At 63.1% G+C, this 115,343-nt stretch carries 99 protein-coding genes, 1 tRNA gene and 1 other RNA gene (2 of these 101 cut by a window edge); 45 read left to right on the forward strand and 56 right to left on the reverse strand.

Translation table 11 applies throughout. The features are described from left to right. Both yedA and BUA26_RS05605 read left to right on the forward strand, forming a co-directional pair. Window positions 1-744: the 3' portion of a drug/metabolite exporter YedA gene (yedA, locus tag BUA26_RS05600; protein ID WP_072758592.1), read on the forward strand. It extends 177 nt beyond the left edge of the window; 744 of the gene's 921 nt are visible here — the last part of the coding sequence; its start codon lies beyond the left edge, outside the window; it ends in the stop codon at window positions 742-744. A 156-nt stretch (window positions 745-900) separates the two neighbouring features. Then, window positions 901-2,289 carry a short-chain fatty acid transporter gene (locus tag BUA26_RS05605; protein WP_072760090.1) on the forward strand — a complete coding sequence of 463 codons (1,389 nt, stop codon included), beginning with the start codon at window positions 901-903 and terminating at the stop codon, window positions 2,287-2,289. A gap of 95 nt (window positions 2,290-2,384) precedes the next feature. Here the strand turns inward: BUA26_RS05605 and BUA26_RS05610 are convergent, their stop codons facing one another. The 4 genes from BUA26_RS05610 to BUA26_RS05625 form a co-directional block, all read right to left on the reverse strand. Continuing rightward, window positions 2,385-3,704 (reverse strand): ABC transporter permease, encoded by a 1,320-nt coding sequence (locus BUA26_RS05610; protein WP_072758594.1) that lies wholly within the window; start codon window positions 3,702-3,704, stop codon window positions 2,385-2,387. Between the two features lie 11 nt (window positions 3,705-3,715). Continuing rightward, window positions 3,716-4,876: an ABC transporter permease gene (locus BUA26_RS05615; protein WP_072758596.1), complete on the reverse strand. Its 1,161-nt coding sequence runs from the start codon at window positions 4,874-4,876 to the stop codon at window positions 3,716-3,718. A gap of 181 nt (window positions 4,877-5,057) precedes the next feature. After that, window positions 5,058-5,744: an ABC transporter ATP-binding protein gene (locus BUA26_RS05620; RefSeq protein ID WP_072758597.1), complete on the reverse strand. Its 687-nt coding sequence runs from the start codon at window positions 5,742-5,744 to the stop codon at window positions 5,058-5,060. Between the two features lie 41 nt (window positions 5,745-5,785). Next, window positions 5,786-7,021, reverse strand: a complete 1,236-nt coding sequence (locus tag BUA26_RS05625) for an efflux RND transporter periplasmic adaptor subunit (protein ID WP_072758599.1) — start codon at window positions 7,019-7,021, stop codon at window positions 5,786-5,788. A 366-nt stretch (window positions 7,022-7,387) separates the two neighbouring features. Here BUA26_RS05625 and BUA26_RS05630 point away from each other — a divergent pair, with 366 nt between their 5' ends. The 3 genes from BUA26_RS05630 to BUA26_RS05640 all read left to right on the forward strand — a co-directional run bounded on the left by BUA26_RS05630 (window position 7,388) and on the right by BUA26_RS05640 (window position 10,147). Further along, window positions 7,388-8,074 carry a fumarylacetoacetate hydrolase family protein gene (locus BUA26_RS05630; RefSeq protein ID WP_072758601.1) on the forward strand — a complete coding sequence of 229 codons (687 nt, stop codon included), beginning with the start codon at window positions 7,388-7,390 and terminating at the stop codon, window positions 8,072-8,074. Window positions 8,075-8,158: 84 nt separating this feature from the next. Further along, window positions 8,159-8,569 carry a large-conductance mechanosensitive channel protein MscL gene (gene mscL, locus BUA26_RS05635; protein WP_072758603.1) on the forward strand — a complete coding sequence of 137 codons (411 nt, stop codon included), beginning with the start codon at window positions 8,159-8,161 and terminating at the stop codon, window positions 8,567-8,569. A 135-nt stretch (window positions 8,570-8,704) separates the two neighbouring features. Continuing rightward, a complete protein-coding gene (locus BUA26_RS05640) occupies window positions 8,705-10,147 on the forward strand; it encodes a M20/M25/M40 family metallo-hydrolase (RefSeq protein WP_072758605.1) in 1,443 nt (480 codons plus the stop codon). Between the two features lie 91 nt (window positions 10,148-10,238). Here BUA26_RS05640 and BUA26_RS05645 read toward each other — a convergent pair whose 3' ends face one another. From BUA26_RS05645 to BUA26_RS05655, 3 genes are all read right to left on the reverse strand, one after another. Then, window positions 10,239-13,349, reverse strand: a complete 3,111-nt coding sequence (locus tag BUA26_RS05645) for an efflux RND transporter permease subunit (RefSeq protein ID WP_072758607.1) — start codon at window positions 13,347-13,349, stop codon at window positions 10,239-10,241. Window positions 13,350-13,358: 9 nt separating this feature from the next. After that, window positions 13,359-14,489, reverse strand: coding sequence for an efflux RND transporter periplasmic adaptor subunit (locus BUA26_RS05650; RefSeq protein ID WP_072760092.1), 1,131 nt, complete (start codon window positions 14,487-14,489; stop codon window positions 13,359-13,361). 198 nt (window positions 14,490-14,687) lie between these two features. After that, on the reverse strand, window positions 14,688-15,143 hold the full coding sequence (locus BUA26_RS05655) for a MarR family winged helix-turn-helix transcriptional regulator (protein WP_072758608.1): 456 nt from the start codon (window positions 15,141-15,143) through the stop codon (window positions 14,688-14,690). 67 nt (window positions 15,144-15,210) lie between these two features. Here BUA26_RS05655 and BUA26_RS05660 point away from each other — a divergent pair, with 67 nt between their 5' ends. After that, window positions 15,211-15,732, forward strand: coding sequence for an O-acetyl-ADP-ribose deacetylase (locus BUA26_RS05660; protein WP_072758610.1), 522 nt, complete (start codon window positions 15,211-15,213; stop codon window positions 15,730-15,732). Here BUA26_RS05660 and BUA26_RS05665 read toward each other — a convergent pair. The 11 genes from BUA26_RS05665 to BUA26_RS05715 form a co-directional block, all read right to left on the reverse strand. Then, the gene (locus BUA26_RS05665) at window positions 15,719-17,395 is read right to left on the reverse strand and encodes a BatD family protein (protein ID WP_072758613.1); all 1,677 of its coding nucleotides are present in this window, start codon (window positions 17,393-17,395) and stop codon (window positions 15,719-15,721) included. The two genes, BUA26_RS05660 and BUA26_RS05665, sit on opposite strands and share 14 nt — an antisense overlap. Next, window positions 17,395-19,284, reverse strand: coding sequence for a tetratricopeptide repeat protein (locus tag BUA26_RS05670; protein ID WP_072758615.1), 1,890 nt, complete (start codon window positions 19,282-19,284; stop codon window positions 17,395-17,397). Before BUA26_RS05670 ends, BUA26_RS05665 begins: the two co-directional genes overlap by 1 nt. Next, window positions 19,281-20,267: a VWA domain-containing protein gene (locus BUA26_RS05675; protein WP_072758617.1), complete on the reverse strand. Its 987-nt coding sequence runs from the start codon at window positions 20,265-20,267 to the stop codon at window positions 19,281-19,283. The genes BUA26_RS05670 and BUA26_RS05675 overlap by 4 nt, the downstream gene beginning before the upstream one ends. Continuing rightward, window positions 20,260-20,793: a DUF4381 domain-containing protein gene (locus tag BUA26_RS05680; protein WP_072758619.1), complete on the reverse strand. Its 534-nt coding sequence runs from the start codon at window positions 20,791-20,793 to the stop codon at window positions 20,260-20,262. Before BUA26_RS05680 ends, BUA26_RS05675 begins: the two co-directional genes overlap by 8 nt. Then, window positions 20,790-21,725: a DUF58 domain-containing protein gene (locus tag BUA26_RS05685; protein WP_072758621.1), complete on the reverse strand. Its 936-nt coding sequence runs from the start codon at window positions 21,723-21,725 to the stop codon at window positions 20,790-20,792. Before BUA26_RS05685 ends, BUA26_RS05680 begins: the two co-directional genes overlap by 4 nt. Continuing rightward, entirely contained in the window at window positions 21,722-22,717 is a 996-nt protein-coding gene (locus tag BUA26_RS05690; protein ID WP_072758623.1) for an AAA family ATPase, read from the reverse strand. Before BUA26_RS05690 ends, BUA26_RS05685 begins: the two co-directional genes overlap by 4 nt. Before the next feature lie 181 nt (window positions 22,718-22,898). Continuing rightward, window positions 22,899-25,073, reverse strand: a complete 2,175-nt coding sequence (locus tag BUA26_RS05695; protein ID WP_072758625.1) for a type IV pilus secretin PilQ — start codon at window positions 25,071-25,073, stop codon at window positions 22,899-22,901. A 56-nt stretch (window positions 25,074-25,129) separates the two neighbouring features. Then, window positions 25,130-25,672, reverse strand: a complete 543-nt coding sequence (locus BUA26_RS05700; protein ID WP_072758627.1) for a pilus assembly protein PilP — start codon at window positions 25,670-25,672, stop codon at window positions 25,130-25,132. Beyond that, a complete protein-coding gene (pilO, locus tag BUA26_RS05705; RefSeq protein WP_072758629.1) occupies window positions 25,672-26,331 on the reverse strand; it encodes a type IV pilus inner membrane component PilO in 660 nt (219 codons plus the stop codon). The genes BUA26_RS05700 and pilO overlap by 1 nt, the downstream gene beginning before the upstream one ends. Continuing rightward, window positions 26,328-27,080, reverse strand: coding sequence for a PilN domain-containing protein (locus tag BUA26_RS05710; protein ID WP_072758631.1), 753 nt, complete (start codon window positions 27,078-27,080; stop codon window positions 26,328-26,330). The genes pilO and BUA26_RS05710 overlap by 4 nt, the downstream gene beginning before the upstream one ends. Beyond that, window positions 27,080-28,138 (reverse strand): pilus assembly protein PilM, encoded by a 1,059-nt coding sequence (locus BUA26_RS05715; RefSeq protein WP_072758633.1) that lies wholly within the window; start codon window positions 28,136-28,138, stop codon window positions 27,080-27,082. The genes BUA26_RS05710 and BUA26_RS05715 overlap by 1 nt, the downstream gene beginning before the upstream one ends. A gap of 252 nt (window positions 28,139-28,390) precedes the next feature. Here BUA26_RS05715 and BUA26_RS05720 point away from each other — a divergent pair, with 252 nt between their 5' ends. Continuing rightward, window positions 28,391-30,913: a penicillin-binding protein 1A gene (locus BUA26_RS05720; RefSeq protein WP_072758635.1), complete on the forward strand. Its 2,523-nt coding sequence runs from the start codon at window positions 28,391-28,393 to the stop codon at window positions 30,911-30,913. 65 nt (window positions 30,914-30,978) lie between these two features. Then, complete coding sequence (locus tag BUA26_RS05725) at window positions 30,979-31,650, forward strand: hypothetical protein (RefSeq protein ID WP_072758637.1); 672 nt, start codon at window positions 30,979-30,981, stop codon at window positions 31,648-31,650. Window positions 31,651-31,738: 88 nt separating this feature from the next. Here BUA26_RS05725 and BUA26_RS05730 read toward each other — a convergent pair whose 3' ends face one another. The 7 genes from BUA26_RS05730 to rpoZ all read right to left on the reverse strand — a co-directional run bounded on the left by BUA26_RS05730 (window position 31,739) and on the right by rpoZ (window position 40,007). After that, on the reverse strand, window positions 31,739-33,034 hold the full coding sequence (locus BUA26_RS05730; protein WP_072758639.1) for a citrate synthase: 1,296 nt from the start codon (window positions 33,032-33,034) through the stop codon (window positions 31,739-31,741). Between the two features lie 288 nt (window positions 33,035-33,322). Continuing rightward, window positions 33,323-33,577 carry a type B 50S ribosomal protein L31 gene (locus BUA26_RS05735; RefSeq protein WP_072758641.1) on the reverse strand — a complete coding sequence of 85 codons (255 nt, stop codon included), beginning with the start codon at window positions 33,575-33,577 and terminating at the stop codon, window positions 33,323-33,325. Between the two features lie 117 nt (window positions 33,578-33,694). Next, a complete protein-coding gene (locus BUA26_RS05740; RefSeq protein ID WP_072758652.1) occupies window positions 33,695-34,630 on the reverse strand; it encodes a nucleoside hydrolase in 936 nt (311 codons plus the stop codon). Between the two features lie 96 nt (window positions 34,631-34,726). Beyond that, a complete protein-coding gene (recG, locus tag BUA26_RS05745) occupies window positions 34,727-36,844 on the reverse strand; it encodes an ATP-dependent DNA helicase RecG (RefSeq protein WP_072758654.1) in 2,118 nt (705 codons plus the stop codon). A 95-nt stretch (window positions 36,845-36,939) separates the two neighbouring features. Beyond that, window positions 36,940-37,323 carry a Rid family detoxifying hydrolase gene (locus BUA26_RS05750; protein WP_072758656.1) on the reverse strand — a complete coding sequence of 128 codons (384 nt, stop codon included), beginning with the start codon at window positions 37,321-37,323 and terminating at the stop codon, window positions 36,940-36,942. A 92-nt stretch (window positions 37,324-37,415) separates the two neighbouring features. Further along, on the reverse strand, window positions 37,416-39,584 hold the full coding sequence (locus BUA26_RS05755) for a RelA/SpoT family protein (protein WP_072758659.1): 2,169 nt from the start codon (window positions 39,582-39,584) through the stop codon (window positions 37,416-37,418). A gap of 132 nt (window positions 39,585-39,716) precedes the next feature. Next, window positions 39,717-40,007, reverse strand: coding sequence for a DNA-directed RNA polymerase subunit omega (gene rpoZ / locus BUA26_RS05760; protein ID WP_007509529.1), 291 nt, complete (start codon window positions 40,005-40,007; stop codon window positions 39,717-39,719). A gap of 201 nt (window positions 40,008-40,208) precedes the next feature. Between rpoZ and BUA26_RS05765 the strand changes: the two genes are divergently transcribed. After that, a complete protein-coding gene (locus BUA26_RS05765) occupies window positions 40,209-41,048 on the forward strand; it encodes an MlaA family lipoprotein (RefSeq protein ID WP_072758662.1) in 840 nt (279 codons plus the stop codon). 77 nt (window positions 41,049-41,125) lie between these two features. On the opposite strand, the gene BUA26_RS05770 is transcribed toward BUA26_RS05765, so the two are convergent. From BUA26_RS05770 to BUA26_RS05800, 7 genes are all read right to left on the reverse strand, one after another. Continuing rightward, complete coding sequence (locus BUA26_RS05770) at window positions 41,126-41,374, reverse strand: STAS domain-containing protein (protein WP_255368173.1); 249 nt, start codon at window positions 41,372-41,374, stop codon at window positions 41,126-41,128. Between the two features lie 56 nt (window positions 41,375-41,430). Further along, window positions 41,431-42,108 (reverse strand): MlaC/ttg2D family ABC transporter substrate-binding protein, encoded by a 678-nt coding sequence (locus tag BUA26_RS05775; RefSeq protein ID WP_072760094.1) that lies wholly within the window; start codon window positions 42,106-42,108, stop codon window positions 41,431-41,433. A 29-nt stretch (window positions 42,109-42,137) separates the two neighbouring features. After that, complete coding sequence (gene mlaD / locus BUA26_RS05780; RefSeq protein WP_072760096.1) at window positions 42,138-43,013, reverse strand: outer membrane lipid asymmetry maintenance protein MlaD; 876 nt, start codon at window positions 43,011-43,013, stop codon at window positions 42,138-42,140. Between the two features lie 63 nt (window positions 43,014-43,076). Further along, entirely contained in the window at window positions 43,077-43,853 is a 777-nt protein-coding gene (mlaE, locus tag BUA26_RS05785; protein ID WP_072758666.1) for a lipid asymmetry maintenance ABC transporter permease subunit MlaE, read from the reverse strand. Next, the gene (locus tag BUA26_RS05790; RefSeq protein WP_072758669.1) at window positions 43,850-44,686 is read right to left on the reverse strand and encodes an ABC transporter ATP-binding protein; all 837 of its coding nucleotides are present in this window, start codon (window positions 44,684-44,686) and stop codon (window positions 43,850-43,852) included. Before BUA26_RS05790 ends, mlaE begins: the two co-directional genes overlap by 4 nt. 63 nt (window positions 44,687-44,749) lie before the next feature. Next, window positions 44,750-45,370: a guanylate kinase gene (gmk, locus tag BUA26_RS05795; RefSeq protein WP_072758671.1), complete on the reverse strand. Its 621-nt coding sequence runs from the start codon at window positions 45,368-45,370 to the stop codon at window positions 44,750-44,752. A gap of 96 nt (window positions 45,371-45,466) precedes the next feature. Then, window positions 45,467-46,330, reverse strand: coding sequence for a YicC/YloC family endoribonuclease (locus BUA26_RS05800; protein ID WP_072758673.1), 864 nt, complete (start codon window positions 46,328-46,330; stop codon window positions 45,467-45,469). A gap of 93 nt (window positions 46,331-46,423) precedes the next feature. Here BUA26_RS05800 and rph point away from each other — a divergent pair, with 93 nt between their 5' ends. From rph to BUA26_RS05840, 8 genes are all read left to right on the forward strand, one after another. Beyond that, a complete protein-coding gene (rph, locus tag BUA26_RS05805; RefSeq protein ID WP_072758675.1) occupies window positions 46,424-47,152 on the forward strand; it encodes a ribonuclease PH in 729 nt (242 codons plus the stop codon). A gap of 32 nt (window positions 47,153-47,184) precedes the next feature. After that, entirely contained in the window at window positions 47,185-47,784 is a 600-nt protein-coding gene (rdgB, locus tag BUA26_RS05810; protein WP_072760098.1) for an RdgB/HAM1 family non-canonical purine NTP pyrophosphatase, read from the forward strand. Continuing rightward, window positions 47,781-48,962, forward strand: coding sequence for a radical SAM family heme chaperone HemW (hemW, locus tag BUA26_RS05815; RefSeq protein ID WP_072758677.1), 1,182 nt, complete (start codon window positions 47,781-47,783; stop codon window positions 48,960-48,962). Before rdgB ends, hemW begins: the two co-directional genes overlap by 4 nt. 92 nt (window positions 48,963-49,054) lie before the next feature. Beyond that, window positions 49,055-51,349 carry a DUF1631 family protein gene (locus BUA26_RS05820; RefSeq protein WP_072758679.1) on the forward strand — a complete coding sequence of 765 codons (2,295 nt, stop codon included), beginning with the start codon at window positions 49,055-49,057 and terminating at the stop codon, window positions 51,347-51,349. Then, window positions 51,346-51,693, forward strand: coding sequence for a pilus assembly protein PilZ (locus BUA26_RS05825; protein ID WP_072758681.1), 348 nt, complete (start codon window positions 51,346-51,348; stop codon window positions 51,691-51,693). The genes BUA26_RS05820 and BUA26_RS05825 overlap by 4 nt, the downstream gene beginning before the upstream one ends. A 175-nt stretch (window positions 51,694-51,868) precedes the next feature. Further along, on the forward strand, window positions 51,869-53,188 hold the full coding sequence (gene pepQ, locus BUA26_RS05830) for a Xaa-Pro dipeptidase (RefSeq protein WP_072758683.1): 1,320 nt from the start codon (window positions 51,869-51,871) through the stop codon (window positions 53,186-53,188). Window positions 53,189-53,318: 130 nt separating this feature from the next. Further along, window positions 53,319-54,017, forward strand: a complete 699-nt coding sequence (locus tag BUA26_RS05835; protein WP_072760100.1) for a response regulator — start codon at window positions 53,319-53,321, stop codon at window positions 54,015-54,017. 92 nt (window positions 54,018-54,109) lie between these two features. After that, window positions 54,110-55,861: a sensor histidine kinase gene (locus BUA26_RS05840; protein WP_143154185.1), complete on the forward strand. Its 1,752-nt coding sequence runs from the start codon at window positions 54,110-54,112 to the stop codon at window positions 55,859-55,861. Between the two features lie 26 nt (window positions 55,862-55,887). On the opposite strand, the gene BUA26_RS05845 is transcribed toward BUA26_RS05840, so the two are convergent. After that, window positions 55,888-60,138, reverse strand: coding sequence for an Ig-like domain-containing protein (locus BUA26_RS05845; protein ID WP_072758685.1), 4,251 nt, complete (start codon window positions 60,136-60,138; stop codon window positions 55,888-55,890). 319 nt (window positions 60,139-60,457) lie between these two features. On the opposite strand from BUA26_RS05845, the gene cydP reads away from it, so the two are divergent. From cydP to cydX, 4 genes are read left to right on the forward strand one after another with little or no spacing between them, the layout of a single operon-like run. Continuing rightward, complete coding sequence (cydP, locus tag BUA26_RS05850; RefSeq protein ID WP_072758687.1) at window positions 60,458-60,679, forward strand: cytochrome oxidase putative small subunit CydP; 222 nt, start codon at window positions 60,458-60,460, stop codon at window positions 60,677-60,679. Continuing rightward, on the forward strand, window positions 60,676-62,241 hold the full coding sequence (locus tag BUA26_RS05855) for a cytochrome ubiquinol oxidase subunit I (protein ID WP_072758689.1): 1,566 nt from the start codon (window positions 60,676-60,678) through the stop codon (window positions 62,239-62,241). Before cydP ends, BUA26_RS05855 begins: the two co-directional genes overlap by 4 nt. 10 nt (window positions 62,242-62,251) lie before the next feature. Further along, the gene (cydB, locus tag BUA26_RS05860) at window positions 62,252-63,382 is read left to right on the forward strand and encodes a cytochrome d ubiquinol oxidase subunit II (protein WP_072758690.1); all 1,131 of its coding nucleotides are present in this window, start codon (window positions 62,252-62,254) and stop codon (window positions 63,380-63,382) included. 15 nt (window positions 63,383-63,397) lie between these two features. Beyond that, the gene (gene cydX, locus BUA26_RS05865) at window positions 63,398-63,538 is read left to right on the forward strand and encodes a cytochrome bd-I oxidase subunit CydX (RefSeq protein ID WP_072758693.1); all 141 of its coding nucleotides are present in this window, start codon (window positions 63,398-63,400) and stop codon (window positions 63,536-63,538) included. Here cydX and BUA26_RS05870 read toward each other — a convergent pair. Then, window positions 63,535-64,926: an aminopeptidase P N-terminal domain-containing protein gene (locus tag BUA26_RS05870; RefSeq protein ID WP_178368542.1), complete on the reverse strand. Its 1,392-nt coding sequence runs from the start codon at window positions 64,924-64,926 to the stop codon at window positions 63,535-63,537. The two genes, cydX and BUA26_RS05870, sit on opposite strands and share 4 nt — an antisense overlap. Further along, the gene (locus tag BUA26_RS05875) at window positions 64,884-65,447 is read right to left on the reverse strand and encodes a UPF0149 family protein (protein WP_072758695.1); all 564 of its coding nucleotides are present in this window, start codon (window positions 65,445-65,447) and stop codon (window positions 64,884-64,886) included. Before BUA26_RS05875 ends, BUA26_RS05870 begins: the two co-directional genes overlap by 43 nt. 111 nt (window positions 65,448-65,558) lie before the next feature. Between BUA26_RS05875 and BUA26_RS05880 the strand changes: the two genes are divergently transcribed. The 6 genes from BUA26_RS05880 (at window position 65,559) to rpiA (ending at window position 68,325) form a co-directional block, all read left to right on the forward strand. Continuing rightward, window positions 65,559-65,798: a TIGR02449 family protein gene (locus BUA26_RS05880; RefSeq protein ID WP_072758696.1), complete on the forward strand. Its 240-nt coding sequence runs from the start codon at window positions 65,559-65,561 to the stop codon at window positions 65,796-65,798. 8 nt (window positions 65,799-65,806) lie between these two features. Next, the gene (locus BUA26_RS05885) at window positions 65,807-66,115 is read left to right on the forward strand and encodes a cell division protein ZapA (protein WP_072758698.1); all 309 of its coding nucleotides are present in this window, start codon (window positions 65,807-65,809) and stop codon (window positions 66,113-66,115) included. 97 nt (window positions 66,116-66,212) lie between these two features. After that, a non-coding RNA gene (gene ssrS / locus BUA26_RS05890) (6S RNA) lies at window positions 66,213-66,399 on the forward strand. A gap of 118 nt (window positions 66,400-66,517) precedes the next feature. Then, complete coding sequence (locus tag BUA26_RS05895; protein WP_072758700.1) at window positions 66,518-67,153, forward strand: 5-formyltetrahydrofolate cyclo-ligase; 636 nt, start codon at window positions 66,518-66,520, stop codon at window positions 67,151-67,153. Next, a complete protein-coding gene (locus BUA26_RS05900; RefSeq protein WP_072758702.1) occupies window positions 67,150-67,602 on the forward strand; it encodes an EVE domain-containing protein in 453 nt (150 codons plus the stop codon). The genes BUA26_RS05895 and BUA26_RS05900 overlap by 4 nt, the downstream gene beginning before the upstream one ends. 63 nt (window positions 67,603-67,665) lie before the next feature. Next, complete coding sequence (gene rpiA / locus BUA26_RS05905) at window positions 67,666-68,325, forward strand: ribose-5-phosphate isomerase RpiA (RefSeq protein ID WP_072758704.1); 660 nt, start codon at window positions 67,666-67,668, stop codon at window positions 68,323-68,325. A 101-nt stretch (window positions 68,326-68,426) separates the two neighbouring features. Here the strand turns inward: rpiA and BUA26_RS05910 are convergent, their stop codons facing one another. The 3 genes from BUA26_RS05910 to BUA26_RS05920 form a co-directional block, all read right to left on the reverse strand. Then, a complete protein-coding gene (locus BUA26_RS05910; RefSeq protein ID WP_072758706.1) occupies window positions 68,427-68,702 on the reverse strand; it encodes a hypothetical protein in 276 nt (91 codons plus the stop codon). A 139-nt stretch (window positions 68,703-68,841) separates the two neighbouring features. Beyond that, window positions 68,842-70,746, reverse strand: a complete 1,905-nt coding sequence (locus BUA26_RS05915; RefSeq protein WP_072758708.1) for a chloride channel protein — start codon at window positions 70,744-70,746, stop codon at window positions 68,842-68,844. Between the two features lie 83 nt (window positions 70,747-70,829). Continuing rightward, window positions 70,830-71,849: a YncE family protein gene (locus BUA26_RS05920; protein ID WP_072758709.1), complete on the reverse strand. Its 1,020-nt coding sequence runs from the start codon at window positions 71,847-71,849 to the stop codon at window positions 70,830-70,832. A gap of 204 nt (window positions 71,850-72,053) precedes the next feature. On the opposite strand from BUA26_RS05920, the gene BUA26_RS05925 reads away from it, so the two are divergent. Genes BUA26_RS05925 through chrA form a run of 5 tightly spaced genes read left to right on the forward strand, consistent with a single transcriptional unit; the run spans window position 72,054 to window position 78,158 of the window. Continuing rightward, window positions 72,054-72,956 carry a chromate resistance protein ChrB domain-containing protein gene (locus BUA26_RS05925; RefSeq protein ID WP_255368175.1) on the forward strand — a complete coding sequence of 301 codons (903 nt, stop codon included), beginning with the start codon at window positions 72,054-72,056 and terminating at the stop codon, window positions 72,954-72,956. Then, on the forward strand, window positions 72,953-73,876 hold the full coding sequence (locus tag BUA26_RS05930; protein ID WP_143154186.1) for an LppY/LpqO family protein: 924 nt from the start codon (window positions 72,953-72,955) through the stop codon (window positions 73,874-73,876). The genes BUA26_RS05925 and BUA26_RS05930 overlap by 4 nt, the downstream gene beginning before the upstream one ends. A gap of 43 nt (window positions 73,877-73,919) precedes the next feature. Next, window positions 73,920-76,100 carry a carbohydrate binding family 9 domain-containing protein gene (locus BUA26_RS05935; RefSeq protein WP_072758715.1) on the forward strand — a complete coding sequence of 727 codons (2,181 nt, stop codon included), beginning with the start codon at window positions 73,920-73,922 and terminating at the stop codon, window positions 76,098-76,100. 19 nt (window positions 76,101-76,119) lie between these two features. Then, window positions 76,120-76,764: a superoxide dismutase gene (locus BUA26_RS05940; protein WP_072758717.1), complete on the forward strand. Its 645-nt coding sequence runs from the start codon at window positions 76,120-76,122 to the stop codon at window positions 76,762-76,764. Continuing rightward, complete coding sequence (gene chrA, locus BUA26_RS05945) at window positions 76,761-78,158, forward strand: chromate efflux transporter (RefSeq protein ID WP_072758720.1); 1,398 nt, start codon at window positions 76,761-76,763, stop codon at window positions 78,156-78,158. The genes BUA26_RS05940 and chrA overlap by 4 nt, the downstream gene beginning before the upstream one ends. Before the next feature lie 323 nt (window positions 78,159-78,481). On the opposite strand, the gene BUA26_RS05950 is transcribed toward chrA, so the two are convergent. From BUA26_RS05950 to rplM, 3 genes are all read right to left on the reverse strand, one after another. Next, a tRNA-Gln gene (locus BUA26_RS05950) sits at window positions 78,482-78,555 on the reverse strand. A 69-nt stretch (window positions 78,556-78,624) separates the two neighbouring features. Beyond that, a complete protein-coding gene (rpsI, locus tag BUA26_RS05955; protein WP_072758722.1) occupies window positions 78,625-79,017 on the reverse strand; it encodes a 30S ribosomal protein S9 in 393 nt (130 codons plus the stop codon). A 9-nt stretch (window positions 79,018-79,026) separates the two neighbouring features. Next, a complete protein-coding gene (rplM, locus tag BUA26_RS05960) occupies window positions 79,027-79,455 on the reverse strand; it encodes a 50S ribosomal protein L13 (RefSeq protein WP_072758724.1) in 429 nt (142 codons plus the stop codon). Window positions 79,456-79,605: 150 nt separating this feature from the next. Between rplM and BUA26_RS05965 the strand changes: the two genes are divergently transcribed. Beyond that, window positions 79,606-80,820, forward strand: coding sequence for a (Fe-S)-binding protein (locus tag BUA26_RS05965; RefSeq protein WP_255368176.1), 1,215 nt, complete (start codon window positions 79,606-79,608; stop codon window positions 80,818-80,820). A 13-nt stretch (window positions 80,821-80,833) separates the two neighbouring features. Then, the gene (gene coq7 / locus BUA26_RS05970) at window positions 80,834-81,475 is read left to right on the forward strand and encodes a 2-polyprenyl-3-methyl-6-methoxy-1,4-benzoquinone monooxygenase (RefSeq protein ID WP_072758727.1); all 642 of its coding nucleotides are present in this window, start codon (window positions 80,834-80,836) and stop codon (window positions 81,473-81,475) included. Window positions 81,476-81,524: 49 nt separating this feature from the next. Here coq7 and speD read toward each other — a convergent pair whose 3' ends face one another. Continuing rightward, complete coding sequence (gene speD, locus BUA26_RS05975) at window positions 81,525-82,310, reverse strand: adenosylmethionine decarboxylase (RefSeq protein ID WP_072758729.1); 786 nt, start codon at window positions 82,308-82,310, stop codon at window positions 81,525-81,527. Between the two features lie 286 nt (window positions 82,311-82,596). On the opposite strand from speD, the gene crp reads away from it, so the two are divergent. Continuing rightward, on the forward strand, window positions 82,597-83,298 hold the full coding sequence (gene crp, locus BUA26_RS05980; protein ID WP_178368575.1) for a cAMP-activated global transcriptional regulator CRP: 702 nt from the start codon (window positions 82,597-82,599) through the stop codon (window positions 83,296-83,298). Here the strand turns inward: crp and BUA26_RS05985 are convergent. The 7 genes from BUA26_RS05985 to BUA26_RS06015 form a co-directional block, all read right to left on the reverse strand. Beyond that, the gene (locus BUA26_RS05985) at window positions 83,295-83,789 is read right to left on the reverse strand and encodes a GNAT family N-acetyltransferase (RefSeq protein WP_255368177.1); all 495 of its coding nucleotides are present in this window, start codon (window positions 83,787-83,789) and stop codon (window positions 83,295-83,297) included. The genes crp and BUA26_RS05985 overlap by 4 nt on opposite strands. Before the next feature lie 45 nt (window positions 83,790-83,834). Then, window positions 83,835-84,539, reverse strand: a complete 705-nt coding sequence (locus tag BUA26_RS05990; RefSeq protein WP_072760109.1) for an HAD family hydrolase — start codon at window positions 84,537-84,539, stop codon at window positions 83,835-83,837. Window positions 84,540-84,544: 5 nt separating this feature from the next. Then, complete coding sequence (gene trpC / locus BUA26_RS05995) at window positions 84,545-85,339, reverse strand: indole-3-glycerol phosphate synthase TrpC (RefSeq protein ID WP_072758733.1); 795 nt, start codon at window positions 85,337-85,339, stop codon at window positions 84,545-84,547. A gap of 92 nt (window positions 85,340-85,431) precedes the next feature. Next, the gene (gene trpD, locus BUA26_RS06000; RefSeq protein WP_072758735.1) at window positions 85,432-86,508 is read right to left on the reverse strand and encodes an anthranilate phosphoribosyltransferase; all 1,077 of its coding nucleotides are present in this window, start codon (window positions 86,506-86,508) and stop codon (window positions 85,432-85,434) included. Next, window positions 86,505-87,101 (reverse strand): anthranilate synthase component II, encoded by a 597-nt coding sequence (locus BUA26_RS06005; protein ID WP_072758737.1) that lies wholly within the window; start codon window positions 87,099-87,101, stop codon window positions 86,505-86,507. The genes trpD and BUA26_RS06005 overlap by 4 nt, the downstream gene beginning before the upstream one ends. A 326-nt stretch (window positions 87,102-87,427) precedes the next feature. Continuing rightward, window positions 87,428-90,877 carry an AAA family ATPase gene (locus tag BUA26_RS06010; RefSeq protein ID WP_072758739.1) on the reverse strand — a complete coding sequence of 1,150 codons (3,450 nt, stop codon included), beginning with the start codon at window positions 90,875-90,877 and terminating at the stop codon, window positions 87,428-87,430. Continuing rightward, on the reverse strand, window positions 90,877-92,127 hold the full coding sequence (locus BUA26_RS06015) for a metallophosphoesterase family protein (protein WP_072758741.1): 1,251 nt from the start codon (window positions 92,125-92,127) through the stop codon (window positions 90,877-90,879). The genes BUA26_RS06010 and BUA26_RS06015 overlap by 1 nt, the downstream gene beginning before the upstream one ends. Window positions 92,128-92,445: 318 nt before the next feature. On the opposite strand from BUA26_RS06015, the gene BUA26_RS06020 reads away from it, so the two are divergent. The 9 genes from BUA26_RS06020 to BUA26_RS06060 all read left to right on the forward strand — a co-directional run bounded on the left by BUA26_RS06020 (window position 92,446) and on the right by BUA26_RS06060 (window position 108,725). Then, window positions 92,446-92,655, forward strand: coding sequence for a helix-turn-helix domain-containing protein (locus BUA26_RS06020; RefSeq protein WP_072760111.1), 210 nt, complete (start codon window positions 92,446-92,448; stop codon window positions 92,653-92,655). Next, window positions 92,655-95,942, forward strand: a complete 3,288-nt coding sequence (locus BUA26_RS06025; RefSeq protein ID WP_072758743.1) for a helicase-related protein — start codon at window positions 92,655-92,657, stop codon at window positions 95,940-95,942. Before BUA26_RS06020 ends, BUA26_RS06025 begins: the two co-directional genes overlap by 1 nt. Further along, window positions 95,939-96,622, forward strand: coding sequence for a DUF4391 domain-containing protein (locus tag BUA26_RS06030; RefSeq protein WP_072758745.1), 684 nt, complete (start codon window positions 95,939-95,941; stop codon window positions 96,620-96,622). The genes BUA26_RS06025 and BUA26_RS06030 overlap by 4 nt, the downstream gene beginning before the upstream one ends. Next, window positions 96,619-99,483 carry a hypothetical protein gene (locus BUA26_RS06035; protein WP_072758747.1) on the forward strand — a complete coding sequence of 955 codons (2,865 nt, stop codon included), beginning with the start codon at window positions 96,619-96,621 and terminating at the stop codon, window positions 99,481-99,483. The genes BUA26_RS06030 and BUA26_RS06035 overlap by 4 nt, the downstream gene beginning before the upstream one ends. A gap of 44 nt (window positions 99,484-99,527) precedes the next feature. Beyond that, on the forward strand, window positions 99,528-101,489 hold the full coding sequence (locus BUA26_RS06040; RefSeq protein ID WP_072758749.1) for a site-specific DNA-methyltransferase: 1,962 nt from the start codon (window positions 99,528-99,530) through the stop codon (window positions 101,487-101,489). Between the two features lie 9 nt (window positions 101,490-101,498). Beyond that, window positions 101,499-103,157 carry an RNA-binding domain-containing protein gene (locus BUA26_RS06045; protein ID WP_072758751.1) on the forward strand — a complete coding sequence of 553 codons (1,659 nt, stop codon included), beginning with the start codon at window positions 101,499-101,501 and terminating at the stop codon, window positions 103,155-103,157. 105 nt (window positions 103,158-103,262) lie between these two features. Further along, a complete protein-coding gene (locus tag BUA26_RS06050) occupies window positions 103,263-106,334 on the forward strand; it encodes a type III restriction-modification system endonuclease (protein ID WP_072758753.1) in 3,072 nt (1,023 codons plus the stop codon). A 20-nt stretch (window positions 106,335-106,354) separates the two neighbouring features. After that, a complete protein-coding gene (locus BUA26_RS06055; protein ID WP_072758755.1) occupies window positions 106,355-107,764 on the forward strand; it encodes a hypothetical protein in 1,410 nt (469 codons plus the stop codon). A 244-nt stretch (window positions 107,765-108,008) separates the two neighbouring features. Further along, complete coding sequence (locus BUA26_RS06060) at window positions 108,009-108,725, forward strand: MobA/MobL family protein (RefSeq protein ID WP_072758756.1); 717 nt, start codon at window positions 108,009-108,011, stop codon at window positions 108,723-108,725. Between the two features lie 150 nt (window positions 108,726-108,875). On the opposite strand, the gene BUA26_RS06065 is transcribed toward BUA26_RS06060, so the two are convergent. From BUA26_RS06065 to BUA26_RS06095, 7 genes are all read right to left on the reverse strand, one after another. Then, window positions 108,876-110,321: a YfjI family protein gene (locus tag BUA26_RS06065; RefSeq protein ID WP_072758758.1), complete on the reverse strand. Its 1,446-nt coding sequence runs from the start codon at window positions 110,319-110,321 to the stop codon at window positions 108,876-108,878. After that, the gene (locus BUA26_RS06070) at window positions 110,318-110,659 is read right to left on the reverse strand and encodes a hypothetical protein (protein ID WP_072758760.1); all 342 of its coding nucleotides are present in this window, start codon (window positions 110,657-110,659) and stop codon (window positions 110,318-110,320) included. Before BUA26_RS06070 ends, BUA26_RS06065 begins: the two co-directional genes overlap by 4 nt. After that, a complete protein-coding gene (locus BUA26_RS20040; protein WP_143154188.1) occupies window positions 110,652-110,993 on the reverse strand; it encodes a hypothetical protein in 342 nt (113 codons plus the stop codon). Before BUA26_RS20040 ends, BUA26_RS06070 begins: the two co-directional genes overlap by 8 nt. Before the next feature lie 340 nt (window positions 110,994-111,333). Next, complete coding sequence (locus tag BUA26_RS06080) at window positions 111,334-112,233, reverse strand: recombination directionality factor (RefSeq protein WP_072760112.1); 900 nt, start codon at window positions 112,231-112,233, stop codon at window positions 111,334-111,336. A gap of 15 nt (window positions 112,234-112,248) precedes the next feature. Next, window positions 112,249-113,223, reverse strand: a complete 975-nt coding sequence (locus tag BUA26_RS06085) for a YqaJ viral recombinase family nuclease (RefSeq protein WP_072758764.1) — start codon at window positions 113,221-113,223, stop codon at window positions 112,249-112,251. Between the two features lie 67 nt (window positions 113,224-113,290). Beyond that, entirely contained in the window at window positions 113,291-113,743 is a 453-nt protein-coding gene (locus BUA26_RS06090) for a hypothetical protein (protein ID WP_255368179.1), read from the reverse strand. Window positions 113,744-113,755: 12 nt separating this feature from the next. Further along, window positions 113,756-114,712, reverse strand: coding sequence for a DUF932 domain-containing protein (locus tag BUA26_RS06095; protein ID WP_072758766.1), 957 nt, complete (start codon window positions 114,710-114,712; stop codon window positions 113,756-113,758). A 526-nt stretch (window positions 114,713-115,238) separates the two neighbouring features. Here BUA26_RS06095 and BUA26_RS06100 point away from each other — a divergent pair. Continuing rightward, window positions 115,239-115,343, forward strand: the 5' end (the start) of a protein-coding gene (locus tag BUA26_RS06100; protein ID WP_072758768.1) for an ATP-dependent nuclease. It continues 1,647 nt past the right edge of the window; only the first 105 of its 1,752 coding nucleotides appear in the window; the start codon lies at window positions 115,239-115,241; its stop codon lies off the right edge, out of view.

The following is a 115,343-nucleotide window of genomic DNA, read 5'->3' on the forward strand; positions in this document are numbered from 1 at the left end:
TGCGCCGGCGTGGGGCTGTACGGATTTCTGCGCCTGCGCGGGATGGCCCCGCCGACGCCGTTGCAGTGGCGCAACGCGGCGTTCACGGGCCTGCTGTTGCTGGGGATGGGGAATGGCCTGGTGTGTTTCGCCGAAGAACGGGTGAGCTCGGGCATCGCCGCCGTCGCGGTGGCCAGCATGCCGCTGTTCGCCGCGCTGTTTTCCGGCATGTATGGCGAGTGGCCGAACCGGCGCGAGAGCATCGGCCTGGCGATCGGCTTTGCGGGCGTGATCGTGCTGAATCTGGGCAGCAGCCTGTCCGGCTCGCGACTCGGTGCGCTGGCGCTGCTGGTCGCCGCGATGTGCTGGGCCTTCGGCTCGGCCTGGAGCCGGCGCAGGGAGATGCCGCCGGGGCCGATGAATACCGCCGCGCAGATGCTCTGCGCCAGCGTCGCGTTGCTGCTGGTCGGCTTCGCCGGCGGTGAACGGCTGCCGGCGCATCCGACCGCGCGGGCCACATTGGCGCTGGTCTACCTGGCCATATTCGGTTCGATCATCGCGTTCAGCGCGTTTCTGTATGTGCTCAGGCACGCGCGGCCGGCGCTGGCCACCAGCTACGCCTACGTGAATCCACCGGTAGCGGTGCTGTTCGGCGTACTGCTGGTCGGCGAACACGTGGGGCCATACGACCTCGCCGGCATGGCGATCATCCTGTTCGGCGTGGCGGTGATCACGCTGGCGAAGCAGAGGCGGAAAGCGCCGTAGCGCAGCTCCTGTCCGCGAGGACTTCCTTGGGTCATGGGAGAGACCGCCCATCCGGGTCGGTTCGACCTTGGTCGGCTTGCCTGTGCGGCCGGTTGAGCGCGACGATGTCGCGATCATCGATGGGAGAGCCGCATGAACGCATCGCAAGACGGATGGATGGCGCGCGCGGCGTTGCGCAGCGCTGCCTGGGCGGAACGCTGGTTCCCTGACGCATGGGTATTCGCCGCGCTCGGTGTGGTGGTGGTGGCCTTGGCGGCATTCGCTTTCGGCGCCACGCCGACGGCGGCGGTGAAAGCATTCGGCGACGGCTTCTGGAGCCTGATCCCGTTCACCATGCAGATGGCGTTCGTGGTGATCGGCGGTTATGTGCTGGCCACCGCGCCGGTAGTGGCGCGCTTCATCGACGTGCTGGCGCGCGCGCCGCGCACGGGTCGCGGAGCGATCGTCTATGTGGCGCTGGTCAGCATGCTGGCGTCGCTGCTGAGCTGGGGTTTCTCGCTGGTGTTCGGCGGATTGCTGGTACGCGCGCTGGCACGGCGCAGCGATCTGCGCATGGACTACCGCGCGGCTGGAGCAGCGGCTTATCTCGGCCTAGGCGCCATCTGGGCGATGGGGTTGTCCTCGTCGGCGGCGCAGTTGCAGGCAAATCCGGCCAGCATGCCGCCGGGCCTGCTGGCGATCACCGGCGTGCTGCCTTTCAGCGAGACGATTTTCCTGTGGCAGTCGTTCGTGCTGACCGGCGTGCTGATCGTGGTGTCGCTATTGATCTGCTGGACCACCGCACCGTCGGACGCGCATGCGCGCACCGCGCAGGATTTCGACGTCGGCGAAACCTCGACGCCTGCGCTGCCACCGCGCACGCGTCCCGGCGAGTGGCTGGAATACAGCCCGCTGCTGTCGCTGGCGATCGGCCTGCTCGGACTTGGCTGGCTCGGCCATGAGTTCGCCAGCAAGCCGGCGATCAGTGCGATCGCCAACCTCAATACCTACAACCTTCTGTTTCTCACGCTCGGCATCCTGCTGCACTGGCGCCCGCGCAGTTTCCTCGATGCGGTGAGTCGTGCGGTGCCGAGCACGTCCGGCGTGTTGATCCAGTTTCCTCTGTACGGCGGCATCGCCGCCTTGCTTACCCAGGTGCCAGGCACCGGTGGCATGACGCTGGCGCACCGGCTGTCGAACCTGTTCGTGCATGTCGCGACCACCGACAGCTTTCCCGCCGTGATGGGCGCCTACTCCGCCGTGCTCGGTTTCTTCGTGCCATCCGGCGGCGGCAAGTGGCTGGTCGAGGCACCGTACGTCATGCAGGCGGCGAACGACTTGCACGTGCATCTGGGCTGGGCGGTGCAGGTGTACAACGCCGCCGAGGCGCTGCCGAACCTGATCAACCCGTTCTGGATGTTGCCGCTGCTGGGCGTTTTGGGACTGAAGGCGCGCGACGTGGTCGGCTACACCTTCATGCAGCTCGTGGTGCACGTGCCGTTGGTGCTGGGCCTGCTATGGCTGCTCGGGTTGACGCTCGCTTATGTGCCACCGGTGATGCCGTAGAGCGAGGAGTGAGGGGAGAGGAGTGAGAAAAGAGAGAGACCACGCACGCCATGTCTTCTCTCTTTTCTCACTCCTCTCCGATCTATTTCTCGCTTCTAGAGCTCCCGCAGCGCCGTGGTCACCGGCAGCCGCGCCGCGCGCACCGCGGGGAACAAGCCGCCCACGAAGCCGATCGCCAGCGCCCATTTCAATCCGGTCCAGAGCACGGCAGGAGCGACCTTGAACTCGAAGGTGAGTTGTCCGGTGGTGCCGGCCGCCAGTGTGGACGCGGTATAGCCGTTGAATATCAACCAGGCGATGACGCCGCCGAGCGCGCCGCCGACTAGTGCGAGCAACATGGTTTCGAGCATGATCGCCATCACCACCGGCAAGCCGCGGAAACCGATCGCCCGCAGCGTCGCGATCTCGCGTGCACGCGTGGCCACCGCCGCGAACATCGTGTTGAGTGCGCCGAATACCGCACCGATCGCCATGATCGCGCCGACCACGATGCCGATGATGGTGATGGCTTTCGAGGTGCCTTCGGACTGCTTGCTGAAATAGTCGAGCGTTGTCGACACATCGGTCTGCAGCCGCGGATCGGAAGCCAGCGCCGCCTTGAACTTGTCGAAGGCGGCAGCCCCGGTGAGTTTCGCGAATACCGTCGTCATGCTGGAGCCGCGCCGATAGGCGGGGCCGACAATGCCCGAATCCGCCCACAACTCCGAATCCATCGCATCGTTCGAGTTGAAGATGCCGGTCACCGTCCAGATCTGACTGCCCAGCTTGATCTGCTTGCCCGGTTCCAGGCCGGCAAACTGGTGCTGCGCGCCCTTGCCGGCAACCAGTTCGTACTTGCCTGGCTCGAATTTGCGGCCGGCGATGATTTTCGCGTTGGTACGCAGCTTCCAGGCCTCGTCGCCGACGCCGCGCAGTTGCACGCTGCCGACATCCCGCTCCGGATCACCGCCCTTCATCGGCAGATTGGCGGCAACAACGAGTTCCGGCGAGACAATCGGTTTGCCCTGGTCATCCCTGGCGACGCCGGGCGCCTGCGCGATCACCAGCGTGCTTTCGTGATCCAGCACCGAGGAAACTTCCGCCGCCGACCCACCGCGCAGCACGATGGCAGTGTCGTCGGACCCCGTGCGGCGAAGGGTTTCGCGATAGCCGTCGGCCATGGCCAGCATGGCGACCAGCACAGCGACCACGCCGGCGATGCCGATCACGATCACGGCGGAGGAGCCCAGCCGTTGCGGCAGCGTACTGATGCCGACGGCGGTCACCGACCACGTCTGCTGGCCGCGCCGGGTCAGTACCATCCACAGGGCCAGCAGAACCAGCAGCGCCAGCATGCCCGGCCAGGGCAGGCTCAAAAACACCATCACGCCGATGATGACGACAACGAAGGTCAGCAGACCGATCAAGAAATTCATTGCGCTTCTCCTCAGCGTCCGGCCAGTGCATCGACAATGTTCAGGCGCATCGCGCGCCAGGCGGGCAAGACTCCAACGACCAGGCCGATCACGATGGCCAGGGCGATACCCAGCGCCCAGCTACCTGCACCGACGCTGGTGTGACTGATCATGCCGCCGCTCTGCGAAGACATGACCGGGGCAAGCACGCTGACCAGGCCAAGCCCGATCAATCCGCCCAGCAGCAACAGCAATACCGACTCGGCCAGCACCATCATCAACACGCTGGTGCTGGAGAAGCCGATCGTCTTGAGCACAGCCAGCTCGGAAGTACGCTCGCGCACCGCCTGCATCATCGTGTTGCCGGTCAGTAGCACCAGGGTGAAGAACACGGCGCCCATGATCGAGGTCACGATCAGGCCGATGTCGGCCATCTGCTTGATCCAGTTCGCGGTGGCTGCCTGCTCGGTCTGGGTCTTCGTCTCGTGGTCGGAATTGGCCGACAAGGCATCGATCGCCTTGGCGATGCGGTCGGACTGATTGATGTCGTTGACCCGGCTGATGTACCAGCCAACCATGCCGCTGTTGTAAGGCGTGGTTTCGTCGAACATCTTCCAGTGCATGAGGATCATCTGGCTCTGGAAGGCTTTGGCGTCCTTGGAATGCATGACGCCGACCAGATTGAAACTCCAGTTCTTGCTGCCGCTCTTGTTTGGAAAGATCTGCGATTGCAGCGGAATCTTGTCACCGACCTTCCAGCCATATCTCTTGACGATGATCTCGCCCGCGAGAATGCCGTCCTGGGTCGAATCGAACGCCTTGCGCTGTTCGGGAGCCACCTCGACTTCCGGATAGATGTCCAGATAGTTGGGGCTCACCGCGAAGGTGAAAATCTGATTGTGCGGATCCTGGTAAGCGCCGCCGAACCAGTTCGCGTAGGCAACGTCCTTGACCCCGTTGACTCTCGCGATCTGCGCACCGAGTCCTTGCGGCAGCGGCTGGATGAAGGATAGCCGCGCGCCGGTCTGCAGGCGCTCGGCGCCATTCGCCGACTGGCCCGCTTCGGCGAACGAAACGCGCACCGCATCGAGCATGCCGAACAGAAGGAACGCAGCGATGATCGATACCAGCGTGAGTATCGTGCGGGTCTTGCGCCGGAACAGCGCCGCCCAGATCAGATGAAGGTATTTCATGGTGATCGCTCCATAGCGTTATCCCTTCCCCCCTTTGGGGAGAAGATGCCAGCAGGACAGATGAGGGGCGGGTGCTCGCGGGAATGCAAATCGAAGCACGCTTCGATGCCACATCGACGCAAGAGTGTCCCCTCACCCCAACCCTCTCCCCGAAGGGTAGAGGGGGTAAGTGCGCGCGCCTTCACGCCAGCGCCTGCTCGACTAAGGTGCCCTTGTCCAGATGCAGCGTATGGCTGGCGTATTCGGCCGCCTTCGGATCGTGGGTGACCATCACGATGGTCTTGCCGTGCTCGCGGTTGAGCTGCTGCAGGAGGCCGAGTACGTCTTCGGCGGACTGGCGATCGAGATCGCCGGTCGGCTCGTCGCACACCAGCAACGTGGGATCGGAAACAATCGCGCGAGCAATCGCCACGCGCTGCTGCTGGCCGCCGGACAGCTCGCTGGGCTTGTGCGTGGCGCGATCGGCCAGCCCCACCAGTTGCAGCGCGATCGAGGCGTTCTTCCTGCGCTGTGCGCCGGACAGTTTGGTCAGCAGCAGCGGCAGTTCGACATTGCGCTGTGCCGACAGCATCGGCATCAGGTTGTAGAACTGGAAGACGAAGCCGACATTCGACGCGCGCCATTTCGCCAGTGCGCCGCCGCCGAGCTGGTCGATGCGCTGGCCGCCCACGCTGATGCTGCCGGCGCTGGGTGTATCCAGGCCGCCGATCAAGTTGAGCAAGGTCGTTTTTCCGGAACCGGATGGCCCCATCAATGCCAGGAAATCGCCTTCTGCGATGGCCAGGTCGACGTGATGCAACACCTCGACCTTCTGCTTGCCGCGCTCATAGGTCTTGGCCAGATTCTGGATATCGATCAGTGTGCCCATGGTGGATCTCCGATGAACATGAATTTTCGGTACGAAACGAACTACGGTTTTTTTATCTGAACGGCCGAACCGTCGTGCAGGTCGGCCGGTGGCGAAATCACCACGCTGTCACCCGGATTCACTGCGGCCGGCAGCAGGCGCAGCTCACCATAGGCCTGCGCCGCCGGCTCGACCGTGCGCTGGCGCGCCTGATCGCCGTCGACCACGAACACCACGCTGCGGCCCGTGCGCTGCACGATCGCCGTCGCCGGTACCAGCACGCCCTGCGGGGGCGGCGCCGTGGCGCTCTGCCTCTCTTCCAGGAACGACACCCGCGCGCCCATGTCGGGCACGACGCGTGCGTCCTTCTTTTCCAGTGCCACACGCACCTTGATCGTGGCCTTGCCGCGATCGGCGGTGGGCACGATGGCGACCACGTGGGCGGGAATCTTCCAGTCGGGGTAGGCGTCCAGCACGGCCTCGGCCGGCATGCCCGGCTGGACCCGGCCGATATAGGCCTCGTTGACGTCGACGTCGACTTCCAGCGAATCCATGTCGACGATGGTGCCTACGCCCGTGCGAGTGAACCCGCCACCGGCAGACAGCGGCGAAATGATCTCGCCGACCTGGGCATCCTTGGTGGTGACCACGCCACTGAACGGAGCGCGCACCACGGTGTAATCGAAATTCACCCGCGCCACCGCCGCCTGCGCATCGGCCGACTTAGCCTGCTTCTGCTGCGCGCCAAGCTGTGCGCGCAAGGTGTTGACCTGGGTCCGTGCCTGCTCGGCGCTTTGGGCGGAAACCAGCCCCTTGGCCGCCAGCGCCTGCTGGCGCGCGGCATCGTGTTCGCCCTGTGCCAGCTGGGTCTGGTACTGCGCCACCAATGCGTGGATCGATTCGGCCTGGGCCAGCGCCGCCTCGAGATTGGCCTTGTAGCCGCTGTCGTCCAGCCGCGCCAGCACCTGGCCCTGCTTGACGTGATCGCCTTCCTCGATCAGCACCGCAGTCAGCGTGCCCGTGATCTGCGCCGACACCGTGGCCTGCCGCCGCGCAGTCACGTAACCGGTCGCCTGCAGCACCGAACCGGCGGCACTACCGGAGCTGGGCGCAATCGCGGTGGCAGTCTGCACGGCCACCGCGCGATGACCGAACAGCATCCAGCCGGCGCCACCGAGCAACACCAGCAGCACGACCAACGCGCCGACGATCCACGGCCAACGGCCGGGGCCTTGGTCGTGATCTTCGCGCTGATCGCGCCCGATGCGCAGTTCCTTCAACAGTTCGCCGTTGTCCACTCGTATTCCCCGCCCGGCATGCCGGTTGCTCGATAGATGCAAGATTGGCCGATCGGCCGCGGCGCGATCAGGGTGCAGCATCAGCCATCGTCGATGACAGGTGTCATCCGGGCGGGCTGCCATGGGATATGGAGCTTCAAGCTCATCGAGGATCGCCTTGGTGGAGAAAGGGGCGCTTTCCATCACGACGAACGAGATTGAAGAAAATCGACATCCGCTTGGCAACCTCCTGGAACCCTGCGGTCATGGCTGCGCGATGGCCCGGAACTGCGCGGAGAGTAACCTTCTTCGCGTTGCAGCCGCCATCCCGCGCAGATCCGGAGTATAGGCACGACGGCATGCATATGCTTTGCTACGCTTGCTGGCATGACCTACGCCATCGCCACTCCCGTCCCGCCGAGCCTGCCGATCACCGGCAGCGACCTGCGTTTTCCGATCCGCCGGGTGTTCTGCATCGGCCGCAACTACGCCGAGCATGCGCGCGAGATGGGCGCCACGGTGGACACAGCGGCACCGATGTTTTTCAGCAAGCCAGCCGATGCGGTCGTCAGCGACGGTGCCGATGTGCCGTATCCGCAAGCTACCAGCGACCTCCATCATGAAGTGGAGATGGTGGTGGCGCTGGGCGCTGGTGGCAGCGACCTCACCCCGGAACAAGGCGCCGCACTGGTCTGGGGTTATGGCGTGGGGCTGGACCTGACCCGCCGCGACCTGCAGGCGCAGGTCAAGGCCAAGGGACATCCGTGGGACATCGCCAAGGGGTTCGATCATTCCGCGCCGGTCTCGGCGTTGCGTCCGGCAGCCGAAGTGACATTGACTGCGGACAGCATGCTGCGATTGAGCGTGAACGGCGAGCTGCGCCAGCAGACCCGACTCGGCGACATGGTGCATGGCGTGCCGCAAATCATTGCAGCGCTGTCCACGCTGTTCGAACTGAAGGCAGGCGACCTGATCTTTACGGGCACGCCAGCCGGCGTTGCTGCGTTGCACCGCGGCGACCGCTTTCATGCCGAGCTGATCGGGGTCGCCGAACTGGATGGACGGATCGTCTGAATTCCTGCCCCGGACCACTGTGCCGGTCCGTTGGCTCTGCGCTAAAGTTCACTGGCCATCCGGCCCAATCCATGGAGAAAGAGCATGAGCATGCTGCAGGAATTCAAGGCCTTCGCCATGCGCGGCAGCGTCGTTGATCTGGCGGTCGGCGTCGTCATCGGCGGTGCGTTCGGCAAGATCGTCAGTTCGCTGGTCGACAAGATCATCATGCCGCCGATCGGCATGCTGACCGGCGGCATCGACTTCAGTCAGCTCAAATGGGTGCTCAAGCCCGGCGACGACAGCGATCCCAAGCACAAGATCGCCGAAGTGGCGATCGGCTATGGCGACTTCATCAACACCATCATCACCTTCCTCATCATCGCAGCTGCGATCTTCTTGGTGGTCAAGGCCATCAACCGCATGCAGAAGAAACAGGAAGAAGCTCCGGCCGCGCCACCGGCCGATGTGGTCCTGCTCACCGAGATCCGCGACCTGCTGAAGAACAAGTCGTAAGGCGATGATGCATTCCGGGGTCCGGGCCATTTCCTGTGGCCCGGCCCTTGTCGTTTTTGCGACAGGCATGACTTATGGCCTAAGCGCTAGTTGACGGTCGCGCCATAATCGGGATTCCCCCAGCGGAGTCCCCCGATGCGCCCTCTTCCCCTCACCTTGCTCGCCGCCAGCCTGCTGCTGGCCACGGGTATTGCCAGCGCCGCCGATCCGGCCACCACGATTCCCGCCACCGCCATAAAGACGGCCGAACAACTGCGCGACAAGGCGATGCATGACGACACCGGCTACCGGATCGTCGAGTCGCTGACCACCGAGATCGGCCCGCGCCTGGCCGGCAGCGATGCCGACCAGCGCGCCCGCGACTGGGCCGTGGCGAAGTTCAAGGCACTCGGCTACGACAAGGTCTACACCGAGCAGGTGAAATTTCCGCTGTGGGTGCGCCGCAGCGAACACGGTGCGATCGTCGCACCCTTCTCGCAGCCGCTGGTATTGACCGCGCTGGGTTATTCGCCGGGCACGCCGAAAGGCGGGCTCACCGCCGAGGTGGTGAAGTTCGACAGCCTGGATGCGCTGAAAGCAGCCGACCCGGCCAGTGTGAAAGGCAAGATCGTCTACATCGGCTTTCGCATGCAGCGCGCCAAGGATGGTCACGATTACGGCATGGGCTCGGCCGTGCGCACCGCCGGCCCGCCGATCGCCGCCGCCAAGGGCGCTGCCGGCTATCTGCTGCGCTCGGTCGGCACCGACGCGGATCAGCGCATTGCGCACACCGGCGTGACCGGTTTCCGCGATCCGACCAAGGCGATTCCCGCCGCGGCGCTGTCCAACCCCGACGCCGACCAGCTCGAGCGCGTGCTGGCCTATGGCAAACCGGTGACGCTCAAGCTGGACCTGGACTGCGGTGTGGTCGGCGAATACACCGGCGCCAACGTGATCGGCGAGATCACCGGCCGCAAGCATCCCGATCAGGTAGTGGCGATCGGCGGGCATCTCGATTCGTGGGATCCGGGCACCGGCGCGATCGACGACGGCGCGGGCGTGGCGATCGCGATGGCGGCCGGCAAGCTGATTCACGACCTGCCGCAACGGCCCGACCGCACGATCCGGGTGATCGCGTTCGCGAACGAGGAGATGGGCCTGTGGGGCGGCCGCGCTTATGCCGACAAGCACGCCGGCGAAGTGGCGAAGTTCCAGCTCGGCACGGAATCGGACTTCGGCGCCGGCCCGGTCTGGCGCATGAGCGCCAGCGTGAAGCCGGAAGCGCGCGGCGCGATCACCCAGATCGCGAATGTGCTGGAGCCGATCGGCGTCGCCTATGACGCCAAGAAGCCCGGCGGCGGCGGTTCGGATCTGTCCCAGATGCATGGCAAGGGCATGGCCGCGCTGACGCTGACCCAGGACGGCACGAACTACTTCGACTGGCACCACACGCCGAACGACACGCTGGACAAGATCGACCCGAAGCAGCTGGCGCAGAACGTGGCGGTATATGCCTCGTTCTCGTACATGGCCGCACAGGCGGACGGCGACTTCGGCTCCGCTCCCGGCGCGTTCGCCGGCGACGGCGCCGCCGACTGACCCGGCTCTGCTCCCTCCCCTGCGAACGCAGGGGAGGCTCAGGGCGGCGGCACAAGGCCACCCCGCCACCGACTGAATACCGCGATAAAACTTACTGTGCCGGCTGCGTTCCGGCCTTGCCGGCCCGATGGAAGCGCTGCTGCAGCTGATCCATATAAATGTAGATCACCGGCGTCAGATACAGCGTGAGCACCTGCGAGACGACCAGCCCACCGACCACAGCCAGGCCGAGCGAACGCCGCGTCTCCGCGCCGGCACCGACACCCAGCGCGATCGGCAGCGTGCCGGCAAACGCGGACATCGTGGTCATCATGATCGGACGGAAGCGTACCTTGCAGGCTTCGAAGATGGCCTCGTGCGGTGGCATGTTCTCGACGTTCTGCCGCTCCAGCGCGAAGTCGATCAGCATGATCGCGTTCTTCTTGACGATACCGACCAACATCACGATGCCAACGAAGGCGAACAGATCCAGCGAGGCGTGGAACAGCACCAGGGTGAGCAACGCACCCACGCCAGCGGCCGGCAGGCCGGAAAGAATGGTCAGCGGATGGATGAAGCTCTCGTACAAGATACCGAGCACCAGATAGATCACGAACACCGCCAGCAACAGCAGCAGGCCCATGCCCTGCATCGAGTCCTGGAACGCCTGGGCCGTGCCCTGCACGCTGCCGGAAATCGTCGCCGGCAGGCCGATTCTGCCCATCGCGCCATCGATGCTGGCCACGGCATCGCTCAGCGATACACCCGCGGCGAGATTGAACGATATGGTTACCGCCGGCAGCTGGCCTTGATGGTTCACCGTGAGCACCTGCGGCTCGCGGCTGAAGCTGGCGACCGTCCCCAACGGCACCAGCGTGCCGCTGCTGGAAGTGAGGTACAACCGTGACAGCACCGCCGGATCGTTCTGCATCGAACGATCGACCTGCAGGATCACCCAGTACTGGGTAGCCGCGCCGTAGATCGTGGAAACTTGATTGGCGCCGAACGCCGTTCCCAGCGCGGACTGCACCTGTGCCATGGTCAGCCCGAGCGGCGCCAATTTCTCGCGGTTCACCTTGACCTCGATCGACGGACTGTTGAGATCCAGGTCGTTGGTGACATCGAGGAAACCAGGCAGCTGCTGGAATGTCTGGGTCACCTTGTTGCTCCAGCTGTTCAGCGCATCCAGATCGGTCGACTGCAAGGTGTACTGGTATTGCGAATTGGACTGACGTCCGCCGACCTGGATCGCCGGCGGATTCTGGATGAAAGCCTTGACGCCTGGCACCTGGGCAAATTTCTTGCGCAGCTCGGCGATGATCTGGTCCGGCGTCTGCCGCTCGTTGGCCGGCTTGAGCACCAGCAGCAGCGAGCCGTTGTTGACGGTGGCGCGCGAGCCGCCGGCACCCACCGACGACATGTACGAAGCGACATTCGGATCCTTGCTGGCGATGTCGGCCAGTTGCTGCTGGCGCGCCACCATCTCGTCGAACGAGGCGCCATCCGGGCCCTGGGTATTCACGCGCAACTGACCGCTGTCGCCGGCGGGGATGAAGTCTTTCGGCGTCACATAGAACAGCAGGACGGTCACCGCGAGGCTCAGTCCGAATACGGCGAGCACCCAGCGCGGCCGTTGCATGCTCCAGTCCAGACTGCGCGTGTAGCCGCTCTGCACGGCGGTGAAGCCGCGATCGAAACCGGCGATCAGCCAATTCCGGCGCTTGTCAGACCCGTGTTCGTGATCGTGCGCCTTGACGAAACGGCTGCACAGCATCGGCGTCAACGTCACCGCCACCACGCCGGAAACCAGGATCGCCACGCTGATGGTCACCGCGAACTCGTGGAACAGGCGGCCCACGATGCCGCCCATGAACATCACCGGGATGAACACGGCAATCAGCGACAAGGTCATCGAGATGATCGTGAAGCCGATTTCGTTGGCGCCTTTCACCGACGCGTCGTACGGCGTCATGCCGGTTTCCATATGGCGGACGATGTTCTCCAGCATCACGATCGCATCGTCCACCACGAATCCGACCGCCAGCGTCAGCGCCAGCAGCGAAAGATTGTCCAGGCTGTAACCGAGCGCGAACATCACGCCGAAGGTGCCGATCACCGAGATCGGCAGCGCCACCGCGGGAATCAGTGTGGCGGAGAGATTGCCGAGGAACAGATAGATCACCAGCACCACCAGCACGCCGGCCAGCAGCAAGGTGTACTGCACGTCGTCGACCGAGGCGCGGATCGACTGCGAGCGGTCGTACAGCACATCGAGCTTCACCGACGGCGGCAGCGAGGCCGAGAAGCCGGGCAACAATGCCTTGATGCGATTCACCGTGTCGACGGTGTTGGCGCCGGGCTGGCGCTGCACGGCCAGCAGGATCGAACGCTCGCCGTTGTACCAGCTCGCCTTCTGATCGTCCTGCACGCTGTCGTCGGCGTGGCCGATATTGCCCAGGCGTACCGGCGCACCATTGCGGTAGGCGACCACTACATTGTTGTATGCCGACGCGCGCATCAACTGGCCGTCGCTGCTGACCGGCAGCTGCTGCCGCGCGCCGTACAGCGAACCGGTGGATTGGTTGACGTTGGCTGCGGCGATCGCGCTCTTCACCTCATCGATGCCGATGCCCGCCGCGGCAAGCCGATCCGGATTGACGTTGATGCGCACGGCGTACTTCTGCGAACCGTACACGCTCACCTGGGCCACGCCGTCGACCATCGAGAGCCGCTGGGCCAGTTCGGTCTCGCCGTAATCGTCGACGGCCGACAGCGGCAGCGTGGACGAGGTCACCGCGATATACAGGATCGGTGCGTCGGCCGGATTCACCTTGCGGAACGTCGGCGGCGTCGGCATCTGCGTCGGCAGCTGGCGCTGCGCCGCCGAGATGGCCGCCTGCACATCCTGGGCCGCACCGTCGATGCTGCGATCCAGTTCGAAGGTCAGCGTGATCGAGGTAGAGCCCAGCGCGCTGGTCGAACTCATCTGGCTAATGCCGGCGATGGTCGACAACTGCGCTTCCAGCGGCGTGGCCACGGCCGAGGCCATGGTCTGCGGCGAGGCGCCGGGGAGGCTGGCCGAAATACTGATGGTCGGAAAGTCGACGTTGGGCAGCTCGTTTACCGGCAATTGCGGGTAGCCGACGATGCCGAACACCAGCAGCGCGGTCATCAGCAGCGTGGTCATCACCGGTCGGCGAATGCAGATCTCCGGCAGATTCATAGGCGCACCTCAGTGGGCGCTGATGCGCGCGTGACTGCCGTTGACCAACAACATCTGACCGTCGACCACCACCTGCTCGCCGGCCGCCAGCCCCTTGTCGATCACCGTCCGATCGGCCGTGCTGGTACCGGCCGTCACGGGGCGTTGCTCGATCGTGCCATCGGGTTTGAACACGAACACGAAGCTGCCGTTGCTTGAATTCTGCAATGCCACTACCGGCACCGAGACGGCGTTGGCGATGCGGGTCGTCGGCAACGTCACGTTGACGAACTGCCCGGGGGTCAGCCGATCGTCGGCATTGTCGAAGCGGGCCTTGAGTGTGATCGTGCTGGTGGTGGCATCGACCGCATTGTTGATGAACCCGAGTGTGCCGCTGATGGGGTGGCCGCTGTCGCCATCCAGCCGCGCCTGCACCGTCACCGTGCCCCGCGTCTGCGCCAGCCGCACGGCGGGCAGGCTGTCCTGCGGCAACGCGAATGTCACCCACACCGGTTCGATCTGGTTGAGCACCACGATGCCCGTGGTGTTGGCCGCAACCACTGCGCCGGGATATACCAGCGGCGCACCGAGCACGCCATCGAACGGCGCAAAAATCCGGGTGAAGTCGAGCTGGGTCTGCGCCAGCTCTCGCGCAGCCTGATCGGATTTCAGCACCGCCGCAGCGACGCCGAGATTGGCCTTGTAGGTATCGAAGTCGGCCTTGGACACATAGCCCTTGGCCAGCATGGCGGTGTAGCGGGCCAGGTCGGCCCTGGCCTTGATCAGATTGGCCTCGTCGCGTGCCACGTTGCCGCGGACTTGATCGAGCTGAGCCTGCAGCGGCCGCGGATCGATTTGCGCGATCAGGTCGCCCTTGTGTACGTGCGCGCCCGGCACGAATGCCAGCGACCGCAGCTGACCGGCCACCTGCGAACTCACGGTAACGGTCGACCAGGCCTCGACACTGCCTACTTGAGTGAGCGAGAGATCGACATCCCCGCGCGTGGCCATGGCGACCTTGACTGGCACCGCAGCGGGCGTGGCGGCAGGTTTGCGACCGGACCCGCGGTGATGTCCGTACCAGGCGACCGACAAGGCGGCCAGACCCAGCACGACAACGATCAGTGCAGACTTTATCAGTGCAGACTTTTTCCAGGACATGCGCGGGGGATTCTCGATCTTCGCGCCGCGGATCACAGCGGTCGGCGGCTGTCGCGTGGCTGGGGATGCCGGAACAGCGATAGTCCGACTACAACGTCTCCGGCGGATTCCGGTTGACTCCCGCACACGACAGACCGCCATTACGCGGCGAACCCGACTCCATCGGGCCGCGACCTGCAACCACTTACCGCAGCGCCATCACGGCGTGTCCTCGCCCGCCTGCTCCAGCGCCACCAGGTTGTCCTTGATACGGCTGATCACTGCCAGCGCCTGTTGCAGTTCGTCGTAGCCGATACCGCGGGTGGCATCCTTGCGCAGGTCACGCGCAATCAGCTCCATGTCGGCGACGATCACCCGCGCCTGCTCGGTGGTATGCAGCCGCCAGGCGCGACGGTCTTTCGGATCGGGGCGGCGCTCGACGAAACCGGCAGCCTGCAAGCGGTCGATCACCCGGCCCACCGCAATGGGTTCCATCTCCAGAAACTCGGCCAGCTCGGTTTGCCGCAGCCCTTCGCGGTGGTACAACATCTTGGTTGCGCGCCATTGCGCGCGGGTCAATCCGAATTTCACCGCACGCCGGTCGAAGTGCTTGCGGAACAGCAAGGTCACATCGCTGAGCAGATAGCCAAAAGAAATGTCTTCCGTTTTCGCCATGACCCGTTGCAACCTCATCGCACTCGAATACCTGCCCGAAGCATAAGACGCCACCCGCCGCGAAGCCATGCCTCTGAAAGTCATCAGCGCCGACATCACCAGCTTGCCGATGGACGCGATCGTCAACGCAGCCAACCCCGGTCTGCTCGGCGGTGGCGGTGTAGACGGTGCGATCCACCGGGCCGCCGGACCGGCCCTGCTGCAAGCTTGCCGCACGCTCCCGGAATCGGCCCCGGGCGTGCGCTGCCCGGTTGGCGAGGCACGCATCACACCCGGCTTCCTGTTGCCCGCACGCTACGTGATCCACACGGTGGGACCGATCTGGTACGGCGGGCACCACGATGAAGCATTGTTGCTGGGACGCTGCTATCGCAATGCATTGCAACTGCTGCGCGGACAACGGCTCCGCACGATCGCGTTTCCTGCGATCAGCTGCGGTATCTACGGCTATCCCGCCGCGCAGGCAGCCGATGTGGCGATCACCACACTGCGTGACGAGCTGGCCGGCGATGACGCGATCGATGTCACCTTGTGTTGTTTCAGCGAAGGCATGAGCGCGATTTTTCAGCACGCGCTCAATGCAGCTTGAACGGATACAGCGGCGGCAGCTCCGAGCCGTCATCGCCCGCATCGGCCACTCGCCAGACGAACCCGCGCTTGAACGCCTCCACCAGCTTCGACCCGTCGGCGGACATCGGCGTGCCGGCGTAGTGGCGCTGCTGCAAGGTGGCTATCGCCGCACGCTGCGATGCGTCGTCCAGCGCCGCCGCCAGCTCGCCCAGATGCTGGATCGCCGGCCGCTCCGCGCGCGCCCATGCCAGCAGGCTGCGTGCCTGCGCCGCCGGGTCGTTGCCGCGCGCGGCGGCCAGGAAGACCAGCTGGCATTGGCGCGATGATGTTCGCGCCATTGTCGGCGTACCGATCTTCGATGTGCGGCGACGGCGCCACAGCCACCAGGCCAGTACGCTGCCCAGCCACAGACCGAGGCTGCCCAGTGCGACCCAGCGCCATGGCGTGGGTGTTGCCGTAGTCGCGGCGACGTTCGTGCCGCTGCTGGACGCTTCGGCCGGAACGGACGGCTGGACGGCCGTAGCGCCGACCGCCGGCAACACCGTCACGCTGTGCTCGGGAATCTGCGCAACCTCCATGCGATCGGTCAGTACATTCCACCACTGCAAGGTGGTTGCCGGTACGGTCAGCGTGCCGGCACGTTCGGGCACGATCGCAAACGATTGCTGGCGCCGACCGACCAGCCACTGGCCATCCTGACGAGTGCCGGTGACCGGCTTGTCCGGATACACCTTGGCACCATCCAACGCGGGCAGGCTCAGCACGGGCAGCGTCTCGAACGGCAACCCGGTCGCCTGCAGGTTCATGGTGAGGTTCAGCGGCTGCCCTACCCGAACTTGCTCCTGCGCACCCGGCCAGCCATCCAGACTCAGGCTGAGCTGACGGGCTGGCAACCAGGCGCTCTTCCAGTTGGGTGGCGCTGCCTGCACGTCGATCGACACGGCTGGTGCGCTGGCCGAGATCGGCGTACTGGAGCCAAAAAAGCTGTTCGGATCGTTCGGATCGATCGCTTCGCCCTGGAAGCTCGCAGCGGGAATCTCCAGATGCCCGGCATGTTGCGGGATCAGTGCATAGCGCCGCTCCAGCACGTGATAGCTGCGGCCGCCACGCTCGGCGTCGTAATTCAGATCGTCGCCGAGCTGGCTCACTTCCATCCCGTCGAGCTGCGGCGCACTCAGTGCACCGTTGCTGATATTGGTGGCGTAGAACAGGCGCACCACGTAGCTCAACTGCTGGCCGACATAGCCATGCGTGGGTTCGACCTGCGCCTCCATGAAGACGTTCTGATTGGCTGCCGCCGCCACGTTCGGGTTCGGCGCGCTCACCTGCAGTTGCAGCGGCTGAGTCTGGCTGCCTCCCACGCTCAGCGCGGGAATCTGCAGCGTGCCGACATGCTTCGGGCGCAACGCCACGCCGAACGTCAGGGTCGAGGTGGCCGCTCCATTGACGATACTGAGGCTGCTGTTCTGCGAGGTGCCGAGGATGCTGAAGTCCTGGCTCAACGCGCGCAGATCGGGCATGCCGATGCCGCCACCCGCATTCGCCACGCGCAGGTTCAAGGTCACGGTTTCGCCCAGTTGCACGCTGTTGCGATCCAGCGTCGCCCGCACGTCGGTCGCCTGCACCAGTGCCGGAACCAGCAGCAGCGTCAGCAACCATCCCACGATGAATCGTCGAAACATCACGGCTGTCGATCCTCGCCCGGTGCGCCGCCGTGGCGCTGTTGATATTCCAGTTCGAACTTGCGCCGCAACAGCGCGCCCGGCTCGTCCGGCACACGTTGCAGGGCATGCTGCAGATCCGCCGGCAATTTCGATTGCGGGTCGTCCTGCGTCAACGTGCCGAGCTGGTGTGTCTGCGTCTTGTCTCCCGGATGGACCAGCGCCTGATCCATCTGCTGCTTCAGCGCCTGCTGCGCCTGTTCCGCTTTTGCCTGTTGCTCCGCTTGTTGCTGCGCGGTCTGCGGCTTCGGTTGATCGCCGCCTTGATCCTTGCCGGAACGATCCTCCGATGATTTCTGATCGGACTGATCCTGCGCCTGCGCCTTGCCATCCTGACCCGGCTGCCCGGATGACTTGGTGCCCTCCTGGCCAGATTTCTGATCCTGCGAATCCGGCTTGCTACCCTTGCCCTGCTCACCGGCCTGGGATGGTTCCTTGCTGCCGTTGTGGCCCTCGTGCTGATCTTGATCGGATGGCTGCTGCTGTTGCTGGCGGTGCAACCAGTCCTCGACCGCCTTGCGATTGGCCTTGGCATCGGCATTGCCGGGATCCAGTTTCAACGCATGGTCGTAAGCCTCGATCGCCTGCTGATACCGACCTTGTCGAGCCAGCGTGTTGCCCAGGTTGTATGCCGCATCACCACCAGAAGCCTGCTGCAATGCCTGGGCCGCCGCGGCGTAGTCGCCCGCACGATATGCCGCTGCACCGCGCCAGGCCGGATCGTGCGCCAGCTGTTGAGCCTGCTTCGCTTGACCTTGCCGCAATGCCTGCGCCGCCTGCTGATCCGGACGCTGCCACAGGTCGTGCCACGTCGTCGCTTCGGCCGTGGCCGGCAGCAGCGGCAACACGACCAGCGGCAACAACAGCAGCCAGCCACGACGGAAGCCCAGCGCCGCGACCAGCAACAACGGCAGTAGCAGCCACGGGCCACGATCCTGCCATTCATCGCCTGCCTGGCCGGACGCCTCCGTCACGGGTGCATCGCGCAGTTGCGCATGCAATACGTCGATATCGCGGTGATCCGCTGTCATCGCCACATAGCTGCCACCACCCGCCGCTGCCAGCGCGCCGAGTGCCACATCGTCACGACGAGCCAGGGTCATGCCGCCTTGTTCGTCGTGCAGGAAGCCGCCATCGGACAGCGGCACCGGCCCACCTTGCAGCGTGCCCACGCCAAGCACCGATACGTGCACGCCGGCAGCAACGGCCTTGCGTGCGGCCGCATCGGCGTTCGCATCGGCCTGATCGGTAATCAGCACCAGCGAACCGCCGCCGGCCTTTGCATCACGGATAAGCGCTACGCCACGTTCGATCGCCAGTGCCGCGTTGTCGCCGTCTACCGGCATCGTGTCGGGCGCCAGCGCATCGAGCAGATCGTTGAGACTGTTCGCATCGGACGTCAGTGGCGCGACCACGAATGCCTCACCGGCATAGCCGATCAGCGCGTTCAACCCGTCGTGATTGCCGGCCAGCAGATCGCGCACCTTGTAGCGTGTACGGTCCAGCCGGCTCGGCGCCACGTCGCGTGCCAGCATGTGCTGCGACAGCGAGATCGCCACCACCTGCGCGGGACGGCTCGCGTACAGCGGCTGGTTGATGCGGCTCCAAGCCGGCCCGGCCAGCGCCAACGAGCACAATGCCCAGCCCAGCGCAAACAGCCATAGCGGCAATTGGCGGTTGCCGGCCCGACCACGCAGCAGATGAGGCAGCAGCTCGGCATCGACCAATCGCGACAATTCTCCTTGTGCCGCATTGCGCTGCATACCTAGCCAGATCAGCAGCGGCAACAAAGCCAGTGCGGCCAGCCACCACGGCCGCAGGAAATGAAACTGCTGCAGCATCTCGCTCATGCGGTTCGCTCCGGCGCATGGCCAAACCGGCGCGGCACGATCACCATCAAAAGCAACGCGATCGCCGCCAGTAACGGCCAGCGGAACAGTTCATGTCGCGGGCGCAAGGTCGGACCATGCTGCGGCATCGGTTCCAGCGCATCGATGGCGCGGTAGGCATCAGCCAGCTCGCCGCTGTCGGTGGCACGGAAGAAGCGCCCGCCGGTCTGCGTGGCGATGCTGGTGAGCATGTCCGCATCCAGATCGGCGGATGGATTGACCAACTGGCTGCCGAAAAATCCCGGTATGCGCATCTGCGTGGCGCCGATGCCGATGGTGTAGATGCGCACGCCGGCTGCCTTGGCCGCACGCGCCGCCTCACGGGGCGCGATGCTGCCGGCGTTGTTGACACCGTCGGTGAGCAGCACCAGCACGCGCGCCTGTTCGGGCAGTGCCGACAACCGCTTCACCGCCACCGCGATCGCGTCACCGATCGCCGTCTCGGTACCGGCCAGCCCCACCGCTGCGCCTTGCAATTGCGCGCGCACGGCCGACAGGTCATAGGTCAATGGCGTCACCAGGAATGCCTGGCTGCCGAACAGGATCAATCCCATTTCGTCGCCGCCGCGGCGGTTGATGAAATCGCCGGCAATCGCTTCGACCGCACCGAAGCGACTGACGGACTGTCCGGCCAGCTGCATGTCGTCGGTGCGCATGCTGCCGGACAGATCCACCGCCAGCATCAGCGCGCGACCGCTGCGCTGTTGCGCTTGCGGCGGTCCCACCGATTGCGGTCGCGCCGCCGCCGCCAGCAGGCACAGCCACGCGAGCACCAGCAACCACGACACGATGCCACGCGCACGGGTACCCGCCACCGTGGTCAGTTGCACACCCGGCTGCGGCAGATGCAAAGCCTGTCCCGGTGCGGCCGGTCGCAGCCACCGGCGCAGCAACCACGGCAACGGCAACAGCACGACAACCCACGGCCACGCGAACTCAGGCATGCGCTTGCTCCTGCGTGGTCCGCCTCCAGGTTGCCGGCTTCAGAGCCAGTCGCAGCCATTGCCGCACGGCGGTAACGGCCGCAGCATGGTCGAACGACGAAGGCGGTCGATAGATCTGCTGATCCAACGCCAGCAACCGACCCAGCGTGACCGCATCGACTGGCATACGTGCCAGCGTTTGTCGCCACGCCTCGCCGCGCTGCTGCGCGGCCAGCGCATCATGCTTCCGTGCCACACGGCGCAGTAGTTGATGCAATCCGCTCGCCAGCGCAGCCTGATCGCCGTCGCGTTGATGTTGCATCACGAGCCGATCGAGTTCGTGCAGCACCTGCCGGCGCTGCTGCTGTGCGCGCCGATGCTTCCGCCACAACCATATCGCGCCCAGCAACGCCAGCATCAGCAACCCCGCCAGCAACCACCAGCCCGGTGCAGGCGGCCACCACGACGGTTCGGGCGGCAGATGGATGTCGCGCAGGCTGGGGCCCGACACCGGCGCGGCCACAGGCTGAGCGGGCGGCATCATCATCGTGCCGATCTCACGTTGCCGAACAAGCCGGTGGCCGCATCGAACGGGTCAGCCGTGGTGTCGATGCTGCTGCAACGCAGACCCAGCGACTTGGCTAGTTCACTGAGCCGTGCGGGGCCGGCGCCCAGCGCGCGCTGAAAATCGCGGCGCTGGCGTTCGGACTGCAACAGCACTTCACTGCGTTCCCCTGCATGTTCCAGCGGGTAGCGCCCCGCTGGCGCCAGGGCCAGTTCCAGTGCATCGGCCACCACCAGCACGCTGACGCCCGCATGCCGGGTCAGATCGAGCAGGCGCTGGCGGGCCGAGGTGTCGCAGCTGAAGCCATCGCTGATCAGCAATACGCGGCTGGCGCCATGCAACACGCGCGATGCGCGGGTCAACGCTTCGGACAACGGCTCGAGCCTGTCCGACGATGGCAATGCGTCCCAATCGGCCAGCGCACCGCACAGCGCCAGTGCGCCGCGTGAACCCGCCTGCGGACGCAACAAGTGCTCGGCTTGGCCGAATGCCATCATTCCGACCCGCTCGCCGGCGCGCACCGCATACCACGCGGCGGCGGCAGCCGCGCGCGCCGACTGCACCGACTTGAATCGCACCCGCGTGCCGAAACGCATGCTGGCGTGGGTATCCAGCAGGATCAACAGGCAGCCTTCGCGATCCTCCTGGAACAGCTTGGTGTGCAGCTTGCCGCTGCGTGCCGTGAGTCGCCAGTCCAGCCGGCGCACGTCGTCGCCGGCTTGGTAAACCCGAGATTCCGCGTAATCCATGCCACGGCCGTATAGACGGCTGGACTGCTGTCCACTGCGTGCAGCACGACTGAGCAGCGGCGCCATGCGCACACGACCGACCCGCGCGCGCAGCGCGATCAGTTCCGCCAGCGAGACCTGACTGCGACCGTCGCCATCCACACGATGTTGCGCGACGACGTTCACGGCAGCGGCACGAGATCCAGCAGGCGATCGATCACCTGGTCCGGTCGCACGCCTTCGGCTTCCGCCTCGTAACTGAGCAGCACCCGATGGCGCAGCACTTCATGAGCAATGCTGTGCACGTCTTCGGGCAGCACGTAATCGCGTCCAGCCAGCCATGCCTGCGCACGCGAGCAGCGATCCAGCGCGATGGTCGCACGCGGACTGCCGCCCCAGGCGATCCAGCGCTTCAGCTCGGCGCCGTAGCGGCCGGCATCGCGCGTAGCCAGCACCAACTGGGTCAGATATTCCTCCAGCGCCGGTGCCATGTGCACCGCCATCGCCGCATCGCGCGCGGCGAATACGTCGACTTGACTGAGCAAGGCCGGCGGCGGCGCCACCGGATGCGCGCGTCGACTGGCCTGCTCGCGCGCCAGCTTGAGGATGGCCAGTTCGGCGATCGCATCCGGATAGCCGATCGTCACGTGCATCAGGAAACGGTCGAGCTGAGCTTCCGGCAGCGTGAACGTGCCTTCCTGCTCGATCGGATTTTGTGTCGCCATCACCATGAACAGCTCGGGCAGCTGCCAGGTGCTGCGGCCTACCGTGATCTGCTGCTCGGCCATCGCCTCCAGCAACGCCGACTGCACCTTGGCCGGCGCCCGATTGATCTCGTCCGCCAGCACGATGTTGTGGAACAGCGGACCGCGTTCGAATTCGAAACTGCCTGACTGCGGGCGAAACACATCGGTACCGGTAAGGTCGGCAGGCAACAAATCCGGGGTGAACTGCACTCGGTGAAAATCCGCCTCGATCCGTGCCGCCAACGCCTTCACCGCGGTGGTTTTGGCCAGCCCGGGCGCTCCCTCGACCAGCAGGTGACCGTCCGCCAACAAGGCCACCAGCAGGCAGTCGATCAAGCGAGGTTGACCGATGATGCAGCGCTGCAAGTCGTCGCGCAGTCGCGCGAAGGACTGCTGCAGTGGGCTCAGCGACGGTGTTTCGGGCATATCCATGATCGTTTCCGTTCTTGGGGTGCATCAGACCTGGTCCGCCGCCTTGCGATGCGCGGGTAGATCGGGCGGCGTGCTACAGACCATAACCGGCGGAGGAAGTTTAATCAGCCATCCATGCCGTACGAGTTGCACAAAAAAAAGGCGGCCGAAGCCGCCTCTTTCAAACGCTGTGCACCGGAGCCTATTGCAACGTATCGCTGAGAATGCGTGGCGTCACGAAGATCAGCAGTTCGGCCTTGCTATTGGCCCGCGAAGTCTTGCGGAACAGTACGCCGACACCGGGGATGTCGCCCAGGCCCGGCACCTTGGTCGTGGTATTGGACTTGTTGATTTCGTAGATACCGCCGAGCACCACGGTCTGACCGTTATCCACCAGCACCGACGTGTTGATCTCGCGGGTGTCGATGGTCGGGATCTTGCCGCTGCCAGGTGCATCCACGTAACCGGCCAGCGCATCCTTCTTGACGTTGATCATCAGGTAGACGCGATTGTCGGCAGTGATCGTCGGGGTCACCTTCAGCTCCAGCACCGCGTCCTTGAACTGTACCGTGGCGGTGCCGCTGCCCGCGCCGCCACCGGTGCTGTTCTGGAAGGTGACATAGCCAATTTCCTGGCCTTGGCGGATCACCGCTTCCTGCTGATTGGCGGTGATCACTCGAGGACTGGAGATGACTTCACCGCGGCCCTCGGTCTGTGCGGCGGAAAGCTCCAGGTCGAGCGCGTAGTTGGCGCCGAGGATAGCCAAGCCGAAGCTACCGGCCGCACCACTGGCCGGCAGGTTCACGTTAAGGCCACCACCCGTGGTGCCGTTGCCAGTGTCGTGACCACCAATCGAAACCACATTACCGCCACCGATGCCACTCGCCAAATTCGGCTGGGCCGCGGCAGCATTCTGGAACTGCGTATTGTTCTGCCGTCCGCTGATACCGAATTTCGCGCCCAAGTCACGGGTGAAATCATCTGTGGCGACCACGATGCGCGACTCGATCAGCACCTGCTGCACCGGCTTGTCCAGCACCGCGATCACGTCCCGTATCTGCTTTATTTTCTCCGGCGTATCGTTGAGCAGCAGCGTATTGGTGCGCACGTCGAAGGACACGCTGCCACGGGGCGACAGGAAGCCGCGCTGAGTGTTGGCTCCGCCACCACCACCACCGCCTTGCTTGCTGCCGCTCGTCAAAAGCGTGGCTATATCGGAGGCCTTGCCGTAGCTGATCGGCACGTAGTCGGTGACCAGCTCGGCGGTGTCCTGCGCCTTGAGCTTGGCGTCGGCCACGTCTTGTTCGTACTTGGCCAGTTCGGCCTGGGGCGCAACCCAGACCACGTTGCCGTTACGACGCTTGTCGAGGCTCTTGGCGCGCAGGATCACATCCAGCGCCTGATCCCACGGCACATTGACCAGCCTCAAGGTGACGCTGCCGCCGACGCTGTCCGAAGCCACCAGGTTGAGCCCGGAAATATCGGCGATCAGCTGCAGTGCCGAACGCACCGGAATGTCCTGGAAATTGAAAGTGACGCGCTTGCCGTTATAATCCGGCTCCTGGCCCAGCTTGGCCAGCTTTTCATCTTTGGCGGCGGCTTTCTTAGGTGCCACTTCGACCACGTACTGATCGGCAGTCTGATAGGCCGAGGTCTCGACATCGCCCTTGACCGCGATTTCCAGACGGGCACCGCCGCCCGTGCCGGCACGCGTGATGATGGATTGCACCGGCGTGGCGAAATCCAGCGTATCCAGGCGCTGAGCAAGATTGGATGGCAGGTTCGCATGATCGATGTTGACCAGCACCTTGTCGCCCTTGCGGGTCATTTCAGCGTTCGCGCCGCCAGCGCTGAAGCTGACCAGCACACGACCCTCGCCATTCGGACCGCGGCGAAAATCGATGTTGGAGATCGCTGGACCATTCGACGAAGACGGCAGCGCCTTGCTCGGATCGATGGTGGAAGCCGTGGTCACGGACTGATCCGCGCCGCCGTTGTTGACGGTAAGTATCAGGCTGTTGCCTTCGACCCGCGAGCGGTAGCTCGATTCGCGCATCAACTCGATCACCACCCGGGTACGTCCACCAGCGGCTACCGCGGATACGCCCGAGGTCGAGCCCTTGCCGATATCGAGATGCCGCGCGGCCGCGTTGTCGGTGTCGGCGAAGTCGACCGCGATGCGCGGTGGATTGCCGGTGGTGAATATCTTAGGCTGCGGCACCGGCCCGCCGAAGTCCATATGCAACTCGACGCTGCCGCCAGGCAGTGCGTCATAGCTGATGTTCTTCAGCGTGGTGGTGGCTGCCATCGCGGCGCTGGCCCAGGTGGCGCCGGCGATCAGCAGGCCCATCAACGTGTAACGGATCGCATGGCGCATGACACGGCCCCGGACGGATTGGATTTGGTTGGTCATTGCATCAGCCCCTGTATTTCCTATTTCGCGTCGAGCGCGATGCTGGCGGGACGTTCCATCCAGCCACCATTACCGTTGGATACCAACTCGACCAGGTCAATGTGATCTTCACTGATCGCGGTGACATGCCCGTAGTTCTGCCCCATGTATTCGTTGGCATGGACGCGATGGATCACGCCACCCGGATCCTTGATCAACACTTCCATGCCCGCGCCGACACCGACCGTACCGACCATCCTGAGACTGTCCAGTGCGAACATCTCCAATGGTTGCTTGGCGCGATTGGCGTCCGGTCGCGGACCGGTTGTCGCGGCATTGGTCTGCAACTCGGCCGTACTCGGACTGAAGGGATCACGTCGATCCTGATCGTCGTACTTGAATGTCTCGAAGGTCTTGATCACCGGCAGCGGCGGGATCGGTGCGCCCTTCTTGGCCTTTTCCTGCGCCACCCAGTCGCGCAGATCCGACATGCCCCGGGTACAGCCGCTGAGCACCAATGCGATACCCAGCATCAGCAGGAGCCGCGCCGTGGATGCCGGCTTGGCGGGAGCAAACTTATTCATCATTTCGCTCCCCTCGCCTTGCCTTTGCCGCCGGCAGTCGCCGCCGCGCTTTCTTCGTCGTCCAGGTAGCGGTAAGTCTTCACGGTGCCCTGCAGCACGAGTTGGCCTCCTGCATTGCCGCCCTTGCCCGGATCTTTCGGAGTCAGCGAGACGTCATGCAAGGTCAGGATCACCACTCGCGGCAGCGAAGCCACGCCGCTGATGAAGGTGCCAAACTGGTGATAGGTACCCGTCATGCGCAGCGTGATCGGTTTCTCCGCGTAGAAGTCCTTCGGAGTTTCCGGACCCGGCTGGAACAAATCGCTTTCCAACCCTGCCGACTGCGCGGTTTGCGAAATGTCGACCAGCAATTCGGGCATCTCGGTCTTGCTGGGCAGCTGGCGCAGCAACTGGCGCAACATATCCTGCATCTCGTCGAGCTGCTGTTGCAGCGCCTCGAGATTGACCGACTTGGCCTGCTTGGCCGAGAACTCCTGCTTGAGCTGGTCTTCCTTGCCGGCCAGCGTCTTCAAGGTGTCCTGCTGGTCGCTGACGAAGAAATACCAGCCGAACAGCAAGACGACGGCGCACAGCAGCGCGATGAAAAACACCTTGACCGATTGCGGCCAGCCACCGACGTTGTTGCGGTCGAGGTTGCGAATATCGTCGAGGAACTTCATGACTTGGTTCCTCCCGTGGCAGCAGGCGCACTCGCTGGTTTGGCTTCCGGCGCCCGTTTCGCGGCTGTATCGGCGGGCTTCGCGGGCGCGGCAGTCGTTGCCTTGGCGGCAGTACCGGACGTTGCCGGGACCGCTGTTGCGGGAGCTGCGCTGGAACCGGCCTCGGCTGGCTGCACCGGTTCCTTGCCGGCGTCGGCCTCATCCGCCTTGGGCCGGCTCAACGTGACATCCAAGCCGAAGGCATACGGCATGCGGGTGGCGTCATGGGTGTTTTCGGTCTTGCGCAGATCGGTATGACCCATCCACGGCGAGCTTTCGACATTGCGCATGTATTCGGCGACGCTGGCGTTGGATTGCGCCACGCCATCAAGCGACATGGACTGGCCATTCTGCTTCAGCCCGTTCAAGCGCGCGCTGGAAGGAATCGTCTTCACCAGTTCGTCGAACAAGTGCACCATCTGCGAACGGTCCGCCTGCAATTGCTCAATGATCTGCTTGCGTGCCAGCAGGTGCTCGCGCACCTTTTCCAGATCCTTGATCTTGGCGATGCGCACGTCGAGTTGCTTGATCTCGGTCTGCAGATACGTGTTGCGCTCGTTCTGGTTGTCGATGCGCTGATCCATCCAGAAGATCCACAGCAGCAGCACGCCCAGCGCCACCACGAAGGCGGCGACCAGTTGCATGTAGAACTCGCGCTCGCGGAGCTTGCGTCGCTCGGCGCGCCACGGAAGTAGGTTGACGTGTGCCATCAGTCGAAGCTCCTCAAGGCGAGGCCGACCGCGATCATCAGCGCGGGAGCGTCCTGCGCCAGCGACTGCGCCTGCACCCGTGGCGACAGCGACATGCGGGCCAGCGGATTGGCGACGACACACGGCACCCCGAGCTGCTCTTCCAGCATCGGGCCCAGTCCTTCGATCGAGGCGCAACCACCGGCCAGCACCACCTGATCGACCTTGCTGTATTCGCTACCGGCAAAGAAGAACTGCAACAGCCGGCTGATCTGCTGGATCAGCGATTCCTTGAACGGCTCCAGCGCCTCGGTCTCATAGGACTCGGGCAGGCCGCCCTTGCGCTTGGCGCGGCCCGCTTCCTCGTAGGAGAGCCCGAAGCGGCGCATGATTTCGTCGGTCAATTGCTTGCCGCCGAAAACCTGTTCGCGCGAATAGATGGTGCGCTGGTTGCGCAGCACCGACAGCGTGGTCATCGTGGCGCCGATATCGACCACCGCAACCAGCGCATCGCGGCCGACGTTGAGCTGGTCGGCCACCATCGCAAACGCGTTCTCCATCGCAAACGCCTCGACGTCGATCACGCTGGCGGTGATTCCGCCCAGATCCAGCGCCGCCACGCGCATGTCGACGTTCTCGGTACGCGAGGCCGCCAGCAGCACGTTATTCATGTCGGGGTTGTCGCGCACCGGCCCGATCACCTCGTAATCGAGGCTGACTTCGTCGATCGGGTAGGGGATGTACTGGTTCGCCTCGACCTGGATCTGGCCTTCCAGATCGTCATCGGAAAGCTCGCCGGTCATCGGAATGATGCGGGTGATTACGGCGGAACCGGCCACCGCGGCCGCGCCGTGCCTGAGCTTGGAACCCGAACGCGCCAGCGCGCGACGAATCGCCTCGCCTACCGCCTCGACTTCCACGATGTTCTTTTCGACCACGGCATTGGGCGGCAGTGGCTCGACCGCGTAGTGCTCGACGCGATAGCGACCGCCCACTTGACTTAGCTGCAGCAGCTTGACGGCAGTCGAACTGATGTCGACACCAATCAGCGCCGGCTTCTTGGGTGTAAAGAGCCCCACGGTGTTTCCCCCTTGCCGCTGACGCCCGTAGCCAGAATCCTGGCGGGGTGCGCAGTGGCATTAAATCGAAAAATTAACGTAATGGCAACGGTCTACAGAAACTTTCTCAAGTAATTGACGTGATGTCCAACACAATTGTGGAATCCCCTCAAGTGGCGCGACCCTTGCTTTAGCCAACCCTGCCGCATGTGCCGAATACTGCTACATCTATACTCTGCCATGTTTTGACTCAGGTCTCGCTATCCCCACACCATGCGAATTTTCAAGCGTTTGTTGCGCTGGGCATTGATCCTGGCCTTTTCCGGTTTGCTCCTGGCAGTTGTCGCAGTTGGTGTGGCGTACTGGCTGATAGCCCCCAGGCTCCCCTCGGTGGCGGACCTCAAGGACTACCACATGCAGGTGCCGCTGCGCGTCTTGAGCGCCGATGGCAAGCTGATCGCCAGTTTCGGCGAGACGCGACGCATTCCGGTGGCCATCGAAAATGTGCCCGATCGGCTCAAACATGCGGTGCTGTCGGCCGAAGACGCGGATTTCTACCACCATCCAGGCGTGGACTGGCACGGCATCGTCCGCGCCGGCTGGCACGTCATCGCGACGGGCGGCGACAAGGGGCCTGGCGGCTCGACGATTACCCAGCAGGTGGCGCGCAACATCTTCCTAAGCCCCGAAAAGCTCTACTCACGCAAACTCACCGAGATCTTCATCGCGCTTCGCATCGAGCATGAACTCAGCAAAGACCAGATCATCGAGCTGTATCTCAACAAGATGTTCTTGGGCCACCGCTCGTATGGCGTGGCCGCCGCGGCGGAGTACTACTACGGCAAGACGCTGGACCAGCTGACCGTCGCCGAATGCGCCATGCTCGCCTCGACCTTCCAGCTGCCTTCGATGGTCAACCCGATCAACAACCCCAAGCGCGGGATCGCCCGCCGCAACTGGGTACTGGGCGAGATGCTGCGGCACAACTACATCACCAAGGCGATGTACGAGCAGGCCATTGCCGAGCCGAACCGTGCCTATCCGCACGAACAGCCGATCGAAGTGGATGCGCCCTATCTGGCTGAGATGGTGCGGCGGCAGGTACTCGACCGGTTCGGCAACGACGCGCTCACCGAAGGCTATGTAGTCAAGACCACTCTGCAGAGCAAGAACCAGCAGATGGCTGTGGAAGCCTTGCGCGACGGGCTGATCATCTACGATCACCGGCACGGCTGGCGCGGACCGGAGGCCCATCAGGATCTGCCCGCGGATGCCGGCGCGGCGGAATACGACAGCCTGCTGTCCAGCTACACCAACGTTTCCGGTTTGCTGCCGGGACTTGTCACGACCAGCGATGCCAGACAGGCGACGATTTACCTGCCCAGCCACGAAAACGTGATCCTCGATCTGGCCGCGATGAGCTGGGCGCGCCCACATGTCGACGATGACCGCGTCGGCGCCGCGCCAACCAGTGTCAGCAGCCTGCTCAAGCGCGGCGATATCATCCGGCTTGCGCGCGACGAGAAAGGCGAGTGGCAGCTTGCGCAGATTCCGGCCGCACAGGCGGCGTTGACTTCCATCAATCCGGAAGACGGTGCGATCCAGGCGCTGGTCGGCGGCTTCAACTTCGTGCGCAGCAAGTTCAACCGCGCCGTGATGGCGGCGCGCCAGCCCGGCTCGAGTTTCAAGCCGTACCTGTATTCGGCTGCTTTCGAGCGCGGTTTCACGCCTTCCTCGATCGTCAACGATGCGCCATTGGCATTGCCCGATCCGTCGAAGCCGAATGGCCTGTGGACCCCGTCCAACGACGACGACAAGTTCGCCGGGCCGATGCGACTGCGCGAGGCACTCGTGCAGTCGAAGAACTTGGTTTCGGTACGCCTGCTCGACGCGATCGGTGTGCGTTACGCGCGCGAGTACGCCACCCGCTTCGGCTTCTCGCTGGATGCGATCCCGGCCAACTTGTCGATGGCGCTGGGTACCGCGTCGGCGTCGCCGATGAGCATGGCCCGCGGCTACGCGGTGTTTGCCAATGGCGGCTACCTGGTCACGCCGTATTTCATCCACGAGATCGACGACCGTAGCGGCAAACCGGTCTACGTGGCAAATCCCGCGCGCGCTTGCCGCAGCTGCCAGGAGCGTCTGCTTGACTCGCGCCCGCCCGGCCCGCCACCGGCCAACATGCTGTCGACCCCGGCCAACAACCTGGCCAGCGCCACCGCGCCCGCGGAATCCAGCAGCGTCGACGGCGTCGGCGAAGCCGTCTTGCCGGCCGACGTGCATGGCGAGAATGCGCATCCGCCGGTGCTCGCGCCGCTGGTGATCGATGCACGCAACGACTATCTGGTTACCTCGCTGATGAAGGACGTGATCCTGCGTGGCACCGGCTTCGCCGCCAAGGCGCTGGGCCGCGACGATCTCGCGGGCAAGACCGGCTCTACCAACGATCATCGCGACGCCTGGTTCGTCGGCTTCAACGGCGACTTGTCGACGGCAGTCTGGGTCGGCTTCGACGACTACACCTCGCTGGGCCACGGCGAGTTCGGCGCCAAGGCGGCGCTTCCTATCTGGATGGACTACACGGCCGCCGCCCTCAAGGATCTGCCGCCGAGCACGTTGCCGATGCCGCCGGGAATCAGTACGGTATTGATCAATCGCCAGAATGGACTGCCTACCGCCGCCGGCGATCCGGACAGCATGAACGAAATATTCAAGGTGGAAGATGTCGATCGGCTGCGCAGTCAGGCCGCCCAGCAGAAGGAGCAGGATCAGCAGCACGCCTACGACATCTTCTGACCAACGAGGCGGTCCGGGCACTGCGGACTTCACCCTCGCTGCCATCCACTGATGAGGAGCGCGCCATGTCTCGAGGCGAACACCACCGCATCCACGCGCATGATCGCTTGCAACGCAATCGCGTACGCATCGCCCAGGAAGCCGCCCGCCTGATGAGCGAACACGGCATCCGCGATTTTCACCATGCCAAGTTGAAGGCAGCCGAACGACTGGGAATTCTCGAAACGCAGGCGTTGCCGCGCAATATGGAGATCGAGCAGGCGCTGCGCGAACACCAGCGCCTGTTTCTCGCCGACAGCCAACCGCAGTTGTTGCGGCAACGGCGCGAGGCCGCCGTCGAGGCGATGCGCTTTCTCGCTGCGTTCGAGCCACGCCTGGTCGGCGCCGTGCTGGAAGGCACCGCCGATGCGCACTCCGCGGTATGCCTGCATGTGTTCAGTGACGATCCCGACGCGGTCGCGCTGTACCTGCACGATCACGGCGTACCGTTCGAAACGCAGAACCGCCGGCTGCGCAGCAGCCGGGATGATCAGCCCGAGTACCCGGTCCTGTTGTTTGCCGCCGACGAGCTGCCATTCGATCTCACCGTGCTGCCACGCGACGCGCTGCGCCAGGCGCCGCTCAATCGGACCGACGATCGGCCAATGCGCCGCGCCACGCTGGCTCAGGTGGAAATCCTGCTGGGCGAGAGCTCAGACGAAGACTTCGAGCAGCGACTGAGCGCCGCGCTGCGCTGAACCGGATCACCTCATCCCCACACATATGCAAACGCCCCGGTCGAAGCCGGGGAGTTTCGCTGTAGGACGCGTGTTGCCGGATCGCGGATCAGCGCTTGGCTGTCGGTACGTAATCGCGCACATCGGCGCCGGTATAGATCTGGCGCGGGCGACCGATCCGCGATCCGGGCGTTTCATGCTGTTCGATCCAGTGTGCGATCCAGCCTGAGGTCCGTGCGATCGCGAACATCACGGTGAACATCTCGGTCGGAATGCCAAGCGCCTTGTAGATGATGCCGGAATAGAAGTCGACGTTCGGGTACAGCTTGCGCTCGACGAAATAATCATCCTTCAGCGCCGCCTCTTCCAGCTTCATCGCCACGTCGAGCAACGGATCGTTGACACCCAGCTCGGCCAGCACCTTGTGGCACATCTCGCGGATGATCTTCGCGCGCGGATCGAAGTTCTTGTATACGCGATGGCCGAAGCCCATCAGGCGGAAGCTGTCGTTCTTGTCCTTGGCCCGCTTGACCGCGGTCTCGACTTTGTCCGGCGTACCGATTTCCTTGAGCTGCTTGAGCACAGCCTCGTTGGCGCCGCCATGCGCCGGCCCCCACAACGCGGTGATGCCTGCGGCGATCGACGCGTACGGATTGGCACCGGTCGAACCGACCAGACGCACGGTCGAGGTGGACGCGTTCTGCTCATGGTCGGCGTGCAGGATGAACAGCAGGTCCAGCGCCTTGGCGGCGACGGGGTTCATCTGCAGCGGCTCGCTCGGCACCTCGAACATCATGTGCAGAAAACGGTCGACGTACTCCAGGTTGTTGCGCGGATAGCGCATCGGCCAGCCGATCGAATAACGGTAGCAGGCGGCGGCGATCGTCGGCATCTTGGCGATCAGGCGGATCGCGGCCAGCTTGCGGTCGGCCGGATCATCGACATTGAGGTCGTCGTGATAGAACGCCGACAACGAAGCCACCGCCGCGGCAAGCATCGCCATCGGATGCGCGTCGTGGTGGAAGCCATGGAAGAAGTTCTTCTGCGCCTCGTGCATCATCGTGTGGTGCGTGATGTCGTGCTCGAAGCCCTCGAACTGCGCCTTGTTCGGCAGCTCGCCATTGAGCAACAGGTAGGACACCTCGAGGAAACTGGACTGCTGCGCCAGCTGCTCGATCGGGTAGCCGCGATACAGCAGCACGCCCTCGTCGCCATCGATATAGGTGATCGCGCTCTTGGTGCTGGCGGTGCTGCCGTAACCGGGGTCGTAGGTGAAGTGACCGGTGTCCTTGTACAGCGTGCCGATGTCGATGCACGCCGGGCCGAGCGTGCCGCTGATCAGCGGCAGCTCGCTGCTGCGGTTGCTCGACTCATCCACCAGCTTGACAATCTTGGATTCGGACACGGAAACCTCCTTACATGTGGGTCGTCGCCGGCGGCAACCGCAATGACGGCGCCACCCAGCGAGGGAATGTCTGGCACCGCACTCGGGGAAAGATGCGATGCAACGGACGCCGTGGCGTCAGCTCACCGACCATTATCGCATAAGGCCCCATCCACATTCGACGGCGAATGGTCGAACCCCAGGCACGAAAAAACACGGGGCAAGTCTGCACTTGCCCCGCGCTTTGATTCGGTATCTTCGAGTCGGAATCCTGGTCGACCAGCGCGAAGCGCCGGCCGATGGCATCGCTTACTCTTTGACGATGCCCGCATAGCGGCGACGGAACTTGTCGACGCGGCCGCCGACATCCAGCGACTTCTGCTTGCCGGTGTAGAACGGGTGCGAATGGCTGGAGATATCCACCTTGATCAGCGGGTACTCATTGCCGTCTTCCCACTTGATGGTTTCCTTGCTGGACATGGTCGACTTGGTCAGGAACGAGAAGTCGGACGACAGGTCCTGGAACACCACCGGGTTGTAGTTCGGATGGATAGCAGGCTTCATGACGGGCTCTAAAGCGGTGGTGAAAAGAGCGGTATTGTAACGAGAAATTGACCGCCGCCGCAAGCCTGCGCCCATTCAAACGCCGAACCGACGTACCGGCGCGAGCCCGCGCATCCCTCAGCCCTGCGCGCCCAGGGCCCGCCGCACCATGGCGGAAAAGCGGGCGTGATCCACTTCCAGCACGATATTCGCCTGCGCCGGGCGACCCAGCCGCGCGGCCCAGTCGACCACCGTGGCGCCGCGAGTCAGTCGACCATCCAGCTCCACCGCCACCGCACGCGTCTCCTGGCGGGTGACGATAGCCGGGTCGATCGCCACCGCCATCGCCAACGCATCGGCGGCGATCAGGCCGCGGCGGGCATGCGTCGCGTTGTACTGGCGCGCCGTGGCGACGATCCGTCCGAAGAAGTCCGCACGCCGGTCGCCGGCCGCCAGCCAGCCGTTGAATTCGGCATCGTCGAAGGCATGCCGCAAGGTGGCCTCCCAATCGACCAGGTCGAATGACGGGAACGCTTCGAACACCACGTGCGCCGCCTCCGGATCGAAGCCAACGTTGAACTCGGCCGGTACCTTGCCGGTGTTGCCATGACCGGTCACCGCACCACCCATCACGACCAGCCGCGCGACGCGCTCGGGCAAGCTGGGATCCAGCCGCAGCGCCAGCGCCAGATTGGTCAACGGCGCCAGCGCCACCAGGGTCAGTTCGCCAGGACGCTCACGGGTCAGCCGCAGCAGTGCCAGCGCAGCCGACTCGGCCGACAGCGGAGCTCTCGGTTCGGGAAAACCGACATCGCCGAAACCATCCGTGCCATGCACGAACGCCGCGTCCTCGTCCGCCGCACGCACCAGCGGCGTGGCACACCCGGCGAACACCGGCGCGGTGCTGCCCAGCACATCGAGCAAGACGCGCGCGTTGCGCACAGTGTGGTCGAGTCCCACGTTGCCGGCGGCGATGCTCAAGCCGGCGATGTCGGCATGCGCATGCGCCATCAAGATCGCCAGTGCATCGTCCACGCCGGGGTCGGTATCAATCAGGAGTTGCGGTTTGCTCATTGAATAGAAGTCGGCGAATAGAAGTGGGCGTGGGATAGGGGTCGGCTTGATGCCATGGACTAGCTTAGCGGAACGGACACGACAGATAGCCGCGCTTCACGCATGGACGAACCGCGCGGCACCGCCGATCCAGCGCTCGATCAGCTGCCCGGTCTGCCGCGGATGTTCCTTCAACATGTGCTCGCCGACCTGTTGCACCGCCGGCAGCAGATGCGCGTCGCGGGTCAGGTCGGCGATGCGGAAACTGAGCTGGCCGGTCTGGCGGGTACCGAGCACTTCGCCGGGACCGCGCAACTCCAGATCCTTTTCGGCGATACGGAAACCGTCATTGGTGTCGCGCATCACCTGCAGCCGCTCACGCGCCAGCTGGCCCAGCGGCGGCTGATACAGCAGCACGCAATTGGAAGCGAGCGCACCGCGGCCGACGCGACCGCGCAGCTGATGCAGCTGGGCCAGGCCGAGTCGCTCGCTGTTCTCGATCACCATCAAGCTGGCCCTGGGCACATCCACGCCGACCTCGATCACCGTGGTCGCCACCAGCACGGCCAGCTCGCCGGCCTTGAACGCGTCCATCACCGCCTGCTTTTCCTTGGGCTTCATGCGGCCGTGAATCAGGCCGATCCGGAATCCGCTCAACGCGGCGGACAGTTCGGCGTGCGCCACTTCGGCTGCCTGCGCTCTCAGTTGCTCCGATTCCTCGATCAGCGTGCACACCCAATACGCCTGGCGTCCCTCGGCGCAGGCGGCGTGGATGCGCTCGATCACTTCCAGCCGCCGCGCATTCGAGATCGCGATGGTCTGCACCGGCGTGCGGCCCGGCGGCAGCTCGTCGATCGAGGAGACATCCAGATCGGCGTACGCGCTCATCGCCAGCGTGCGGGGGATCGGTGTGGCGGTCAACACCAACTGATGCGGCACCAACTCGCCATCTTTACCCTTGTCGCGCAAGGCGAGTCGCTGCTGCACACCGAAGCGATGCTGTTCGTCGACGATCACCAGCCCGAGCCGCGCAAACGCCACTCCTTCCTGCATCAAGGCATGCGTGCCGATCACTACCGAGGCCTCGGCGGCGACCCGCTCCAGCGCCAGCTTGCGTGCCTTGCCGGTCACCTTGCCGGCCAACCATGCCACCTCGATGCCGAGCGGCCGCAGCCAATGCCGGAAATTGTGCAGGTGCTGCTCGGCGAGTAACTCCGTCGGCGCCATCAAGGCCACCTGATGACCCGCTTCCACCGCGGCCAGCGCAGCTAGCGCGGCAACGACCGTCTTGCCGCTGCCGACATCGCCCTGGACCAGCCGCAGCATCGGCTTGGCCTGTGCCAGGTCCTGCGCCACTTCGGCGCTGACGCGCTGTTGCGCCGCAGTCAGCTGGAACGGCAGGCCACCCAGCAACTGCGCGCGCAGGACGCCATCTCCGCCGCCCAGCTTCGGTGCATGCCGACGACGCACCGCCGCACGCATGCGTTTCAGACTCAAGTGCTGGGTCAGCAGCTCCTCGAACGCCAGCCGCTGTTGCGCCGGATGCTGCCCCAGCATGAGCTGGCCCAGATGCGCATCCGGTGGTGGCCGATGCACGTACAACAACGCGTCACGCAATGAGGTGAGGCCGTGCTCAGCGCACAGCTCGGGTGGAATCAGCTCCAGCCGTTCGGCCGGCGGCAGCAGTGCCATCGCCTTCGCGATCACGCCGGCCAGCCGCTTCTGGCCCAGCCCTTCGGTCGTCGGATACACCGGGCTGAGCAGTTCGTCGACGTTGACTGTTTCGTCGCCGCCCAGACGCTGATAGGTGGGATGCACCATCTCCAGCCCCTGCGCTCCGTGTCGCACCTCGCCGTAGCAAAGCAGACGTGTGCCTGGCAGCAACTGTTCGGCCTGCGCCCGGTTGAAATGGAAAAAGCGCAGCAACAAGGTCTGTCGGCTGTTGTCTCCGATCGCCACCTTCAACTGCGGGCGATAGCGAAAGCCGCGTTCGACCGCCTCCACCACACCCTCGACCTGCGCCCGCTCGCCGACGCGCAAATCGGCGATGGCGGTGACCCGGGTCTTGTCCTCGTAACGCAGCGGCAGGTGAAACCACAGGTCCTGCACCCGCTCCAGTCCTAGCCGCGCGAGTGCCGCGACCAAAGCGGGGCCGACACCCGGCAGCGCACTGACCGGTACCATGCCCGGGTCGGTGTCAGCAGGGGGAGCAGGACGAACAGTGCGGGCGGCCATGACGTGCAAGCCTAACCGAGCAGCGTCTCGCATCGTAAGCCGGATAACGACATGGACTGTCGGTGCGGGGCGCGCGAAAAATCAGTCGGCCCGTCTCACGGCAACACCATCACCGCGTCCACTTCTACCTGCGCCGCCTTCGGCAACCCGGACACTTCGATGGTGGAGCGCGCCGGATACGGCGGCTGGAAATACTCCGCCATCACCGCATTGACTGCCGCGAAATTGGCCAGATCGGTGACATAGATGCCGATGCGCACGATCTGCGCCAGCGAACCGCCGGCGGCTTGCGCCACGGCGGTGAGGTTGTCGAACACACGCCGCGTCTGCACCGTGATGTCGCCGTCGACCATCGACGCGGTAGCCGGATCGAGCGGAATCTGCCCGGAGAAATACACGGTATTGCCGGCGCGCACAGCCTGCGAATACGGGCCGATCGCGGCCGGCGCCAGTTCGGTGGCGATGATGTTGCGGGACATGGGAAACCTCAGGTGGAGAGTGGAGAGGAGTGAGAAACGAGAGGATGCTAACAGCCCTCGTACTCGTTTCTCACTTCTCCCCACTCTCTTCTCTACAAGGGATATCGATGCGCCCCGCTGACCACTCCGGTACGGCGCACGCGACGGATCACGTCGGCCAGATGCTTACGATTCTTCACTTCCATCGCGAACAGCAGGGTTGCGGCGGCGGCGTCGCGCTCGACGTATTCCACGTTGTCGATATTCGAATCCGCTGCAGCGATCGCCGCGGCCACGGTAGCCAGCACGCCGGGGCGGTTGATTACCTCGATGCGCAGCTCCGCACGATAGTCGCCCTGCACATCGCGGTCCCACTCGATCGCCACACAGCGTTCCGGCGATTTGCGCAGTTCGACGACGTTGGGGCATTCCTCGCGATGGACCACGATGCCCTTGCCCGACGAAAGGTAGCCGATGATGTCGTCGCCCGGCAGCGGATGGCAGCAGTTGGCGAAACTGAGTACGCCGCGCTCGGCGCCGGTGATGCGGATCTTCTCGTGCACGTGCGGCGTCGTCTGCCGCTTGCCGCCGGCCTTCTTGCCACGCGATGCCAGCAGTTGGCTGGCAACCACGTCGGGCATGCGATTGCCCAGCGCGATGTCGGACAGGAGTTCCTCCAACCGCTTGAGCTTGGACGTTTCCAGGAATCGATCCAGCACCGCCGCCGGAATACCGTCCAGGCTGCTGCCCTGCGCATCCAGCGCCCGGTCCAGCATACGGTGGCCGAAGTCGACCGCATCCTCGTGTTGTAGATGTTTCAGGTATTGCCGAATAGCTGTGCGCGCCTTGCCGGTGACCACCACTTCAAGCCATGCCGGATTCGGCACTGCCGAAGGTGCAGTGATGATTTCCACCAGTTGGCCCGACTCCAGCCGCGTGCGCAACGGCAGCAGTTTCTTGTCCACCCGCGCCGCCACTGCATGGTCGCCGACATCGGTATGCACGGCGTAGGCGAAGTCCAGCGCGGTGGCATTGCGCGGCAGCGACAGGATGTGGCCACGCGGGGTGAACAGGTAAACCTCGTCCGGGAACAGATCGATCTTGACGTTCTCGATGAACTCCGACGACGAGACGGTGTGCGCCGAACTGTCCGCCAACGACGACAGCCATTCGCGTGCGCGCGCCTGCGCACTGTTGGCCGGGCCGCTTTCGGTCTTGTACGCCCAATGCGCGGCGACACCGCTTTCGGCCACCGACTCCATTTCGGCGGTGCGGATCTGTACCTCGATCGGCGCGCCGAAAGGCCCCAGCAATACGGTATGCAGCGACTGGTAGCCGTTGGCCTTCGGAATCGCGATGAAATCCTTGAAGCGCTTGTCCACCGGCTTGTACAGCGCGTGCACTACACCCAACGCCATGTAGCAGCTCATCGCGCTGTCGACGACCACGCGAAAACCGTAGACATCCATCAACTGGGCGAAACTCTTGTGCTCGCTGTGCATCTTCGAATAGATGCTCCACGGCGATTTGATACGGCCGACCACGCGGTTTTGCAGATGATCGGCGCTGAGCCGTGCCGACAGCGCCGCCTCGATCTTGCCCATCGCCTCGCGACGGTTGCCGAGCGCTGCCCGGATGCGCTCGCTGATCACCCGATAGCGATCGGGATAGAGCGCGCGAAAGCCCAGGTCCTGCAGCTCCGCCTTGAATTTGTTCATGCCCAGCCGCTGCGCGATCGGCGCGAAGATCTCCAGCGTCTCGCGTGCGATACGTCGGCGCGAGGGTGCGTCCTTGGCGCCGAGCGTGCGCATGTTGTGCAGGCGATCGGCCAGCTTGATCAGGATCACGCGCAGGTCGCGCGCCATCGCCAGCAGCATCTTGCGGAAGCTCTCCGCATCGGCTTCCTGGCGACTGCCGAAACGCATCTTGTCCAGCTTGGTGACGCCGTCGACCAGTTCGGCCACCACCTCGCCGAACTCGGCAGCAAGCACCTCGCGGCTGAGCTCGGTATCTTCCAAGGTGTCGTGCAGGATCGCCGCGATAATCGTTTCGGCATCCAGCCCCAGTTCCGCCAGGATCCCCGCCACCGCCACCGGATGGGTGATATACGGTTCGCCGCTCTTGCGCTCCTGTCCCGCATGCGCCTGCGCGCCGATCTGGAAGGCGCGCAGCACACGCTCGACCTGCGCGTCGGGCAGGTAGGCAATGCGCTCTTTCAATGCCAGCACATACGGTGGCAACGCGGATAGATCGACCGACGCGGAATGGGTCGCCGCTGTCATCGGTATTGGCGCCAGCTCAGGCGCCCACCTCGTCGCAGGTGCGGCTGCAGCCAACGACTGCCGGACGCACACAGACCATCGCACCGGACCAGCCGGTGCAGCAGCCGCGCGTTCTACAGCAGCCGTCGTCCATCAATCGTCGCCGCCCTTGGACAGATCGTCATCAACCTCGGCCGCGGCCCACTCCAGCGCCTCGCGCTCGGCGCGCTCGCGCTCGGCCTTGTCGATCTGATCGATCGTGGCCTGATCGATGCGGCGGGCTGCGATCTCGCGCAGTGCCAGCACGGTCGGCTTGTCATGATCGGGGTTGACCGCCGGTTCGGCGCCCTTTTCCAGCTGGCGCGCGCGCTTGGTTGCCATCAGCACCAGCTCGAAACGGTTATCGACCACCTCGAGGCAGTCTTCCACGGTAATACGTGCCATGCGAAATCCTTAGAGAATAAAATGACTTATATGGTCTGACAGTGTAGCCAGCGGGTGCTTTGCTGGCAATGCGGGCAACGCGTATCATGGCGGGCTGCGCGCGGATCGGCACTGAATCTGCGAAAGCACACCGAAAGCCGTGCAAGATATAAAACCAGACAGTACACTTATACTGCCCCTCGACGCGAATCCCCCGCACCCATGCCCCCAAAGCTTCGACTTCCCTCACTGAGCCGCTGGTTGCCCGTGCTCGCGGTCGCCTTGCTGGCGGGTTGCACGATTGCCAAGCCACGCACCGACGACCCGTTGGAGAAGTACAACCGGGACGCCTACAAATTCAACGACGCGGTGGACAAGGCGGTGATCCGCCCGGTCGCGGTCGGCTACCGCAAGGTGACCACTCCCCCGCTGCGTCGCTCGTTCAGCGATTTCTTTACCAACATCCGGATGCCGATCACGGTCGCCAACGATCTGCTTCAGGCACGCCCGAAACAGGCGCTGCAGAGCACCAGCCGGTTTCTGGTCAACCTGACCCTGGGCATCGGCGGCTTGTTCGATCCGGCCAGCCAGCTAGGCCTGCCGCTGGAAGACAACGATTTCGGCATCACCCTGGCACGCTGGGGTGCGCCGGAAGGCGACTTCCTGATGTTGCCGTTCTTCGGCCCCAGTACCGCGCGCGATATCTGGCGCCTGCCGGTCGACAGTTACTTCTTCGATCCATTGAGCCTGTACGCCAGCAACCACGACTACAACGGCCTGGAATATCTGCCGCAGGCGATGTATCTGGTGACCTTGCGTTCGCGCGGAATCGACGCCGAGAGCTTCCTGAAGTCCGCCTACGACCCTTACGTATTCATCCGCGATGCATACCGGCAACAGCGCTTGTATGCGATCTACGACGGCAACCCGCCAACGGAGCTCATCCAGCAGATGCAGGGGCTGGATGACAAGAACTTCGATCCCGACGAGCTGCTGGATCAGCAGCACCAGTGGGAAAACAAGCATCCGGACAACGCGACCAAGCAGCCGCAATCACACTGACGTCGATTGCCGATGTCGATGACAACAAGAAGGGGCCATCTGGCCCCTTCTTGTTGTTGCGGCACGCCAATGACGGATCAGGCGATCAGAGGTTCGACCTCGCAGACCTGCGCCAGCACCCGCATGCCGGCCGGAATCTGGACGACTTGCAAGGTACGTCCGCGCCGGTCGGCCTCGGCCGTGACAGCCAGCACGCAAGCAAGGCCGGCACTGTCGCTTTGGTGGACGCCCGTCAGGTCAAGTCGCGCCACGCTGCCCGCAGCCAACGCGGACTGGATCGCCCGCAGTGCCGCCGCCGCCGTCTCGAAGCTCAGCACACCGCTCACGCCAAGCGTTCCAGGCGTGCCGTTATCCAGCTGGAACCGGGGCTCGGCGGCGCTGCTCACTTCGCGTCCTTGTTGTCCTTGGCCATCGTCTCCAGCGCCTTTTCGCCCTGGGTTTCGAGGTTCTTGATCAACTGCTCAATGCCGACCTTGCGGACCTCGGCGTCCACCTGGTTGCGGTAATTGGTGACGTAGGAAATACCTTCGATGACCACGTCGTAGGCCTTCCAGTCACCGCTGCGACCCTTGCGGAAAGCGTAGTCGATCGACACCAGCTTGCCGTCGTCCAACACCACCTGGGTACGCACCATGGTGCGTTTGTCGTTGAGGTCGCCGTTGAACGGCAACACCTTGACCCGACCGCGCGAATAATTGAGCAAGCCCTCGGCATAGCGGTGCGTGATCGAGTTGTAGAACGCCTTGGCGAAGCGCTGGCGCTGCTCCGGGGTGGCTTCGTGGGCATGCTGGCCGAGCACCAGGATCGAGGCATAGTCGATATCGAAGTGCGGCAGGAACACCTCGTCGATGATGTTGATCAGTTTTTCCTGATTGTGCTTCAGCTCGTCACGATGCCCCTCGATCGCCGAAGCCAGCTGATCGGCAATACTTTGCACGATCTGCAAGGGTGCCTGTGCCTGTCCGGCGGCGGCAGGCGCAGCAGCCTCCTGGGCAAATACCGGGGCGGCCACGACAGTGCCGAATGCAAGGGCGGTGGCAAGAGCCAGTCTGCGCAACATGAATAACTCCTTCAGCAAGCAGAACCGGCTCAATGTTTGCCGGCGGGGGTATCGGATGATTTGCCGTTGCCGGCGTCTTTCTTGTCGTTGGGCGAACCGTTGACCAGGAACTTGCCGATAAGATCCTCCAGCTGCATCGCGGACTGGGTCAGGATCATCTCGTCGCCGTCCTTGAGCGCGTCAGGCGAGCCGCCGGGCTGGATCGCAACATACTGGGTGCCGATCAAACCGCTGGTGAACACCGCGGCGGAAGAATCGTCCGGAATCGCGTTGTAGCGCTTGTCGATCGCCAGCACGACTTGAGCATTCAATTTGACCGGATCGGCGTGCACCGACTGCACGCTGCCGATCACCACGCCAGCCATCTTCACCGGTGCGCCAACCGAGAGCGCGCCCACATTGCTGAAGTCCGCCTTCACCATATAGCTGCCGCCGACATTGTCGACCACGCTGCCGGCGCCGAAGAACTTGCCGAGCATTTCCTCCAGCGGCTCGGTCGACTTGGTCCGCGACAACGTGCCGCCTGCCGCCACGACCTGCTTCGCGCTGCCGTACTGGATGCCCACGTACTGGTCGCCGAGCAGGCCGCTGGTGAAGATCGTCGCCACCGAGTCCTGCGGAATCTTGTCGTAAGTCTTGTCGATCGACAGCTTCACGTCGGCCACCTCGTGGCCCGGCGTCAAGGTGATCGACTTCACCTGGCCGACCCGGACGCCGGCGATCTTCACCGGTGCGCGCTCTTTCAACTGGCCGATGTTGGTGAACTGGGTGTCGAGGGTGTAGCTGTCGCCCTGGTGCACGTTCGCCACCGAGCTGGTCTGGGTGGCCAGATAAGCCAGCGCAGCGAAGCCCAGCACGATGAACAGGCCGGTGCCGACGGCGTAGGAACTTCTTGGTTGGCTCACGGCACGATCCTCGATGGGGTACGGATATTCGAAATGGAGTTCATGGCAGTCACGTCGGCACACTCACATGAGAAACGCGGTAAGCACAAAGTCCAGCGCCAGGATCGCGATCGACGAAGCGACCACGGTGCGGGTGGTGGCATAAGCCACGCCTTCGCTGGTCGGCGGTGTGGTAAAGCCCTGGAATACCGCGATCAGTGACACCACCGCGCCGAACGCCAGGCTCTTGAGCAACACGCCGTTGACGATGTCGGTATGCACGTCCACTTCCGCGGTCATGTTCGACCAGAACGTGCCGTTGTCGATGCCGAGCCAGGTCACGCCGACCAGATGGCCGCCCAGCACGGCCATCGCGCAGAACACGCAACACAGCAGCGGCATGGCGATCAGCCCGGCCAGGAAGCGCGGCGTGGCGACGTAGGCGATCGGATCGACCGCCATCATCTCCATCGCGTCGATCTGGTCGGTCGCGCGCATCAGGCCGATCTCGGCGGTGATCGAGGTGCCGGCGCGGCCGGCAAACAGCAGCGCGGTGACCACCGGCCCCAGTTCGCGGTACACCGACAACGCCACCACCATGCCGCTGGCCGAGGTGCCGCCGAAGATCGACAGCACGTGATACAGCTGCAGCATCAGAACCATGCCGACGAACAGGCCGCAGACCATGATGATGGTCAGGCTCATCGCACCGACGAACCACAGCTGGCGGATCGTCTCGCGGACGTAGCGGAAGCTGCGCGGAATCGCCGCCAGCAAAGTCACCAGGAACAGGCCGCAGGCGCCGATCTGCGCCAGCGACTGAGTCACCACGTTATTGCGTTGCGGCTCGCGCACGTTCATTTCGCCGCTCCGGAAAAGCCCAGCGCTTCGGCGTAATCGCCGGCCGGATACTGGAACGGCACCGGGCCGTCCGCCTCGCCACCGAAGAACTGCCGCGTCCACGGCGAACCATCGTTTGCAATGGTCTTCGGATCGCCCTGCGCCACCACCTTGCCGTTCGCGATCAGGAACACATGCTCGGCGATCTGCTTGACCGCTTCGAGTTCGTGCGCGACGAGCACGCTGGTGATGCCCAATGTCTGGTTGAGGGTACGGATCAGTTTCAACACCTGGTTCAGCGCCACCGGATCGAGCCCCACGAACGGCTCGTCGTACAGGATCAGCATCGGATCGAACACGATCGCCCGCGCCAGTGCCACGCGCCGCGCCATGCCTCCGGACAGTTCGTTCGGCATCAGCCCCGCCGCGCCACGCAGCCCTACCGCCTGCAGCTTCAGCAGCACCAGGTTGCGGATCAACACTTCTGGCAACTGCGTATGCTGGCGCAACGGGAACGCCACGTTCTCGAACACGTCGAAATCGGTCAGCAAGGCCGAGTTCTGGAACAGGTAGCCGATGCCTTCGCGCATCTTGTACAGCTGTTCGCGCGACATGTCGGCCACGTTCTCGCCATTGACACGGATCTCGCCCGCATCCGGGCGCATCTGGCCGGTGATGTGCTTGAGCAAGGTGGTCTTGCCGGTACCGCTGGGACCCATGATCGCCGTGATCTTGCCGCGCGGAATGTCCAGATCCAGCGCGTCGAAGATGGTCTTGCCGTTAAGTACCGTGGTCAGGCCACGGATCCGCACCAGGGTGCTGTCATCGGGCGGCTGGCGGTCAGGTTGAGTCATGGAGACTTCGGCCACAAAGGAGGACAAGGTAATGGAACACGCGCCGCAACGCCATGCGGCTTTCTACAACGCCAGCAATTCGGTGATCAGCGATTCATGCCGCTGCCATTGCAAGGCGCTGCGCAGGCGCACCGCCCGCACGATCGCCTGCAAGTCGGCCAGCGCATCCTCGAACACATCGTTGACCAGGATGTAGTCGAATTCGTGCGCATGGGCGATCTCGCCGCGCGAATTGTGCAGCCGGCGCTCGATCACCTCGACGCTGTCCGAGCCGCGGCCGCGCAGGCGTCGCTCGAGCTCCGCCCGCGACGGCGGCAGGATGAACACACTGACGCAATCGGGCTTGCTGCGGCGGATCTGCTCGGCGCCCTGCCAGTCGATCTCCAGCAGCACGTCGCGCCCTTGCGACAGCAACTCCTGCACGGACGTGCGCGAGGTGCCGTACAAGTTGCCGTGCACTTCGGCGTGTTCGAGAAAGATGCCCTCGCTGATCTCACGCTCGAACTCGGCGCGTTCGACGAAGTAGTAATGCCGTCCGTACAACTCGCCGATACGAGGCGGCCGCGTGGTGTGCGACACCGACAGCGAGATCGCCGGCTCGCGATCGAGCAGCGCGTTGACCAGGGTGGACTTGCCGGCGCCCGAGGGCGCCGCGACCACGAACAGCGTGCCTTCAATCGACATAAAGATGCGAAGCTCGCTTGCCCCCTCTTCCCATCGGGGAGAGGGTCGGGGTGAGGGGCCACGTCTTGCGCGGAGTCAACGTCGACGAACTCGTCTTCATTCGATGTTCTGCACTTGTTCGCGCATCTGCTCGATCAGCACCTTCAGCTCGACCGCTGCATTGGTGCTGCGTGCGTCGACTGACTTGGAGCCCAGGGTGTTCGCCTCGCGATTGAACTCCTGCATCAGGAAATCCAGTCGGCGCCCGACCGGCTCCTGCAACCCGAGCACCCGCCGCGTTTCGCCGATGTGCGTGCTGAGCCGGTCAAGCTCCTCGTCCACATCGGTGCGAGTGATCTGCAATACCAGCTCCTGTTCGAGCCGGCCCGGCTCGACCGGCTGCTTGAGATCGGCCAGTCGCGTTTCCAGCCGGGTACGCAGCGCGGTTCGGATTTCCGGCATCCAGCCGCGCACGTCGGCGACCACGCGCTCGATGCTGTCCAGCTTGTCGCGCAGGATCTCGCCCAGTTTCTCGCCCTCGCGTTCGCGGGTCGCGGTGAGCGCGTCCAGCGCGCGATCGAGCACGTCGAACAGCGCCGCCTGCTGCGCTTCCGGATCCGCCTCGGTCTGCTGCATCACGCCAGGGAAGCGCAACAATTCGGTGAACTGCACCTGCATGGCGGGAAACAGCGCGGTCATGTCCAGGTTCAGCTCTGACAGGCGCGACAGCAGCATGCTGTTGACCTGCAACGAATCACTGCGCGCATCGCCACCGCGCAAACGCACGGTCAGATCGAGTTTGCCGCGCGACAGCTTCGCCGCCACCCGCTCGCGCAACTGCGATTCGAAATTGCGCAATTCGTCCGGCAATCGCGGACTGAGTTCCAGATATCGGTGATTGACCGTGCGCAGCTCGCAGCTGAGCGTTCCGGCGGGACCGGTGGTTTCGGCACTGGCGTAAGCCGTCATGCTGCGGATCATCTGGCGCCGTCCGGACGTGGGGATAAGGGTGCAATGGTAAACTCTCCCGTCCCGCCTTGCCCAATCCGGCCAAGCGACGCCAGGAACTACCCCATGAATTCCGTCACCCGCCCCAGCGGTCGCGCCAGCGACCAGCTGCGCACTGTCAGCATCGAACGCCACTACACCCGCCACGCCGAGGGTTCGGTGCTGGTGAGCTTCGGCGACACCCGCGTGCTGTGCACCGCCAGCATCGAGGATCGCGCACCGGCATGGCTGCGTGGCAAGGGCGAGGGTTGGGTCACCGCCGAATACGGCATGCTGCCGCGTGCTACCAACACCCGTATGCAGCGCGAGGCCGCGCGCGGCGGCCAGGGCGGCCGCACCATGGAAATCCAGCGTCTGATCGGCCGCTCGCTGCGCGCCTGCGTTAATCGCCAGGCACTGGGCGAACGCGTCATCACGCTGGACTGCGACGTCTTGCAAGCCGACGGCGGCACCCGCACCGCCGCGATCACCGGCGCGTATGTGGCGCTGGTCGATGCGGTGAATCTGCTGATGAAGCGCGAGAACCTCAAGCGCAATCCGATCGTCGGCGCGGTCGCCGCGGTGTCGGTCGGCATCTACCAGGGCCTGCCGGTGCTCGACCTGGATTACATCGAGGACTCCGGTTGCGACACCGACATGAACGTGGTGATGAATGACGGCGGCGGCTTCATCGAGGTGCAAGGCACCGCCGAAGGCCATGCCTTCCGCCGCGACGAGATGGACGGCCTGCTGATGCTGGCCGAGAAAGGCATCGGCGAACTGGTCGCGGCACAGCGCGCGGCGCTGGCGCTGTAAGCCGGGAATCGGGAATCGGGAATCGATCGATGATGCAACGGGTGATACTGGCCAGCAGCAATCGCGGCAAGCTCGCAGAGTTCAACGCGCTGCTTGCCGACAGCGGCTTCGAGGTGATTGCGCAGTCGAGCCTGGGCGTCGCGGACGCCGAGGAAACCGGCCTCAGCTTCGTCGAGAACGCGCTGCTCAAGGCGCGCCACGCGGCCCGGGCCAGCGGCCTGCCCGCGCTGGCCGACGACTCCGGCCTGTGCGTGGAGCACCTGCACGGCGCCCCCGGCCTGTATTCGGCACGCTATGCCGGCGGCCACGGCGACAGCGCGGCGAACAACGCGAAGTTGTTGCGCGCGCTGGACGGCGTGCCCGCGGCGCAGCGCGGCGCGTTCTTCATCTGCGCCCTGGTGTTGCTGCGGGATGCCGACGACCCGGCCCCACTGATCGCCGAAGGCCGCTGGCACGGCCGCGTGCTCGATGCGCCGCGCGGTGAACAGGGTTTCGGCTACGACCCGCTGTTCCTGCCGCATGGCCATGCGCTCAGCGCCGCCGAACTCGAACCGGCGCTGAAGAACCAGCTCAGCCATCGCGGCCAGGCGCTGGCGCAGCTGCATGCGAGGCTGGCCGAACGCCACGCATGAGCCTGCTCGCGCCACCGCTGTCGCTGTATATCCACATGCCGTGGTGCGTGAAGAAATGTCCGTATTGCGATTTCAACTCGCACGGCCTGCGCAGCGAGCCGCCGCCGTACGCCGACTACATCGACCATCTGCTGGCCGATCTGGATGCCGATCGTGTCGATTTCGGTGCGGCGCTGGAAAGCCGGCCCGGCGTCAGCCGGCCTGTCATCAGCGTGTTCTTCGGCGGCGGCACGCCCAGCCTGTTCGCACCAGAGCTGATCGAGCGCCTGCTCGATGGCGTACGCGAGCGCCTGCCGCTGGCTGCCGATGCCGAGATCACGCTGGAAACCAATCCCGGCACCGTCGAGCACGGCCGTTTCGACGGCTATCTGGCGGCCGGCGTCAACCGCATTTCCTTCGGCGTGCAGAGCTTCGACGACGACAAGCTGAAGCGGCTCGGCCGCATCCATTCGGCGAACGAGGCGGAGGCCGCGGTGAAGTCCGCACAGGACGCCGGCTACACCAACATCAACCTCGACCTGATGTACGCGCTGCCGCAACAGACGCTGGACGGCGCGCTGGCCGACGTGGAGCGTGCGGTCGCGCTCGAGCCCACCCACATCTCGCATTACCAGCTGACCCTGGAGCCGAACACCGCGTTCGCCGCCAACCCGCCGCCGCTGCCGGACGACGATCATGCGTGGGCGATGCAGGAAGCCTGCGAAGCCCGCCTCGCCGGTGCCGGCTATGGCCAGTACGAAATCTCCGCTTACGCCCAGCCAGGCCGGCGCTGTGTCCATAACCTCAACTACTGGCAGTTCGGCGATTACCTCGGCATCGGTGCGGGCGCGCACGGCAAGCTCAGCGACACCGCGAGCGGCCAGGTGCGGCGGCGCTGGAAAATCCGTCACCCGCGTGCCTATCTGGAAGCCTCCGGCAACCCCTCGCGTATCGGCGGCGACAACGTGGTCAGCGCCGCCGAACTGCCGTTCGAGTACATGCTGAACGCGCTGCGCCTGATCGACGGCGTACCGTTGACTGCCTTCTCCGAACGCACCGGCGTGCCGCTCGAGCGCATCGCCGCCGGACTGGCCGCCGCCCGCCAGCGCGGCTGGCTGCACGACGACCCGCGGCGGCTGCATACGACTGCGCTGGGCCAGCGCTTTCTCAACGATGTCATCGCCAGTTTTCTCGACTGAAATTTCCCGGCCGGAACGGGCCTGGCCGGCGATGGCATAGACGCAACAACCGGCATAGACTGACGGCTTCGGGGGAAACCACAGGTTCTTGCATGGATGTCGGACAGGATCGGCGCCGCCAGCCGGCGTCGCACCAGGGCAGCCGCCTCGGCAGCGGGCGCTGGCCCGCGCGCGCGCAGCGACAGCTCGAAGCCAGCTACACCTTGTCCGTCGAAGGACTGTACGAACCGCTGCGACGCTGCCTGAGTGAGTTCGAAAAGCAGCTTTTTGCAATGGCGGAAAAGGCACTCCGGGCCGATGAGCAGCAGGACTGCTTCACGAGCCGGCAACGCGTGCTGCAGGATCGGACCACATTCGAACAGCGCTTCATGGAACTGCTTGGCGGCGCGATCGATGAGCTCGACCGCGCCGCCAGCAAACCCGGCGACGCGGCGGTCGATGCAAAAAAGTGGCAATCGCTGGAGCTGCTCGACACGATCGAACAGGATCTGTCGATGGCGCTGGAGCAACTGGGCGCCCGAGGCGAGGTGCGCCATGCCAGCGTGCTGTACGAGCTGAGCTATCGGATGGGCGTGCTGATCGGCGCGCCGCCCCTGGAAGGCCAGGCGCTGCCGCTGGGGCCGCACACGCTGGCACGGGTATGCCAGCAGGCCAGTGCTGAAATCAAATTGCCGCGGCAGCACCAGTTGCTGCTGTTGCAGCACTTCGATCAATGGGTGCTTCAATCGCTGGCGCCGCTGTACGACGCCATCAATGCGCAACTGAAGGCCGATGGCATCCTGCCGCAGCTGCGCAGCATTCCGATCCCGCGCCATATCGGCAAACGGTCGCGCACCGCCGTCGTCGAAGCCGCCGCATCCACCGAACCGGCCGGTGCCTCTTCCACCGGCCCGGGCACGGTGCAAGGCGTGCCTGGCGGCGGTTCCCATGGCGGCTCCATCGAAGTGCTGGAATCGCTGCGCGATCTGCTGGCGCGGCAGCGCGCCAATCTGGGCGGCGCCCAAGGCCAGCCGACCGGCCGCGCCGCCAGCGAGGACGAATTGCAGACCGCACTCGGGGCGCTGCAGCAGCATCTGGCCCAGGTCACCGATCAGGCCAGCCGCGAACTGCGCAGCGCCGCGCGGCTGCGCGAGGAATTGCTGGCCCAGCTCAATTTCGGCAAGCCCATCGACGCCCCGCACACCCAGCTCAGCGGTGAACAGGGCGACAAGGTGGAATTGGTGGCGCGGCTGTTCGAACAGCTCGGCCAGCAACTGCAGCAAGGCGGCAATGCCAAGACGCTGCTCAGCGACCTGCAGTTGCCGGTGCTGCGCATGGCGGTCGCCGACCAGGCGTTTTTCGAGAAGCACGAGCACCCGGCACGCCGATTGCTGGACACGGTCACCGCCGCGGCCAACGACTGGCTCGACGGCAGCGACGACGAGAGCAACCGACCGCTGGCGACCAAGCTCGAACAACTGGTCAGCCGCGCCAACCAGGAACCGCCCAGCGCCGGCCTCTACACCACCTTGCTGGCCGACATCGAACATCATCTGGCCCTTCTCACGCGCAAGGCACAGGCCGCCGAACGCCGCCATGTGGAAGCAGCGCAAGGCCGTGAGCGGCTCGACAAGGCGCGCCAGCGCGCCGGCGAGTTGATGGCCGAACGCTTTGCGCAATCGCCGCCGCGCGGCCTGCTGCGCGCACTGCTGGATCGTGCCTGGTCGGACGTACTGGCGCTGACCTTGCTGCGTCACGGCGAAGACAGCGACGCGTTCGGCGCGCAGCTGGCCATCACCGATCAGTTGCTCGGTCGCCTGCCCGCAGGCGACCGAACGAAACTGCAGGAAAACGTGGAGAACGGCCTGCAGCAGATCGGCATGCACGCCGAGGAAGCGGTTCAGGTGGCGCAACGACTGCTCGGGGCAGGCAAGCACGACCCGTCGTTGGAGCTGCCTAGCGCCACCGACCTTGCGCTGCGCCTGAAACAGCATCAGCGTCTGGGCGAGCAGCAGTCCGCCCAGCATGAGCCGGCAGCTCCTCAGCCGGGGCAAGCGCCGGCCGCGGAATCAAGCCCGCGTGTGCGGCGCATCGAGAAGCATCTCGCCGATCTGCCGTTCGGCAGCTGGTTCGAATTCATCGATCCGGCCAGCGGGAAGATCACGCGACGCAAGCTGGCCTGGTATTCACCGATGTCCGGGCGCTGCCTGCTGGTCAGCCGGCGCGGTCAGCGCGGCGAGGAAATGAGCCTCAACCAGCTGGCCCACGAGATTGCCAGTGGCCGCGTATGCGAGGTGGTGCAGCAGCGCGAGGGCTTGCTCGATCGCGCCTGGCGCAGCCTCACCGGCAGCCTGCGCCAGTCGGCCGCGGCCAAACCTTCCATCTCGCCCGGACCCGACCGCCGATGAGCTCCCACAACCAGCGTCGCGCCGAGCGCAAGCGCACCTCCGTCACTGCCATCGTGACCGACGTGATCAGCGGCCTGCCGATGGGCCATCTGGGCAACATTTCCAGCAGCGGCATGCTGCTGATCGGTGTGCAGGAGCCGCGCAGCGAAGCGCTCTATCAGGTAAGCCTGAACCTGCCGGGTTCGGATCGGATGCCGATGCAGTCGCAACCGATCGAGGCCGGCATCCAGGAGCAATGGCATGAATCTGCCGCCAGTTCCGGACAGATCTGGGCCGGCTACCGCATCGTGGCCATCACCGATGCCGATGCCGCCCGCCTCGACAGCTGGCTGGCGCAAGCCTGACCTTCGCTGGCGGTCTCAGCGCTTGCACGGCATCATGTAAGCCTGCTTTCCCCTTCCCTATTCCATCACGGGCTGTTGCGCCCTGCATGCAAGAGCAGCTCGCGGCACGGCGGCCCGTTGTCAGGCCCGCGGCGAACCTGCAGCAGGAGCCGCCCATCGCCCGCAGGAGTCTCTCATGCACGATCAACTCGCCTCGCTGTATCCGCAACATCTGGCCACCGTGTGTGAGCGCGTCGACCAGGCACTCGCGCTGGCCGGTTTCGACCATTTGCTGATCGCCGCGGGCACGCCGCTGCGCAAGTTTCTGGACGACCAGGACTACCCGTTCGTGGTGAGTCCGCATTTCAAGCACTGGCTGCCGCTGACCGACGCACCGGGCAGCTGGATCGCCTACACGCCAGGCCGCAAGCCGAAGCTGATTTTCCTGCAGCCGCACGACTACTGGCATGTGGTGCCGAAAGCGCCGCACGGCTACTGGGTCGAGCACTTCGACATCGTGATCGTGAGCAACGCCGCCGACGCGCTGACCGCGCTGCCCACCGGCAAGCGCGCCGCGATCGCCGCCGCCTGCCCCCCCACCGACGGCGTCGAAGCGAACAATCCACCAGCCGTGCTCGACTATCTGCACTGGTACCGCAGTTACAAGACACCGTACGAACTGATGCTGATGCGTGAAGCCAGCCGGATCGGAGCGCGGGCGCACCGCGCCGCCGAAGCCGCGTTCCGCGCCGGCGAAAGCGAGTTCGGCATCCACATGGCCTACCTCGCCGCGGCGCGGCAGATCGATGCCGAACTGCCCTATGCCAGCATCGTCGGCCTCAACGAACATGGCGCGGTGCTGCACTACACGAATTTCGACCGCACGCCGCCGGCGCACAGCCGCTCGTTCCTGATCGATGCCGGTGCCAGTGCGGCCGGCTACGCCAGCGACATCACGCGCACCTACGCCGCGCCGCAGGCGGCGGAATTCCAGGCGTTGATCGACAGCGTCGACGCCGCGCAACAGGGCTTTGTCGCCAAGGTGCGCGCAGGACAGAGTTATCCCGAACTGCACATCCACGCCCATCACGTGCTGGCCGGCGTATTGCGCGAGCACGGTTTCATCCGCATGAGCGCCGAAAGCGCGGTCGAATCCGGTGTGAGCAGCGCCTTCTTCCCGCACGGTCTGGGCCATCCGCTCGGCTTGCAGGTGCACGACGTGGCCGGCTTCCAACAGAGCGAACGCGGCGGCAGCATTCCACGCCCGCAAGGCCACCCTTACCTGCGCATGACCCGCGTGCTGGAGCCTGGCATGGTGGTGACGATCGAGCCAGGCCTGTACTTCATCGACATGCTGCTGGAAGAACTGCGCGCCAAACCGGCCGCCGCCGACATCGACTGGGCCAGGGTCGACTCTTTCCGCCAGTACGGCGGCATCCGCATCGAAGACGACGTCGTGTGCACCGACGGCGCGCCGGAGAACCTCACCCGCGATGCCTTCGCGCGACACGGCTGACCCGCCAGCGAAAGCCCGCCCGCTGCGCCGGAGCGCCGAATCCGGACAATCGCCGGCACCGTATACTGTGCCGGCTGGACGTCGACCGACATCCGGCCAGGTGTCGAGACAGCAGGGGCTGGCGCAAGGCATGGGACCACCAGAAAACGGCATCGATCTGAGTCCGGCATGGATCGTGGAGGACAACCCGACGATGCGGCAGCGCCTGCTGCAACTCGTGGCGGACCTCACCGGCCCGGACGCGCGCATCGCCACCACCGACAGCATCGCCGGCGCCAAGGCGCTGCTGGACGAAGACGCCAGCGGTCTGGCCTTGATCGACATCGGCCTGCCCGACGGCAACGGCATCGAGCTGATCGCATGGCTGCGCGCTCATCGCCCGCGGGTCACCTCGGTGGTCATTACCGCATGGGGACACGAAGACACCGTGCTGGCCGCCCTGCGCGCGGGCGCCATCGGTTACCTGTTGAAGGAGCGCGACGACATCGAGCTCAGCTTGGCCTTGCAGAGCATCCGGCGCGGCGGCGCGCCGATCGACCCGGTCATCGCCCGCAGCATTCTTGCCTTGCTGCAGCTTCCTGCCGAGCCTGCAGCTACCGTCGCAAATGAAACTGAAGCCGCGGAAAACCCGGCGCATGCCTTGTCCGATCGCGAGTCGGAGATCCTGCGGCTGGTCGCGCGCGGCTACAGCAACCGCGAAATCGCCGACCTGACCATGCTGTCGCGCTTCACCATCGAGGGTTACACCAAGAGCATCTATCGCAAGCTGGCGGTGCGTTCCCGCACGGCGGCGGTATTCGAAGCAAAGGCTCTGGGCCTGCTGCATTGAGGTACCGACGACGAGCATGGCTGCTGGTCTTGTGGCTGCTGGCGGCATGCACCGTCGGTGCGTTGCAGGCACAGCCGGCGGCATCCCCCGTCGTGACCATCGATCGTGCCGACGCCGTGCAGGCCGGCTGGGATTCCAGCGCGCCGCCCCCGGCTGGCTGGACGCCGGTCACGTTGATGGATTACTGGAACGTCCGCTGGCCGCAGCATGATGGCGTGGTCTGGTATCGCGTGCACTGGAATCAGGCCGACGCGGGCACTCCGATCGGCCTGCTGATCGATTACGTCTGCATGGCCGATGCCGTCTACGTCAATGGCAGCCTGGTCTACCGCGAGCCACAACTGGTCGAGCCACTGTCGCGCAGCTGGGTCGCGCCGCAGTTTTTCCTGATCGACAAACCCCTTCTGCATACCGGCGGGAACACGCTGCTGGTGCGCGTTTCGGGCCTCGCGGCTTATCAGCCCGGTTTCGGCGTGGTGAAGCTGGGCGACCCCAATGCGGTGCAGCAGTTGTATCGCCAGGACTTGCGCTGGCGATACGACATTCGCCTGTTCAACTTCGCCATCAGCGCCGTGCTGGGCATATTGTTCGGCATGCTCTGGCTGTTGCGTCGCAGGGACACCGTTTACGGCTGGTACGCGCTGAACACGCTGTTCGGCGCCGGCTACGGCTGGAACTACGTCACCGCAAGCACCTGGCCGTTCGCCAGTACCGATGCGTGGCAGGCCTTCGTCGTCGCCCTGCTCGTGGCGTCGGTGTGCTGCTTCACCGTGTTCCTGCTGCGCTTCTGCCAGCGCTATTGGCCGCGCACGGAGGCCGCACTGGGGCTGGCCAGCCTGGCCGCCTTCGCGTTTGCGCTGCTCGACCCGCATCGCATGGGTCCATGGCGCAATCTATGGGTGCTTCCCACCATCCTGTTCTACTACGTCACGATCGCCGCCTTCCTGTGGCATGCCGCACGCAGCCGCCAGATCGAAGTTCGCGTACTAGGCGTATGCCTGCTGCTGCCGATGCTGCTCTCGTTCCGCGATCTCGCGCTGTACCTGGGTTTGATCCATGGTAACAACTATGTCGGCGCGCTGACCTCGCCGCTGACCCTGATCGGCATGGCCTTCGCCGTAGCCTGGCGCTTTTCCATGGCCATGCGCCGCGTCGAGGGCTTCAACGTCGAACTCAAGCGCGAGGTCGATGTCGCCACCTCGCAGCTCGGCGACACGCTGGCACGCGAGCACACCCTGGCGCTGGACAACACCCGCATCGGCGAACGCCTGAATCTGGTGCGCGACCTCCACGACGGCTTCGGCGGCAGTCTGCTCGGCGCCATCGCCGCGCTGGAAAATCCGCAGCGGCCGGCGGAACCAGCACGCGTGGTCAGCACGCTGAAGGAACTGCGCGACGACCTGCGCCTGGTCATCGACACCACTACCCACGAGCAGGACTCCGACCTGGCCGGCCTGCTCGCCCCGCTGCACCACCGCTGGAGCCAGCGCCTGGACGTGGCCGACATCGACAGTCGCTGGCAGCTGGAAGGCCTCGATGGGCTGCGCCTCGGCCCCGCCCGCAGCCTCGACCTGCTGCGTCTGCTGCAGGAAGCGCTGACCAACGTGCTCAAGCACAGCCGCGCCAGCCGCGTGGACATCACCGTGCGACGCAACGATGCGCGCCTGGCCGTCGAGGTACGCGATGACGGCGACGGCTTCGACCCCACCGCCGCCAGCCGCAGTCATGGCGGCGGTGCCGGACTTGCTAGCCTGCGCGGCCGCGCTGCGCGTCTCGGTGGCGAGCTGATGCTGGACACTGCACCAGGGCGTGGCCTGTCTCTGCAACTCGATATCTTGCTGTGACAAGGCTCTAGGGATGCTCTGATCGACTAGAACTGTTTGCTCACCCCTAACCGGATCATCTGCACGCGCGCATGGGGTTGCGTCAGGTATTCGTAATCCGTGCTAAGCCGCAGGTCGTGGGCCAACTGCAGATCCAGTCCCAGACCCAGCTGCGCGCTGGTGCCGTTGGCGCTGTACGGATTGGTCAACACGTTCCACGAGCCGGCCGAGGGAATGAACGCGTAGCTCAAGCTGGCCTCGCCGGTGCCCTGGAAATCGTGTCCGACCTCCAACCTCGCATGCGGTATCAGCATGCCGTAGCTCAGCTGGATCTGCCCGCTCGCACGCAGGCCCAACACGGCCAGCGAGGTACGCACGGTCTGGTTGCCGTAGGTAAGCGCGGCAGCAGGCGTGCCATTCTCGGAAAAACCGTCCAGCGTCGACAGCGACCATTCCAGCCGCCCATACGGTGACACCAGCCAGTTGTCCTTGTGGTACTCGTAGCCGGCCGTGAGCGAAGCGAACCATTGCTTGCCGTCGCGTTGCCCGGACAGAAAGCTATCGCTATCGCTAGCGTGACGACGGCTGTCGAAGGTCAATTTCCCGCCGCCCAGCACGGCATCGATATAGGTCTGCGGTGCCGGCTGGAAGCTGCCGTAGAACGCCGCGCTGTAACCGTGCGCGATGCTGCGGGTACCATCATTGGCGATCGTGCTGTTGTCGTGGTTGTAGCCCAGGCTGAAACCGACCAGGCTGCGCTGGCCGATGCGCTGATCCACGCCGACATTCACCGCAATGCTGTCCGCATCAAAACCGGCCGCCTGACGGTAAGCATCGAAGGCACCGAACGCCGCCGTGCCGCCTACCCACGCACCCAGCCCGCCGGACCCGCGACTGGCCGTATCCGAATCCGTATGGACCGGTTTGCCGGCCGTCGTCGATGCATCGGCAACGCCCTCACTGGCACCGATACCGGGCCTCATCCATGCGTTCGACGTGCCCACGTCCCATCCGTTTCCATCGGCCAACGGATGGCCACCCGGCACCTCAGTGCCGTCCGATGCCGCCGAGCGTGGCGCCTGCAACGGCCGGCCATCCAGGCTGATGGACAGCGAGTTGCTGAACGATGCGGTGCCGCCACCATCATGCAGGCTCTCCAGACGTCCGTGGATGTTGTCCAGCTGGCTCTGTGCGAAACGCTGGGCCTGTTCGGTCTGCGCGTTGATTAGCCCGAGTACATTCGGATTCTTCGACGGATCGGGCTGGCTGCTGACCAGCACCAACACATTCACGCTGATCACGCTGCTGTTCGCCGAAACCAGCGCCGCGCTGAGCTGCACCAGCCCGTGGAAACCCGGTGCCGGGCTGAAGGTCAGTGTCGACGGCTGGCTCAAGGCCACGTTGCCCGCATTTGCCGGCGACATGCCCACCAGCGTCGAGGACACGTAACTGCCCGGCACGATCGTGGCGAGATTGGTCGACACCGGTGTTCCCGGCGTGGTGGTCAGTGTGACGGAACTGCCTGTCGCACTGCCGGCTGGCAGCACGGTGACCGTGACCGTGGCCGGCAGGGAGTGACCGAAGCTGTTGATGACCTCATAGCCAAACGTGTCGCTGCCCGTGAAGCCGGCAACCGGCACGTAGGTGATCTGGCCACCGGATGCGCTTGCGCTGCCGTGCGACGGTTGCGTTATCACGCCCGCACCGGTGAACGGTTGCGGACCGGTCGCGCCCGCCCATGCCTGCACCAGCACGGGCTCACCCGCCAAGGTGACCACCGCGAGCGGTTTCGCCACCGGCACCGACAGCGGCGTCACGGTTACGCTGACCGTCGCCGCACTTGAGGTACCGCCCGGATTGGTCGCGGTGTACGTGAAGCTGTCGCTGCCACCGTAGTACGTCGGCGACGGCGTGTACGTCACTGTCTCGCCGGAGACACTGACGGTGCCGTGCATCGGTGCGGTGCCGATTGTCACGCCGGTGATGTCCACACCGCTGATTGAACTGATGAGGTCGATGCTCGCCGCGGTGTTGTAGGCGGTGGTCACCGACTTTGCAGCGACGATCGGGACGGCCGGCGCGCCAACGGTGATCGTCACCGTCGCCGCACTCGAGGTGCCGCCGGGATTTGTCACGGTGTAGGTGAAGCTGTCGCTGCCACCGTAGTAGGTGGACGATGGCGTGTACGTCACCGTTTCGCCTGACACGCTCGCTGTGCCATGCGCCGGTGCCGCACCGATCGTCACCGCTGTGATGTCGACGCCCGTGATCGAACCCGTGAGGTCGATGCTCGCTGCGGTGTTATACGCCGTGCTGACCACCTTGGCAGTTGCCGTCGGTGCAGCTGGCACACCGACCGTGATCGTTACCGTCGCCGCAGTCGAGGTGCCGCCCGGATTCGTCACGGTGTAGGTGAAGCTGTCACTGCCGCCGTAGTAGGTGGGCGACGGCGTATACGTCACCGTTTCGCCGGAGACGCTGACCGTGCCGTGCGTCGGTGCCGTGCCGATCGTCACCGCCGTAATGTCCACGCCAGTGATCGAGCTGGTGAGGTCAATGCTCGCCGCGGTGTTGTACGCCGTAGTCACCGATTTCGCCGCCGCGGTCGGAGCCGTCGGCGCACCGACGGTGATGGTCACCGTGGCAGGTACTGACGTACCGCCCGGATTCGTCGCGGTGTAAGTGAAGCTGTCGCTACCGCCGTAGTAGGTCGGCGACGGCGTATACGTCACCACCTCGCCGGAGACGCTGACCGTGCCGTGTGTCGGCGAGGTGCCGATCGCCACCGCGGTGATGTCGACGCCGCTGATCGAGCCGGACAGGTCGATGCTGGCAGCCGTGTTGTACGCGGTGCTCACCGACTTCGCAGCGACGGTCGGGGCGGCCGGCGCACCGACCGTGATCGTCACCGTCGCCGCACTGGACGTGCTGCCCGGATTGGTCGCGGTATAGGTGAAGCTGTCGCTGCCGCCGTAGTAGGTCGACGATGGCGTGTACATCGCCACCTCGCCAGAGACGCTCACCGTGCCGTGAGTCGGCGCGGTACCTATCGTCACGGCGGTGATGCCCGTGCCGGTGATCGAACCGGACAGGTCGATGCTGGCGACGGTGTTGTAAGCCGTGGTCACCGATTTCGCGGCGGCCGTGGGCGCTGCCAGCGGCGTCACGCTGTTCGACGCCGCCGAGGCAGCGCCGGTGCCGACGTAGTTGGTCGCCGTCACGGTGAATGTATAAGCCGTGCCGTTGGTCAGGCCAATGAGCGTGATCGGCGCGCTGGCGCCGCTGCCGGTGATACCGCCGGGGCTGGAGGTGACGGTGTAGCCGGTGATCGCGGAGCCGCCATTGCTGGCCGGCGGCGTGAAGCTCACGGTCGCCTGTGCATTGCCTGCGGTGGCGGCACCGATGGTCGGTGCGCCGGGAACCACAGCGTTGACGGTGATCGATACCGTGGCCGGCGCCGAGGTGCCAGCGACATTGGTGGCGGTGTAGGTGAAGCTGTCGGAACCGCTGTAACCGGCGGTGGGCGTGTAGCTGATCGACGTGCCGCTGGCGGTGGCCGTGCCGTGCGCAGCTACGCTGGCGACGGCGACCGAAGTCGCGGTGCCGGCGATGCTGAGGGCGATGGCATTGTTGCTGCTGCCGTAGGCCACCGTGGCATTGACCGCGTTGGCAGTGGGCGCGGTGAACGTGAACGAACCTCCCGAATACGTGCCGGCATCGGTGATCACGGTGATCGCTACGGTGCCCGAACCGTTGGGCACTGTTGCATTAATGATCGGCGTGGTGCCGCCACTGTAGTTGACGGTGAACGCAGTGGCCGGCGTGGCGCCAAAAAGTACCTGCGTGGCGCCCCAGAAACCGGAGCCGGAAATAACGACGGAGCTGCCGGCAGTCGCCGAGGACGGACTGACACCCGATATCGAGGCGCCGGCAGATCCGCAGGTGACGCTGTACGTCGCTGGGCTGTTGACTGCATTACTGAGGTTGTCGGCGCCCACCCCCGAACCGCCCTCCGTACCAGAGACGGTACTGTTGTTCGCGCTCATTTGCAGGAATGAGCCCCCGTAAAAAATCTGACCCGACGTGGTCAGCGTGACGTAGTCGCCTTGATTGACCGGCTGACTGTTGGTCAGCAGTTGGACATATCCGTATCCGGCAATCGTGCCGGATTGTCCATTGAGCGCCACGCAGCCCGGCGAAGCCTGCACCAAGCCAGGCAAACCAAGCACGCCAGCCAGCGCCAAGCAAGCCAGCCCCCGCAACCACCGCAGCGGCGCCGCGCCGCGTTTCGTGTTCATGCCCCTACCCCTGTCGCATCAACGGGCGGATGCCCGCTCGTGCGTGGATGGTTTCATGCGTGCTGGCATCGGCATATCCCCGAAATCGGGGGTACCCGGGCTCCGGCTTGTAGCGCTCGCTCCCACCACAGAGTCACCGACTGCGGAACGTGCGACCACATGCGTCCCGGCGTCGGTCGGCCATGCACCCAGCCAAACTTCCTGACATGGGTCGCGCCGCGCGATCACGCAGATTGCCGCAGGCTGCGGCATTACTCCGCACGACAGCTTCACGGGCGAGGCGTATTCTCGGCTGAGATGTGATGCACGGGATCGCTGCATGTCCATATCGTCCGCTGAACCGGATCGCCACGTTTTGCCACGCCGTCCGCTGCGTCGGCTGACGTTCGAGCTGTTCGGCGTCATCGCGCTGAAGATCGCGTTGCTGATGCTGATCTGGTGGATCGTCTTCGCTCCGCAGCCGAAACCGGACACCAGCCCAGCGGCGATCGCGCACCGGCTGGCACCCACCTCGCAAACCCCACCGGCAGGTCAACCATGATCATCGATACCGATGTCGTCACGCTGTCGCGCCTGCAGTTTGCGCTGACTGCGCTCTACCACTTCCTGTTCGTCCCGCTGACCTTGGGGCTGGTGTGGATGCTCGCGATCATGGAGAGCGTCTATGTGATGACCGGGCGCGAGGTGTGGAAGCGCATGGTGCAGTTCTGGGGCGTGCTGTTCGGCATCAATTTCGCGATGGGCGTGGCTACCGGGGTGACGATGGAATTCCAGTTCGGCATGAACTGGGCGTACTACTCGCATTACGTCGGCGACATCTTCGGAGCGCCGCTGGCGATCGAGGGCCTGATGGCGTTCTTCCTCGAAGCCACGCTGGTCGGCGTGTTCTTCATGGGCTGGGATCGCATCTCGCGGATCAAGCATCTGTTGGTGACATGGTTCCTCGCGCTGGGTACCAGCTTGTCGGCGCTATGGATCCTGATCGCGAATGCGTGGATGCAGCATCCGGTCGGCTCCGAGTTCAATCCGCAGACGATGCGCATGGAGGTGACCTCGTTCTCCGACGTGTTCTTCAATCCGGTGGCGCAGGACAAATTCGTGCACACGGTAAGCGCCGGTTACGTGCTGGGTGCGATGTTCGTGCTGTCGATCAGTGCGTGGTACTTGCTGCGCGGACGCAATGTCGATTTCGCCAAGCGCTCGATGACGGTAGCGGCGAGCTTCGGCCTGGCCGCGGCGCTGTCGGTGGTGGTGCTGGGCGATGCATCGGGCTACACCGTATCGCTGAACCAGAAAATGAAAATGGCCTCGATCGAGGCGATGTGGCACACCGAGCCGGCGCCGGCGCCGTTTACCTTGTTCGGCATCCCCGACGTGCAGCAGCGCACCACGCACTACGCGGTGAAGGTTCCCTGGGTGATGGGCCTGATCGGCACGCATTCGATCGACGAGACGATGCCCGGCATCGCCGAACTGGTGGATGCCGCCAAGGGCCGTATCGGCAACGGCATCCAGGCCTACGATGCCATGCTGATGCTGCGTCAGGACAAGGACAACGCACAGGCGAAGGCCACCCTCGCCGCACATGACAAGGACCTGGGCTACGCCTTGCTGCTGAAGAAATATGTCGACGATCCACGCCAGGCGACGCCGGCAGATATACAGAAGGCTGCCGACAGCACGATTCCGAACGTGCCAGTGCTGTTCTGGGCGTTCCGCATCATGGTCGGCTGCGGCTTCTATTTCATCGCGCTGTTCGCGTTCTCGTTCTGGAAGGCCAGCAGACGCCAGCTCGATACGCAGCGCTGGTATCTGCGCCTCGCGCTATGCAGCCTGCCGCTGCCGTGGGTGGCGATCGAGCTGGGCTGGATCGTTGCCGAATACGGCCGCCAGCCGTGGGCGATCGAAGGCGTGCTGCCCACGGCGCTCGGCGTGTCGTCGGTCAGTGCCGGCCAAGTGCTCACCTCGCTCGGCGGCTTCGTGCTGTTCTACACCGCGCTGGCCATCGTCGACGTGGTGCTGATGCTGAAGTTCGCCCGCAAGGGACCGGATGGCCTGGGCATCTGGCCGTCCATGGCCTCATCCACTGCAGCCGCTCACTGAGGACATCGCCATGCTCGACTACGCCACGCTACGGGTGATCTGGTGGGCACTGCTCGGCACGCTGTTGATCGGCTTCGCCATTCTGGACGGCTTCGACTTCGGTGTCGCCGGCCTGCTGAAGGTGCTCGGCCGCGACAATGAGGAACGGCTGGTCCTGCTGGAAGGTATCGAGCCGACCTGGGAAGGCAACCAGGTATGGTTCATCCTCGCCGGCGGCGCCACGTTCGCGGCATGGCCGATGCTCTATGCGGTGTCGTTCTCCGGCATGTACATGGCCATTGCGCTGGTACTGCTGGCGCTGATCCTGCGCCCGGTCGGCTTCAACTTCCGCGGCAAGATCCACGACCCGCGCTGGGCGTCGCTGTGGGACTGGGTTCTCACCGGCTCCGGATTCGTCGTGATGCTGGTCGCCGGCGTCGCGTTCGGCAACTTGTTCCTTGGTGTGCCGTTCCGGTTCGACGGCGACCTGCGCATGAGCTGGCACGGCGACTTCTTCGATCTGCTGCATCCGTTCGCGCTGCTGTGCGGGCTGGTGTCGCTGAGCATGCTGCTGGCGCACGGCGCTTGCTGGGCGGCGCTGAAAGCCGATCACACGATCGCGGTGCGCGCGGTGAGAATCGCACGCTGGATGACACTGATCTTTGCTGCGCTGTATGTGCTCGCCGGGGTCTGGCTGGCCTATGGCATCCCCGGCTACGCCGTAGTCGGCCCGGCAATCACCGACGGCGCCTCCAATCCGCTGTACAAGCAGGTCGCCCTGGGCGGCAGCTGGTTTTCCAGTTACATGCAATACCCGTGGTTCTGGGCTGCGCCGCTGCTGGCGCTGGTTTCCGCTGTCGGCGTGCAGACCCTGATCAGTCGGCGCAGCATCGCCGGCTTCGTCGCCAGCAGCCTGATGGTCGGCAGCGCGATCGCCTCGGCCGGTTTTGCGCTGTTTCCGTTTCTGCTGCCGTCCAGCCTCGACCCGCGCTCCAGCCTCACCGTGTGGGACGCTTCGTCCAGCCGCGGCACCTTGCAGCTGATGCTGCTGGTCAGCGCGGTGCTGCTGCCGATCGTCATTCTCTACACCAGCTGGGTCTACCGCGTGATGCGCGGACGGGTCACGCTGGAACAGGTGCGCAAGGCGCACGGCGGCTACTGAAGGGAGCGCGAACTCATGTGGTATTTCTCATGGATACTCGGACTTGGACTGGCCTGCGCCTTCGCCATCCTCAATGCGATGTGGTACGAGGTGCATGCCACTGACGAGGCCAATCGCCTGCGGGAAGATTCACAGCTGCCCGACGAGTTGAGCTAGGAACGCCCCTGGCGCGCGGCCAGCAAGGCTTCGATCGCCTCGGCCTCTTTCGGCATCGCCGCGGTAAGCACCTCGTTGCCGTCGCGGGTCACCGCCACGTCGTCCTCGATGCGAATGCCGATGCCGCGCCAGCGCTCGGCCACTGTGCGATCGTCCGGCGCCACGTACAGGCCCGGTTCCACCGTCAGCACCATGTCCGGTTCGAGCAGGCGCGACTCGCCGCCGACCCGGTAGTCGCCGACGTCATGCACGTCCAGCCCCAGCCAGTGGCCGGTCTTGGCCGGAAAGAAGCGCTGGTAGCTGCCCTCGGCGATCGCTGTATCGGCATCGCCCTTGAGCAGGCCCAGCTGGCACAAACCCTCGGTGAGCACACGCACTGCTGCCGTGTGCGCCCCGCCGAACGGCCGGCCGGGCCTCACTTCGTCGATCGCCGCCAGTTGCGCGGCCAGCACCACTTCGTAAAGCGCGCGCTGCTCGCGGCTGTAGCGCCCGTTGAGCGGAAACGTGCGACTGATATCGGACGCGTAGCAGTCCAGTTCGGCACCCGCATCGATCAGCAGCAGGTCGCCGTCGCGCAGCGACGCGCGGTGGCTCTGGTAATGCATCACGCAAGCATTCGGGCCACCGGCGATGATCGGCGCAAACGCCGGCACCGCGCCACTGCTGCGCATTACGCGCAGCAGCTCGGCTTCGACCTCGTACTCCAGGCGACCGGGCGTAGCGACCCGCAACGCCGCCAGATGCGCATCCACCGCGATCGCGGCTGATGCGCGCATCAGCTTCAGCTCCGCACGGGACTTGTACAGGCGCAGGTCGTGCAGCAGATGGCCTAGCGCCACGAATTCCTTCGGCACCACCCCGCCGCCGCGCAGCTGCCGCAGCTTGCGCATCCAGCTCAGCAGGTGTGCATCGAACTCCGGTTCGCGGCCGAAATGGCAGTACACGCGGCCGCGACCCTCGATCATGCCGGGCAGGATGTCGTCGATGTCGTCGATCGGAAACGCGTCGTCCATGCCATAGCCGGCGACGGCCTGCTCGGTGCCGATCGCCTGGCCATGCCAGCGTTCGCGCACCGGGTCACGTTCACGGCAGAACAGCACGGCTTCGCCATGCTTGCGACCCGGCAGCAGCGCCAACACTGCATCGGCTTCGGGAAAGCCCGCCAGATAATGGAAATCCGAATCCTGCCGGTACGGCCACGCCGCATCCGCATTGCGCATGCGCTCGGGCGCGGCGGCAACCAGCAGCACGGCGTCTTCGCCAGCCATCTGCATCAACTGGCGGCGACGCCTTGCGAATTCGTCCGGCGTGATTGCCAGCGCCGCCAGATTCGGTGCGCTGGGGATCAATGCACGGTGCCGCTGGCAGACGGGTCGTGCGCGGTGCATTCGGTGTGCAGCAGCATCGCGGCGACGCGTATGAACTCCTGCACTTCGATCAGCGCGTCCTCGTCTTCGGCCTCGTTGCCGAAATCGAACGACGAAGCAGCGACCGTGCCAAGGTCGCGCAGGATTTCCTGCGCCTCCTCCGACAACTGCGCATGCGCCGCGGTGCCGGCCAGGCCAAAACCGCCGAGGAAACCGCGGCACCAGTCGACCATCGCTTCGGCACGTTCGGTCAGCGGCCGATCGTCGGCCGGCAGCAGCGGTTCGAAGCCCAGCTCCGGATCGGCCAACTCGGCTTCGCATTGCCGGGCCAGCTGTTGCAGCAAGGCTTCGTCGGCCACGCTGGGATCGGTAGCCTCGCCATCGAGCTGCAGCGCGGCCAGCACCGAGGTGCCGCGCAGCGAGCCGCCGCCAGCCAGATAGCCGCACAGCGAGCCGTGCAATTCGCTGGCTTCGGTACCCAGGCGCAAGCGCATGATCAGCGCGTCGATATCGTCGTGGCCTACGGGCCCGGCAGCCGTCATGGCGGTACTCCTTCAGGGGATGCCCGCCAGTTTAATGCAGCTGCCGCGCCAGCCGCCGATCTCTGCTGACAGCCGGCTGATTTCCGCCAGCGTCCTGTTATAGTTTCGTGCATGAGCACGCCTGATCCCGTTCAGTCCACCCACGTCCACGACGAGCTGGTTGCGTTGAGCCAGCAGCTGGACCGGTTGCTCGACACCGTACGTCGGCTCACCGAGGAAAACCGCAGCCTGCGCCAGAGCCAGGAGCAGTTGTCCGGCGAGCGGGCCGGTTTGATGGCGCGCAACGAACAGGCACGTAGCCGTGTCGAGGCGATGATCCAGCGGCTGAAATCGCTTGAAAACAACGGTTGATAGAAACCATGTCCAGTAGTGAACCGGTCGCCCTGCGACTGATCGACCGCGAATTCCTGATCGCCTGCGCACCGGAAGAGCGCGATGGCCTGCTCGAAGCGGCCGGTTTTCTCGATCGCAAGATGCGCGAACTGCGCGCGAACGCGAAAGCACCCAGTTTCGAGCGGCTGGCGGTGCTGACCGCGATCAGCGTCACGCATGAATTTCTCACCTTGCGCAAGCAGCACGACGGTCAGGACCGGCGCCTCAGCGACAGCCTGGCCACATTGCGCAGCAAGCTGGATGCAGTGCTCGAGAGCGATGCGCTGAAGCGCTGAATGACGGTGTCGATGCGCGTTGCCGCGCCGTTCGATGAACCACGACTGTAACTCCGCAGTGGCACATTGCCCGGCAAACGCCTAAAATCGGCCTCGGCGTTTTCTGCGATGTGCGCCAGCACACTCTTACATTTGCCTTGTTCCTAAATACGGCCCCGGGTCGGCTTCACATCGGTTGTTGTGCATGTCCGCCACGTGCGGAAAGCCTCGAGACCATGTAGCTCTCCCACCTGATCCATCTTGGATCAAGGTCGTTTGGTGGGCAGCGGCATCGCGGTTGACGCCACTTCATTCCCCACCCGGTCGCCGTCGATGACGGCGACCGGGCTTGACGAAGACAGTAGCCATTCGCTCGCAGCGACGTCCGCCGGGCGCGCTTTTTTGACGGGAGACGCGCGACACGTGGACGCTACCGCCCAACGCCGCGAGCTGCGCCGGAAGCTGGCCGAACGCCGCCGCGCCCTGACCCCGCCCGAACGCATGAGCGCCGCGCAAGGCCTGCGCCGCAGCCTCGAACAATTGCCCGAATATCTCACCGACGCACGCGTGGCCGGCTACTGGGCCAGCCACGGCGAACTGCCGCTCAATCTGGTGATTCCGCCACTGGCCGCCCGCGGCCAGCAGTTTCTGCTGCCGGTGATCGGCCAGGGCAAGCATCTGCGGTTCGCGCCGTGGCAATCCGGCGACGGGGTGCAGCCGAATCGTTACGGCATCCCCGAGCCGAGCGAACCGAGCGAAACGTTCGAGCCATTCCAGCTCGACCTGGTGTTCGTGCCGCTGCTGGGTTTCGATCGCCGCGGCCATCGGCTCGGTCACGGTGGCGGCTACTACGACCACAGCTTCGCGTTCCTCAACGAGCAGATGCGACCGACCGAACCGCTGCTGGTCGGCATCGCCTATTCCTTCCAGGAATTGCCACGGGTGGAAGAGGAAGCGTGGGATGTCCCGCTCGACTTCGTGGCGACCGAGCGCGAGCTGATCGACTGCTCCGGCATCGACAGAGACGGCACCGATCAAGGCAGCAAGGCAGGCATATGAAATATTGGCTGATGAAATCCGAACCCGAGGCATTCTCGATCGACGATCTCAAGCGCAAGCGCACCGAGGCCTGGGACGGCGTGCGCAACTACCAGGCGCGCAACTTCATGCGCGACAGCATGCGGCCCGGCGACAAGGTGTTCTTCTATCATTCCAACTGCGCCGAGCCCGGCATCGTCGGCATCGCCGAGGTCGCGTCCGAGGCTTATCCCGATCCCAGCCAGTTCGATGCCAAGAGCAAGTACTTCGATCCGGGCAGCAAGCGCGAAGAGCCGCGCTGGATGCTGGTCGACGTGAAGTTCGTGAAGAAGCTCAAGCGCACGATCACGCTGGACGAACTCAAAGGTCATGAGGCGCTGGACGAAATGCTGCTGCTGCGCAAAGGCAACCGACTGTCGGTGATGCCGGTGGCCGCCTCGGAATGGCGCTATATCCTCACGCTCGAATGACTTGAGTCAGCTCCGCGCGCGATCCATCCACTGTCCAGACCACCTCTTCCCGGAACCGATGTCATGAGCAACGCCAACGACGGCACCGTCAACCAGAAGCGCCAGGCCGGTGAGGCCGCGATCCGCTATATCGAGGACGGCGCCATCGTCGGCGTCGGCACCGGTTCCACGGTGGCGTATTTCATCGACGCGCTGGCCGACCTGAAGGACCGTATCCAGGGCGCGGTATCCAGCTCGGAGCAGTCCACGGCACAACTGAAGCGATTGGGCATTCCGGTGCTCGATCTCAACAGCGCCGGCCCGCTGACGATCTACATAGACGGCGCCGACGAGTGCGATCCGTACAAGCGGTTGATCAAGGGCGGCGGCGCGGCGCTCACCCGCGAGAAGATCGTCGCGGCGGCCAGCGAGAAGTTCGTCTGCATCATCGACTCCAGCAAGCGGGTCGACCTGCTCGGCAAGTTTCCCGTGCCGATCGAGGTGATCCCGATGGCGCGCAGCCTGATCGGCCGCGAGATCGTGAAGCGTGGTGGCCAACCGGTATGGCGTGACGGCGTGGTCACCGACAACGGCAACTGGATCATCGATGTGCACGGCTGGCAGATCGCCGACCCCGCCGCGCTGGAGAGCGACCTCAACCAGCTGCCTGGCATCGTCACCGTCGGCCTGTTCGCACGACGTCCGGCCGATGTGGTGCTGATCGGCGATCAGTTGATGGCTTGACCGACCGTACGCGGGGGTTTTATTCGACCCTTGGCATGTGCCCCCGCAGGAAAGGCCGCTTCGGCCATGCGGCCTTTCCCTAGCCATGCAGCATAGGTCGCTCAGTGCAAGGCCGCTTTCTGCATGGCCACCTGCGCCGCAAATGCGCCGGATATCGCATCGCCGGCCTTAGCGTTGCCGAGCAGGACGCTGTAGACCGCATCCAGTTCGCCATGCAGCTGCTTCTTCGCGCTCGCGGACAAGCCGCCGTTCTGGATCGGTCCGTGCGGGACGATCACGTCCCACAATGCCGGATTGCGCAGCGCCGCGAGTGCGGCGATACCGTACTTCTCGATCATCCCTTCCAAAGTCAGGGCAACTTTCTTTTGCGTAGCCATGATTACCTCCAAGCGCGCACCATGCGCGATCCGGCACACGCTACGCCAAACGATTCCGTGCTTGCAGTAGCCATCAGGCCTAGGCCTTTGCTCCGATGCTCTGCGCAGTATCTCGTCGCCCACGAAGGCATCGGAGGCGTCAGCCGGCCGGCTTGATCGGACGCTTCACCACGCGCCCCTTGCGGAAATGCAGATAGCGCCCGGACTGACGCGCCTCCTGCAGGCGTTGCCCATGCGCGGCGAGAATGTCGCCGCGAGTGAGGATCCCGACCAGCATATGCGGCGCCTCATCGCCCACCACGATCAGGCGGCCGACGTTGTGCGCCACCATGTGATCGGCCGCTTCGCGCAGCGAATGGCTTTCCTTCACCACGATCGGCTCGCGCAGCACCAGCTCGCCCAGAGTCAGTGTGTAGTGCCACTGCGGATCCAGCAGGGTGCGGCGAGTGAGCACGCCGCGCACGTGACCCGCTTCGTCGATCACCGGATAGCCTTGATGCTGCATATCGGGCAGACCTTCGTCGAACCAGCGCCGCACTTCGGCCAGCGTCTGCGTGGTGCGCAAGGTCATCACCTCATGTGTGCAGGCATCGCGCACCACCACCTGATCCAGATAGTCGGCGACGTACTCGGCCGGCACACGCACACCGCGACGGGCGATCTTCTCGGTCATGATGGTATTGCGCATCAGCAGAGCGGAAATCAGATAGGCCGCGGTGCAACCGCCGAGCAGAGGCAGCAATCCGGCCGACTGGCCGGTGGTCTCGAATGCAAACACCACGGCCGTCAGCAGCGCACGCGCGGAGCCGGCGAAGATCGCCGCCATGCCGACCAGCGCGGCAATGCGCGGGTCGATGCCGAACTGCGGCGCCAACGCAGCGATGCCCAGGCCGAGCAACGCGCCCAGCGCACCGCCGATGGTGAACAACGGCGCCAGCGTACCGCCGGACGTACCGCTGCCTAGCGCGATCGACCACGACAGGAATTTCATCACGCACAGGAACGCCAGCGCCTGCAGAGTCAACTGGCCGGACACGATATTCTCGATGTTGCTGTAGCCCACGCCCAGGGTCAGCGGCGCGAAATAGCCGACCACGCCCACCGCGACGCCGCCGATCGCCGGCCACCACATCCAATGGATCGGCAACTTCTCGAACACGTCCTCGATGCCGTAGACGATCCGCGTCACGCCCACGCTGACCAGGCCGAGCAAGGCGCCGATGCCGACATACGAAAGCAGCGCCAGCAGACCAGGCGTCGCCAGCGTGGGCATCGCGAACACCGGTGCCGAACCCACCGTGGCATAACGCACGCCGGTTGCCGCGACGGCGGCCAGCGCCACCGGAATCAGCGAACGCGGACGCAGCTCGAACAACAGCAGTTCGATCGCCAGCACCACCGCCGCAATCGGTGAGCCGAACACCGCCGCCATGCCGGCCGCTGCGCCAGCCGCCAGCAGCACCTTGCGCTCGGCGCCGGTCACATGCAGCAACTGGCCGACAAATGAACCAAGCGCTCCACCGGTGGCGATGATCGGACCCTCGGCGCCGAACGGGCCGCCGGTGCCGATCGCGATCGCGGACGAAACCGGCTTCAGGAAAGTGATTCTCGGCGGGATCTTCGACTCGTTGAGCAGTACCTGTTCCATCGCTTCCGGAATGCCGTGGCCGCGGATCGCGCGCGAACCCCAGCGCGCCATCACGCCGACGATCAGGCCGCCGATCACCGGCACCGCGATCACCCACAGACCCAGATGGTTATCGGCCGGCGAGCTGAATGCCGTCGACACCCGGCCGTAGAACGCCAGATTCGTCACCAGCCCGATCAGCGCGGTGAGCATCCGCGCGATGAAGGCCGCTGCGACACCGAGCAGCACCGCCACCGTCGTGATGCGCAACACCCGACGATCCACCAGGGTGGAGCGTCGCGGCATGCGGGTGGCGTCGAGCGTCACCCCAAGCGAAGGCGACAGCGGCAACGCATCGGTACTGCCTTCTAGCCGCACGTCGGCATGCCCGACAGCGTTTTCGGTTTCGGACGTCATCGATTTGCCGCAGGGTAAAGCCGGAAATTTTACGCTGGCGGGTTGAGGAACCGAAGAGGCAGGTTTTTGCGAATGGTGGCTTGCTACTGCCTGGGCTCAGTGATCCGCAGTTGGGGTTTGCCCGCCAGAGATTTGAGCGGGAAATAGGCCCGGTGTGTAGCTTCGTCCACCGCCACCACGTGGGCGTTCGGACCCAACACACCCGAGGCCAGCGGACGAACGGACTGCCCCTGCACATGGAATATCGAAACTTCTCCGGACTCGCCGGCCACATACAACCAGCCGAGGCCGCGATCGAACGCCAGCACATCCGGATCCTTGGCGACATCGAATGTGAATACCAGTCGTCGGTTGATGAGGTCCACCACGATCAGCTTGTTGTTGTCCTCGCAGGCAATGAAAGCCAGATGCATGGCGGGATCAATATAGAGACCGTGGTTGCCCTCTGCTCCCGGCAGATCCATCCGGCTGATCACTTTGTCGGTGGCTGGGTCGATCTCCACCAACTGCTTGCGGGTCTGCACGTTGGCGAAAATATGCTTGGACGCGGGATCGTATTGCGTGTTGCCCACTTCACCACCCAACGGGATGGTCGCCACCCGTGTGTTCGTGCGCACGTCGATGACTGTGTCGGTGCCGCCATGCTCATCGGACACATACAGTTTGTGGACCTCCGGGGCATAAGCCATGCCGTCGGGATAATCGCCCGCCGGCACGCGTGCCGTGATCTTCAACGTGGCGGGATCAATCGCCACGACTTCATCGGTGCCTGTGGCCGAGGCATAGAGTTGCCCCAACTCCGGCACGAACAGGACTCCATGCACATGGCTTACGTTGGGCACATCCGCGACGACCTTTTGGGTCTGCGTGTCGAACACCGTGACCAAGCTGTCGCCAAGGTGGGCCAGATAAAGGCGATGGGCAGCTGGGTCGAGACTGGCGTAATCCCAACGGGTGGTTCCACCGGTCAAGGGTGCATCGGCCACCGTGGCGAGCGGGAGGCGCCCTGTCGCTGGACTGCTGCACGCGCTGGTGGCGGCCACGAACAGCACCGGCGTGAACACCGCAGCCCAGCGGCGTCTCGAAGTCAATTGCGAGGCCATGTCGTCCTCCCGGAAACCTGCTGATTCGCCAAATGATCGAGGCTCGGCCTGACGAGGGGCTTAGCACCTGCTGCCGGGTCGAGCGGCCCCAATCTCATGTTGTTATGACTATGACAGAAACGTAATATTCATGACATGCCTTGGAACCAAGCCACCTGGGTCATGCTGGTCGCCTCGTTGACAGGGCGCAGTCCCAATCCGCGCATGCGTCTCTGGCGCGCCCTCAAAGCCGCAGGTGCGGCAGCCATCCGGGATGGCGTTTATGTCCTCCCCTCCAATGAAGCGAGCTGGTCCTTTCTCCGCGTCCAGGCGACGGAGGTGACGGAAGCTGGTGGTTCAGCCCATGTCATCCCGTTCACTGCGGCCGATGGCGGGCAGGAAGCCGAACTTCGCCAGGCCTTCGATCGCACGGCGCTTTACGCCGAAAGTCTGGAACGAGTGACCCGACTGAAGACCGACCTGCCCGGCTTGTCAGAGGTAGACGCGCGCCGGCAACTGGTCGCATTGCGCCGGGAGTTGGCAGGGATCGCGGGTGTGGATTTCTTCCCGGGACCGGCACGGAATCAGGCGGAAGGCGCGCTGCGCGACGCAGAGCAGGCGGTCAATGCCCAGTTCTCCCCCGACGAACCACACGCCACCAAAGGGACAATCACCCGTCGGAACCTGGCCGACTATCACGGCCGACGTTGGGCGACGCGGCGCCATCTCTGGGTGGATCGCGTCGCCTCGGCCTGGTTGATTCACCGTTTCATTGATCCCGCTGCCCAGTTCCTGTGGCTGGCCAGTCCCGCCGATTGCCCTGCCGATGTGCTGGGATTCGATTTCGACGGTGCCGCTTTCACTCATGTGGGACCGCGAGTCAGCTTTGAGGTGCTGGCCGTCAGCTTTGGCCTGGACCACGATCCCGGCTTGGTTCGCATGGGTCGCCTGGCGCACTACCTCGATGTGGGCGGCGTGCCCGTGGCAGACGCTGCCGGATTTGCCAGTGTGATGACGGGCGCCCGCGCCCGCCGCGGCGACGACGATGACGGCCTGCTGGCCGACATCGGTACGGTGCTCGATTGCCTGTATGCCGCCTACCTCGATATCCCTGGAGAACTCTCATGACGATGACATTAGCTGTGCGCTGTGTGCGTCCGTTGTGCACCATGGTGTTGATGCTCATTTTGGCCGCTGCGCTCCCAGCGGCTGCAGCCACCTTGGACCCGGCATCCATTGGCAAGGCCGCGGGCACCGAAGCCAAGGCGCAACCCGACGGCGTGGTGAAGATCGGTTGGAGCCGCAGCGATGTGCCGGTCACCGTGGACGGTATGCGCCTGTCGCCGGCGGCAGGCCTGGGCTCTTGGGCAGCGTTCGCTGCCATGGGCAACCAGGCGATGGTGATGGGCGACACCGTGGTGTTCCAGGACGAGGTCGATGCGGCGATGGACGCGGCATTTGCCCATGGCCTGCAAGTCACCGGCCTGCACAATCACTTCTTCTACGACCGGCCCAAGGTCTACTTCATGCACATCGGTGGCGACGGTTCGCCCACCCAGTTGGCGGCGGGGGTGAAAGCCGTGTGGGATGCGATCAAGGCGGTACGCGCCGCGCATCCGCAACCGGCCGATGGTTTCGGCGGGCCCACGCCGTCACCGGGTGCGATGAATGCCGGAGCCATCGCCAAGATCGTGGGCCATCCGGCTCAGGTTACCGATGGCGTGACCAAAGTGACGATAGGCACTGAAGGTCAGATGCGCGGTCAGGTGGTTGGCGCTTCCATGGGCCTGACCACCTGGGCCGCGTTCAGTGGCAGCGATCAACTGGCTGCGGTCGATGGCGACTTCATCATGCGTGCAGCCGAGGTGCGGCCAGTGCTGCAGGCGCTGCGTAAGGCGGGGGTCCACGTAGTGGCCTTGCACAACCACATGATGGGTGAGGAACCGGGTTTCTACTTCACGCACTTCTGGGGCAAAGGCAAGGCGGCCGACCTTGCCCGTGGATTCCGCGCGGCGCTCGACGCACAAGCCGCGCTCGACAAGTACTGAGACTCACGCTACGGGGGCGTCCATGTCGAGCACGTCATCGCGCATGGCGATGCTGATGGTGATCATCGTGATCCCGTCGGCACTGGTGCATGCTCAAAGCGTGATCGCCCGAAAGCCATCTGCCGCATCCGGAGTGGGCCTCACCTTGATCCCCAGCGGCGCCATCACCCTGGACGGTTCGCTGGACGAGTCCGCATGGGCGACAGCACCTGTGCTCCGCTTGACGCAACAGGACCCGCATCCGGGAGAGCCAACGCCTTACCGGACCGAGGTCCGCCTGCTCGCCGATGCCAAACATCTCTACCTGGGAATTACCTGCATCGACCCGGATCCGAGCCGATTGTCGGTGCACACGCTCGCACGGGACAGCGATCAAACGGATGACGATCACCTCACCATCGTGCTGGACCCTTTCGGCAATCGACGCCTCGGCTACGTGTTTCAGGTGAACGCGGGAGGTGGTCGAACCGATGGCCTGATTTCCCCAGCGTCGCGTCTGCCGAGCTACGACTGGGATGGCATCTGGAATGCCAAGGTCAAACGGACGGCCGATGGTTGGGCCGCCGAAATCCAGATCGACACGCATAGCCTGCAGTTTCCTCATGGCATGGACCGATGGCGTTTCAACGTGCAGCGCTACGTGCCGCGAAGCCAGCTGAGCTTGCAGTGGGCGGATATCACGCTCGACTCGAGGATCTTCGACCTGGCTCGCATGGGTACGCTCACCGGGGTCGGTACTTTGGAGCAAGGGCTTGGCCTGGATGTCGCACCCTATGCGCTGCTGCGTCACGATAGCGTTCGCAACGACACGGTCGCGCAGGTGGGCGGTGACGTGCGTTACAACGTCACACCGAGCCTCGCCGCCACAGTGACTTTCAATCCGGATTTCGCCGAAGCCGAAGCGGATACCGATCAGATCAATTTGACGCGATTTCCGCTGTTCTATCCGGAGAAGCGACGCTTCTTCTCCGAAGGATCAAACCTTTTCACCTTCGGCGCGGGGCTGACAGACAACACCGATGTCCCGATATTCCTGCCGTTCTATTCACGTAACGTGGGTTTGGTGAACGGTCAGGCTGTGCGCGTGGACAGCGGCGCCAAACTGCTCGGTTCGATGGGGCCGTGGTCCGTCGGCGCGCTCGATGTCGAAACGGGCCGATCGAGCATCAGCGGTCCCATCCATTTATTCGCGGGGCGTCTTACTTACGATGTCGACGATCACCTACGTGTGGGCACCTTGCTGACGAGCGGCGATCCCACCGGGCAGTCTCACAATAGTTTTGCCGGCACCGATGCCGTGTGGCACACCTCCACCTTTCGTGGCGACAAGAACCTGATTTTGTCGGGATGGGCAGCGCATTCCAGCGATCCGTTGCCAGGGAGGCATTCGGGTTGGGGGCTCTACGCGGAGTATCCGAATGATTTATGGCGCGGCTACACCAGCATCAACGTCTTTGGCGAGGCCCTGGATCCGGCACTTGGCTTCCTGCCACGCCCCGGCACACGCCAGTACGACGTCTATCTCGACTACCGTCCACGCCCCACTAGCCAGGCACTGAGCTGGGCGCGACAGTTCTTCTACGAACTGGAAGTGCGGCAGGTCAGCGATCTGCATGGCGTCACTCAGACCCGGCGCATTTTCACCGCGCCACTCAACGTCGATGCCGAATCCGGCGAGCACTTCGAGTTCGACTGGATTCCCGAGTACGAAGCGCTCACGGCGCCATTTGAGATCGCGCATAACGTGACATTGCCTGTCGGTCGCTACCACTTCGATCGATACCACTTCGAGGCGCAGTCATCCGAGGCTCGGCCGTGGCGCTTCGGCAGTATGGTCGAGGTGGGTGACTTCTATACCGGACGATTGACCCAGTACATGCCGTTCATCGACTGGACTGGTCTACAGGGCAAGTTACGGATCAAGCTGAGCAACGAGACGGACTTCGGGCGGTTGCCGCAGGGCGGTTTCATCCAGCGGCTGTATTTGCTCAAGGCCAGCTACGCCTTCAGTCCCGACCTGATTTTTTCCACCCTGGCGCAATACGACTCCACCATCGGCCACATCGGCCTCAATGTTCGGCTGCAATGGACCATTGCGCCCGGGCGGGATTTTTTCTTCGTCCTTAATCACGGCGTGGAGGCGTCCGTGACGGACCCCAACACGCATGCGTTCCCGGTCGCCAATGTCGTGACCGCCAAGCTGCGTTGGGACTTTCGTGAATGACTATGTCAGGAGCCCACCCATGACGACGATCGCCATGCTCGCTCTGGCGGGAAAGCACGTACTGCAACCGTTGCCGTTCGCGCCGAACGGACTCAAAGGTCTTTCGGAAGCGCTGATCACTTCCCACCACGAGAACAATTACGGCGGTGCGGTTCGCAACCTCAATAAGCTTGAAGAACAGCTCGCGCAGATCACCAAGGACACACCGCCGTTCGTTGTCGGTGGATTGCGCCAACACGAACTGATGTTCCGCAATTCGGCGACGTTGCACGAAGCCTACTTCGCGAACCTCGGAGGCGACGGGCGCACTTCGGGCCGCATCGTTGAACAACTGGCCGCGAGCTACGGCAGCTTCGACACCTGGGAAACCCACTTCCGCCTGACCGGTGCCAGTCTGGGAGGCGGTAGCGGCTGGGCAATCCTTGCCCTCGAGCTACTGACCGGCGAGCTTCGAACGTTCTGGTCCAGCCACCACACGCAGGCCCTGGCCACAGCGTTCCCACTGCTGGTGAAGGACATGTATGAACACGCCTACCAAATGGACTATGGCGCGGCCGCGACGAAGTACATCGACGCGTTTTTCGCCAACCTTCAGTGGGATGAGGTGAATCGACGTCTAGAGCAAGCACAACTACTGCACCAACAATTGAGCATGATCCGATGACCGTAACGATCGACGATTCAACGCCGTCCATGCCCGCCTCCATCTCACTGGGTGAAGCCACCCGTGTCTGGGCCAAGGTGGGCTTGCTCAGTTTCGGTGGGCCGGCTGGTCAGATCGCGGTGATGCATCGCGAATTGGTCGAGAAGCACAAGTGGATCAGCGACGCACGTTTTCTGCATGCGCTGAATTACTGCATGCTGCTGCCGGGACCCGAGGCCGCTCAACTCGCCATCTATATCGGCTGGCTGCTGCACCGGACCGTCGGCGGACTGATCGCAGGTCTGCTCTTCGTATTGCCCGGTTTTATCACTATCTTGGGCCTGAGCATCATCTATGCACTCTACGGCCAGGTCCCGCTTATCGTGGCGGTGTTCTTCGGTCTGAAGGCCGCGGTCCTAGCCGTGGTGATCGAGGCCGTGCTTCGCCTCGGGCGCAAGGCACTGAAGAACCGCGTCATGGTGGGCATCGCGATCTTAGCCTTCATCGCGATCTATGGCTTCAAGGTACCGTTTCCATTGATTGTATTGATGGCTGGCCTGATGGGATTTCTTGGGCGCTGGTGGTTGCCCAAGAGCTTTCCCGCACCGGCGTCGACAGCGGCCGATGCGTCGTCGGAATACCTGATCGATCGGCTGCTCGGTCAGGGGCAGCTACGACACACCAAACCCTCCGCGCGCCGGGCTGTTCGCATCACGTTCACCTGGCTCGTCATCTGGTTGCTCCCAGTTGGATTCGTCATCGGTGCGTTCGGTGTGCACAGTGTGCTGGCCCAGGAAGGCATCTTTTTTTCCCAGACGGCGGTCGTCACCTTTGGCGGCGCCTATGCCGTACTGGCCTACATCGCCCAGCGCGCCGTCGAGAGCTTCCATTGGATCTCGCCGGGACAGATGCTGGATGGTTTGGCGCTTGCGGAGACCACCCCTGGCCCGTTGATCATGGTGCTGCAGTTCGTCGCCTTCCTGGGGGCCTATCATCATGAAACCGGACTGCCACCCATGGCGGCCGGCGTGGTCGGCTCGGTACTGACGACGTGGGTCACGTTCGCGCCGTGCTTCTTGTGGATCTTTCTCGGCGCACCGTATGTGGAGGCCCTTCGCAGCAACCGTGCGCTGAATTCCGCGCTTTCTACCGTCACGGCCGCCATCGTTGGCGTGGTGCTGAACCTGTCGGTCTGGTTCACCCTGCACACATTGTTCGGAACAGTGCAGACGCGGCGCTACGGTGTGCTGGCTGTGGAAGTGCCGCAATGGTCCACACTCCACGGTCTGGCCACGGCCCTGGCGGTCGGCGCCATGCTGGCCATGCTCCGCTTCAAGATCGGCATGGGATGGACCCTGCTTGGCAGCGGCATTATTGGGGCGTTATCGCTCGTCTTGATAGGTCACTTGCCGTAGGCGCCGAGGTGTTGGGATAACGCGCGCGCCGCTGGGAGACTAGGATTGTTTGGCCCATCCATGGGCCAAACCCCGCTGCGCGGGGCCAGCCTGCGGCTGTCCAACAAGTCCCAGGCAACACGTCGACTGCGGAGGCAGGAGAAGGGATCGGGGCGGCTGGAAGATCGGGATTGTTCGTCCCATCCATGGGACTCACCCTTCGCTGCGCTCAGGGCCAGCCTGCGGCTGTCCAAATTTGTTCCAGACAAATTTGTCGAACGCGGTTCGCCTCCTGTACCCCAGACCAAAATAAAAAACCCGCCACGAGGGCGGGTTTTTTATTTTGGCTGGGAGACTAGGATTCGAACCTAGATAGACAGCGTCAGAGGCTGTCGTCCTACCGTTAGACGATCTCCCAAAAACAACTGGATCGACGCGCTCTGACTTTGATGCGTCGAACCAACAAACGCGATTTCCGAAAACGAAATTAGCGCTTGGAGAACTGGGTTGCGCGACGAGCCTTGTGCAGACCGACCTTCTTGCGCTCGACTTCGCGGGCGTCGCGGGTCACGAAACCGGCCTTGCGCAGCGGCGATTTCAGGGTCTCATCATACTCGATCAGCGCGCGGGCGATGCCGAGACGGATCGCGCCGGCCTGACCGGTGATGCCGCCGCCGGCGACCGTCACCTTGATGTCGAACTTCTCGGTGCTCTGGGTCAGCTCGAGCGGCTGGCGCACGATCATGCACGAGGTCTCGCGACCGAAAAATGCCTCGAGCGACTTGCCGTTGACTTCGATCGCGCCCTTGCCCTTGCGCAGGAACACGCGGGCGGCGGAGGTTTTGCGGCGGCCAGTGCCGTAGTTCTGCTGGATCGTCATGATGATTCCTTAGAGTTCCAGCGCCTGCGGCTGCTGTGCGATATGCGGATGCTCGGCGCCACCGTAGACCTTGAGCTTGCGGTACATTTCGCGGCCCAGCGGGTTCTTCGGCAGCATGCCCTTGACGGCGATCTCGATCACGCGCTCCGGGTAGGTCGCCAGCAAGTCCTTCAGACTGGTGGTCTTCAGGTTGCCGATGTAACCGGTGAAGCGGTGGTACTTCTTGTCGTCCAGCTTGGCACCGGTGACAGCCACCTTCTGCGCGTTGATCACCACGATATAATCGCCGGTGTCGCAATGCGGGGTGTATTCCGGCTTGTGCTTGCCGCGCAGACGACGAGCGATTTCAGTCGACAGGCGACCGAGTGTCTTGTTCGTGGCGTCGACCACGAACCAGTCGCGCTTGACGTTGTCTGCATTGGCGCTAAACGTTTTCATTTCAGAATACCTGGTCTGCCGCCGCGAGGCGGTACGCATGATTCAAGAAAGCATGCTTTCGGTGGAACAAAGGCGCGAGATGATAGCGGAGCCGTCATCCATGGCGCAAGCCCACCGACCGGCGAGCTGTGAGCTGGCAATGATAGCATGATGAGCATGCCGCTTGAAAAGTCCCCCCTGCACGCGCCTGCCGGTCGCATCGCCGAGTTGGCGGACCAGTGCGTGCAATGCGGGCTGTGCCTCCCGGTCTGCCCTACCTATGCGCTGGACCGCAACGAGGCGGAATCGCCGCGGGGGCGCATCGCCATCGCTTCGGCCCTGGCGCGCGGACTGGCCGAACCCGACGCCGGGTTGCGCGAACATCTGGATCACTGCCTGGGCTGCCTGAACTGCGAAAAGGTCTGTCCGGCCAACGTGCAGTACGGTGAATTGCTGATCGAAACCCGCGCCCTGCTGGGGCCGGCGCCGCGACGGCCACGGCTGTTGCTGGGCCTGGCCAAGCGGCCGGCGCTGCTGCGCGCGCTGCGCCGGCTCGGTGGCTGGTTGGCGTTGCCGCGCTGGAAAAACCGGCTGGCGCGGCGACTGCCGCAGCACTCGCCGTGGCGTACCGCCTTGCTCGACTTGCCGACAGGGACTCCGGTCGCGCCTGTTCGAGCCAGCGGCAACAAGAGTGAACAACCACGACTCGCGCTGTTCCCCGGTTGCGTGGCAAGCATCGACGATGCGGAAGCACAGCAGGCCGCGGTGACATTGCTGCAAGCGGCAGGTTTCCACGTCAGCGTGCTGCCGGCGTTCTGCTGTGGAGCGATGGACCTGCATGGCGGCGCAGCAGCCACGGCCGAACAAGCCGCGCAGCAGGTGCGTCGAGCCTGGGCGGCCAGCGGCGCGAGCCAGTTGCTCTCGGTGACGCCCGGCTGCCTGGGCACGCTGCGTCGCGCGCTGCCCGGTGTCAGCGTGTTCGATCCGGTGGAACTGCTGGCGGCACGGGCCGGATCGTTGCGGTTCCGCCCGCTGGCGCAACGGGTGGCGCTGCATCTGCCATGCACCCAGATCAATGTGGCGCGTACCGACGCGGCCTTGTTGCAGTTGCTGCGCCGCGTACCCGAACTCGAGGTGCTTCCGTTGCCGCGACCGCCGTATTGTTGCGGCGCGGCCGGCAGCCATCTGCTGGAGTTTCCCGCACGCGCCGGGCAACTGCGCGACGCGACGCTGCGGCAAGCCGCCACACTGGAACCGCAGCAGCTGTTGTCGTCCAATATCGGTTGTCGCCTGCACCTGGCCGCGGGCATCGACCAGCAAGGTTTGCACTGGCCCAGCCAGCATCCGCTGGCGCTGCTGGCCCGACAACTGGAACCTAGTCCTTGAAACAGGAACGCCCATGACCGTTCGCACGCTGAGCCCGCTCGATCGCCTGTTGGCCGGTTGCGAGCGCGCATTGGAGGCGATCGCCGGTTCGCCGCAGGCGCATCGCCGCTCGCCTGCATCCGGCCTCGCCGAAGCGGAACTGGACGATGCCGAGCGCCGCCATGCCGCCGGCCTGATGCGGATCAACCATACCGGCGAGGTCTGCGCGCAGGCGCTGTACTTCGGCCAGGCCGCACTGGCGCGCGACGCCGGCAACCGCCAACACCTGCTGCATGCGGCTGCCGAGGAAACCGATCACCTGGCCTGGTGCGCCCAGCGCCTGCAGCAGCTGCACAGCCGTCCGAGCCTGCTCAATCCGTTGTGGTATGCCGGCAGCTATGCGATCGGTGCCGCCGCTGCGCTGGCCGGCGATCCGGTCAGCCTCGGCTTCGTGGTCGAAACCGAGCGCCAGGTGGAAGCGCACCTGGCCGAACACCTGGAAAAGCTGCCGGCGCAGGACGAACGCTCACGCGCGGTGCTGACCCTGATGCAGGCCGACGAGATCCGCCATGCGCAGGCGGCGCAGCAGCGCGGCGGCATCGAACTGCCGTTCCCGCTGCCCCAGCTGATGCACGCCAGCTCGATGGTGATGAAGGCCGTTGCATATCGCGTGTAGGGCCAATAACTGTCGCCATTAAAAAACCCGCCTTTCGGCGGGTTTTTCGTCACATCAGGTTGCGGCCGTGGAACAGTTCTTCGATCTCGCGGCGCAGCAGTTGCTCGATACGCTGGCGTTCCTTGAACGAGAGGTCGTCGGCGTGGGCCTCGAACAGGTAGGTGTCGAGGTCGAAGTCCTTGATGTGCATCTTCGTGTGGAACATGTTTTCCTGGTACACGTTGACATCGAACATCTCGTACTTCTGGCGGATGTGCTTGGCCAGGTAGTCCTGCACCGAATTGATCTTGTGGTCGATGAAGTGCTTCTTGCCCTTGACGTCGCGGGTGAAGCCGCGCACCCGGTAGTCGGCGATCACGATGTCGGACTCGAAGCTGTCGATCAGGTAGTTCAACGCCTTCAGCGGCGAAATCACGCCACAGGTGGCCACGTCGATGTCCGCGCGGAACGTCGCGATGCCGTTGTGCGGATGCGTTTCCGGGTAGGTGTGGACGGTGATGTGGCTCTTGTCCATGTGCGCGACGACGGCACCGGAGATGGTGTCGCGGCCGAGCTTCTCGACCACCGGCTCCTCGGAGATCAGCATGGTCACCGAGGCGCCCTGCGGATCGTAATCCTGGCGCGCGATGTTGAGGATGTTCGCCCCGATGATCTCGGCCACGTCGGTGAGGATCTGGGTCAGGCGATCGGCGTCGTACTGCTCATCGATGTATTCGATATAGCGGCGGCGCTGCTCCTCGGACACCGCGTAGCAGATGTCGTAGATATTGAAGCTCAACGCTTTGGTCAGGTTGTTGAAACCCTGCAGGCGCAGACGGGGAAGTGGTTTGACCACAGCGGCTCTCCATGACCGGACATCCGGTCAGCAGTAGAGGCGGGTTAGCGACAAGGGTCCCCGCAGAATGGTGTGAAGCGCAGGCAGGTAGCCTGCACGACCCTTGTGAACGGTGCGCGACAAGCTCATCGCCACCGGAAGACTGCGAAGTATGCGGCAAAATGAAATGAAATTGAACCTTCGGCAAGCCGTCAGGGTTTGCCATAATGCCAAGCTTGCAAAGTGGTTACAGACACGCAAACCGCCGTCACTGCAACGGCCGCAGGAAAAACAAGCATCTTCGGGGATCATCGTGGCGCAACTTAAATACCAGCTCCAACAGGCTTTCGAGCGCTCCCAGGCTCCACTCGGCTTTGCTCCCGACCCTGCTGCGATGGAGCGCTTTCTCGGGCTATGCCATCGCCGCCGCTATCCCGGCAAGACCGCGATCATCCGGCCTGGCGACCCGGCCAACACGCTGTACTACGTCATCGAGGGCTCGCTGGCGGTATGCACCGAGGACGAGCAGGGTCGCGAACTGATCCTCGCCTATATCAGCCGCGGCCAATTCATCGGCGAGATGGGCCTGTTCGTGGAGCAGGCGCAGCGCGAGTCGATGGTGCGCACGCGCACCCCGTGCGAGATGGCCGAGATCAGCTACGAGCGCCTGTTCCAGCTGATGGAAGGTCCGCTGCGCGAGGAATGCCCGAAAATCCTGTTCGCGATCGGCGCCCAGCTCACCAACCGTCTTCTGCGCACCTCGCGCCAGGTCAGCCGGATGGCGTTCATGGACGTCACCAACCGCATCTCGCGCACACTGCTGGACCTGTGCCAGGAGCCGGATTCGATGACCCATCCGGACGGCACCCAGATCCGCATCTCGCGTCAGGAAGTGAGCCGAATCGTCGGCTGCTCGCGCGAAATGGTCGGCCGCGTGCTCAAGCAGCTGGAAGAGCAGCGGATGATCGACGTCTCCGGCAAGACCATCGTGGTGCGCGGCACCCGCTAGCGCGGCGCACGGTCGGAGACCGGCGCATAGATCATGTACACGTCGGCGCGCGCATAGTGCGAGCCGGCGCGTATCGTCGGCTGCAGCACGAAGCCGGCCTGCTCGTACATGCGCAGCGCGGGTTTCAGACTGCTGTTGGATTCGAGGAACAAGGTGTGGCCGCAACGCCGATGAAATTCGGCGATCGCCGCGTCCAGCAGCTGGCGACCGGCGCCCAGTCCGCGGAACGCTTCATCCACACCCATCTTGGAAAGTTCATAAACTCCGGGCGCTTCGTGCAGCAGGGCGCAAGTGCCGATGATCGCGTCGCCAAGCCGAGCAAAGAAGATCGCGCCACCCGGCGCAAGCACCAACTGCTCGGGATCGCGCAGCACCTGCTCATCGATCGGCTCGATCACGAAATGCTTCTTCAACCATGCGGCATTGAGCGTGTAGAAGTGTTCGCGCAGGCTCGGCTCGAACGGCACGATCTCGACCTTCGACTGTATCAACGTGGCGTACCTGATCAGAATCCGTGGGTGCAGCAGCAATGAACTTCAGAACCACTCGACGCGGGTAATCGCCCGGCCGAGTGCCTTCTCGACTTTCTTGCACAAGGCGGGCGTGCCGTTGACCAGCACCGCCTCGGTCGCCGGCTTCAGCATCGCCACGTCGAAGATCGAATCGCCATAGGCCACCTGCCATGCGGTGACGCCATGCCCGGCCAGCGCCTGCACCTTGCGCCGGCCCACGTTGTGCCGCAGCGGCCGCATGCCGAACCAGCCCGTGCGCAACTGCGAAGCCAGTATCTCCAGGTCGGTCAGCCCCAACTGCTGCAGGACGCCGCTCACCAGCGTGTGTTCGCAGCCGGTCACCACGATCACCCGATCGCCTTGGGCCTGATGACGGCGCAACGCCTGCAGGCCGTCACGGCAGAACTGCCGTGGCCGGCGTGCCAGGCTGGCTGCAAATGCATTCGCAGCGGCCTGGTAATGCCGCTCGCCCAGTCCGAGCAGCGCGATGCGCACCAGTACACGCGCCGGCAACCGGCGCGAGAACGGCAACTGCAGCAACAGCAGCGGCGTACTCAACAGCGCCAGCAACGGACGCCACCACGAACGGCGGTAGCGTTCGCGCATGAACAGGTAGAACGCATCGCCGTGCATCAGCACGCCGTCGAAGTCGAACAGCACCACGCGCGGCAATGCCGCGTCCACACCCACCGCATCGGCCGACACCGCCTGCGCCTCCCCCTTCAGCATGATGGTCACGGCGTGGCGAACAGCCGTCGCAATTCGCTGCCCGGATCCTCGGCGCGCATGAACGCCTCGCCGACCAGGAAGGCCTGAACGCCGCCTTCGCGCAGGCGCGCCACGTCTTCCGGGGTATGAATGCCCGATTCGGCCACCAGCACGCGGTCGTACTCGATCAGCCCCTGCAGCTCCAGCGAGACCTCCAGTGCGGTCTCGAAGCTGCGGAGGTTGCGGTTGTTGACGCCGATCAACGGCACCGGCAGCGCCATCGCGCGCTCCAGCTCCTCCTCGTCGTGCACTTCGCACAGCACATCGAGGTCGAGCTCGGCGGCGAGCAGCGACAGCTGCAGCAGCACGTCGTCGTCAAGCGCGGAGACAATCAGCAGGATGCAGTCGGCTCCGATCGCGCGGGCCTCGTACACCTGGTACGGATCGATGATGAAATCCTTGCGCAGCAGCGGCAGCGAACATGCCGCGCGGGCCTGTTGCAGAAAGGCCTCGCTGCCCTGGAAAAAATCGCTGTCGGTCAACACCGACAGGCAGGCCGCACCGGCTTTTTCGTAGCTCTTCGCGATCGCCGACGGATCGAAGTTCGCGCGGATCACGCCCTTGCTGGGGCTGGCCTTCTTCACCTCGGCGATCACCGCCGGCAGGCCGGCCGCGATCTTCGCCTCGATCGCGGCGGCAAAGCCGCGGGTATCCGGCAGCTCCGCAATGCGCGCCTTCAGTTCGCTCAACGGCAGCTTCATCTGGCGTTCGGCAATCTCTTCCGCCTTGCGGGCAAGAATACGATTGAGGATGTCGGTCATGGCATCTCGCTAGTCGATGTAGGGGGCGCGCTCCATGCACGGGGTATTCCGATCCTGCCACTTTGCAGGCCCGGGCGCACCCGATGGCGCATCTAGCCCATCTCGGCAAGGCGCCGGGTGGTCGCCACGAAGGCCAGCATTTTCGCATGCGCCGCGCCGCTGGCAATCGTGGCACGTGCCAGCTCGATGCCATCGTCGATAGAACCGACCACATCGGCCGTGTACAGCGCCGCACCGGCATTCAGGCAGACAATGTCGTGCGGGATGCCGCGCTGGCCTCCCAGCGCCTCCAGCAGCATCGCCTTCGACTCGTTCACGTTGTCCACCCGCAGGTTGCGGCTGGAAGCCATGGCCAGGCCATAGTCTTCCGGTTCGATCTCGTATTCGCGCACCACGCCGTTGCGCAACTCGCCGACCAGGGTCGCCGCGCCCAGCGAGATCTCGTCCATGCCGTCGCGTCCCCACACCACCATCGCATGCTGCGCGCCAAGCTGCTGCAGCACACGCACCTGAATACCGACCAGGTCGGGATGGAACACGCCCATCAAGATGTTCGGCGCACCGGCTGGGTTGGTCAGCGGGCCAAGGATGTTGAACAGCGTGCGCACGCCCATTTCCTTGCGCACCGGCGCCACTACCTTCATCGCCGGGTGGTGGTTCGGCGCGAACATGAAGCCGATCCCCGTCCCGGCCATGCACTCGGCCACTCGCGCCGGCGTCAGGTCGATCGAGGCACCGAGCGCCTCCAGCACGTCCGCACTGCCGGATTTCGACGACACGCTGCGTCCGCCATGCTTGGCCACCCGTGCGCCCGCCGCCGCCGCGACGAACATCGACGCGGTGGAGATATTGAAGCTGGAAGCGCCGTCGCCGCCGGTGCCGACGATGTCCAGCAGATGCTCGCTGTCGCCGGTGACCGGCACGTTGGCCGACAGCTCGCGCATCACGCGCGCCGCGCCGGTGATCTCGCCTATGGTCTCTTTCTTCACGCGCAGGCCGGTGATGATCGCCGCCGTCATCAGGGGGCTCACCTCGCCGCGCATGATCTGGCGCATCAGCGCGATCATCTCGTCATGGAAGATCTCGCGGTGCTCGATCGTGCGCTGCAAAGCCTCCTGCGGCGTGATCGTGATGTCTCGGCCGCCTTTGCCGATCACGTCCGCGCTCATGCGGCCAGCCGCAGCGGCAGGCCGAGGAAATTGCGCAGCAGATCGTGGCCATGCTGGGTCAGGATCGACTCGGGATGAAACTGCACGCCTTCCACCGGCAGCGTCTTGTGCCGCAGGCCCATGATCTCGTCGATCGAGCCGTCCGGGTTTTCCGTCCACGCGGTCACTTCAAGGCAGTCCGGGAGCGACGACTGCTCCACCACCAGCGAGTGATAGCGCGTCGCCTCGAACGGATCCGGCAGGCCGGCGAACACGCCCTGCCCCCGATGGCGCACCGGCGAGGTCTTGCCATGCATGATCCGCTTGGCGCGGATCACTTTGCCGCCGAACACCTGGCCAATCGCCTGGTGACCGAGGCACACGCCGAACACCGGAATCTCACTGGACAACTCGCGCAGCACATCCAGCGACACGCCCGAATCATCCGGCGTGCCCGGCCCCGGCGAAATCATGATGTGCGAGGGCTTCAGCGCACGGATGCCGGCGATATCCAGCGCATCGTTGCGCACCACCTTCACCTGCTGCCCCAGTTCGCCCAGGTACTGCACGAGGTTGAAGGTGAAGCTGTCGTAGTTGTCGATCATCAGGAGCATATGCGATGTATCTCTTTGTTTTAATTCATTGTCATTACAGTAAAACAGAATTCATACCCGCATAGATACCCGCAAATTCCGTTGATACCCTGCGCAGATGACCCATACCCGCTCCAAGGCGTCATTTTTGCACGTGTCCACATCTAGCCGAACAAAACAGCGTCCGCCGTGCACGCTTCCTGCGGACAGTCCTGCTCGCTCAATTTGCGCACCCCCACTAGCCAACAGACCGAAGGTCGCATATCCACGGCGGACCCTCAAGAAGGCTGTCGCGCTTCACTCGCGAGGGGTCCGAGTCGTGATGCCGATCCTGCCGATATAGACCTTCAGGACAGACGAGCCACCGTTACGGCATTGCCCAAAGTTGCCTGTGCGAGATCCGTGAGATGCTGGTGATGGGTGAAGTAAACGACCTGCGTGCGGCGCGCCAGTTCGCCCAAGGCGGTGAAACCTGCCGCCGCGCGGGTGTCATCGAAATTCACAAACAGATCGTCAGCCACGAAGGGGAGCGGCGTGCGGCCTTCGTCCAAGTGCAGTTCCAACCCTGCCAAGCGCAATGCCAGATACAGCTGGTCGCGCGTCCCTTCGCTCAAAGCCGCCATGGTTCGCGGCATCTGTGAATCTCTTCCCAAAACGAGGAGCTGAGGGTTCCGGGGGTTCGAATCATCAACCAACAGTCGCGTGTGCGCCCCACAAGTCACGATCTGCAGGTAACGCTCGGCCGCTGCCACCAGAGGCGATTGGTGGTCCTCCCTGAATCGTCCGATGGCCCAATCCAGCAACTGCTGCTGGATCAAGCATCGAACATGTTCGTCCAGCGCCCGATTCCACGCGAGGGTCGCACTGGCACGCTCACTCATCGCAAGCACAGCAGCGTCCGATGGTGTCACGCCGTCTACGGCCTTCTCTGCGAAGCGCAGTGCCGCCACGGCCTCCCCGTAGCGTGTCTCGATCCCCTCAACCTCCTGGTTCAGCGCGTCAATCTCAACCATCAGGTCGTCGGCGTCCACCCCCTCGGCCTCCGAACGAAGCGTTTCGATCGAACGCCCATCTTCCGCCTGCATTAACGTGCGTCGTTTCTCATCACGCGCTGCTACCGCACGATCCCACTCGTCCCGAGCGTTGGCAAGTACGCTGAATTCGTCAAAATCAGCTACCTCAAGTTGCGCATAGTGGGCCTGCAGTTGATCGTCCATCTCCTTCAACTGGCCAGAGACGTCATTCAATTTGAGTTGACGCTCACCCATTCGCTCCTCGATGGTCTCGTGTTTGCGCGCCAGAGCGACATGTGATTCGCTCAACGTCACCAGCGACTCCAGCATCGCTTGCCAAGAGCCTACTGTCGGCTCTCCTATCCGTGCCGCCAGCTCTCGCACCTTGTTCTCATACTTATCCAGATCACGGCGCATGGGATTGATGCGGGCTTCGTCGCGCTCATGGAACTCACGGGCCTTGGTCCGTAACGCCTCGATGCGTCGCCCCGCGTCGCGAGCCCACTCAGCTGACAGCGTCTCGGCGAGGCCCGCCATACTCAAGACCTCACGCAACGTCTTCGCGTGCTTGGTGGCCTCTGCCTCCAGCGCGGCTATACGTGCAGCCGACTCTTCAAGGAGACGCGCACCTTCGTCTCCACGCCGTTTCAGGCTAGCCGCTGCACTTTGCTGTTTCTCACATTCACCCAGGACGCGCTTACCTTCGGTCAACACGGCATCAATAGGCACCAGCGGGTCGTCGCCCCATGGCTGCTGTGGAAGCGCCAAGTGCCCGAGAATATCCATGGCGAGCGGAACAAGGGCATCAAGCGTTTTTCGGTGGCTCTTGGCGCGCGACCGATGCGCGGTATCGGAAGCACGCACCGCTCGATACTCGCTCAACCACGAGCCATAATTCTCCATATCCACGGCTGGTAGCCCGGCAGCCTGACACAAGCTTTCCCAACCACCCACTACCTCCAGCTGCTTACTTTTCGCCGACTCTACCGCCGCCCGCGCCGCCTTCGCTCGTGCCATACACGCCACGTGGTCTGCACGCAGACTATCTAGCTCGTGGGCCGCACTGGCCTTGTCGAAGCGCCGATCGCTCAACGCATCTGCTTCGGTTACCAGTGGCCGATACTTAGACACGGCAACGGCGTCCGGCGATCCATTAGAAATGAGCTCATCCAAGGCAGAATCTCGCTCGCGCCGCAGTTGCATTAGCGCATCGAGACTTGGAATATCCGACTGCTCCATCTCGGCCAGCCGCGCTTCCAGGCCGACGCGGGTATCCTCACACTCTTCGACAAGACGCCCCTGCGTGACGACGCTCTCAGCCAATTTCCGCTGCTCGCGCACGATATCTTTGGCCACGGCCTCCTTCGGCGGGTCAAACTCGGCGTCGAGGTCCTCGGGGGACAGTCCCAGCACCACCCGGCGTTCCGTCAGGCTGCTTGCTTCAACAGCCAGCTGATCGCGCCGAGCCCGCAGCTCGCCGAGATTGGCTGTCGTTTCCAGGGCATACAAGCAACGACGCAGCGGTTCAGGGTCCTCAGCGCTAAGTTCGGCGATGTCGGCCAGCAAAGCCGCCTGCGTTTCTACTGCCGCCTCATGACCGGAACTCAGGTCCCGGCGCCGCGTTTCCAGCTCGGTCATCGCCGTGGCCGCCGCCGCAATGGCACTGATCTGCGCGAGCGTGGGTAATCGCGTATATAAGCCATCGAGCGATTCTCCGGCCATGCCCAGCACCGCTAGTTCCTGCTCGATTTCTGGTCGCAGCTGCTCGCGCTGCGCGATCCTCTTTGGAATGTCCTCCAGCGTCTTGAGCGCTTGACTGCGTAGCAGTTCGAGTTCCTTGACGTCAGGCGCAGCGGCGACCACCTCTGGTCGGACACTTATCGTGTTTCGATCGCGCTCGTCGGCCTCCTGCGCCCTGACCAACCCAGCACGGCGTTCGCTTAACGTCTGCCTTTCGCTGTATCCCTTCGTAACCTCCGTCCGTAGTTCGTTGCCTACAACCATCGGCTCCGTGCTAGCCAGCTGCGATTCCAGCTCGTCGTAGTCGCGCAATTGCGGCAGGGTCCTGGCTATCCGTGTCCTGCCAGTCAAATAAGCGCGTTTCGCACGTCGGTCGCTATCGATCTCCTCCAGCTGCCGCTGTGCCTCACTCCGCGCCTTTTGCAACACACGATAGGCAGGCTCCTTGTGCTCATGTTGACGCAGGGACGCGGACGCCAGTTCAAACCGCTCTTTCGCCTTAGCAAACGCCGTACTCTGCCGGCGCGACGAGTATGCCTCGGCCGCTTCGTCGTTCAAGCGACGGGACATTTCGGTATAAGTGGTCAGGCCCGCCGCTGCCTCAAACAACGTCCTGCTCGCGTTCGCATCAGGATCGAGCATTTCTCGTGCACCCGCGACAAGTTCATCCCTGCCAAGTGCAAACAGGCGCTCGAACGTGGCGCGGTCTATCCCACCTAGGCGCGCTAGCCACGTCGCCTCGTCGAACACGCCCTGGCCCTCAACCGTCAAAGAGTCCCGGCGCTTCGTGTTGCGCGTCACCCGCAAGGATTGATCAGCAACCAACACATCGGCAGCGAGGATGATGCCTGGCCTTGGGTGCAGATAGGCCTGGCTGGTTTGTAGTGGGACGCCAAACAGAAAATCGACGATAGCTTGCCGCATCGACGACTTCCCTGCTTCATTGGGGCCGTAGACCAACAACACGGAGGGTGCTGCGGGGAACTCAAGCTTCTGCAAGTCAAACTTGCCGTAAGCAGTGGCCTCGAACGTCTGGAATCGCATTACTCGATCGTCCGCAATCGGGTGCGCAGCTGCTCGGCCGCATCGTTGATTGCCGTATCCAACTCATCGTTGGCGATTTGCTCCAAAAGCGATTCCGTGGATGTCTCCGACGGTTTACGCTTGCTCAGCACCGCTTGCAGGTTGTCCCGGAGTGTCCCCATGAATGCCGGATCTCCGGCTGCCTGCGCAAAGTAGGCGTCTAGGGAAGCGATCGCGTCCTGGGCCTCGCCCGTTCCACTCGCCGCCGGCCGCGCGCGCAGATGGAATTCAGTGCCCTCCAGAGTGACCTGATCCTCGAACTGGGCGAACAAGCCTTCCATCTCATCCCGTAGCATGGTCTTGGACCGGCACAGCGACGGATGTACCGTCGTGTCAAGACGCAAAACCACACGCATGGCCAAGTGCCGCCCGTCAGCCCCGTCGCTCGCCGATTCAATGGCCTTTCGCACTTCCCCAACCAAGGCGGCTAGCGTCTGCACCGATGCCGGCACGACCATGTCGAGCAGGTGGAACCGCAGGACATCCATGGCCACGAATTCTGGCGCACCCAGGTGCCCGTCTTCGATGGGTACGGACACCGCGCCACGTGCACCCAGTTCCTTTATGTGCAGCCCCTGCAGGTTGCCTGGGAAGACTATGTAAGGGTCTGTCGCAAGCATCTTGTACTGATGCACATGCCCCAACGCCCAATAGTCGTAACCATGCCCCTTCAGCTGCTCCAGCGTGCACGGCGCGTAGGGCGAATGTGGCGGTGAGCCTGCTAGCGCGGTGTGCAACACCCCGATGTTCACGCAACCGGTTACCGGGCGTGGGTACGCACTGGCCAAGTTCTCGCGCGTGTCGGCCTGAGCGAAACTCTGGCCATGCAGATGGATGTGCAACGGCTCAAACTCAAACGACTGTGGGGAGCGCGCCGAAAAGAGCCGTACGTTGTCTGGCGGCACCAACGTCTTGGGCATCGCCGACTCCGCGTCGTGGTTCCCATGCAACAGGTATACCGGCACCCCGCGTGACCTCAAGCGACCGACCTGTTGATGGAAGAACAGGCCCGTGCTCACGTCCTTCCACGCGCCGTCGTAGACATCGCCGGCCAGGACCAGGAACGCCGCATCCGACTCGATGACGTAGTCGATCAGGCGGATAAATGCCAGGCGCGGTGCGAGCACAAACGGATGCGTCGCCCGGCCATCCAGTAGCGCTGGCAAGCTTCGATCCAGGTGAATGTCGGCAGCGTGGACGAAATGCGCCATGGGCAAAGTCTAGTGAGTGTGTGAATCAAGGTAACCCAAGCAAGCACCCGTCGTCATGTTGCCCTCTTCCGGTAGCTCGCGGGCAATGTTGCGAACCTCCGCTTTCGGCCGATTCGGAATTGGACAGTGCGTTGGCGACGATAGGCAAAGTGACCACTAATTAGGCTGGCGATTGCGTCTAGGCTAGGTCGGCGTCCTGAAGGATGGCGTTTAACAAGTACCCGCAACACCTCAATCGATGGCCGCCGACGAGCGGCGGTGATGTGCAAGAATGGCCAGACTTGGCAAGCAGCGACCTTCAGGGGCGAAAGCAACAACATGGCAGGTTCTGACGGTGAAATCCTGACACTCGACGAGGTTGCCGCCTTCCTGAAGGCCGGCAAACGCACGGTCTATCGGCTCGCTCAGAACGGACAAATTCCCGCGTTCAAGTTGGGTGGGACGTGGCGCTTCCGTCGCTCAGAACTCGATAGCTGGATCGACGCCAACAGCAATCAGCGCAAACCCATCGGCAAGGCGCAGCGCTGATGGAGATCATCGACAACATCAACCGGCTGCTCGGTGACGACCTCAAGCAAAGCCTCAAACCGGGGGCCAAGCTCAAAGTCGCCGCATCCTGCTTTTCGATGTACGCCTACGAGGCCTTGAAGGCAGAGCTGGAGAAGATTGACGAACTGAGCTTTATCTTCACCACGCCTACGTTCGTCGCCGACGAAGTGACCGACAAAATCCGTCGGGAGCGGCGCGAGTTTCAAATCTCCAAGCTGGATCGCGAGCGCAGCCTCTACGGCAGCGAGTTCGAGATTCAGTTGCGCAACAAGCTCACTCAGCGCGCTATTGCGAAGGAATGCGCTGATTGGCTACTGCGTAAAGCCAGGTTCAAGAGCAACCGCAGCAAGGCTCCGATGCAGCAGTTCGTCTGTGCCCAGTCGATGGGTGCAGACACGGCTTATATGCCCCTACATGGCTTTACAGCCGTCGACCTGGGTTACCAGCAAGGCAATGCCGTCTCCAACTTCGTCAACAAGATCGACGAGCCGACCCTTACAGCTCAGTACTTGAGCCTGTTCGAGCAAATCTGGAACGACCCGGAAAAGCTCGAAGATGTCACCGCGCAGATTTGCGACCAAATCGCCTCGGTGTATCAGGAGAACTCGCCGGAAAGCATCTACTTCCTGATGCTCTACAACATCTTCAACGAGTTCCTGGACGACATCGACGAAGACGTGCTGCCGAACGACCGCACGGGCTACCAGGACACGTTGATCTGGAACAAGCTGTTCAACTACCAGAAAGATGCCGCCACCGGCATCATCAACAAGCTGGAAACGTACAGCGGCTGCATCCTGGCCGACAGCGTGGGTCTGGGCAAAACCTTCACCGCGCTGGCGGTCATCAAGTACTACGAGCTGCGCAACAAATCCGTGCTGGTTCTCTGCCCCAAGAAGCTGGCGGACAACTGGCTCAACTACAACCGCAATCTCAAGACCAACCTCTTTGCCCGTGACCGCTTCAGCTATGAAGTGCTTTGTCACACCGACCTGAGCCGTACCAGCGGCGAATCGTTCGGCACACCGTTGAACCGCATCAACTGGGGCAACTACGATCTGGTCGTCATCGACGAGTCGCACAACTTCCGCAACAACGATGCCTATAAGGACAAGGAAACCCGCTACCAGAAGCTGATGAACAAGGTGATCCGGGAGGGCGTAAAGACCAAGGTGCTCATGCTCTCGGCCACACCGGTGAACAACCGATTCGCCGACCTGCGCAACCAGCTGGCGCTGGCCTACGAAGGTGATTCGGAAAACCTCAGCAAAAAGCTGCGCACCAGCAAATCGGTCGAGGAAGTCTTCCGCAACGCCCAGAAAGCCTTCAACACCTGGTCGAAACTGCCGTCAGAAGAACGCACTCCGCGCGCGATCCTGGATGCTCTGGATTTCGATTTCTTCGAGTTGTTGGACAGCGTGACTATCGCGCGCTCGCGCAAGCATATTCAGACCTTCTACGACACCAAGGACATCGGCCCCTTCCCCGAACGGCGCAAGCCCTTGTCGTTCCATTGCCCCTTGACCGAGCGGCCGGACGTGATGGGCTTCAATGAGATATTTGAACAGCTGTCCCGACTCAAACTCGCCGTGTACGCCCCTATCAGTTACATCCTTCCTAGCCGTCTGAAGAAGTACGAGGAGATGTACGACACCAAGGTCGGCAGCAAGGGCACACTGCGTCAGGTCGACCGTGAGAAGAGCCTGCAGGCGCTGCTGACGGTGAATCTCCTCAAGCGGCTGGAAAGCTCCGTAGCCTCGTTCCGGCTCACGCTGGAATCCCTGCGCAGGAATCACCAAGGTACGCTGGCCAAGATCGTAGCCTTCAACCAAACCGGCAGCGCCACCAGCGTGGGTGACCTGACTGACGTGCTGGAAGATCTGGATGCCGAGGACGATGAGCTGGTCGATTTGGATGAGAGCGACAACCTCATCGGCGGCAAGGTCAAGATCAGCCTCGCCGATATGGACTTGCCGTCCTGGGAACACGAACTGAAGCTCGATCTAGACGTCATCGAGACGCTGCTGGCCTCGATGAACAAGATCACTTCTGACGACGACGCCAAGCTCCAGCATCTGAAAGCGCTTGTGCTGGAAAAGATCGCCCACCCGATCAATCCCGGTAACAAGAAGATTCTGATCTTCACCGCCTTCGCCGACACGGCGGACTACCTGTACGCGAATCTGGCTCCCGAACTGCTGACCAGCCAGCATCTGCACTCGGCCAAGGTCACGGGCAAAGGCACACCCAAGTCCACGTTGGCGAAGGGCTACGACTTCCAGGAACTGCTCACGCTCTTCTCGCCGCGCGCCAAGGAGAAGGCTGTCGTGATGCCCAATGAACCGGCGGAGGTCGATCTGCTGATCGGCACCGACTGTATTTCTGAAGGCCAGAACCTGCAGGACTGCGACTACGTCATCAACTACGACATCCACTGGAATCCGGTGCGCATCATCCAGCGCTTCGGTCGCGTGGACCGCATCGGCTCACCCAACAGCAGCATCCAGTTGGTCAACTACTGGCCCGACATTTCGCTGGACGAATACATCAACCTCAAGGAGCGCGTCGAAAGCCGGATGATGATCGCCGACGTCACCGCCACCGGCGACGACAACGTCCTCTCCGCGCAAGCCAACGACGTGTCTTATCGCAAGGAGCAACTACGTCGCCTGCAAGAGGAAGTGATCGAGCTGGAAGACCTGAAGACCGGCGTCTCCATCACTGACCTCGGCCTCAATGACTTTCGCATGGACCTGCTGAACTACGTCAAGGCCCATGGTGACCTCGACAAGACACCCAACGGCATGCACGCCATCGTGCCTGCCAACTTCGATCTGGGGCTGCACCCCGGCGTGATCTTCACCCTGCGTAATCGCAATTCGGCCGTGAACCCGCCCGCCAGCTTGCCCCAGCACAACAGGCTTCACCCTTACTACCTCGTCTACATCAATCACGAAGGCGAAGTCATCCACGACCACACCGAGGTAAAGCGCCTGCTCGACCTGGCGCGAGCCTGCTGCAAAGGCCAGCCGCAGCCCTTCGTGGAGCTGTGCCACCGTTTCAATCAGGAAACGGCGGACGGCCGCAAGATGCAGACCTACTCTGACCTACTAGGCAAGGCCATTCATTCGATGATCGAGGTCAAGGAAGAAAAGGATCTGGATAGCCTGTTCACTGGCGGCAAGACGACGGCGCTAACGCACACCATCTCCGGGCTGGACGACTTCGAGCTGATCGCCTTTCTTGTCGTGCTGAAAGCTGCATGACCCGGCACGTACATACAGCCCTGTTCGCCTATCCCGGCAAGGCCGCCTTCGGGCGCGTCGTCCCTAAGGCCAAGCTTTACGAACACGGCACAGTCGGCGCCCGTCTCAAAGGCCTGTTCGCCGAACAGGTCGAGCAGATCGTGTGGCAATACAAGCTGGCACCTGAAACCACCAATTTGTCTGCTTCACCCGGCGCACCGGAGATCCAGGTATTCAGCATGCGGCTCAGGGCGTCGGAGCTTCACCATGACATCCTGCAGTGCATCGACAAGGCCATTTCGTTTCCCCTCCTGTTCGAGCTGCATTACGAGGATCGTCTTCAAGTTGTCGCCTGCTACAAGCGCCCCAGCGAAGCCGAGGCCAGCCGCTGGGTATGCTCGGACTATTTCGCTACCGATTGGATTGCAGCGGAGAGCCCACGCGCTGCCCTGCCGGTCGCGCTGAATCTGGGCGGGCTGTACGAGCAGTTGCTGCATGCGCTGATCCCGCTGACCCATCGCCCGAAAGAGTCGTTGTCCGATCTGGTCGAACGTGTGAGCAAGGTGCGTATGCTGCGGAAAGAGATGGACAAGGCAGTCTCGCAGCTTGCGACAGAGAGGCAGTTCAATCGTAAGGTGACGATCAACGCTACGGCGCGAGAGCTAAAGCACAACCTGAAGTTGCTGGAGAGTGGCGAATGAGCGAGGCGGAGATGAGCATACCGACCACGGCACGCACATATGACGCCGCCATCCAAAGCCGAGCCGACGGCAAGTTCATCAGCCGCTTCAAGGAACAGACGCGGATTATGTTCGCCACCAATTACGGCGGGCCGTTTTTCGCGATATCCCGTCTTGCCCCCGAGATCTACGCCAAGCCAAACGTCAACCTTCTGCTTGCCGACGCCGGCGGCTGGTACGCGGAGGCGGGCGGGCGCTGGCTCACGCTCTACGCCAAGGCACTACAGCCAGCGCGCAAGCACACCATCACTGTGTGCTCATCCAGGCGTCCCGAGTACGGTAAGGCTCCCAAGCCAATCCTGTTCCAGCCCCCCCAACAAGTACTGCTGAAGAGCTGGGACAAGCATCTGCAGGGCCTGGATACCCTGCCAGATCTCACAGTGCTTCCTGTTCCGGACGATTTCGAGCGTACGGTAGCGCTAGTGGAGTCGCTGCGCACGATTACCGCCGGCCACAAGGCCCTGATCTCGTGTCATCTCCGTGCCCAGGCGCTCCTCGTGGGCGCGCTATTCCGCGCCTACGGATTCGAAACCAGCCCAATTGTTGGATTCGATCTCGCCGACGGCGAACCCCAACATCTAGCGCAGGGCACCTGGTGGTTGTCGGCCATTGTTCCGACGAAGGAACACGCTACCGAGCCCGCCAAGGAAGTCATTGATGAGCTCGGCCTTACCTTCCACTGTCTGCGAAGCCAGGTCGCTCAAGGGGCGACAAAGGAGGATGCCGCCCTGGTCGCAGCCACAATTGCCACGCGAGCCACCGTCTCTGTGGAGGGAAAGGACATCCGTGCTGTCCGCATTCCACCGCTTGGTGGCATCGACCTTGATACGGGGCGATTTTTCAACGTCACCGAAGAAGCCAAAGGCAAACTTCTAGTTTGGGACACGCTGACAACGGGTACTGATCTCTTGACCCAAGCGCCCGCGGAAGACAAGGACAATTCGGCAGACGAGGATCGCCTCAACCTGATGCTCTGGGTCGCGAAAGTGCTGGCTGAACTCGACAAGCGCGAGCCCGATGAACCCGCGATCAGTCCTGCGCTTCAAGGCCCCGACCAAGAAATGGCAGTTGATGGCAAGTCTGACGGGCTCCAAAAGCAACCCGTAGCAGATGGCGCCGTTGACGCCGACGCTAAGCACCCTGGCGAAGTTCGATCCGACACCATACCCGCGACGCGTCCGCAGCGACCGCGCCTCTCGCGACACGCTGGCGCCATCAACGTGCTCGCTCTCGCTGCGCGACTGGGACGCGCTGGGCAGCGCACGGAGAAGACCTTCGACACGACCAGGGCACGCATCCTGCTCTGGCTGAAAAGCAAGGGCTTCCATGCCACCGATCCGATGGGCAACAACCACATTGAGTCGCTGGACGGCGAGGTGACGATCGAGAGCGATGGCACACGCATCTGGTCGCTGCGCTTCGACGACCGCCGGTCCATGGAACAGGGCGCCATCTGGCGCGTGGAAGCAACACTCATCAATGGCGCTCAACCAGCCATGGGCCTGCGCTTGATTCAGGTTCGAAGCACCGAGGAAGCGCCCCTTCCGGTAGCCAGCGGCGTCCCACAAGTTGTCGCGGACATCGCCAAGGACATCGGCCTGATGGATGCGGGCACCGCCTTACTCAACACGGCCACGCATCTGTCCGGCGAGGAAGATGCACCACGTCTTATCCAGCTGCTCCTCAACGCCGAGCGTATCCAGCCCGTCATCGTGATCGCTGGCGATATCGACGCTTCGGCTGACCGCCTGGCCAGGCGCCTCACCGGCGTGGCCCACATCGTCTGCATCGACACGCCTATCTCGCATCAGCTTGTCCGACGGCTTGGCCGTGAGCGCTCGGTCTACGGCCATGCCGTGCGTTTGTACCGACCCGGATTCAACGCCGAAGCCGACCCTTACCTGCATCCGGTATGGCCCCTGAAAACCAACCAGTTGCCCAAGTGGCTGGTCAACGACCTCTTCGAGGAGGCTTGCGCCACCAGTACGGCCGCCGAGGATCTGGACGAACGCGTCCCACCTTTCCAGGCCATACGCCAACACCTAGCCGCCGAACGCGTCCGCAGCTCGGAAGCGCGACTGGCGACCTTGCGAGAACAGGCCACCCATGCCGCAGCCTCGAAGGATGAGCAGATCAGCCAACTGCAGGCCATTCGTGAAGAGCTGGAATCTGCACTGGCTGCGCATCGAGCCACGGCCACCGAGTTTGACGCACAGATGGCCGAGCTGCGGAAGGAACTTCAGGCAACCCGCCGCGAACGCGATGATGCCCGCGAGGAAATTCGCCGGAGCCACTACCAATTCCACGCCCAGTGGAGTGAAAACGAAGAGCTAGAAACGGGAGCGGCCGACGAGAGCTATTACCCCGATACCTGGGACGAGCTGGAGGAGTGGGTGGAGATCTACGGCGAGGGCAAGCTCGAATTGCACCCCAAGGCCGCCAAAGCCGCGCGCGAGTCGCCCTTCAAGGACATCCCCCTAGCCTACAAAGCGATGGAATACTTGGTGCGCCACTACGTCCCCATGCGTACCCGTAGTACGGACGACAACGAGGCCTACCAGCGTAGCAAGCAGGCGCTGGCCGAGCTGGGTCTGGAAGAGTCGGACGTGGGCACCGCAGACGAGATCAAGCGTTATAAGAAGGAATATCAACGGCAATATGGCGAAAAGATCGTCACATTGGACAGACACCTCAAGCGCGGCGTCGGCTTCGGTGGCGACTTCCAATTCAGGCTTTACTTCTACTACGACGACAAGTCAGCCAAGGTACTGGTTGGTCACATGCCTACGCACCTGACCAACCGCCTCACCCACAACGGCTGACGTTATTGACGGCGGCCAAAAGCAACAACGCAAATGGAACACACATGGACAAACTGAAGATGCACTCGCCCGACCTCAGCCAGGACAACATCGCGCGGGTACGCGCGCTGTTCCCGGACTGCGTGACCGAGGCCAAGGGCGCGGATGGCGGCGTGCGGCTGGCGGTTGACTTCGACCAGCTCAGGCAGACCTTGTCCGAATCGCTGGTGGAAGGGCCGCAGGAGCGCTACCAGCTCAACTGGCCGGGCAAGCGCGAGGCGCTTCTAACGGCGAATGCACCGATTGCCAAGACCCTGCGGCCTTGCCGCGAGGAGAGTGTGGACTTCGACACAACGAAGAACCTGTTTATCGAGGGCGACAATCTGGAGGCGCTCAAGCTGCTGCAGGAGACGTATCTGGGCAAGATCAAGATGATCTATATCGACCCGCCCTATAACACGGGTAACGACTTTATCTACAGGGACGATTTCAGCAGCGACAGCTCGAACTACATGCAGCAGTCCGAGCAGGCGGATTCTGAGGGCGGGCGACTGGTTGCGAACACTGAAGCAAATGGTCGCTTCCACTCAGATTGGTTGAGCATGATTTTTTCGAGGCTGAGGCTTGCGCGCAACCTTCTGTGCGCCGAGGGCGCCATCCTCATCTCGATTGACGACAACGAGGTGGACAACCTACGAAAAGTCTGCAATGAAGTTTTCGGCGAGGAGAATTTCGTCGCCCAAGTCGTCTGGCAGCGCTCCAAGAAAGGCGACTCAAAACTCATTGCCAAAGTGCATGAATACGTTCTGTGCTATGTCCGCGACAAGCAAGCGGTGCTTGCGAATGGACACTGGCGTCGTCCGAAGGAAGGAGCTGACCAGGTTCTCGCCAAGTACGCCGAATTTAGGGAACAGCTTAAGAACAATCACGAAGCCATTCGCACTGAAATGCAAGCTTGGTACAAGCAACTGCCGAATGGCGACCCACGAAAGGCCCACAAACACTACAACTGGTCGGATGATCGCGGCCTCTACTTTGCCGCAGACTTCGCGGGCCCAGACGATGGACGCGAATCCAGGCCGCGACATGACATTTTTCATCCTGTCACTGGCAAATCATGCAAAAAGCCATCGACCGGATGGCGGTGGGATGAAGAGAAGACGAAATGGGCACTAGCCCAAAATCCTCCGCGAATCCACTTTGGCTCTGACGAAACCACGATTCCCAACCGCAAGAGCTATCTGTTCGAAATCGACAGCGAGCCCTACTCTTCCGTGTTCTACCGAGATGGTCGTTCCGCGACGCTTGAGGTTGAAGAGCTTGTCGGCAAAGGCTGGTTTCCGTTCCCAAAGAACACTGACGTGTTAACTGAATTGATCGAACTGGTAACCAAGCCTGACGACATCATCCTGGACTTCTTTGCCGGCTCCGGGAGCACCGGACACGCGGTCATGAAAGTTAACATGACCCATGGCTCTAAGCGGCGGTTCGTGCTTGCTCAGATTCCCGAAGCAACCGGTCGGACTGGGTACAGCACCATTGCCGAGATTACCAAGGAGCGACTGCGGAAGGCCGGAATGAAAATAGCCGAGAACCGAAGCATCGCTAATCTCGATACCGGCTTCCGCGTCCTCAAGATCGACACCTCCAACATGGCCGACGTGTACTACACGCCAGACACCATGACCCAGGAAGGTCTGTTCGCAGCGGTGGACAACATCAAGCCCGAACGCAGCGCCTTCGACCTGTTGTTCCAGGTGATGCTTGACTGGGGTGTGGACCTGGCCCTGCCCATCGAGAAGAAGGTGATTCAGGGCAAGGACACGTACTTGGTGGACGGCAACGCACTGGCCGCTTGTTTTGATAACGCGGGCGGTATCGACGACGCCTTCGCGAAGGAGCTGGCCACGAACCAGCCGCTGCGCGCCGTATTCCGGGATGCCGGTTTCAAGGACAGCACGGTGAAGATCAACATCGAACAGATCTTCAAGCTGCTGTCGCCCGCCACCGAAGTGAAGTGCCTGTGAGGTGGTGTCATGGAGCATGTTGAACTAACGCGATTGCTGGACGGCCTGATCGCCACCTGGGAAAACGAGGTGGCGGAGTTCAAGCAGGCCAACGACAACTTCAGCACCGACGACATCGGCAAGTATTTCTCCGCGTTGGCCAACGAGGCTAATTTGCGCGGAGCCGACTTCGGCTGGCTGGTATTTGGTGTGAACAATCAAAGTCGCTCTGTCGTCGGCACCACATACCGGCAAGAGGCTGAGCGCCTGCACCAGTTGAAGATGCAGATCACCCAGAACACTGATCCTCGCCTGACCTTCCGCGACATCCACGAGCTCCAGCACACCGACGGTCGCGTCTTGTTGTTCCAGATTCCGGCTGCGCCCCGCGGCATTGCCATTTCGTGGAAGGGGCACTACTACGCTCGCGCTGGGGAAAGCCTGGTCTCTTTGGGCCTGGACAAGTTGGACGAAATCCGCAACCAGACCCTTACATTGGACTGGACGGCTCAGTTCGTTACTACGGCAACGCTGGACGACCTGGACGAAGCTGCCGTGCGCAAGGCGCGCGAATCCTTCGCCCAGAAGCACGCCAACAGCTTCGCCCCGGAAGACGTTGCAAAGTGGCCGCTGGAAACCTTCCTCGACCGTGCGCGTGTCACCCGGGATGGCCAAATCACCCGCACCACCTTGCTCTTGCTGGGCAAGGCCGAATCGGCCCACCACCTCTCGCCCCACCCTGCACAACTGACGTGGAACCTGGTCGGACAGGAGCGCGCCTACGAGCACTTCGGCCCGCCCTTCCTGCTGAGCAGCACACGCCTGTACCAGCGCATTCGCAATATTCAGCTGCGCATCCTGCCGCAAGACGAACTGGTGCCAGTGGAAGTGGCCAAGTACGACCAGAAGATCGTGCTGGAATCCCTGCACAACTGCATCGCGCATCAGGACTACGCCCGCAACGGGCGTGTAGTAGTCACGGAGCTGCCGGACCGGCTGGTGTTCGAGAACGAAGGCGCGTTCTTTGAAGGGCAACCAGGCGACTACATCGACGGCACCCGTACCCCCCGACGTTATCGCAACCCTTTTCTCGCCCAGGCGATGGCCGAGCTGAACATGATCGACACCATGGGCTACGGCATCCACGACATGTACGTACGCCAGGCAAAGCGCTATTTCCCGATGCCTGACTACGACCTTGGCGACACCGCGGCCGTGAAGATGACGATCTACGGTGGCGTGGTCGACCCGGCTTACAGCCGCCTGCTGATCCAGCGTACCGATCTGTCACTGGCCGACGTGCTGGCGCTGGATCGGGTGCAGAAGAAACTGCCGATCCCAGACGAGGCCGCTGCACGCCTGCGCAAGGGTGGGCTGATCGAGGGCCGCAAGCCGAAGTACTTCGTTTCAGCCGAGGTTGCCAAGGCAACCGCAAGCGTCGCCGATTACATCCGCACGCGCGCCCAGGACGACGACTATTACGCCAAGCTCATTACCGACTACCTGACGTTGAAGGGCTCAGCGAGCCGCGCCGAAATCAACAAGCTACTGATGGACAAGCTGAGCGACGCGTTGAACGACAAGCAGAAGGACAACAAGATCGCCAACCTACTGACCAACCTGCGACGCAAGGGGCGTATCCGCAACACCGGCAGCCGTGGGCACCCGGTATGGCTGCTTGCAGAATGATAGCGCGTGTCGCTCACACAGAACTGCTTATAGATCAATTACTTACTCCTTTCTGCAAGTAGAGCTTGCAGAAGCCTTGCAGAAAGGAACGCTCGCAGGAACACCATGAAGCTCAAGTTCAAAATCCAGCCCTATCAGACCGCCGCCGTGCAGGCGGTGGTGGACTGTTTTGCCGGCCAGCCACCTGCCAGCGCCCGCGCTGTGAGCTACCGCATCGACCCGGGCAAGCAGACCAAGGGCCAGACCATCGGCAGCACCGTGGGCGGCGGCGATGGCTTCAGGAATGCCGACTTGCTGCTGACCGATCAGGCCCTACTTGAGAACGTCCAGAAGGTGCAGCACAGCCAGAACCTCAGCGCATCCACGGCGCTCACCAAGACCAAGGTCTCAGCGGTGAATCTCGACATCGAGATGGAAACCGGCACCGGCAAGACCTACTGCTACATCAAGACCGTTTTCGAGCTGAACCGACAGTTCGGCTGGAGCAAGTTCGTCATCGTGGTGCCCTCCATCGCCATCCGCGAGGGCGTTGCCAAGTCACTGGCGATCACCGCCGACCACTTCCAGGAAACCTACAGCAAGAAGGTCCGGTTCTTCATCTACAACTCCAAGCAGCTGCACCAGTTGGAGAGCTTTTCGTCGGATGCCGGCATCAACGTGATGGTCATCAACGTGCAGGCCTTCAACGCCACCGGCAAGGACAACCGACGCATCTACGAGGAGCTGGACGATTTCCAGTCACGCAAGCCCATCGACGTCATCAGCGCCAACCGGCCCATTCTGATTCTGGACGAACCACAGAAGATGGAAGGTGCGGCGACGCTCAAGTCACTGGAGGCGTTCAAGGCCTTGATGGTGCTGCGCTACTCAGCCACCCACAAGACCCGCCATAACCAGGTGCATCGTCTCGACGCGCTGGATGCCTATAACCAGAAGCTGGTGAAGAAGATCGCGGTGCGCGGCATCACCATGAAAGGGCTGACCGGCACGAATGCCTATCTGTACCTGCAGTCCATCGAGGTTTCGAGCAAGAAGCCACCTGAAGCCCGCGTGGAGTTCGAGCAGAAGCTCGCCGGCGGCAAGATCAAGCGCACGATGCGCAAGCTGAAGAAGAGCGACAACCTGTTCACGCTCTCCGACGAGCTGGACCAATACCGCCAGGGCTTCGTCGTCTCCGACATCAACGCCAACACCGACACCCTTAGCTTCACCAACGGCGTGGAACTGACCGTGGGCGATGCGACGGGCGACGTGAACGAGGCCATGCTGCGCCGCATCCAGATCCGCGAGGCAATCAAGGCGCACTTCGACAAGGAACAGGCCTTGTTCTCGCAGGACGTAAAGGTGCTGAGCCTGTTCTTCATCGACGAGGTGGCGAAGTATCGCGACTACACCGTGGCCGACACCAAAGGCGAATACGCGCGCATCTTCGAAGAGGAATACCAGCTGTATTTGAACGAGGTACTCGGGCTGGAGGAAACGCCCTGGAGCAAGTACCTCAAGGGCATCGCAACGGAGAAGACCCACAGCGGCTACTTCTCCATCGACAAGAAGACCAAGCACCTCACCGACCCCACCGTGGCGAAGCGCGGCGAGAATGCGGGTCAGTCCGACGATGTAGACGCCTACGACCTGATCCTCAAGGACAAGGAGCGCCTGCTGTCGCTCACCGAGCCGGTACGCTTCATCTTCTCGCACTCCGCGCTGCGCGAAGGCTGGGACAACCCCAACGTATTCGTGATCTGCGCCCTCAAGCACAGCGACAACACCGTCTCGCGCCGCCAGGAAGTGGGTCGAGGACTGCGCCTCGCCGTGAACCAGCAAGGCGATCGCATGGACAACCCGGTCACCGTCCACGACATCAACCTGCTCACCGTAGTGGCCAGCGAGAGCTACAAGGATTTCGTAGCCGGTTTGCAGGAGGACATGACCAAGGCGCTGTCCGAGCGCCCGCGCAAGGCTGATGAGCGCTACTTCGCCGGCAAGGTGCTCAAGACCGAACAGGGCGAGGTATCCGTCACGCCGGCCATGGCGAAGCAGATCTACAAGTACCTGCTCAAGAACGATTACACCGACGACAACGACAGCATCACGAACGTATACCACCAGGCTAAAAAAGATGGTGCCTTGGCCGAACTGCCAGCAGAGCTGCGTCCGTACGAGGCACAGGTCGTCATGCTGATCGACAGTGTCTTCAGCGCAGCGCAACTGCCCGACATCGACGATGGCCGCAAGCCTAAGCGCAATCCGCTCAACGCAAATTTCGACAAGCAGGAGTTCAAGGCGCTATGGAACCGCATCAACCGCAAGGCGGCCTACAGCGTGCATTTCGACAGCGATGAGCTGGTGAAGAAGGCCGTGAGCACGATCAACGATCGGGCCGACAGTGTCGGCCTGCGGGTGACACCGCTGCAATACGTGATCGTCAGTGGTGAGCAGGAAGACGCGGTGGATCGTGACCAGCTCGAAAGCGGAAAGAGTTTCCGCGTCGGCGAGAGCGTGGTCGAGAATCATCGTGCCTCTGTCCATTCCGACGTGCGTTACGACCTGATCGGCAAGCTCGCCGAAGGAACCAAGCTCACCCGGCGCACGGTGGCCGATATCCTCAAGGGAATGAACACCGCGGTCTTCGCGCAGTACAGGCTCAACCCTGAGAGTTTCATCGCCGAGGCCATCCGGCTCATCAACGAGCAGAAGGCCACCATGATCGTTGAGCACCTGGCTTACGACCCGGTGGAGGAACGCTACGACACGGACATCTTCACGGCCGGGATGACCAAGCAGGACTTCACCCACGCTGGTGACAAGCTCAAGCACCACATCTACGACTACGTGCTGACCGACTCGAAGGTCGAACGTGACTTCGTCACCGAGCTGGACACCAGCAGCGACGTGGTCGTCTACGCCAAGCTGCCGCGTGGCTTCCTGATCCCCACCCCGGTAGGCGACTACAACCCCGACTGGGCCATCAGCTTCAAGGAAGGCCAAGTCAAGCATGTCTACTTCGTGGCGGAAACCAAGGGTTCCATGTCCAAGATGGAATTGCGCCAGATCGAGGAGACCAAGATCGAGTGCGCCAGCAAGTTCTTCGACGAAATGAACCGGCGATACGCACCCCAGAACGTCAAGTACGAGGTGGTGGACAGCTTCAGCAAACTGATGGAGATGGTGAAGTGACAACGAACAAGGAATGCACCATGTACAAGCCCCGCTTCGACTTCGGCAAAGAGTTCGATCCCAGCGGAGAACAAACGGGAACCGTCAAAGACCTGCTCGAAGAGCTCAACTACGAGAAATTCAAGACAGCTGCAGGCACCCACGCAGAGCGAGGTAACTCGAATGGGACATCAGTTACTTTCGATTCGCTAAGCGGCGTGTTCGAATTCCTGAACGATGTCACCGGCATGAGCCAGCCCAAACTCGCCCAAGACATCCCTCTATCGACGCTGAAGACCGTCAAGCTTCTTTACGTCACAAACGACACCAACGACACACAGCTGTTCAGACTACTCAAGTCACCGCTTCGTGGGGGCAAGCCATCGCTGGAGTTCTATACCACCGAAACACCTTCGAGAAATCAGAAGGGCATCGCCATCGTCGATCACCTGCTATCGACCTTGAGCATAGAGGTTGATCCAGCCGTACTGCGCAGGATAAATATTTCGTTCCTGACCTATCCAAAGCTGCTCGAATGCATAGCACAGGAGAATCTCGAAATTCTCGAACCTATCTACGAAAGGCATCACGGACAGTCAGCGTCGATAGCTAAAGCCATCGCCCATCTCGCTGAGGCAGTCAAGCATTACAAGCCGATGCCCCATCGGTCAGACCGTCCGCTGCCTGAAGCCTTATACACGTATCTGCGCATCCTCCCATTTCTAAATTTCGTTGGTGAGTATCAAGAAGTCATCGAACTATCACGCGTCGGGAATCAGGTCGATCCGATTTTGGACAAGATCGATAATTTCTGCAGCGAACTTTCTATTGCCATGCAGTCGGAAGTTCATCACAACACACCGATAACTTCCGTGGAAGGATTCCCTGCCTTTGTCGATAGCAACTCTCTGGCATTAGCCAAACTGGTGCAACATGCAACCGGCATCGCCAGTGAAAGAAGAGACATTCTGAAAATCGTCAATGCATCCAGCAAGGTTCTCTGCTCATACGTCCATCATGAGTGGGGCATCATTTCACTGGATACGAAGAACATCACAGTGGTCGACTGTATCGCCACCCTTTGCACCATTCGGCACCAGCAGAAGGTGAAGACAAACTATTCCGCCTACTGGCTGGGCCAAGAACAGTCCGACAAGGGTACCAGCGTGCTACGTCAGATGGATGATGCCAGGAGTTCCGAGGAACTTTTCGAGCACGACTACATACCACATGGCATCAACCAGCTGTTGTTCAGTCGCTTCAATCAATTCCACATGGCAATCACCGGGAAAACCGGGCGCTACTCGGCGTGGATGGAATTACAGCTGGCTCGATTGACAAAATATGCTGAGTGCTATCAATCCAATGACGTTTCTATTTGCGACGATGCTGTTCAGCGCTTCTACAAATATTGCACGCGAGAAGCAATCAAAGCAGCAGACATCGCGTGATCTGAGTAAATCTTTACACCATCCCATCTATGTATATGAAGATGGAGTCGGTGTCTTGATGATAGTCAGGTAGCAGAGGAGTGCTCAGCAAAGAACTACTGCTATAGAGGGGGGGGATTGCGGTAGCGCACATACCCTTTCTCTCTACTCATCGTCAAAACAACCGAAAACTCATCTCCAAGGCAGCCGGCGAGGATTACCCCCGCCGGTTTTTTATTGACCAACGAGAAAGGGTAGTACACACATGGCCAGCTTTCATCATCGAATCAAGAGCGGCAAGAAGGGCGCCGCCAAAGAACACGCTGCTTACATCGAGCGACTGGGAAGGTACGAGGGTCGCGAGGATTTGATCCATGCCGAAAATGGAAACCTGCCCGATTGGGCAGAAGGCAATCCTGCCACGTTCTGGAAGGCCGCAGACGCCTATGAGCGCGCCAACGGTGCGGCGTACCGTGAGCACGTGGTCGCCTTGCCGAACGAGCTCAGTTTGGAGCAGAACCGCGCGCTTGCGATACGACTCGCCCGTGAACTGGTGGGAAGCAAACCTTTCCAGCTCGCCATCCATGCGCCCGAGGGCACGCTTGGTGGCATAACGAATTCGCACATGCACTTGATGTACTCGGACAGGGTACAGGACGGGATCAGTCGATCACCAGAACGGATGTTCTCCAGGTACAACCGGGAGCGACCCGAAGCCGGCGGTTGCCGCAAGGATAGCGGCGGCAAGAGTCCGATGGTGCTTCGCGACGAAGTCATCGCAACACGGAAGAAGATCGCCGACATCCAGAACCAGGCGCTCGCCGAGCATGGCCACGCTGCGCGAGTAGATCACCGCAGCTTACGCGAGCAAGGGCTGCAACGTCGCCCAGAGCGCCACCTGGGGCCAACACGCATCAAGAACATGTCCGACGACGAGAAGGCCCAATTCGCCACGCTGCGTGCCGGTGGCACCGCGAACTGACTCCCGGAGGCCCTCGACCCTCTGCCGTCCGCGCGATTCTGCGACAAAATCGCGAGAGTCGCATGGTTTTTGCCGATCCACCTGCAGGCAGGCTCTCAAGTAAAAAGCCCCGGCCATAGCTGGCAGGGGCTTCAGGTTCACAACCAGCGGCTACAGACCGCCGAAATACCAGTCACTGAGTCGAACGAAACGCTGCTTGCCTTTGGTGGCGACCACGATCCAGACGGCCTGTTGGCCTTCAAGGAGGCGAAGGGCAGCGTTGAGCCGATCACGATTGCGTACGGGCCCGTACCGCAGCACATGGTTCTTCGGGATGTATGTATCGGAGTTGGGCCCCCGCCAGACACACTCGCGAAGGTACTTCACCACTGCTTGTGCATCGACCTGCTCTTGCGAGAGTGTGAACTGCGGCGAGAACAATCGCTTGTATTCGTCCAGGTGCCACTGCACCACCGTGAATGCGCGCTCCAGCGTGTCCAACGTGATCTTGCCTTCCTCGCCACTAAAGCAGTGGAACACGGCGGCCAGGCGGCCAAGCAACTCCATGATCTTCGACGCGAAGTCGTTGATGTCGTGCAGGTAGTCGCCAGGCCGAAGCATCCACTCCGTCTGCCTCGCCAGATCAAACCAACGCGCCCTTGCGTCGTCCGAGAACTCAACCAGTTGACGCTCGATTTCACCCGATCCAGCGATTGCATCGAACTGCTCCAGCAACTCCCGCATCCGTGCATGAAAAGTCGGAAGGCACTCCCAAACCAGTTCTTCCGTGTTGACCTGCCGGAACCCCTGCGTCGATTCAGGCCAGCCCACGAGGTACCGCGCCCAGTGACCCGACCCCTTCGCGATCTCGCCATGCTTGGCCAAATAGGCCTGAAGCACCGACCTCTGGGTCATGATGCTGATCGTCACGCGGGGATTCATGACCAAGACGTTGTCGAAGTCAGCTCGATCCAGCGTCAACATCGGCGCACCGTCCCATGCCTTGTTCAACAGACCAAGCTGCGCCATCGTCTCGCTCTTGAACATCACTTGACCTTCGTCAGTCGTGATCGCAATGGACTCACCATCGCCATGGAGTGCATCCATCATGGCCCGCGCTGTGATGTTCTGGCGCATGAAGCGCCGCAGGCGAGGCTTTTTCGGCTTCAGCTTGGCGTGCTCCGCCATTTCTGCCTGGATCACTTCGATCGACTCACACTTGCTGACCGCCTTGGTGAGTCGATTGCGAAGACCTTGGCTTTTCGCCTCCCAAAGCTCGCGCTCGGCCTGATAGCTATCCAGCACGGCCTGGAATGCCATGGCTTTGCCGCGGTCATGCTCATACAGCGGCGCGAAGACCAATGCATCCACGGTGCTCTTGCGCTCACCGGACTCGGCAATCCCAATCAGGTTCAGAGACGTCGGTCGGCACTGCCCAGTGGGAAGCTTCACATCGAACAGGCCTTGGCACGCCGTCGACATCCCGGCGATCAGCCCCATCCCGATCAGCGCGTCAGGTGCCTGAATGTTCCGCCGCAGCTCCCACGCCGTGAGTCGCACCAACATCAGGAAGGCCTCCAACGGATAGGGCGGCGGTACAAAGTTGCTGTCGTTCATGCTTCGTCTCCTTCCGCGTAAACCTCGTCAGCCATGAGCGCCTGATGGCTGTCCATGCCAAGCGGACGGCCACAGGAGCGGCACAACGGCATCTCTCCACTCAACTGCCGACGCTCCCGTTCGGCCTCAAGGAACTGCCGAAACCCAGCAGGACTGACCTTCAGGCCATAGGCGTTGTTGAAGGCCGTCAGAATCCCCTTCTGGGGCACCTTCGCAGCCAACCGCTGCTCGATCTCGTCGTAGGCCTCATCGAAGGCTTCGTTATTCCGGCGCCGACTGCTGGGCTGGATTGCCTGCAGCTCGTTCTTGAAGCGCTCGAATTCCTCGTTCTCACTCATGCGTGTATTCCTCGATGTTGTTGGTGTTGGTTTCGGTCTTCAGCTCGCGATCACGCAGCCAGGCGATCAGTTGGTCGTACCACCAGAAGCGGGGCGAGCGAGGCGTATCGAACAGCGGCGTGCCTTTCGGGAAGGTCGGGTCCTTCTTCAAAATCTTGTAGGCACTGCTGCGGCCAACGCGGACCACTTTGAGCAGCTCGCAAAACCGAACAGTGGGTCCGTCGGGTTGCCACGCCGTAACCAAGCAAGGCGGTGGGTAGCTGTGTTGTGCCCGATCAATCGGCTTCTTCCGCCGTGAGCGAACATTGGGGTTGCGGTGCATTGCTTTATTCATGTAACTTTCCTTTCCTGTCGAAGTACGGCCAGTTCGTTCCAACCGTGCGTGCATTTTTTCCATTTCGCCGACATCGTTCGACGGAAAAAAAATCAAAGTTTTTGCAGTCACTCCCCGTCTCACGCCAACGGCCGCTGCAACCACTCAAAAAAAGAAGCACTTGAGAAAGAGAAGGGGCGCCTAAGCGCCCCTTCTCTTTCTCACGCTATTGCCGACGATTCGCTTACTCATCAAACCGGTCGTTCCCTTTCTGTAGAAACCTCACCAGTCCGTACAAGGCGAAGCCGTAAACCACCGTGCCACCGATGATCTTGAACATCGTCATCTCCTCATTTCTGTCTCAACCGACGCCTGCGGACGCCACGCGCGCCTCCAGCCTCCCACGCAAGCTGAATGCCCCTTCTTTGACACCATCAGCACGCAACGCCGGTTCCGCGTCGGGGTAGAACTCCTCGACCACGGCCTGCACGTCCTCGGCCAAGTCCTCGAACGCACCATTGGCGAAACCTTTCCTCGCCGCCTCGTCCAAAGCCGCCTGATCGAATCCGCTGGCTTGCCGCTGCTCGTCCAGTTCTCGCGCCTGCGTAATGGCCTGTTCCAGCGTGATGCCAGTTCGCACCACGAGGTCCACGTAATAGATCGGCGTGCCATAGCTCATCGTGGTGGACTTGCCACGCAGCTTGAGTTCCAGTGGCATGCACGCCAGCCGACCACCCGATACGGCGTGGAAATACTCCAACCGAGCCGTCAGCGTGCGGATGGTGTTGTACGACGTGGTGCGAAGCACGAAGCTGCCCAAGGCATCGCCCTCACCTTCACCGATCACCACGTTGAGGCGCGCGTACGCTTTGCAGGCTTCCTTGGCGAATGCACAGGCACCCGGCCCCGGACACGGCAGGCTGGCCATGCCATCCTTGCCTGTACGCCGACAGGTCTCGCCATTGCCAACACATACCGGTCTGCCGGTGGTGCGGTCGAACAGCGAGTAGTCCGCGCGCAGGTTGAGCGCCGGGTCGTTGAACAGCAGCCGCACCGGTATCGCGCGCAGCTTGTGGCCCTCCGCTTCCTTGCGCAGCTTCTCGTCCAGCGGGTGCAATACCCATCCGTCCCGGCCTTGTATCTGGCTGGTGAGGGTGAACTGGTCGTCCTTCTCCGGCAACCGCTTGCCGTTGCGCTCGACCACGCGCCCGATGGAAATCCGCCCGATCACGGGCGGGGTGATAGCCAAACCTTTCAACATGGTGAACTCCAAGGGTTATGAATCGGTGGCAAGAGACAGCACGAACCGGCGCGAGCCGGGACGGATAACGGCGTAGTTCGCAGCAAGATCGGGGTGGTCGGTGACGAGCTGCTTAGTGTCGAGGCTGATACTGTCTTTCGAGCGCCGGAACGTGACTTCGCCACCTTGGAACCTGGCGCGAGAGGCGTCGCCCATCGCTTGCTGGATGGTTTGCTTGCACTGTTCGGCCAGTCGCGCCTTTTCTTCCATCTCGGCCTTGAGCGCGGACAGTGTTTTGAACGTCTCGCACAGCGATTCGTCCTGGCCGAAGTCCAGCGTCGTGTCGTTGCCGGGGTAGAGCTGACGCAAGGTGCGTGCGGCTGACTCACTGCCATCAGCAGACGGTGGAAGGTCCTGCTCCACGCACTGCCAGAAGTTCGCTTCCAACACGACCAGGCGAGCAATCACTTCGTCGTCGCGCTCGATGCGATGGATTTCCAGCTTTTGCCCACACAGCAGGACAGCCACATCCGCCGCGGCATAGCCCGTCACGGCAAGCTGGTGTTGCACCTGGAGTTGCACGTACTCCGGTACGCCGTCCTTCCACAGCCGCGAACCGAACTCGCCCGCCGTCTTGCACTCTAGAATCTGGACATCCGAATTCCCAACAACCTCTCGGTCGAGGTTCGCCAACATGAAGTTGAAGGTCGGGTGCTGGAGCACGGCGTTGACGCGCCGTACCTTGCGCCCGGTCTTCTGCTGGTAAGCCGTTGCGACGTAGGGTTCGAGCAGCGTGCCCCAGTAGCACGGATCATCCATGCCGGTGGTTTCCTCCTTCGCCGTCGCCCGTCCGGTTTTTTCCAGCCAAAGTTCCAGTGGGCTCTTGTACGGATTGAGGCCCACCGCCGTGGCGGCATCGGAACTGCCGATGCCACCTTGGCGTACGGCCAGCCATTGCCCACGGTCGAGCGTGCGTGTATCGACCAGCCTCAAGGCAGATCGCTTCTTCATCGGTGTTCTCCCAAAGAAAAAGCCCGGCCTGAAGGCCGGGCGTTATGACGTTTGCATCAGATTGACCTCACCAACTGGCGCGGTAGTAGATGTCCCAGCCTTGCTCCTGCAATCGCTTGGCGTGATGAAGGACTTTCAACGTGTAATCGACATCGTCTTCGTCCAGCGTTTCATCTTCGTCGGTGGTGAAATGCTCGCTGGCACTCGCCGGGTCATCGCTGACCTGTTCGAGCTGTTCCTCCAGCTCCATCAAGGTATCTACCGAAACAAAGGCTGCTCGGCAGTCGTCGTGGCCTTCTTGAGTGTTGTTCACAAACCAGTGATGCAAGGCATCGAACTTGCGCCAGTAGCCCACCCGCACCGTGACGCCACTGACTTCCAGCAGGGACGCATCCTCGCCCGGCTTTTCTTTCGGCGGCACATAGCCGATGGCCGCGCCAATGGCACGGCGCATCGGTTCCGTTTGCGCGTCGCAGGGGGCAACGTACCGCTTGGCCTCCAGGTACATATCGAGTCCCATCGCAGGTCTCCGTCAGACCACCAGCTTCATCGCTTCGTCCCAGGCACGCTGCTTGATCTGCGCCCCTTGGCCGAACCACGCCGCATCACGGCGGTGGTCGTCGCTACGCGCCCGACGGTGGTGGTCGACGAACTCGGTCACGCTGTTGAGCACACCCCATGCCGTGCCCCGGCTGGACGTCATCAACGCACCGCGGCCACCGCCTTCGTACAGTGAGCGGACGGTGGCAAGCGCCTGTTCGTTGACCACCACGGCCTTACCGTCCGGCGCGGCATAGGTGAGCACCCGGCGCAACAAGCCTTCGACCGTATCGGGGTCGACGGGCCGTTCCACCAACGCCTTCATGCGGGCGACGAAGCCATCCCACGACGAAACGGTGATGCCTAACTGACGCTTGACCGCGTCGGGATCGAACTGGCTGCGATGCGGAACCTTGATAGCACCGTTGGCGTTCCCCAGCGCAATGGACAAGGTGTTGTTGCAGACCACACGCACCGACGTGAACTGTGCCGTGGTCGCCAGCGTGCCGTCGCAGGCCGTGGCCAGCAGCAAGTAGCCGTCCACCTTGTCTCGACCCTTCAGCGTGACGCTCTGCCCGGTACGAGCCAGTGCCCAGAACTTGCGGCCCTCACGCAGCACGCCTGCCGTTTCCAGCTCGAAGCCGTTGCAGGCGGTCAGGTCGCGATAGAACTCCAGGATCTCGCCCGGCTGCACCACATGAAAACGCTTGGACACAACCGCCAACGGAGCCTTGGTATCGGAGCGGTAGAGCACCTTCTGTTCCGGGAAGGCGTTGATGACCCCGACATTGTTGTTGCCAGAGATGTAACGGACTTCGGACTGCTCGATCTGCCAGTCCATCCCCGCGTTCTTCTTCCAGACCTCGATGGGCTGTTGCAGGCCCAGCTTGTTACCCAAGCCATGCCACGGCTTCTCACCGGCGTAAGCCATTGTTTCAACCAAATGCATTGTCGTTTCCTCATAGGTGGGGGCATAAACGCACAAGGCCCGGACATGCCGGGCCTTGTGCGCTGTGCTTGTGACGCCGTGAATCAGGGTGCTTTAAGGCTGCTGCAGCTGGTGCATCGGACGATGCCGACCAGAACCGCAGTAGCAACTACCAGGACGCAGTAGATCGTGTCGAGTTTGCCTGTCATGAGTCAGGGTTCCCTTGCGAACGCTGCGACGCGGAGCGTCCAAACGCAAAGCCGATGGTTATCGACTTCACATGGGTAATATAGATCTGAGATTTTTTTGATCGACGTGCTTCGGGCGAGCCACGGATGCGCTGTCGAAGAAATTCTCCGCTCAGGAAACGGGATAGCTCACCGGACCCTTCCATCGGGGATGGCGAGGAAGCGGCTTCTCGGTTTCAAGGGCTTACGGCCCGATGAAATGACCGCTCAGAACCGAAAACCCTTCGATAAACTATTCGGAATTCCGGCGCTACGCTTTAGTCTAGGGTCTAGGTGGCTTAGCGCAGGAGTATCACCCGGTGTATCTGGCCCAGTTGAGCATCACCAACTTTCGCAAGTTGAGCAAAGCCACGCTGACGTTTCAGCCGGGATTGAATGTCTTGGTGGGCGCCAACAATGTCGGC

It is taken from the genome of Rhodanobacter sp. OK091 (assembly GCF_900142825.1).
Lineage (GTDB): Bacteria > Pseudomonadota > Gammaproteobacteria > Xanthomonadales > Rhodanobacteraceae > Rhodanobacter.

What these genes read in the sequence shown, in the direction of transcription:
- rph (WP_072758675.1), top strand. Translation starts at nt 46,424, where the DNA reads ATGAATTCCGTCACCCGCCCCAGCGGTCGCGCCAGCGACCAGCTGCGC.
- BUA26_RS05690 (WP_072758623.1), bottom strand. Translation starts at nt 22,717, where the DNA reads ATGGATATGCCCGAAACACCGTCGCTGAGCCCACTGCAGCAGTCCTTC.
- BUA26_RS05935 (WP_072758715.1), top strand. Translation starts at nt 73,920, where the DNA reads ATGGCGATGCTGATGGTGATCATCGTGATCCCGTCGGCACTGGTGCAT.
- BUA26_RS05755 (WP_072758659.1), bottom strand. Translation starts at nt 39,584, where the DNA reads ATGACAGCGGCGACCCATTCCGCGTCGGTCGATCTATCCGCGTTGCCA.
- BUA26_RS05735 (WP_072758641.1), bottom strand. Translation starts at nt 33,577, where the DNA reads ATGAAGCCTGCTATCCATCCGAACTACAACCCGGTGGTGTTCCAGGAC.
- cydP (WP_072758687.1), top strand. Translation starts at nt 60,458, where the DNA reads ATGTCCATATCGTCCGCTGAACCGGATCGCCACGTTTTGCCACGCCGT.
- BUA26_RS05710 (WP_072758631.1), bottom strand. Translation starts at nt 27,080, where the DNA reads ATGGCACACGTCAACCTACTTCCGTGGCGCGCCGAGCGACGCAAGCTC.
- BUA26_RS05820 (WP_072758679.1), top strand. Translation starts at nt 49,055, where the DNA reads ATGGATGTCGGACAGGATCGGCGCCGCCAGCCGGCGTCGCACCAGGGC.
- BUA26_RS05875 (WP_072758695.1), bottom strand. Translation starts at nt 65,447, where the DNA reads ATGACGGCTGCCGGGCCCGTAGGCCACGACGATATCGACGCGCTGATC.
- BUA26_RS05940 (WP_072758717.1), top strand. Translation starts at nt 76,120, where the DNA reads ATGACGACGATCGCCATGCTCGCTCTGGCGGGAAAGCACGTACTGCAA.
- BUA26_RS05620 (WP_072758597.1), bottom strand. Translation starts at nt 5,744, where the DNA reads ATGGGCACACTGATCGATATCCAGAATCTGGCCAAGACCTATGAGCGC.
- BUA26_RS05765 (WP_072758662.1), top strand. Translation starts at nt 40,209, where the DNA reads ATGCCCCCAAAGCTTCGACTTCCCTCACTGAGCCGCTGGTTGCCCGTG.
- BUA26_RS06055 (WP_072758755.1), top strand. Translation starts at nt 106,355, where the DNA reads ATGTACAAGCCCCGCTTCGACTTCGGCAAAGAGTTCGATCCCAGCGGA.
- BUA26_RS05885 (WP_072758698.1), top strand. Translation starts at nt 65,807, where the DNA reads ATGTCCAGTAGTGAACCGGTCGCCCTGCGACTGATCGACCGCGAATTC.
- BUA26_RS06050 (WP_072758753.1), top strand. Translation starts at nt 103,263, where the DNA reads ATGAAGCTCAAGTTCAAAATCCAGCCCTATCAGACCGCCGCCGTGCAG.
- hemW (WP_072758677.1), top strand. Translation starts at nt 47,781, where the DNA reads ATGAGCCTGCTCGCGCCACCGCTGTCGCTGTATATCCACATGCCGTGG.
- BUA26_RS05630 (WP_072758601.1), top strand. Translation starts at nt 7,388, where the DNA reads ATGACCTACGCCATCGCCACTCCCGTCCCGCCGAGCCTGCCGATCACC.
- BUA26_RS06090 (WP_255368179.1), bottom strand. Translation starts at nt 113,743, where the DNA reads ATGGGACTCGATATGTACCTGGAGGCCAAGCGGTACGTTGCCCCCTGC.
- BUA26_RS05965 (WP_255368176.1), top strand. Translation starts at nt 79,606, where the DNA reads ATGAGCATGCCGCTTGAAAAGTCCCCCCTGCACGCGCCTGCCGGTCGC.
- BUA26_RS06025 (WP_072758743.1), top strand. Translation starts at nt 92,655, where the DNA reads ATGGAGATCATCGACAACATCAACCGGCTGCTCGGTGACGACCTCAAG.
- BUA26_RS06070 (WP_072758760.1), bottom strand. Translation starts at nt 110,659, where the DNA reads ATGAGTGAGAACGAGGAATTCGAGCGCTTCAAGAACGAGCTGCAGGCA.
- BUA26_RS05680 (WP_072758619.1), bottom strand. Translation starts at nt 20,793, where the DNA reads ATGATGATGCCGCCCGCTCAGCCTGTGGCCGCGCCGGTGTCGGGCCCC.
- BUA26_RS06095 (WP_072758766.1), bottom strand. Translation starts at nt 114,712, where the DNA reads ATGCATTTGGTTGAAACAATGGCTTACGCCGGTGAGAAGCCGTGGCAT.
- BUA26_RS06030 (WP_072758745.1), top strand. Translation starts at nt 95,939, where the DNA reads ATGACCCGGCACGTACATACAGCCCTGTTCGCCTATCCCGGCAAGGCC.
- BUA26_RS05930 (WP_143154186.1), top strand. Translation starts at nt 72,953, where the DNA reads ATGACGATGACATTAGCTGTGCGCTGTGTGCGTCCGTTGTGCACCATG.
- BUA26_RS05855 (WP_072758689.1), top strand. Translation starts at nt 60,676, where the DNA reads ATGATCATCGATACCGATGTCGTCACGCTGTCGCGCCTGCAGTTTGCG.
- trpD (WP_072758735.1), bottom strand. Translation starts at nt 86,508, where the DNA reads ATGAGCGCGGACGTGATCGGCAAAGGCGGCCGAGACATCACGATCACG.
- rpsI (WP_072758722.1), bottom strand. Translation starts at nt 79,017, where the DNA reads ATGACGATCCAGCAGAACTACGGCACTGGCCGCCGCAAAACCTCCGCC.
- chrA (WP_072758720.1), top strand. Translation starts at nt 76,761, where the DNA reads ATGACCGTAACGATCGACGATTCAACGCCGTCCATGCCCGCCTCCATC.
- BUA26_RS05695 (WP_072758625.1), bottom strand. Translation starts at nt 25,073, where the DNA reads ATGCGCCATGCGATCCGTTACACGTTGATGGGCCTGCTGATCGCCGGC.
- BUA26_RS06085 (WP_072758764.1), bottom strand. Translation starts at nt 113,223, where the DNA reads ATGAAGAAGCGATCTGCCTTGAGGCTGGTCGATACACGCACGCTCGAC.
- trpC (WP_072758733.1), bottom strand. Translation starts at nt 85,339, where the DNA reads ATGACCGACATCCTCAATCGTATTCTTGCCCGCAAGGCGGAAGAGATT.
- BUA26_RS05665 (WP_072758613.1), bottom strand. Translation starts at nt 17,395, where the DNA reads ATGTTTCGACGATTCATCGTGGGATGGTTGCTGACGCTGCTGCTGGTT.
- BUA26_RS05675 (WP_072758617.1), bottom strand. Translation starts at nt 20,267, where the DNA reads ATGCCTGAGTTCGCGTGGCCGTGGGTTGTCGTGCTGTTGCCGTTGCCG.
- BUA26_RS05990 (WP_072760109.1), bottom strand. Translation starts at nt 84,539, where the DNA reads ATGCTGAAGGGGGAGGCGCAGGCGGTGTCGGCCGATGCGGTGGGTGTG.
- mlaE (WP_072758666.1), bottom strand. Translation starts at nt 43,853, where the DNA reads ATGAACGTGCGCGAGCCGCAACGCAATAACGTGGTGACTCAGTCGCTG.
- BUA26_RS05790 (WP_072758669.1), bottom strand. Translation starts at nt 44,686, where the DNA reads ATGACTCAACCTGACCGCCAGCCGCCCGATGACAGCACCCTGGTGCGG.
- BUA26_RS05925 (WP_255368175.1), top strand. Translation starts at nt 72,054, where the DNA reads ATGCGTCTCTGGCGCGCCCTCAAAGCCGCAGGTGCGGCAGCCATCCGG.
- BUA26_RS05650 (WP_072760092.1), bottom strand. Translation starts at nt 14,489, where the DNA reads ATGTCCTGGAAAAAGTCTGCACTGATAAAGTCTGCACTGATCGTTGTC.
- BUA26_RS06035 (WP_072758747.1), top strand. Translation starts at nt 96,619, where the DNA reads ATGAGCGAGGCGGAGATGAGCATACCGACCACGGCACGCACATATGAC.
- rpoZ (WP_007509529.1), bottom strand. Translation starts at nt 40,007, where the DNA reads ATGGCACGTATTACCGTGGAAGACTGCCTCGAGGTGGTCGATAACCGT.
- pepQ (WP_072758683.1), top strand. Translation starts at nt 51,869, where the DNA reads ATGCACGATCAACTCGCCTCGCTGTATCCGCAACATCTGGCCACCGTG.
- BUA26_RS05825 (WP_072758681.1), top strand. Translation starts at nt 51,346, where the DNA reads ATGAGCTCCCACAACCAGCGTCGCGCCGAGCGCAAGCGCACCTCCGTC.
- BUA26_RS20040 (WP_143154188.1), bottom strand. Translation starts at nt 110,993, where the DNA reads ATGAATAAAGCAATGCACCGCAACCCCAATGTTCGCTCACGGCGGAAG.
- BUA26_RS05845 (WP_072758685.1), bottom strand. Translation starts at nt 60,138, where the DNA reads ATGAACACGAAACGCGGCGCGGCGCCGCTGCGGTGGTTGCGGGGGCTG.
- BUA26_RS05670 (WP_072758615.1), bottom strand. Translation starts at nt 19,284, where the DNA reads ATGAGCGAGATGCTGCAGCAGTTTCATTTCCTGCGGCCGTGGTGGCTG.
- BUA26_RS05660 (WP_072758610.1), top strand. Translation starts at nt 15,211, where the DNA reads ATGCCTCTGAAAGTCATCAGCGCCGACATCACCAGCTTGCCGATGGAC.
- BUA26_RS05640 (WP_072758605.1), top strand. Translation starts at nt 8,705, where the DNA reads ATGCGCCCTCTTCCCCTCACCTTGCTCGCCGCCAGCCTGCTGCTGGCC.
- pilO (WP_072758629.1), bottom strand. Translation starts at nt 26,331, where the DNA reads ATGAAGTTCCTCGACGATATTCGCAACCTCGACCGCAACAACGTCGGT.
- BUA26_RS05750 (WP_072758656.1), bottom strand. Translation starts at nt 37,323, where the DNA reads ATGTCCCGCAACATCATCGCCACCGAACTGGCGCCGGCCGCGATCGGC.
- BUA26_RS05870 (WP_178368542.1), bottom strand. Translation starts at nt 64,926, where the DNA reads ATGCACCGCGCACGACCCGTCTGCCAGCGGCACCGTGCATTGATCCCC.
- BUA26_RS05740 (WP_072758652.1), bottom strand. Translation starts at nt 34,630, where the DNA reads ATGAGCAAACCGCAACTCCTGATTGATACCGACCCCGGCGTGGACGAT.
- BUA26_RS06040 (WP_072758749.1), top strand. Translation starts at nt 99,528, where the DNA reads ATGGACAAACTGAAGATGCACTCGCCCGACCTCAGCCAGGACAACATC.
- rdgB (WP_072760098.1), top strand. Translation starts at nt 47,185, where the DNA reads ATGCAACGGGTGATACTGGCCAGCAGCAATCGCGGCAAGCTCGCAGAG.
- BUA26_RS05880 (WP_072758696.1), top strand. Translation starts at nt 65,559, where the DNA reads ATGAGCACGCCTGATCCCGTTCAGTCCACCCACGTCCACGACGAGCTG.
- BUA26_RS06020 (WP_072760111.1), top strand. Translation starts at nt 92,446, where the DNA reads ATGGCAGGTTCTGACGGTGAAATCCTGACACTCGACGAGGTTGCCGCC.
- coq7 (WP_072758727.1), top strand. Translation starts at nt 80,834, where the DNA reads ATGACCGTTCGCACGCTGAGCCCGCTCGATCGCCTGTTGGCCGGTTGC.
- BUA26_RS05835 (WP_072760100.1), top strand. Translation starts at nt 53,319, where the DNA reads ATGGGACCACCAGAAAACGGCATCGATCTGAGTCCGGCATGGATCGTG.
- BUA26_RS05910 (WP_072758706.1), bottom strand. Translation starts at nt 68,702, where the DNA reads ATGGCTACGCAAAAGAAAGTTGCCCTGACTTTGGAAGGGATGATCGAG.
- rpiA (WP_072758704.1), top strand. Translation starts at nt 67,666, where the DNA reads ATGAGCAACGCCAACGACGGCACCGTCAACCAGAAGCGCCAGGCCGGT.
- rplM (WP_072758724.1), bottom strand. Translation starts at nt 79,455, where the DNA reads ATGAAAACGTTTAGCGCCAATGCAGACAACGTCAAGCGCGACTGGTTC.
- mscL (WP_072758603.1), top strand. Translation starts at nt 8,159, where the DNA reads ATGAGCATGCTGCAGGAATTCAAGGCCTTCGCCATGCGCGGCAGCGTC.
- BUA26_RS05645 (WP_072758607.1), bottom strand. Translation starts at nt 13,349, where the DNA reads ATGAATCTGCCGGAGATCTGCATTCGCCGACCGGTGATGACCACGCTG.
- BUA26_RS05720 (WP_072758635.1), top strand. Translation starts at nt 28,391, where the DNA reads ATGCGAATTTTCAAGCGTTTGTTGCGCTGGGCATTGATCCTGGCCTTT.
- recG (WP_072758654.1), bottom strand. Translation starts at nt 36,844, where the DNA reads ATGGCCGCCCGCACTGTTCGTCCTGCTCCCCCTGCTGACACCGACCCG.
- BUA26_RS05775 (WP_072760094.1), bottom strand. Translation starts at nt 42,108, where the DNA reads ATGTTGCGCAGACTGGCTCTTGCCACCGCCCTTGCATTCGGCACTGTC.
- BUA26_RS05800 (WP_072758673.1), bottom strand. Translation starts at nt 46,330, where the DNA reads ATGATCCGCAGCATGACGGCTTACGCCAGTGCCGAAACCACCGGTCCC.
- BUA26_RS05655 (WP_072758608.1), bottom strand. Translation starts at nt 15,143, where the DNA reads ATGGCGAAAACGGAAGACATTTCTTTTGGCTATCTGCTCAGCGATGTG.
- BUA26_RS05725 (WP_072758637.1), top strand. Translation starts at nt 30,979, where the DNA reads ATGTCTCGAGGCGAACACCACCGCATCCACGCGCATGATCGCTTGCAA.
- BUA26_RS06065 (WP_072758758.1), bottom strand. Translation starts at nt 110,321, where the DNA reads ATGAACGACAGCAACTTTGTACCGCCGCCCTATCCGTTGGAGGCCTTC.
- BUA26_RS06080 (WP_072760112.1), bottom strand. Translation starts at nt 112,233, where the DNA reads ATGTTGAAAGGTTTGGCTATCACCCCGCCCGTGATCGGGCGGATTTCC.
- BUA26_RS05700 (WP_072758627.1), bottom strand. Translation starts at nt 25,672, where the DNA reads ATGAATAAGTTTGCTCCCGCCAAGCCGGCATCCACGGCGCGGCTCCTG.
- BUA26_RS05915 (WP_072758708.1), bottom strand. Translation starts at nt 70,746, where the DNA reads ATGACGTCCGAAACCGAAAACGCTGTCGGGCATGCCGACGTGCGGCTA.
- BUA26_RS05920 (WP_072758709.1), bottom strand. Translation starts at nt 71,849, where the DNA reads ATGGCCTCGCAATTGACTTCGAGACGCCGCTGGGCTGCGGTGTTCACG.
- BUA26_RS05900 (WP_072758702.1), top strand. Translation starts at nt 67,150, where the DNA reads ATGAAATATTGGCTGATGAAATCCGAACCCGAGGCATTCTCGATCGAC.
- BUA26_RS06005 (WP_072758737.1), bottom strand. Translation starts at nt 87,101, where the DNA reads ATGCTCCTGATGATCGACAACTACGACAGCTTCACCTTCAACCTCGTG.
- BUA26_RS05610 (WP_072758594.1), bottom strand. Translation starts at nt 3,704, where the DNA reads ATGAATTTCTTGATCGGTCTGCTGACCTTCGTTGTCGTCATCATCGGC.
- BUA26_RS06010 (WP_072758739.1), bottom strand. Translation starts at nt 90,877, where the DNA reads ATGCGATTCCAGACGTTCGAGGCCACTGCTTACGGCAAGTTTGACTTG.
- BUA26_RS05615 (WP_072758596.1), bottom strand. Translation starts at nt 4,876, where the DNA reads ATGAAATACCTTCATCTGATCTGGGCGGCGCTGTTCCGGCGCAAGACC.
- gmk (WP_072758671.1), bottom strand. Translation starts at nt 45,370, where the DNA reads ATGTCGATTGAAGGCACGCTGTTCGTGGTCGCGGCGCCCTCGGGCGCC.
- BUA26_RS06045 (WP_072758751.1), top strand. Translation starts at nt 101,499, where the DNA reads ATGGAGCATGTTGAACTAACGCGATTGCTGGACGGCCTGATCGCCACC.
- cydB (WP_072758690.1), top strand. Translation starts at nt 62,252, where the DNA reads ATGCTCGACTACGCCACGCTACGGGTGATCTGGTGGGCACTGCTCGGC.
- BUA26_RS05605 (WP_072760090.1), top strand. Translation starts at nt 901, where the DNA reads ATGGCGCGCGCGGCGTTGCGCAGCGCTGCCTGGGCGGAACGCTGGTTC.
- BUA26_RS06015 (WP_072758741.1), bottom strand. Translation starts at nt 92,127, where the DNA reads ATGGCGCATTTCGTCCACGCTGCCGACATTCACCTGGATCGAAGCTTG.
- cydX (WP_072758693.1), top strand. Translation starts at nt 63,398, where the DNA reads ATGTGGTATTTCTCATGGATACTCGGACTTGGACTGGCCTGCGCCTTC.
- BUA26_RS06060 (WP_072758756.1), top strand. Translation starts at nt 108,009, where the DNA reads ATGGCCAGCTTTCATCATCGAATCAAGAGCGGCAAGAAGGGCGCCGCC.